Origin of the sequence: Neobacillus sp. 19 (assembly GCF_049463095.1) — a bacterium.
GTDB lineage: Bacteria > Bacillota > Bacilli > Bacillales > Cytobacillaceae > Neobacillus.
In genome coordinates this window covers 57,298-142,143 of record NZ_JBMPZU010000052.1, presented here as the reverse complement: position 1 = coordinate 142,143, position 84,846 = coordinate 57,298, and the positions used below count along the sequence as shown (strand labels likewise).

89 protein-coding genes and 3 pseudogenes (1 of these 92 only partly in view) are annotated in these 84,846 nt (G+C 40.8%); 77 read left to right on the top strand and 15 right to left on the bottom strand.

What is annotated here, in order from left to right:
* Positions 1-201 precede the first annotated feature (201 nt).
* Genes ACO1D1_RS16835 through ACO1D1_RS16795 form a run of 9 tightly spaced genes read left to right on the top strand, consistent with a single transcriptional unit; the run spans position 202 to position 6,932 of the window.
* The gene (locus ACO1D1_RS16835) at positions 202-2,184 is read left to right on the top strand and encodes a heme lyase CcmF/NrfE family subunit (RefSeq protein ID WP_423336509.1); all 1,983 of its coding nucleotides are present in this window, start codon (positions 202-204) and stop codon (positions 2,182-2,184) included.
* 1 nt (position 2,185) lies between these two features.
* Positions 2,186-2,689: a cytochrome c-type biogenesis protein gene (locus ACO1D1_RS16830; protein ID WP_423336508.1), complete on the top strand. Its 504-nt coding sequence runs from the start codon at positions 2,186-2,188 to the stop codon at positions 2,687-2,689.
* Positions 2,690-2,701: 12 nt separating this feature from the next.
* A complete protein-coding gene (locus tag ACO1D1_RS16825) occupies positions 2,702-3,082 on the top strand; it encodes a hypothetical protein (protein WP_149870939.1) in 381 nt (126 codons plus the stop codon).
* Positions 3,079-4,074: a hypothetical protein gene (locus tag ACO1D1_RS16820; RefSeq protein WP_149870938.1), complete on the top strand. Its 996-nt coding sequence runs from the start codon at positions 3,079-3,081 to the stop codon at positions 4,072-4,074. The genes ACO1D1_RS16825 and ACO1D1_RS16820 overlap by 4 nt, the downstream gene beginning before the upstream one ends.
* Before the next feature lie 23 nt (positions 4,075-4,097).
* Complete coding sequence (gene ccmA / locus ACO1D1_RS16815) at positions 4,098-4,802, top strand: heme ABC exporter ATP-binding protein CcmA (RefSeq protein WP_149870937.1); 705 nt, start codon at positions 4,098-4,100, stop codon at positions 4,800-4,802.
* Positions 4,799-5,479: a heme exporter protein CcmB gene (locus ACO1D1_RS16810; protein WP_149870936.1), complete on the top strand. Its 681-nt coding sequence runs from the start codon at positions 4,799-4,801 to the stop codon at positions 5,477-5,479. The genes ccmA and ACO1D1_RS16810 overlap by 4 nt, the downstream gene beginning before the upstream one ends.
* A gap of 3 nt (positions 5,480-5,482) precedes the next feature.
* Positions 5,483-6,247: a cytochrome c biogenesis protein gene (locus ACO1D1_RS16805; RefSeq protein ID WP_423336507.1), complete on the top strand. Its 765-nt coding sequence runs from the start codon at positions 5,483-5,485 to the stop codon at positions 6,245-6,247.
* Between the two features lie 9 nt (positions 6,248-6,256).
* Positions 6,257-6,391: a CcmD family protein gene (locus ACO1D1_RS16800; RefSeq protein ID WP_149870934.1), complete on the top strand. Its 135-nt coding sequence runs from the start codon at positions 6,257-6,259 to the stop codon at positions 6,389-6,391.
* Positions 6,392-6,422: 31 nt separating this feature from the next.
* Entirely contained in the window at positions 6,423-6,932 is a 510-nt protein-coding gene (locus ACO1D1_RS16795) for a TlpA family protein disulfide reductase (RefSeq protein WP_149870933.1), read from the top strand.
* Positions 6,933-6,994: 62 nt separating this feature from the next.
* Here the strand turns inward: ACO1D1_RS16795 and ACO1D1_RS16790 are convergent, their stop codons facing one another.
* Entirely contained in the window at positions 6,995-7,666 is a 672-nt protein-coding gene (locus ACO1D1_RS16790) for an SIMPL domain-containing protein (protein ID WP_149870932.1), read from the bottom strand.
* 213 nt (positions 7,667-7,879) lie between these two features.
* On the opposite strand from ACO1D1_RS16790, the gene spoIIIAA reads away from it, so the two are divergent.
* From spoIIIAA to spo0A, 22 genes and pseudogenes are all read left to right on the top strand, one after another.
* Positions 7,880-8,803, top strand: a complete 924-nt coding sequence (gene spoIIIAA, locus ACO1D1_RS16785) for a stage III sporulation protein AA (protein WP_149870931.1) — start codon at positions 7,880-7,882, stop codon at positions 8,801-8,803.
* Positions 8,804-9,319, top strand: coding sequence for a stage III sporulation protein SpoIIIAB (gene spoIIIAB, locus ACO1D1_RS16780; RefSeq protein WP_149870930.1), 516 nt, complete (start codon positions 8,804-8,806; stop codon positions 9,317-9,319).
* Positions 9,320-9,330: 11 nt separating this feature from the next.
* A complete protein-coding gene (gene spoIIIAC / locus ACO1D1_RS16775; RefSeq protein ID WP_007084610.1) occupies positions 9,331-9,534 on the top strand; it encodes a stage III sporulation protein AC in 204 nt (67 codons plus the stop codon).
* Between the two features lie 16 nt (positions 9,535-9,550).
* Positions 9,551-9,940 (top strand): stage III sporulation protein AD, encoded by a 390-nt coding sequence (gene spoIIIAD, locus ACO1D1_RS16770; protein ID WP_423336514.1) that lies wholly within the window; start codon positions 9,551-9,553, stop codon positions 9,938-9,940.
* A gap of 13 nt (positions 9,941-9,953) precedes the next feature.
* Positions 9,954-11,153: a stage III sporulation protein AE gene (gene spoIIIAE / locus ACO1D1_RS16765; RefSeq protein ID WP_149870928.1), complete on the top strand. Its 1,200-nt coding sequence runs from the start codon at positions 9,954-9,956 to the stop codon at positions 11,151-11,153.
* A gap of 13 nt (positions 11,154-11,166) precedes the next feature.
* On the top strand, positions 11,167-11,796 hold the full coding sequence (gene spoIIIAF / locus ACO1D1_RS16760; protein WP_149870927.1) for a stage III sporulation protein AF: 630 nt from the start codon (positions 11,167-11,169) through the stop codon (positions 11,794-11,796).
* Positions 11,789-12,438 (top strand): annotated as a pseudogene (spoIIIAG, locus tag ACO1D1_RS16755) (stage III sporulation protein AG). Before spoIIIAF ends, spoIIIAG begins: the two are co-directional and overlap by 8 nt.
* A gap of 16 nt (positions 12,439-12,454) precedes the next feature.
* Positions 12,455-13,006: a SpoIIIAH-like family protein gene (locus tag ACO1D1_RS16750; protein ID WP_149870925.1), complete on the top strand. Its 552-nt coding sequence runs from the start codon at positions 12,455-12,457 to the stop codon at positions 13,004-13,006.
* Positions 13,007-13,213: 207 nt separating this feature from the next.
* Positions 13,214-13,729 (top strand): acetyl-CoA carboxylase biotin carboxyl carrier protein, encoded by a 516-nt coding sequence (gene accB, locus ACO1D1_RS16745; RefSeq protein WP_149870924.1) that lies wholly within the window; start codon positions 13,214-13,216, stop codon positions 13,727-13,729.
* A 14-nt stretch (positions 13,730-13,743) separates the two neighbouring features.
* Positions 13,744-15,099 carry an acetyl-CoA carboxylase biotin carboxylase subunit gene (gene accC, locus ACO1D1_RS16740; protein ID WP_149870923.1) on the top strand — a complete coding sequence of 452 codons (1,356 nt, stop codon included), beginning with the start codon at positions 13,744-13,746 and terminating at the stop codon, positions 15,097-15,099.
* 19 nt (positions 15,100-15,118) lie between these two features.
* On the top strand, positions 15,119-15,526 hold the full coding sequence (locus tag ACO1D1_RS16735) for an Asp23/Gls24 family envelope stress response protein (protein ID WP_149870922.1): 408 nt from the start codon (positions 15,119-15,121) through the stop codon (positions 15,524-15,526).
* A 178-nt stretch (positions 15,527-15,704) separates the two neighbouring features.
* Entirely contained in the window at positions 15,705-16,103 is a 399-nt protein-coding gene (gene nusB / locus ACO1D1_RS16730; protein ID WP_149870921.1) for a transcription antitermination factor NusB, read from the top strand.
* A gap of 37 nt (positions 16,104-16,140) precedes the next feature.
* Entirely contained in the window at positions 16,141-16,998 is an 858-nt protein-coding gene (gene folD, locus ACO1D1_RS16725) for a bifunctional methylenetetrahydrofolate dehydrogenase/methenyltetrahydrofolate cyclohydrolase FolD (protein WP_423336506.1), read from the top strand.
* Positions 16,999-17,127: 129 nt separating this feature from the next.
* The gene (xseA, locus tag ACO1D1_RS16720) at positions 17,128-18,486 is read left to right on the top strand and encodes an exodeoxyribonuclease VII large subunit (RefSeq protein ID WP_149870919.1); all 1,359 of its coding nucleotides are present in this window, start codon (positions 17,128-17,130) and stop codon (positions 18,484-18,486) included.
* Positions 18,476-18,709 carry an exodeoxyribonuclease VII small subunit gene (locus ACO1D1_RS16715; RefSeq protein WP_149870918.1) on the top strand — a complete coding sequence of 78 codons (234 nt, stop codon included), beginning with the start codon at positions 18,476-18,478 and terminating at the stop codon, positions 18,707-18,709. Before xseA ends, ACO1D1_RS16715 begins: the two co-directional genes overlap by 11 nt.
* A gap of 3 nt (positions 18,710-18,712) precedes the next feature.
* Positions 18,713-19,606 carry a polyprenyl synthetase family protein gene (locus ACO1D1_RS16710; RefSeq protein WP_149870917.1) on the top strand — a complete coding sequence of 298 codons (894 nt, stop codon included), beginning with the start codon at positions 18,713-18,715 and terminating at the stop codon, positions 19,604-19,606.
* Positions 19,607-19,752: 146 nt separating this feature from the next.
* Positions 19,753-21,650 (top strand): annotated as a pseudogene (gene dxs / locus ACO1D1_RS16705) (1-deoxy-D-xylulose-5-phosphate synthase).
* Positions 21,647-22,489 carry a TlyA family RNA methyltransferase gene (locus ACO1D1_RS16700; RefSeq protein WP_149870916.1) on the top strand — a complete coding sequence of 281 codons (843 nt, stop codon included), beginning with the start codon at positions 21,647-21,649 and terminating at the stop codon, positions 22,487-22,489. Before dxs ends, ACO1D1_RS16700 begins: the two are co-directional and overlap by 4 nt.
* 146 nt (positions 22,490-22,635) lie before the next feature.
* Entirely contained in the window at positions 22,636-23,085 is a 450-nt protein-coding gene (ahrC, locus tag ACO1D1_RS16695) for a transcriptional regulator AhrC/ArgR (RefSeq protein WP_149870915.1), read from the top strand.
* Positions 23,086-23,101: 16 nt separating this feature from the next.
* Positions 23,102-24,790, top strand: a complete 1,689-nt coding sequence (gene recN / locus ACO1D1_RS16690) for a DNA repair protein RecN (protein WP_423336505.1) — start codon at positions 23,102-23,104, stop codon at positions 24,788-24,790.
* Between the two features lie 112 nt (positions 24,791-24,902).
* Entirely contained in the window at positions 24,903-26,207 is a 1,305-nt protein-coding gene (spoIVB, locus tag ACO1D1_RS16685) for a SpoIVB peptidase (protein WP_423336504.1), read from the top strand.
* 298 nt (positions 26,208-26,505) lie between these two features.
* On the top strand, positions 26,506-27,297 hold the full coding sequence (gene spo0A, locus ACO1D1_RS16680; RefSeq protein ID WP_149870912.1) for a sporulation transcription factor Spo0A: 792 nt from the start codon (positions 26,506-26,508) through the stop codon (positions 27,295-27,297).
* Between the two features lie 62 nt (positions 27,298-27,359).
* On the opposite strand, the gene ACO1D1_RS16675 is transcribed toward spo0A, so the two are convergent.
* The gene (locus tag ACO1D1_RS16675; protein ID WP_149870911.1) at positions 27,360-27,497 is read right to left on the bottom strand and encodes a YycC family protein; all 138 of its coding nucleotides are present in this window, start codon (positions 27,495-27,497) and stop codon (positions 27,360-27,362) included.
* A gap of 38 nt (positions 27,498-27,535) precedes the next feature.
* On the opposite strand from ACO1D1_RS16675, the gene ACO1D1_RS16670 reads away from it, so the two are divergent.
* Entirely contained in the window at positions 27,536-28,264 is a 729-nt protein-coding gene (locus ACO1D1_RS16670; RefSeq protein WP_423336503.1) for a glycerophosphodiester phosphodiesterase, read from the top strand.
* Between the two features lie 10 nt (positions 28,265-28,274).
* Here ACO1D1_RS16670 and ACO1D1_RS16665 read toward each other — a convergent pair whose 3' ends face one another.
* Positions 28,275-28,508 (bottom strand): DUF2627 domain-containing protein, encoded by a 234-nt coding sequence (locus ACO1D1_RS16665; RefSeq protein ID WP_423336513.1) that lies wholly within the window; start codon positions 28,506-28,508, stop codon positions 28,275-28,277.
* Between the two features lie 187 nt (positions 28,509-28,695).
* Between ACO1D1_RS16665 and ACO1D1_RS16660 the strand changes: the two genes are divergently transcribed.
* The 16 genes from ACO1D1_RS16660 to ACO1D1_RS16585 all read left to right on the top strand — a co-directional run bounded on the left by ACO1D1_RS16660 (position 28,696) and on the right by ACO1D1_RS16585 (position 47,976).
* Positions 28,696-30,777, top strand: a complete 2,082-nt coding sequence (locus tag ACO1D1_RS16660) for a sigma-54 interaction domain-containing protein (protein ID WP_149870909.1) — start codon at positions 28,696-28,698, stop codon at positions 30,775-30,777.
* Positions 30,778-30,910: 133 nt separating this feature from the next.
* Positions 30,911-31,816, top strand: coding sequence for a phosphate butyryltransferase (yqiS, locus tag ACO1D1_RS16655; RefSeq protein WP_423336502.1), 906 nt, complete (start codon positions 30,911-30,913; stop codon positions 31,814-31,816).
* A 27-nt stretch (positions 31,817-31,843) separates the two neighbouring features.
* Entirely contained in the window at positions 31,844-32,947 is a 1,104-nt protein-coding gene (gene bcd / locus ACO1D1_RS16650) for a branched-chain amino acid dehydrogenase (RefSeq protein ID WP_149870907.1), read from the top strand.
* Between the two features lie 82 nt (positions 32,948-33,029).
* Entirely contained in the window at positions 33,030-34,148 is a 1,119-nt protein-coding gene (gene buk, locus ACO1D1_RS16645) for a butyrate kinase (protein WP_423336501.1), read from the top strand.
* Positions 34,149-34,169: 21 nt separating this feature from the next.
* The gene (gene lpdA / locus ACO1D1_RS16640) at positions 34,170-35,591 is read left to right on the top strand and encodes a dihydrolipoyl dehydrogenase (RefSeq protein WP_149870905.1); all 1,422 of its coding nucleotides are present in this window, start codon (positions 34,170-34,172) and stop codon (positions 35,589-35,591) included.
* A gap of 39 nt (positions 35,592-35,630) precedes the next feature.
* Entirely contained in the window at positions 35,631-36,626 is a 996-nt protein-coding gene (locus tag ACO1D1_RS16635; protein WP_423336500.1) for a thiamine pyrophosphate-dependent dehydrogenase E1 component subunit alpha, read from the top strand.
* 12 nt (positions 36,627-36,638) lie between these two features.
* Positions 36,639-37,622, top strand: coding sequence for an alpha-ketoacid dehydrogenase subunit beta (locus ACO1D1_RS16630; protein ID WP_423336499.1), 984 nt, complete (start codon positions 36,639-36,641; stop codon positions 37,620-37,622).
* A gap of 141 nt (positions 37,623-37,763) precedes the next feature.
* On the top strand, positions 37,764-39,062 hold the full coding sequence (locus ACO1D1_RS16625) for a dihydrolipoamide acetyltransferase family protein (RefSeq protein WP_423336498.1): 1,299 nt from the start codon (positions 37,764-37,766) through the stop codon (positions 39,060-39,062).
* Between the two features lie 146 nt (positions 39,063-39,208).
* A complete protein-coding gene (locus tag ACO1D1_RS16620; RefSeq protein ID WP_423336497.1) occupies positions 39,209-41,074 on the top strand; it encodes a methylmalonyl-CoA mutase subunit beta in 1,866 nt (621 codons plus the stop codon).
* 37 nt (positions 41,075-41,111) lie between these two features.
* Positions 41,112-43,253 (top strand): methylmalonyl-CoA mutase, encoded by a 2,142-nt coding sequence (gene scpA, locus ACO1D1_RS16615; protein ID WP_423336512.1) that lies wholly within the window; start codon positions 41,112-41,114, stop codon positions 43,251-43,253.
* The gene (meaB, locus tag ACO1D1_RS16610) at positions 43,254-44,372 is read left to right on the top strand and encodes a methylmalonyl Co-A mutase-associated GTPase MeaB (RefSeq protein ID WP_423336496.1); all 1,119 of its coding nucleotides are present in this window, start codon (positions 43,254-43,256) and stop codon (positions 44,370-44,372) included. It begins immediately after the preceding gene.
* Between the two features lie 94 nt (positions 44,373-44,466).
* Positions 44,467-44,904 (top strand): BrxA/BrxB family bacilliredoxin, encoded by a 438-nt coding sequence (locus ACO1D1_RS16605; protein WP_149870899.1) that lies wholly within the window; start codon positions 44,467-44,469, stop codon positions 44,902-44,904.
* A gap of 234 nt (positions 44,905-45,138) precedes the next feature.
* Positions 45,139-45,921 (top strand): transporter substrate-binding domain-containing protein, encoded by a 783-nt coding sequence (locus ACO1D1_RS16600; protein WP_423336495.1) that lies wholly within the window; start codon positions 45,139-45,141, stop codon positions 45,919-45,921.
* Positions 45,922-45,984: 63 nt separating this feature from the next.
* Positions 45,985-46,644, top strand: coding sequence for an amino acid ABC transporter permease (locus ACO1D1_RS16595; protein WP_149870897.1), 660 nt, complete (start codon positions 45,985-45,987; stop codon positions 46,642-46,644).
* A complete protein-coding gene (locus ACO1D1_RS16590; RefSeq protein WP_149870896.1) occupies positions 46,637-47,359 on the top strand; it encodes an amino acid ABC transporter ATP-binding protein in 723 nt (240 codons plus the stop codon). Before ACO1D1_RS16595 ends, ACO1D1_RS16590 begins: the two co-directional genes overlap by 8 nt.
* Positions 47,360-47,463: 104 nt before the next feature.
* On the top strand, positions 47,464-47,976 hold the full coding sequence (locus tag ACO1D1_RS16585) for a L,D-transpeptidase (RefSeq protein WP_423336494.1): 513 nt from the start codon (positions 47,464-47,466) through the stop codon (positions 47,974-47,976).
* 49 nt (positions 47,977-48,025) lie between these two features.
* On the opposite strand, the gene prli42 is transcribed toward ACO1D1_RS16585, so the two are convergent.
* Positions 48,026-48,121 carry a stressosome-associated protein Prli42 gene (gene prli42, locus ACO1D1_RS16580; protein ID WP_150136693.1) on the bottom strand — a complete coding sequence of 32 codons (96 nt, stop codon included), beginning with the start codon at positions 48,119-48,121 and terminating at the stop codon, positions 48,026-48,028.
* A 159-nt stretch (positions 48,122-48,280) separates the two neighbouring features.
* On the opposite strand from prli42, the gene mce reads away from it, so the two are divergent.
* From mce to ACO1D1_RS16560, 4 genes are all read left to right on the top strand, one after another.
* On the top strand, positions 48,281-48,685 hold the full coding sequence (mce, locus tag ACO1D1_RS16575; protein WP_423336493.1) for a methylmalonyl-CoA epimerase: 405 nt from the start codon (positions 48,281-48,283) through the stop codon (positions 48,683-48,685).
* Between the two features lie 9 nt (positions 48,686-48,694).
* Positions 48,695-50,245 (top strand): acyl-CoA carboxylase subunit beta, encoded by a 1,551-nt coding sequence (locus ACO1D1_RS16570; RefSeq protein WP_149870893.1) that lies wholly within the window; start codon positions 48,695-48,697, stop codon positions 50,243-50,245.
* An 88-nt stretch (positions 50,246-50,333) separates the two neighbouring features.
* On the top strand, positions 50,334-51,455 hold the full coding sequence (locus ACO1D1_RS16565; protein WP_423336492.1) for a tripeptidase T: 1,122 nt from the start codon (positions 50,334-50,336) through the stop codon (positions 51,453-51,455).
* A gap of 83 nt (positions 51,456-51,538) precedes the next feature.
* Positions 51,539-52,816, top strand: coding sequence for a DNA polymerase IV (locus ACO1D1_RS16560; RefSeq protein ID WP_423336491.1), 1,278 nt, complete (start codon positions 51,539-51,541; stop codon positions 52,814-52,816).
* 42 nt (positions 52,817-52,858) lie between these two features.
* Here the strand turns inward: ACO1D1_RS16560 and zwf are convergent, their stop codons facing one another.
* Complete coding sequence (zwf, locus tag ACO1D1_RS16555; RefSeq protein WP_423336490.1) at positions 52,859-54,340, bottom strand: glucose-6-phosphate dehydrogenase; 1,482 nt, start codon at positions 54,338-54,340, stop codon at positions 52,859-52,861.
* A gap of 210 nt (positions 54,341-54,550) precedes the next feature.
* Between zwf and rnz the strand changes: the two genes are divergently transcribed.
* Positions 54,551-55,474: a ribonuclease Z gene (gene rnz / locus ACO1D1_RS16550; RefSeq protein WP_423336489.1), complete on the top strand. Its 924-nt coding sequence runs from the start codon at positions 54,551-54,553 to the stop codon at positions 55,472-55,474.
* Between the two features lie 54 nt (positions 55,475-55,528).
* On the opposite strand, the gene namA is transcribed toward rnz, so the two are convergent.
* The 3 genes from namA to proC form a co-directional block, all read right to left on the bottom strand.
* Positions 55,529-56,548, bottom strand: a complete 1,020-nt coding sequence (namA, locus tag ACO1D1_RS16545; protein ID WP_423336488.1) for an NADPH dehydrogenase NamA — start codon at positions 56,546-56,548, stop codon at positions 55,529-55,531.
* A gap of 73 nt (positions 56,549-56,621) precedes the next feature.
* On the bottom strand, positions 56,622-57,770 hold the full coding sequence (locus tag ACO1D1_RS16540) for a glycosyltransferase (RefSeq protein ID WP_423336487.1): 1,149 nt from the start codon (positions 57,768-57,770) through the stop codon (positions 56,622-56,624).
* Between the two features lie 69 nt (positions 57,771-57,839).
* Complete coding sequence (gene proC, locus ACO1D1_RS16535; protein ID WP_423336486.1) at positions 57,840-58,682, bottom strand: pyrroline-5-carboxylate reductase; 843 nt, start codon at positions 58,680-58,682, stop codon at positions 57,840-57,842.
* 471 nt (positions 58,683-59,153) lie between these two features.
* On the opposite strand from proC, the gene ACO1D1_RS16530 reads away from it, so the two are divergent.
* The 3 genes from ACO1D1_RS16530 to ACO1D1_RS16520 all read left to right on the top strand — a co-directional run bounded on the left by ACO1D1_RS16530 (position 59,154) and on the right by ACO1D1_RS16520 (position 64,205).
* Positions 59,154-60,116 carry an MBL fold metallo-hydrolase gene (locus ACO1D1_RS16530; protein WP_149870886.1) on the top strand — a complete coding sequence of 321 codons (963 nt, stop codon included), beginning with the start codon at positions 59,154-59,156 and terminating at the stop codon, positions 60,114-60,116.
* A 32-nt stretch (positions 60,117-60,148) separates the two neighbouring features.
* Positions 60,149-60,946: an SDR family NAD(P)-dependent oxidoreductase gene (locus ACO1D1_RS16525; RefSeq protein ID WP_149870885.1), complete on the top strand. Its 798-nt coding sequence runs from the start codon at positions 60,149-60,151 to the stop codon at positions 60,944-60,946.
* A 76-nt stretch (positions 60,947-61,022) separates the two neighbouring features.
* A complete protein-coding gene (locus ACO1D1_RS16520) occupies positions 61,023-64,205 on the top strand; it encodes an SNF2 helicase associated domain-containing protein (protein WP_423336485.1) in 3,183 nt (1,060 codons plus the stop codon).
* Positions 64,206-64,275: 70 nt separating this feature from the next.
* Here the strand turns inward: ACO1D1_RS16520 and ACO1D1_RS16515 are convergent, their stop codons facing one another.
* Positions 64,276-64,467: a YqzH family protein gene (locus ACO1D1_RS16515; RefSeq protein ID WP_149870883.1), complete on the bottom strand. Its 192-nt coding sequence runs from the start codon at positions 64,465-64,467 to the stop codon at positions 64,276-64,278.
* Between the two features lie 144 nt (positions 64,468-64,611).
* Between ACO1D1_RS16515 and ACO1D1_RS16510 the strand changes: the two genes are divergently transcribed.
* Both ACO1D1_RS16510 and ACO1D1_RS16505 read left to right on the top strand, forming a co-directional pair.
* A complete protein-coding gene (locus ACO1D1_RS16510) occupies positions 64,612-65,871 on the top strand; it encodes a DNA polymerase thumb domain-containing protein (protein WP_149870882.1) in 1,260 nt (419 codons plus the stop codon).
* Positions 65,872-65,892: 21 nt separating this feature from the next.
* Positions 65,893-66,228, top strand: a complete 336-nt coding sequence (locus ACO1D1_RS16505; RefSeq protein WP_149870881.1) for a YolD-like family protein — start codon at positions 65,893-65,895, stop codon at positions 66,226-66,228.
* Between the two features lie 36 nt (positions 66,229-66,264).
* Here the strand turns inward: ACO1D1_RS16505 and ACO1D1_RS16500 are convergent, their stop codons facing one another.
* Positions 66,265-66,468, bottom strand: coding sequence for a CDGSH iron-sulfur domain-containing protein (locus ACO1D1_RS16500; protein ID WP_149870880.1), 204 nt, complete (start codon positions 66,466-66,468; stop codon positions 66,265-66,267).
* A gap of 148 nt (positions 66,469-66,616) precedes the next feature.
* On the opposite strand from ACO1D1_RS16500, the gene ACO1D1_RS16495 reads away from it, so the two are divergent.
* Entirely contained in the window at positions 66,617-66,949 is a 333-nt protein-coding gene (locus ACO1D1_RS16495; protein ID WP_149870879.1) for an iron-sulfur cluster biosynthesis family protein, read from the top strand.
* A gap of 20 nt (positions 66,950-66,969) precedes the next feature.
* Here ACO1D1_RS16495 and ACO1D1_RS16490 read toward each other — a convergent pair whose 3' ends face one another.
* The 3 genes from ACO1D1_RS16490 to ACO1D1_RS16480 all read right to left on the bottom strand — a co-directional run bounded on the left by ACO1D1_RS16490 (position 66,970) and on the right by ACO1D1_RS16480 (position 69,151).
* Positions 66,970-67,884 (bottom strand): alpha/beta hydrolase, encoded by a 915-nt coding sequence (locus tag ACO1D1_RS16490; protein WP_149870878.1) that lies wholly within the window; start codon positions 67,882-67,884, stop codon positions 66,970-66,972.
* Positions 67,885-68,027: 143 nt separating this feature from the next.
* A complete protein-coding gene (locus ACO1D1_RS16485; protein ID WP_007084956.1) occupies positions 68,028-68,168 on the bottom strand; it encodes a hypothetical protein in 141 nt (46 codons plus the stop codon).
* Between the two features lie 80 nt (positions 68,169-68,248).
* Positions 68,249-69,151 carry a hydroxymethylglutaryl-CoA lyase gene (locus tag ACO1D1_RS16480; protein WP_411675499.1) on the bottom strand — a complete coding sequence of 301 codons (903 nt, stop codon included), beginning with the start codon at positions 69,149-69,151 and terminating at the stop codon, positions 68,249-68,251.
* A 149-nt stretch (positions 69,152-69,300) separates the two neighbouring features.
* Here ACO1D1_RS16480 and ACO1D1_RS16475 point away from each other — a divergent pair, with 149 nt between their 5' ends.
* From ACO1D1_RS16475 to ACO1D1_RS16460, 4 genes are all read left to right on the top strand, one after another.
* Positions 69,301-70,488 (top strand): acetyl-CoA C-acetyltransferase, encoded by a 1,188-nt coding sequence (locus ACO1D1_RS16475; RefSeq protein WP_423336484.1) that lies wholly within the window; start codon positions 69,301-69,303, stop codon positions 70,486-70,488.
* A 26-nt stretch (positions 70,489-70,514) separates the two neighbouring features.
* A complete protein-coding gene (locus ACO1D1_RS16470) occupies positions 70,515-71,204 on the top strand; it encodes a CoA transferase subunit A (protein ID WP_149870875.1) in 690 nt (229 codons plus the stop codon).
* Positions 71,205-71,225: 21 nt separating this feature from the next.
* Positions 71,226-71,894, top strand: coding sequence for a 3-oxoacid CoA-transferase subunit B (locus ACO1D1_RS16465; protein ID WP_149870874.1), 669 nt, complete (start codon positions 71,226-71,228; stop codon positions 71,892-71,894).
* A gap of 106 nt (positions 71,895-72,000) precedes the next feature.
* The gene (locus ACO1D1_RS16460; protein WP_149870873.1) at positions 72,001-72,255 is read left to right on the top strand and encodes a YqkE family protein; all 255 of its coding nucleotides are present in this window, start codon (positions 72,001-72,003) and stop codon (positions 72,253-72,255) included.
* A gap of 27 nt (positions 72,256-72,282) precedes the next feature.
* Here the strand turns inward: ACO1D1_RS16460 and ACO1D1_RS16455 are convergent, their stop codons facing one another.
* Both ACO1D1_RS16455 and mciZ read right to left on the bottom strand, forming a co-directional pair.
* Positions 72,283-73,194 carry an aldo/keto reductase gene (locus ACO1D1_RS16455; RefSeq protein ID WP_423336483.1) on the bottom strand — a complete coding sequence of 304 codons (912 nt, stop codon included), beginning with the start codon at positions 73,192-73,194 and terminating at the stop codon, positions 72,283-72,285.
* Between the two features lie 64 nt (positions 73,195-73,258).
* On the bottom strand, positions 73,259-73,390 hold the full coding sequence (gene mciZ / locus ACO1D1_RS16450) for a Z-ring formation inhibitor MciZ (protein WP_149870871.1): 132 nt from the start codon (positions 73,388-73,390) through the stop codon (positions 73,259-73,261).
* A gap of 71 nt (positions 73,391-73,461) precedes the next feature.
* On the opposite strand from mciZ, the gene ACO1D1_RS16445 reads away from it, so the two are divergent.
* The 14 genes and pseudogenes from ACO1D1_RS16445 to ACO1D1_RS16380 form a co-directional block, all read left to right on the top strand.
* A complete protein-coding gene (locus ACO1D1_RS16445) occupies positions 73,462-74,010 on the top strand; it encodes an NUDIX hydrolase (RefSeq protein WP_149870870.1) in 549 nt (182 codons plus the stop codon).
* A gap of 2 nt (positions 74,011-74,012) precedes the next feature.
* A complete protein-coding gene (locus ACO1D1_RS16440) occupies positions 74,013-75,179 on the top strand; it encodes an endonuclease Q family protein (RefSeq protein ID WP_423336482.1) in 1,167 nt (388 codons plus the stop codon).
* A 131-nt stretch (positions 75,180-75,310) separates the two neighbouring features.
* A complete protein-coding gene (gene spoIIM / locus ACO1D1_RS16435; protein WP_149870867.1) occupies positions 75,311-75,955 on the top strand; it encodes a stage II sporulation protein M in 645 nt (214 codons plus the stop codon).
* Positions 75,956-76,066: 111 nt separating this feature from the next.
* Entirely contained in the window at positions 76,067-76,525 is a 459-nt protein-coding gene (locus ACO1D1_RS16430; RefSeq protein WP_149870866.1) for a Fur family transcriptional regulator, read from the top strand.
* A gap of 145 nt (positions 76,526-76,670) precedes the next feature.
* Positions 76,671-76,898 carry a YqzK family protein gene (locus tag ACO1D1_RS16425; protein WP_149870865.1) on the top strand — a complete coding sequence of 76 codons (228 nt, stop codon included), beginning with the start codon at positions 76,671-76,673 and terminating at the stop codon, positions 76,896-76,898.
* A gap of 5 nt (positions 76,899-76,903) precedes the next feature.
* Positions 76,904-77,797: a site-specific tyrosine recombinase XerD gene (xerD, locus tag ACO1D1_RS16420; protein WP_149870864.1), complete on the top strand. Its 894-nt coding sequence runs from the start codon at positions 76,904-76,906 to the stop codon at positions 77,795-77,797.
* A 198-nt stretch (positions 77,798-77,995) separates the two neighbouring features.
* On the top strand, positions 77,996-79,180 hold the full coding sequence (gene deoB / locus ACO1D1_RS16415) for a phosphopentomutase (RefSeq protein WP_149870863.1): 1,185 nt from the start codon (positions 77,996-77,998) through the stop codon (positions 79,178-79,180).
* 12 nt (positions 79,181-79,192) lie between these two features.
* Positions 79,193-80,014, top strand: a complete 822-nt coding sequence (locus tag ACO1D1_RS16410; RefSeq protein ID WP_423336481.1) for a purine-nucleoside phosphorylase — start codon at positions 79,193-79,195, stop codon at positions 80,012-80,014.
* A gap of 33 nt (positions 80,015-80,047) precedes the next feature.
* Positions 80,048-81,351 (top strand): annotated as a pseudogene (locus ACO1D1_RS16405) (pyrimidine-nucleoside phosphorylase).
* Positions 81,352-81,514: 163 nt separating this feature from the next.
* Positions 81,515-82,687: a D-alanyl-D-alanine carboxypeptidase family protein gene (locus ACO1D1_RS16400; RefSeq protein ID WP_149870860.1), complete on the top strand. Its 1,173-nt coding sequence runs from the start codon at positions 81,515-81,517 to the stop codon at positions 82,685-82,687.
* A 134-nt stretch (positions 82,688-82,821) separates the two neighbouring features.
* The gene (spoIIAA, locus tag ACO1D1_RS16395; protein ID WP_149870859.1) at positions 82,822-83,172 is read left to right on the top strand and encodes an anti-sigma F factor antagonist; all 351 of its coding nucleotides are present in this window, start codon (positions 82,822-82,824) and stop codon (positions 83,170-83,172) included.
* The gene (gene spoIIAB / locus ACO1D1_RS16390) at positions 83,173-83,613 is read left to right on the top strand and encodes an anti-sigma F factor (protein WP_149870858.1); all 441 of its coding nucleotides are present in this window, start codon (positions 83,173-83,175) and stop codon (positions 83,611-83,613) included.
* Between the two features lie 12 nt (positions 83,614-83,625).
* Positions 83,626-84,384, top strand: coding sequence for an RNA polymerase sporulation sigma factor SigF (gene sigF, locus ACO1D1_RS16385; RefSeq protein WP_423336480.1), 759 nt, complete (start codon positions 83,626-83,628; stop codon positions 84,382-84,384).
* An 89-nt stretch (positions 84,385-84,473) separates the two neighbouring features.
* A protein-coding gene (locus tag ACO1D1_RS16380; RefSeq protein WP_423336479.1) for a stage V sporulation protein AA crosses the window boundary here: on the top strand, positions 84,474-84,846 show its 5' portion. 251 nt of this gene lie beyond the right edge of the window; 373 of the gene's 624 nt are visible here — the first part of the coding sequence; it begins with the start codon at positions 84,474-84,476; its stop codon lies off the right edge, out of view.

Here is an 84,846-nt window from a genome sequence, read left to right as displayed (position 1 = left end):
ATAACTTCTCAGAAGGCGTTATTACCATTCTCCAAGGGGCTCCTACTAAAACGGATACATTTGAAGCAGAATCTGTGAAGACAAGATGCCCGTCGAAATATGAAGGAAAAGACATGAACGATTATGATCCTGATACACATAAAGAAAAGTTAAATCAACCACCGAATGAAAAATAACAGGCTTAGTTAAGAAGGTGACGAAATGTTTTTATTTGCTAACGCAACAATTTATTTGGGTTTAGTCATTGCCATCTATTCTCTCCTCATACTTACCCTGGGGATTAGTACAAAAAATCAAAAACTCGTCAATAGCGGCAAAGGTGCAATGGTTGCATTATTTGTTTGTACAGCATTTGCTATGCTTTCGATGTTCTACCTTTTAGCAACATCACAGTTCCAATATGAATACGTAAGTGATTACACAAGCAGCGAGCTGCCAATCATTTATAAGCTTACCGCCTTGTGGGCTGGTAATGCCGGTTCCTTGCTATTGTGGACATTTTTCTTAACTCTTTACATGATCATGATAGCCTTTTCGAGGAAACTTAAAGGAAATCCTATGGTTCCATACATTTCGGCCATTTTAATGGCCAACGCAGTTTTCTTCTTCTTCATCCTTGGATTTGTTGCAAAGCCATTCATTTTATTGGATACCGTTCCAATTGAAGGAAAAGGGTTAAATCCAATGCTTCAGAACCCTGGAATGATCATACATCCCGTTACCCTATATCTTGGATACGTCGGGCTTGCCATTCCATTTGCCTTTGCCATGGCAGCACTGATTTTGAAAAATGTTGATGATTTCTGGATTAAAATGACAAGACGCTGGACAATCATTGCTTGGCTTTTCTTAAGCCTTGGAAATATCTTTGGCGGACAGTGGGCATATGTAGAACTTGGCTGGGGCGGTTATTGGGCATGGGACCCAGTTGAAAATGCATCCTTTATGCCATGGTTAACCGCTACCGCGTTTTTACATTCCGTGATGATTCAAGAACGTAAAAACATGCTGAAAGTATGGAATATCAGCTTAATCATTGTTTCCTATGCATTAACGCTTTTCGGAACCTTCCTTGTCCGAAGTGGCGTACTGACATCAGTCCATGCTTTTGCAAATTCCAATTTAGGTTTATACTTCCTAATCTTCATGGGCGTAGCTGTCATTCTAGCATTATATGTGTTAATGAGCCGTTACAATCTGCTAAAACGCAGTGCAGGGGAGTTCAATTCCTTTGTTTCTAAAGAGAGCAGCTTCTTGATTAACAATCTATTATTGGTTGGAGCAGCGTTTGCTGTATTCTGGGGAACTGTTTTTCCACTTGTGTCGGAAGCTGTTCGCGGAACGAAAGTAACGGTTGGTCTGCCATTCTTTAATAAAGTAGAAGCACCTATTCTTTTATCGATGATGTTTGTCATGGCGGTATGTCCGCTCTTGGCATGGCAGCGTTCAACAGTCAAGAATCTTAGGAAGAACTTCATGATTCCAGCAATCCTGGCTATTGTTGGCATGGCATTAATGGTTGTGCTGGGGATACAAAAAGCATGGGCCGTCATTGGCTACGGGGTTATCATTCTCCTATTAATTACCCACTTCTTAGAGTTTTATAGAGGGGTAAAGGCTAGAAGGAAAATGACGAAAGAAACGCCAATTGTGGCGTTGTACCGCCTGATGATTCGCAATCGCCGCCGTTATGGCGGGTATATCGTTCACCTTGGCATTGCGTTCATAACGATGGGCATCATTGGTTCACAAAACTATGATTTAGAGACGATGAAAACTGTTTCGCTAGGCCAATCGATTGAATTGAAAGATTACCGCCTTAACTATGAGAGGCTTGATCAAAAGCGAGAAGGCATTAACGATATTGTCTATGCAGATATAACTGTATTTAGGAATGGAAAAAAATTAGGTACTTTCCAGCCGGAAAAAGTTTTTTATGGCAACTGGGAGCAGCCTTCTTCAGAAGTAGCCATCATTTCTTCCCTAAAGGAGGATCTATATATTGTGTTAAGTGCCTGGGAAGATGACGGGAAAGCTACTTTTATTGTGAAAATTAATCCGATGATGAACTGGTTATGGTTTGGATCCTTCATGATTGTTATCGGTGCACTGTTTGCTGTTTGGAACGGGAAATATGGAAATGTCACTCCAAGATACACTGGAGTCCGCAAAGAGGTGTCTTAAAATGAGAAATAAAATTTATCTTGGGCTCCTCGTCATTGCGTTTATTTTTCAAGGATCGTTCATTCGAGTGGAAGCAAAACAATTTGACTATAAATCTCCTGAATTCAAAGCGGTTGCCCAGCAATTCGCATGCACATGCGGCTGTGGACAGGATCATTATGAATGTGATCCTAATACCTGTAATTTAACGACAGAATTTAAAGCGGATCTTGTTGAAATGATGAACAAAGGCTGGGATAAGGATAAAATTCGTGAATATTACATCAATATTTATGGAGAAGAGATATTAACCTCACCCGAAAAAAGTGGATTTAGCCTAACCGCATGGGTCCTCCCATTTGTTGTATTAGGTGCAGCAGGAATCGCTGTGTTTTTCATTATCCGTAAATGGGTGAAGAAAAAAGGCACAGATGTTGTAGTCAATGAATACGAGAACAGAGAGGATGAAGTAGAAGGGGAAATCCTTTCTTCGATGATCGATGAGGAACGCAAAAAGTATCTTTAGGATGTGAACAAAATGCACGATATTTCAATCATATCAATGATATTCACTGCCGCGTTGGCACTTGTATGTCTATTTCTAATCGTATCACCATTATTTAATTGGAGCCCTTTCATGCACTTTCATGCTGGTTCAAAGGGACAGGATTTGGTGACAACCAAAGAAGCACTTTTGACAACGCTCAATGAGATTGAATTTGAGTACAGAATGGATAAAATTTCGCATGCAGATTATAAAAATTTAAAGAAACAATACGAAAAAGAAGTGGCTAGTATTATGAAGGAAGAAGAACAAGTGGTGGTAACTACTGTTGATCAGGATTTAATGGCTGAAGTGGAAAAAGAAATTGAAGCGCAAATGAAAAGCTATAAGAACAAAAAGGGGGAAGGAAAGTGATCAAGAAAATCACAGTCTTCTTCCTAGGCTTGATGTTGTTCATTCCGTTCCAAGGATTGGCGGCATCAGAGTCAAAGATTACAGTGGATATGCATTACATTGTTTTGAGCCCTGCTGAAGATGGCTCAACCAATTTGATGAATATGGTGAACTATACGAATACCGTTGCTGAAGAATATACCGGAGATGGCAAGAATGAGGCCGTATTAAAAGTTACACTGCCTATCGGTGCAAAGGACCTCAATTTTTTAGACAATAAGATTGCGTTTAAAGAAGTAGATCATGGTTTTATTACAACCACCCCAGTCCCGGCAAATCAAACTATGGTGCTGCCATATAGCTATAGAATGCCGAAAGGGGAAGAAATTAATCTAACTGTCAATTACCCGGTTCAAATCATGCAAATCCTCGTACCGGAGGGCAGAGGCAGTATTGAGGTTAAGGGTGCAGAAGCGACCAGCCAAGGGCTTTTCAAATTTGATGACCAAAATTACTTTGGATACAGTATTGAAGGGATAAAGGAAAATCAACCCATTACGCTGGTGTATAACAAAGACAAGCAGCCTCCTGCAGAAGCGGCAAAAGACGCAACGGCAACAAATGAAGGTGGAAAAAATAGCTCTGTGACACATACGGCACCTGCTTTTCATAATCCCGGTCATTTAAGGATGTGGGCTCAATCGCCATTACATCGCTTTAACCCACACGTCTTTTTGATTATTATTGGTGCCATTATTATCGCGGCAATCGGCTATTTTGCTTATTTTAGAAGAAAAGCAAGATTGGAAGAGGAGAAACTCGGGGCAGATCAGGAAGAGAAAGCCTTTAAGCAATTAATGGCAAAACAAAAAGCGATTATGGATAAGATCATAGAATTGGAAGAAACCTTTGGAGATGGAAAGCTATCCGAGGAGGAGTACAAGAGGAAGCTTGCTGCATATAAACAGCATTTATTCCAAGTTAAAGTAAATCTGCGTAATTTTGTTGAGTAGCAGCTGTAGCAGGAGGGACTCAGATGATAGAAATAAAAAAGCTGACGAAGCAAGCTGATAATAAGCAAATCTTGCGTGGAGTTGACCTCTCAATTAAAAAAGGGGAAACGGTAGCCATATTGGGACCAAACGGTGCTGGTAAAAGTACGCTTCTAAAGGTATTGGCAACCTTAATTAAGCCCACTTCAGGGAATGTGTTGGTAAATGGTCTCGAGATGAAAAAGAACCATATCGAAGTAAAGAAGTTATTAGGTTATTTACCTCATTCCAGCTTGCTGTATGATCATTACTCCCCATTAGAAAATCTCATTTTCTTTGGAAATATTTATGGGGTAAAAGATGTCGAACAAAAAGCCATTAAGCTTGTAAAAGAGGTAGGGTTATCCTTTTTCTTAAATGAACCAGTCAAGAACTTTTCACGTGGAATGATTCAGAGGATTGCCATAGCCCGCGCGATTGTTCATGATCCGGAGATACTGCTTTTAGATGAGCCGCATACTGGCCTGGATCAGGGAGCTATTTCGATTTTGAACAATGTCATCCTAACGATGAAAGAAAAAGGAACAACGACCCTAATGGTAACTCATGATTTTAAACAGGCCGCAGAAATTTGCGACCGTGTCATTATAGTGAAAAATGGAAAGATTGTAGATGACTTTAAGATTGAGAATCGCAACTTAGTCTATGTATCTGATAAATATCATCATCAAGTGGAGGGTGTATCATGAATCTTATTCGAACAGCCCTCCTATTAGCCAAAAAGGATTTATATTCAGAATTAAAAACAAAACAAATACTGACAACACAAATTATTTTCGCCGGCTTGGTAATTGTCGTTTTTAGTTTTGCTTTTGACCCGGCTAATAACACGACAAAAGCTGTTATACCTGGTGTTATTTGGGTCATTATTGTATTTGCCGGAATTTTGGGACTGAATCGATCGTTTATTTCGGAACAACGAAATGATACGATGCAGGGCTTATTGGTTGCACCTATGGAGGGAGCCAGCATTTATTTAGGAAAGTTTCTGGCAAATTTTACGATGATGCTTGTAGTAGAATTGGTTTCCATCCCGTTTTTATTTTTGTTATTTGATTTTAAATTTTTTGGCAGTATCCCATATTTTGTATTAACGATTTTCTTAGGAAGCTTTGGATTTATTGCAATCGGAACATTTTTAGCTGCCCTTGCCGCTAACTCTAAAAGCAGTGAAATGCTGCTGCCGTTATTACTTTTTCCAATTACAACACCGATTTTAATCGGAGTTGTTCAAGCAACGAAAATCATTTTATCAAATATGGAAAAGCTGCCAAGCGCTATTGCTTGGATCCAATTGGTCACGGCGTATGATGTTATTTTCTTTGTTGTTTGTTTCTTATTAATAGATTACGTGCTGGAGGTTTAAATCATGAGTATGAATCTCGAACGGGAGAAAGCAGTGTTTACTGGTGGGTCGGAGGTGGCTGATGCCAAACCAACTAATCTATCAAAAATTTTGTTTGGCGCCACAGTGATCTCGATGCTGGTATCGCTCTACTTTATTTTTATTTTTGCTGCGGAAGAAAAATCGATGCACGCGGCACAAAAAATCTTTTATTTCCATGTTAGTTCTGCCTGGCTTGCCTTTATGGCATTCTTTGTCACATTTGTATTTAGTATTTTGTTCTTAATAAAGCGAAAAAGAATATTTGACACCTATGCATATGTTTCAGCCGAAATCGGTGTTGTATTCACTATCATTGTTTTAACTACAGGACCGATTTGGGCTAGATCAGCCTGGAATACTTGGTGGGTGTGGGAGCCGCGGTTAATTACAACATTAATTCTATTCTTTATTTACATTGCCTATATTATGATTCGGCAAATGGATGGAGTATGGGATAAAAAGGCTCGGCTTTCCGCAGTTTTTGGTATTATCGGTTTTGCCGATGTTCCAATTGTATTCTTCGCCATCCGGTGGTGGCAAACGAAATTTCACCCAATTGTCTTCGGAGATGGTCCTTCACAACAGGGCGGTGGGATTGAAGATACGATGTTAGCAGCATTGTTAATCACCATAACTGCATTTACCATTCTTTATGTCTACCTTCTGCAAAAGGGAGTATCATTTGAGAATATGAGAATTAAGGTTGAACAATATAAAGAAAAATTAAGAGAACAATTAGATAAGTAGGAGGGGTTAATGATGAATTATGAATATATGTTAGGTGCTTACTCTGTTGCCTGGGTGGTAATTTTTGCTTATATGTTTATTATCGGTAAAAGACATGACAAATTGAAAAAGGAAATTGAATTTTTAAAGCAGTTAGATCAATAGACTGCTAGTCTGGGTGTCAGGGGGAAATACGATGAACCAGCGAGTCATCAAATCACTCGTGTTGATTCTCATTGTAGGAATGTTCGGCTTTTTTGGGTATAGTTTAGTATCCAAAGGCGAGAACACCGATGTTGGAGATCAAGCTTATAATTTCGAGCTGCCAAATTTAGATGGCAGCACAACTAAACTTTCTGATTATAAGGGAGAAGTAGTAATTTTAAATTATTTTGCAAGTTGGTGTAAACCGTGTAAGGAGGAATTTCCAGAATTAGCAGCCTTTCAAAAAGACTATGGTGATAAATACAAACTCCTAATGATAAATCGTGGAGAAACGATGGACAAAATCAAGAAAGTTACCGATAACAATAAAGACGGTATGAACTACTTATTTGACTATAATGCCAAGGTTTCAAAACGCTTTAACGTAACCGGACAACCTGAAACGTTTGTCATTGATAAACAGGGAATTATTAGGGAGCACTTTAATGGTGAAGTAACGGAAATGCAGTTATATAATTGGGTAAAGAAATATGATAACTAACTATTTTTATGAATAAACAAGAACAGGCGCATGAACTATAATTCATGTGCCTGTTTTTGTTTCTAATAGGTTGGTCGATAATGAAAATCTGCAAATACGCTAGCCTTTACGATGATTTGCCCTGGTTCAAATTGGGTTGAACTAATTCCTTTCACGAAGGTTTCAGCATGCTGATTGAAAGGCTGAACCTGACTTCCTCCTTCCACAATCAAACTTGGTGTCGGGATTAATGTCACATTTAACGATTCCGCAATTGTTTTAGCTTTTTCGCTTGCATTGTTTAAGGCAAGAATCAATGCTTGCTGATAAAATCTGTCATTATTCTTCACGGAAAATTGCACATTCGATACATAGTTAACCCCGTGTTGAACCGCTGTATCTACCACTTTCCCTATCAACGATAAATCTTCTACCTTCACTTGTAATAGATGGGTAATTTTATAGCCGCGAAATATTTGTTTTCCTTGGTCGTAATCATAGTCCGACTCAATCCGATAGTCGAATGTTTGGATTTGATTTTGCGGAATTCCCAGTCCAAGTAGAGCATTAATTACTTTCGTCACTTCAGCAGAGTTCTGCTGCTGGGCTGTTATTAATTGTTTGTTTTCTGTGATGACCCCTAGTTTTACTGAAGCTGAATTTGGCTGAACCGGAAGTTCACCTTCTCCTGTAACTTTTATTAAATGATTTTTGTGATGTACTGTATTTCGATTTGGCTGTAAATTATGATACACATTTCATTCCCCTTTCAACTGTTAATCCTTCTATAAAATACGGATTCTCCATGGAAAATGTTCCTAGAATAAATCTATTCTTTTTTGTAAGCATGCCATTCTAGTATTCAAATAAAAAAATAGAAAGGAATTAACAGTTTCGTAAGTCATATTGTGTCCAAGCAGGCATACATTTTAAATAGTGAGACGTGCAAATAAAAGGAGGAAGGATACGTGGAAACAATCCTTAACTTTTTACCTAAAAAAATTGCAGACCTAATCAGCCAAATCCCTCCTGACCAAAAAGAAGAATTAGAGGAAATCCGCATTCGAATTAACCGTCCTATTGAAATAACGCTTAAGGGAGCTCCAAAGTTTTTAACGTATATCATTCAGCCTGAGGACGCTTTTCATCTTATGAATAAAATTAGTCATTTTTCTATTTATACCCTTGAGGAAGAACTCAAACGCGGATATATAACCGTTTCGGGCGGACATCGGATTGGGCTTGCCGGAAAAGTCATCCTTGAAGAGGGAAAGGTAAAGGCGATTAGGGATATTTCCTCATTTAACATAAGAATTGCAAGAGAAAAGGTTGGAATTGCAGAACCTATTATTCCTTATATTTTTAATGGCAGATGGATGCATACGATGGTCATTGGACCGCCGCAAACAGGAAAGACGACGTTGTTGCGTGATATTGCAAGAATTATCTCTTCAGGAGATAAGATAAAAGGGTTGCGTGCCAGTAAAGTGGGAATTGTTGATGAGAGAAGTGAAATTGCGGGATGTGTAAATGGGGTGCCGCAATTGACATTTGGACACCGTTTAGACGTGTTAGATGCCTGTCCAAAAGCGGAAGGGATGATGATGCTGATTCGTTCGATGAGTCCTGAGGTCTTAATTGTTGACGAAATTGGCCGAAAGGAAGATGCTGAGGCCATTCAAGAGGCCGTACATGCAGGAATCAAACTTGTCATGACCACACACGGGACGAGCATTGAAGAAATACGGAACAGGCCATCTCTAAAAGACATTATCGACCAAAGAATTTTTGAACGGTTTGTCATTCTAAACCGGGCATCGGGACCAGGAACCATCACCCATATTTTGAATGCAAGCGGTCAGGAAATGAAGCAAAAAGTGAGCGTGACGTAAATGATTAAATTAATTGGTGCCATCATCATTATTGTTGCGACTACTTGGACGGGCTTTGAGGCTTCAAGAAATTTCAGTGAACGCCCCAAGCAGCTTAGAGCATTAAGGTCGGCACTGCAATCACTGGAGGCTGAAATCATGTATAGTCATACACCATTGCATGAGGCGGCCAGAAGATTGGCCGCTCAGCTTTCAAAGCCGCTCTCTACATTTTTTGAAACCTTTGCAAAGAAACTAACCGACACGGAAACAACGGTAAAGGAAGCCTGGGAAACGAGTTTAAAAGAGGTTTGGAAGTCCACCGCATTAAAACAGGGGGAATTTGAAATAATGAAGCAATTTGGGGAGACACTTGGCCGCCATGATCGCTTATCCCAGCAAAAACATATTATGTTAACTCTTTCCCATCTTGAAAGAGAAGAGGCTGATGCCATCGACCGGCAGGTAAAATATGAAAAAATGGTAAAGAGTCTAGGATTCTTATCAGGATTATTACTGATTATTTTATTATTTTAGGGGGAAAAGCAATGGGTTTAGAAGTGGATATTATCTTTAAAATTGCCGGTGTCGGAATTGTGGTCGCATTTTTGCATACGGTTCTTGATCAGGTTGGCAAAAAAGAGTATGCGCAATGGGTGACCTTATTCGGTTTTATCTATATTTTATTTCAGGTTGCTTCAATTGTTGATGATCTCTTCCAAAAAATAAAATCCGTATTCTTGTTTCAATAGAAAGGGGGGCTTTGCGATTGAAATCATAAAAATTGTTGGTGTTGCTCTGATCGCAACCTTCCTTGCTTTAATCATCAAAGAGCAAAAGCCTAATTTTGCTTTCCTATTAGTCGTTTTTGTTGGCTGTGCTATTTTTCTCTTTTTAGTCGATAAGATTTTTGACATCATCCATATGCTTGAAAAATTAGCTGTGAATGCAAAGGTAAATATGGTTTATGTCGAAACCATTCTTAAAATCATTGGCATTGCTTATATCGCTGAATTCGCCACCCAAATTACCAAGGATGCAGGACAGGGAGCCATTGCCTCTAAAATTGAATTAGCAGGAAAAATTATCATTCTCGCCATGGCGATACCAATATTAACAGTTTTGATAGAAACCATTATCAAATTAATTCCGAGCTAATGGGGTGTAAAAATTGAAGCAGAGGCTGCAGATTATTCCTATTATTATTCTTGTATTCCTTTTTTTATTTATTCCAAGTGTGCAAGCCGCCGAAGAATCCAAAGACACCTCCACACCGCTTTCACCACAAGAATTGGTAGATGAACAGCTTAAAACCTTGGACTTAAGTGAACTAAAACAATTTTGGGAGGATATTACCAATAAATATGGCGGATTCCTCCCTGAAAGCCAAAAAGGGAGTTTATACGATTTCGTAAAAGGTGATAAGAAATTCTCATTTAAGCAATGGGGACAAGGAGTATTGAAGTTTGCCTTTCATGAGTTTGTGGCAAATGGAAAATTACTTGGCTCGTTAATCTTATTAACGATTTTTAGCATGTTTCTTCAATCCATGCAGAATGCTTTTGAGAAAAGCGCAATCAGTAAGGTAGCCTATGCGATTGTCTATATGGTGCTGGTGATCCTTGCATTAAATAGTTTTCATATTGCCATCAGTTATACAAATGAAGCAATTGGAACCATGATCTCGTTTGCCCTTGCACTTGTCCCTCTGCTGCTTGCCCTTATTGCAGCATCGGGAGGGCTTGTATCAGCGGCATTCTTTCATCCGGTCATATTATTTTTAATGAATATAAGTGGAATGTTCATTCAATATGTGATTCTGCCGCTCCTCTTTTTAGCTACATTGCTGAGTATTGTCAGCACCATGTCAGAGCAATACAAAGTGTCACAATTAGCTGCTCTTTTAAGAAACTGGAGCATTGGATTGATGGGGCTCTTCTTCACCATCTTTCTTGGGGTTATTTCTGTCCAGGGGGCATCCGCCGCTGTGACCGATGGAGTCGCAATTAGAACAGCGAAATTTGTGACGGGTAATTTCATTCCCGTCATCGGAAGAATGTTTACCGATGCAACGGATACAGTCGTAAGTGCATCCGTCCTGTTAAAAAATACTGTCGGTATCGCAGGTGTTGCCATCCTGCTCATTATCGTCGCCTTCCCGGCTATAAAAATATTAATGATTGCCTTTATTTATAAATTTGCTGCTGCCATCCTTCAGCCCTTAGGTGGTGGACCTGTGATTAAATGCCTTGATATTATTAGCAAAAGCGTCATATATGTCTTTGCAGCACTGGGGATCGTTTCACTTATGTTCTTTTTAAGTATTACGGTCATTGTCGCGGCTGGAAATTTAACGATGATGATGAGATAGGGGGGACAAGAAAATGGAGTTTTTAAAAGAGTGGGTAACGAATATCATTCTTTTTATCCTATTAGCTACTGTTATTGATATGCTGCTGCCAAATTCCAGTATGCAGAAATATACCAAGATGGTTACAGGGCTGCTTTTAATCGCGATTATTCTTACCCCTATCTTTAAATTAATCTCCAAGGACTTTGAATCAGCACTTGGTTCCATTTCAAAATACCAGCCCGCAAGTGAAAAAAATATGAAAAATGTAATAGATTCAAAGAAAAAAGAAATACAAGCCTCAACTGATGCATATATTTTAAAAGAATTGACTGTCCAGCTGAAAAAGGACGTTAAGGAGGAGTTGATGGAACAATACGGATTGGAGATTGAAACAATTGATCTAGCCATAAATGAAAAAAGTGACCAAGCATTTCCTGAAAACCTCCAAAAGGTTACGGTTCTTCTTAAACAGCCGGAAAATGGCGTGAAGACAGTCGAAGCGATTAAGCAAATCGAAATTAACACAGAACAACCTCTTCCATCTAAAGGAAATACAGAAGAATCAGAAAAAATCGCCTCATTTCTTTCGCAGAAATGGAATGTAACAGAAGAAACCGTGGAAGTTTCGATTGAAGGGGGGATTAAAAAGAAGAATGGATAAAAACAAAGGACCATTATCCTTGCTTAAAAGAATATTGAAACTTGAAGAACAGGGAGAGAAGAAACCGGCGAAATATCAATATATGCTCCTTGTCCTCTGTATTGGTGCAGCACTTATGCTCGCAGGAAACATTTTATTTAATAAGGATACAAATCCTGCTGCGGTACCTGCTGCAGCAAACGATAAGGCAGCTTCGGAAGATGTACCGACATTTGGTATGAAAAAAAACTCCGGCAATAAAGCCATCGCTGAGTATGAGGAAAAGTATGAAAATCAGATGAAGAAGGCCATACAGGAGATGCTCGGGGTTGATGATGTGACCGTCCTGGTAACAATTGATTCAACTGATAAGAAGGTACTGGAGAAAAATGGGTTACCAAATCACAAACAACGGATGAAACGGATCGTGAAGGCGGGCAGAGAAAGGTTGTCGATTCTTCAACCGATGAACAACTAGTTATTATACGTGAAGGAGAAAAAGAGGTTCCAATTGTAGTAGAAACAAAAAAGCCTGAGATTCGCGGTGTGCTGGTCGTTGCCAAGGGCGCAGAGAATATTGAGGTGAAAAAATGGATTAAGGAAGCAGTCACAAGGGCTTTAGGTGTTCCTAGCCATCGAGTTGCTGTTATGCCTAAAAAATAAAAGGGGGAATTTAAAAATGCTTTTGAAAAAACAAACAGTTTGGTTATTAACAATGTTAAGTTTAGTAGTGGTGTTATCAGTATACTACATTACTTCTCCAGAGCAGAAAAACACAGACCTAGCAGCAGTACAACAAAATGCTAAAGATCAAAATCAAGGGAAAACAAAAACACAAGCCAAGGATGATAAAACAGTTGTATCCAGCGTTGCTGGCGATGTGGCATTTGAAGAGCTTCGCATGGAGCTTGAAGACCTGCGCAGCGAGCGGCAGGAAAGTTTAACCAATGAACTAGCGTCCACTGATCTTTCGCCAGAAGAAAAAAGTAAAGTGAAAGACCAAATGGATAAACTGAATAAAACAGCTCAAAAAGAAGAATTTCTTGAAACTTTTATTAAAACCATGGGTTTTGATGATGTCCTTGTAAGAGCAGACGGACCAAAAGTAATCGTAACAGTTAAATCAAAGAAGAAGCCTTCAGCATCAGAGGCCAACAAGATTATGCTCGAAGTTAAAAAAGAAATTGCTGAAACCAATTATGTAGCAGTAGAATATCAACCGGCTAAATAATGATAGCTAAAAGGGGAGCTGAATGCTTCCCTTTTTCCAATTGATTAATAGCCGAATTCCCTTTTAATCATAAAAAGTTTATGATTAATTGGAGGTGCTGATTGAATGTTGATTCCTTTCTAATATAAAATATTGAACTAATACTAAATTTTATCGTATAGTATTAATAGTAAGTCCTAATTAAAGTTGTACAAGGAGTGTTACTCAATGTTAAAAGTACAAGAAATTCGTGAATTAATTAAATTGGTTGACCAGTCGAGTATTGATGAATTTGTATACGAAAATGACGGTTCGAAAATCCAAATGAAGAAAACAACTGCAGCTGCTATTGTTACTCAAGTAACGCCTGCTCCTGTAGTACCGCAAGCAGCTCCTGTTGCCCAACCTGTTCCTGTGACAGTTGCCGCAACTTCAGCTCCAGTACAAGAAGCGGCACAGGAAGCACCAAAAGCTGATGAAGTGAAACAAGCCGATACAGCAAACTTACATAAAATCACTTCTCCAATGGTTGGTACATTCTATGCATCGCCAACTCCAGATGCGGACGTTTATGTAAAAACAGGTTCAACCGTTACTAAAGATTCAATCGTTTGTATTGTCGAAGCGATGAAATTATTTAATGAAATTGAAGCAGAAGTAAATGGAGAAATTGTTGAAGTACTTGTTAAAAATGGCCAATTAGTTGAATACGGTCAGCCATTATTTTTAGTAAAGCCAGAGTAAGGAGCGGTAACAGGATGATAAAGAAACTGTTAATTGCAAATAGAGGAGAAATAGCAGTTAGAATTATTCGTGCCTGTCGTGAAATGGGTATCGAATCAGTTGCTGTTTACTCCGAAGCAGATCGTGAGGCCCTTCATGTCCAATTGGCTGATGAAGCCTATTGTATCGGACCCACGCCATCAAAAGATAGTTATTTAAACGTGACAAATATTATTAGTGTAGCAAAATTGACCGGTTGTGAAGCAATTCATCCGGGTTATGGATTCCTGGCTGAAAATGCAGATTTCGCGGAACTTTGCCGTGAATGCAATATTACCTTTGTCGGCCCTAGCCCTGAAGCCATCACTAAAATGGGCACAAAGGATATTGCCAGAGAAACGATGCGTGAAGCCGGTGTTCCAATTGTTCCGGGCTCAACGGGAATCATAAATGATATCGAGGAAGCCCTTGAACTCGTCAAAAAGATTGACTATCCCGTAATAATCAAAGCTACTGCAGGCGGCGGAGGTAAAGGAATCCGTGTTGCCAAGAATGAACAGGAATTGATTAAGGGCATTAATATCACTCAGCAAGAGGCCTTGACAGCATTTGGAAATCCTGGTGTATACATAGAAAAGTATATTGAGGATTTCCGCCATGTTGAAATTCAGGTCCTTGGTGATAAGCACGGAAACATTATTCATTTAGGTGAAAGAGATTGCTCCATCCAGCGCAGACTGCAAAAGCTGCTTGAAGAAACGCCTTCACCTGCTTTAGATGGAGAGATTCGTGAAGAAATGGGCAATGCGGCCGTAAAAGCTGCGAAAGCAGTTGATTATTCAGGAGCCGGCACGGTAGAATTTATATATGACTACCGCAATCGTAAATTTTATTTCATGGAAATGAACACTAGAATTCAGGTGGAGCATCCCGTAACCGAATTGGTCACTGGAATAGACCTTATTAAGGAAATGATTCGAGTGGCAAACGGTGAAAAACTATCGCTCACTCAACAGGATGTCACCTTTACAGGATGGGCAATCGAATGCAGAATTAATGCAGAAAATCCAGAGAAGAACTTTCTCCCTTCAGCCGGAAAAATTAATATGTACCTGCCTCCTGGAGGATTTGGAGTTCGTATTGATTCCGCAGCATACCCAGGTTATACGATTCCGCCTTACTACGATTCCATGATTGCGAAAGTCATCACATATGGAAGCAGCCGGGAAGAAGCAATTGCGAGAATGAAACGTGCTCTTAGTGAGTTTGTAGTTGAAGGTATCCATACAACGATACCGTTTCATTTAAAACTGCTCGATCATGAAAAGTTTGTCGAAGGCAGCTTTAATACGAAATTTCTGGAATTGCATGATGTGATGAAGTCTATCTAAAATCTGGAGGTGTACGAAAATGAGCGAGTTTAGTGTCTTGGAAATGGATCAAGGAAATAACGGACATGGGAAAATCGAAATCGCCCCTGAAGTCATTGAAGTTATTGCAGGAATTGCAGCTTCCGAGGTAGAAGGCGTAGCAGGGATGCGGGGGAATTTTGCCGCAGGCGTTGTGGAACGCTTAGGGAAAAAAAACCACGGTAAAGGTGTAAAAGTCGAACTTACTGAATCCGGAATAAAAGTTGATGTATATTGTGTAATGAAGTTCGGCATTTCGATCCCTGCTGTTGCTGGCGAAATACAGGATAATATTCGTCAAGCGCTGTTAAATATGACAGCTTTAGATGCAGAAGAAGTAAACATTCATGTTGTCGGAATACAGTTTGAGGCCCAAAAGAACGAGCCTGAGATTGAATCGGAGCTTTAATTCGGTTAAAACCAAAGGATTATTCCTTTGGTTTTTCTATTTTTATTTATAAAACAGCCAGAGTGTGATATTCTTCTTTAGTTATGCTATTATCTTTTTATGTACAAGCCGTAATGGCTTAAATAAGTATGAAAATTGGACAAAATTTATTAATATCTCTAAAGGAGTTAACGGTATAATGAAAAGAAGAACAGCAAGGGAAAAGGCATTACAAGCTCTTTTTCAAATCGATGTAAGTAACACCGAACCAACACTCGCGATTGAACATGTTTTGGAAGAGGAGGCTGGAGACGAGTATCTATCGAAACTTGTAATAGGGGTAATTGAACAGAAGTCTGAAATTGATGAATTAATCATGCAGCATCTTGAAAAATGGACGCTAGACCGATTGGCAACGGTTGATCGGAATTTATTAAGAATAGCTGTTTATGAATTGAAAAATTTCCGTAATGAAGTTCCGGAAAACGTAATTTTAGATGAGGCAATCGAGATTGCAAAAATATACGGAGATGACCAATCAAGCAAGTTTATTAATGGCGTTCTTTCGAAAGTGAAACATAGACTTCTTACTGAATAGTTGATTGGGCTCTTTGGGAAAAAGGGAGAAGTGAAAAATGACTGCACAAATTATTAATGGAAAAGAAATAGCTGCAAAAAAAAGATTAGAAATTGCCGAAGAGGTTGAAAAGCTTAAAAGCCAGGGTGTTATCCCGGGACTCGCTGTTATTCTCGTTGGAAACAACCATGCCTCTCGGACATACGTAACAAGTAAGGAAAAAGCATGTAAAGAACTTGGCATGTACTCGTTATTAATTGAAATGCCGGAAGAGGTTTCCGAAGAGGAACTGCTCGCAAAAATTGAAGAGTTAAACGGGAACCCTGAAATTCACGGGATTCTGGTACAACTTCCGCTTCCAAAACATATCGATGAAACAAAGGTCATTGAATCAATCTCCCCTTTAAAAGATGTTGATGGTTTCCATCCAATTAATATCGGCAGGATGATGACAGGGCAAAATGCCTTTTTGCCATGCACCCCTTATGGTATCATGGTGCTGCTTGAAGAAACGGGGATTTCCATTGCTGGAAAACATGTTGTCGTAGTGGGAAGAAGTAATATTGTCGGCAAGCCTGTTGGACAATTATTCTTAAATCGGCATGCAACTGTAACCTATTGTCACTCAAAAACGAAAGATTTAAAGTTACACACAAAACAAGCAGATATCCTTGTTGCTGCTGTTGGGATTCCAAACTTTATCACGGCAGAGCATATTAAAGAGGGTGCTGTCATTATCGATGTCGGAATTAACCGCAATGAATTGGGAAAACTTTGCGGGGATGTTGCTTTTGATGAGGTGTCAGAAATCGCAGGTTACATCACTCCAGTTCCAAAAGGGGTCGGGCCAATGACTATTACCATGCTTATGTATAATACGCTAAAATCCGCTGCTGAAAGTTTAGAGCGCAATTAATACAGAATCATGTCCTTATCTTTTATTACGAAGTTCCTTTCTTAGTCGACTTTTCAGACATAAAAAGGTAACTCCATATATAATAGATAAGGACAGTTTTCGCTAATTGCTTGAAAAGAGGTACAGGTGATGCAGGAACAAAGATATTTATCAGTATATGCCTTAACCAAATACATAAAAAGAAAATTTGATGCAGACCCGCATTTACATGATATTCATGTTAGGGGAGAGATTTCAAATTTCAAACAGCATTCGAGCGGACATATGTACTTTACCTTAAAGGATGAAAAAGCCCGAATTCTTGCCGTAATGTTTGCCCGCCAGTCCCGCTTTATGAAATTTTCTCCGGAAAGTGGAATGAAGGTAATTGTAAAGGGTGAAATCTCAGTATACGAACCAAGCGGTCAATATCAAATCTACATAAAAGAAATGCAGCCGGATGGCATTGGGGAATTGTTTTTAGCTTACGAGCAACTAAAACAAAGGCTTGAAAGGGAAGGGTTATTCGCACCTGAAAGGAAAAAGGCTATCCCTTTGTATCCAAAAACAGTTGGTGTTATTACTTCTCCGACAGGTGCTGCCATCCGTGATGTCATCACAACGATTAAAAGGCGGTATCCGATCGCTAATATACTTGTCTTTCCTGCTCTAGTCCAAGGTGAAAATGCAGCCCCGTCTATTGTGAAAGCAATTGAAAAAGCAAATAACATGAAGGAAATTGATGTTTTAATTGTTGGCCGCGGGGGCGGATCGATTGAGGAGTTATGGGCATTTAATGAAGAACTAACGGCTCGGGCTATCTTTGCTTCAAATATTCCGATTATTTCGGCTGTCGGCCATGAAACGGATTTTACAATTGCCGATTTTGTTGCAGATTTACGTGCTCCTACACCAACTGGTGCAGCAGAACTTGCCGTCCCTCATTTGGATGAGTTAATGGATCGGATTTTGCAGCGGCAAGCCCGCCTGCAGCAAGCGATGAACGGGAAACTCCAATTTGAGAAAGGACGCTTAAATCGTGTTCAAAAATCGTATGCCTTTCGTTATCCCCATCGATTGTATGATCAAAAGCTTGAGCAGCTTGATAAAGTAACAGAAAAGCTTGTCCGTGCTTCTTCTCGTTTGTCTGCAGTGAAGAAAGGGCAGCATGAAATCCTCTATAAACGACTTCTGCGGAATCACCCTATCGAAGCGTTGCAAGAGGCAAAAAACAAATTTGAACGTACACAAAAAGAAATGAACCGATCAATGATGCAAATACTCTCAATAAAACAAACAGAATTTGACCGAATCCTTGCTACATTAGGGGCATTAAGTCCATTAAAAATAATGGAGCGCGGCTATAGTTTGGCCTATTCAGAAAGTAATCGTCTTGTAAAAAGTGTGAATCAAGTAAACGTAAATGATCAAATTCAAATCCAATTAACAGACGGAAGTCTATTCTGCAGTGTAGAGAAAATAAAGGAGCGTGAAAATAATGACCAATGAAAAAACACTAACCTTTGAAGAGGCTATGACGAAACTGGAACAAATCGTAGATAAACTTGAAGAAGGGGATGTTCCTTTAGAAGAAGCGATTCTTTTCTATAAAGATGGAATGGAACTCTCAAAATTATGTCATGATAAATTGAAAAGTGTGGAGGAGCAACTTACGCAAATCATTACTGAGGATGGACGGACGAAGAGTTTTACTATAAACGAGGAGGAATAAGACGTGGAAACCGGGTTACTAGACGCATTTGCCGAAGAATATAAACAACTGCTTGATTCGGAGCTGCGTGCATTAGTTGAAAAACTGGATGCGCCTTCTGTTATCAAGGAATCGATGATTTATTCCCTAGAAGCAGGCGGAAAAAGAATTCGCCCCCTATTACTATTTGCAACCTTAGACGCGTTTGGAATCAATCCGGAAAAGGGACTGCCCGCTGCAGCAGCGATTGAAATGATCCATACATACTCCTTAATCCATGATGATTTGCCTAGCATGGATAATGACGATTTAAGGAGAGGAAAACCGACCAATCATAAAGTATTTGGTGAGGCTGTTGCTGTTTTAGCAGGAGATGCTTTACTAACCTATAGCTTTGAAGTCGTTGGTAAGCTTCCAAATGATTTTGCTTCGGAAAGCACAAAGTTAAAGCTAGTGGTTGAAATGGCTAAAGCGGCTGGGGCAGAAGGAATGGTCGGCGGACAAGTTGCTGACATGGAGGGAGAAGGGAAGCAACTCTCGTTAGAAGAGCTAGAGTATATACATATTCATAAAACGGGAAAGCTGCTGAAGTATAGCGTAGCAGCGGGTGCTATTTTGGCGGAGGCAAGTCAGAGCCAATTAAATCTTTTGTCTTCCTTTGCCCATCATTTAGGTATTGCATTTCAAATACAAGATGATATTCTGGACTTGGTTGGGAATCAGCAAGTAATTGGGAAGCCCGTTGGAAGTGATACTGCCAACCATAAATGCACCTATCCTCAATTATTATCTTTGGAAGGCGCAAAAGCCGCTTTAAATAACCAAATAAATCTGGCAAAGGAATATCTTGATAAAACGGGATTACATACAAATTTATTAAAAGAAATAACGGATTTAGTCGCTTCAAGAGATCATTAATGTTGGCCGTTTGAGGCAATGAAATTAGTGTGTTATAATCGTTTTTAATGTGAACGTAGTTACTGCCGTTATCACCTATCGTGCTAGCGGCTATTTTTTCAATTGAAGCTTAAGTGAGAAATCGTATGAAAGTGAGTGGTCCAAAAATGGATTTATTATCAATAAAGGACCCATCCTTTTTAAAAGGGATGTCGAATAAAGAGTTGGAAGCATTGGGGCAGGAAATTCGCCAATTCTTAGTTGAAAAACTGTCTGTTACAGGTGGCCATATTGGACCGAATCTTGGTGTCGTTGAATTAACCATAGCTTTACATAAATGTTTTGACAGTCCAAAGGATAAAATTATTTGGGATGTTGGCCATCAATCCTATGTCCATAAAATCTTAACTGGAAGAGCATGTGAATTTGATACTTTACGCCAATATAAAGGTCTTTGCGGATTTCCAAAGAGGAATGAAAGTGAGCACGATGTTTGGGAAACAGGTCACAGCTCGACGTCACTCTCAGCCGCAATGGGGATGGCCATTGCCAGGGATTTAAAAAAGGAAAGATCCTTTGTCGTGCCCGTGATCGGTGACGGTGCATTAACAGGAGGAATGGCATTAGAAGCATTAAATCATATTGGTCATGAAAAAAAGATATGATTGTTATATTAAATGATAATGAAATGTCAATTGCTCCTAATGTAGGGGCTCTTCATAATATTCTTGGCCAATTGCGTACTGCCGGGAAATATCAATGGGTAAAAGACGAGCTTGAGGTGCTATTAAAGAAAGTGCCGGCCGTCGGCGGTAAATTAGCCGCAACAGCAGAACGGATCAAAGATAGCCTCAAGTACTTAGTGGTATCGGGCATGTTTTTTGAAGAGTTAGGATTTACCTATTTAGGTCCGATTGATGGCCATAACTTTGATAATTTATTTGAGAGCTTAAATAATGCTAAAAAGACGGAAGGACCTGTTCTTCTCCATGTCATCACCAAGAAGGGTAAGGGCTATCAGCCGGCAGAAAGTGATAAAATAGGAACTTGGCATGGAACGGGTCCGTATAAGATGAATACAGGTGATTTTGTTAAACCAGCTAAGAAACAGCCGCCTGCATGGAGCAGTTTAGTAAGTGAAACCGTTCGAAAGCTTGCACGCTCAGATGAACGAATTGTCGCGATTACACCTGCGATGCCGGTGGGGTCTAAGCTTGAAGGCTTTGCTTCAGAGTTCCCTGAGCGAATGTATGATGTCGGGATTGCTGAACAGCATGCTGCGACGGTTGCGGCAGGATTGGCAACGCAAAATATGAAACCTTTTTTAGCGATTTATTCAACTTTTTTACAACGAGCCTATGACCAGGTTGTCCATGACATTTGCAGGCAAAATTTAAATGTTTTTATTGGAATCGATCGGGCAGGTTTAGTAGGTGCTGATGGTGAAACACACCAAGGTGTGTTCGATATTGCCTTCTTAAGACATATACCAAATATTGTCCTAATGATGCCGAAAGATGAAAATGAAGGTCAGCATATGGTATATACCGCGCTGAATTATGATGATGGACCAATCGCGATGAGATTCCCGCGCGGCAATGGGGTTGGAGTACCAATGGATGAGGAGTACCATAACATTCCGATTGGTACATGGGAGGTTTTAAAAGAAGGCGATGATGCGGCAATATTAACTTTTGGAACCACTATTCCAATTGCCATGGAGGCAGCAGAGGTTTTAGAAAAACAAGGAGTTTCTGTTAAGGTTGTAAATGCCAGATTTATTAAGCCTCTGGATGAACAATTACTGACCAGCCTATTAGAAAAAAACATCCCGCTCCTCACTATCGAGGAAGCTGTCTTGCAGGGCGGTTTTGGCAGTGCTGTTCTAGAGTATGCACAGACTCAAGGATTTTATCAGGCCCAAATAGATAGAATTGGAATTCCGGATCAATTTATTGAACATGGGGATGTGGGCTCCTTGCTTGAAGAAATAGGTTTAACAAAGGAAGAAGTAGTTAAGAGAATTTCGAATCTGGCTCGGAAGAAAAAGCAAAGGGCATTATGATGAAAAATAAAGAACGATTAGATGTAGTACTCGTGGAACGAGGCTTAATTGAGACGCGGGAAAAGGCAAAAAGAGCCATTATGGCAGGGCTTGTTTATACAAACGAAGAACGATTAGATAAACCCGGTGAAAAGGTAAAGGTCGATATTCCGTTGAATATTAAAGGGAATATGCTGCCATATGTCAGCCGAGGTGGATTAAAGCTAGAAAAGGCACTAAAGGTTTTTGATGTAAATGTAGCAGGGAAGATATTATTAGATATTGGAGCTTCAACTGGAGGGTTCACGGATTGTGCACTGCAGAATGGGGCGAAAATGTCTTATGCCCTTGATGTTGGATACAATCAGCTTGCTTGGAAGCTAAGGCAGGATGAACGCGTTGTCGTGATGGAAAGAACGAATTTCCGCTATGTAACGCCTGCCGATTTAAGCGGAGAAATGCCTAACTTTGCATCGATTGATGTTTCATTCATTTCACTAACATTGATATTGCCAGTGTTAAAAACACTTCTTGTTTCTGGAAGTGATATTGTTGCCCTTATAAAGCCGCAATTTGAGGCTGGACGTGATCAGGTTGGGAAAAAAGGAATTGTTCGGGATGAAAAAGTACATTTACAAGTAATAGAAAAAATTATTCATTTTTCTATCGAACAAGGTTTCTCAGTAACAAACTTGTCATATTCACCAATAACCGGCGGTGATGGAAATATTGAATTTTTACTACACCTTAAATGGGATGGTGATTGTGAGACGGGAAGAAACAACCTGCCTGTCAGCCCGCTGGAGGTAGTGAAAAATTCGCACTTAGAATTTAAAACCAAACAAACTCCAGAAGGATAAGCTGATGCTTATCCTTCTGTTTGTCCAGCATCAAACGCCTTCCGCTTTTCTTTGTATTAAAATGTATTTTTATGCTACGATATGAGAAGAGGCGACATTTTAGTACAAATTACTCAGATTGCTTTCATTAACTATGGGGTGAAATAATGAATAAAGGGCAACGCCATATTAAAATTAGAGAGATTATTGCCGGCAACGATATTGAAACACAGGACGAGCTAGTGGATGAACTGAAAAGTGCAGGCTATAATGTAACGCAGGCAACGGTTTCACGGGATATAAAAGAATTGCATCTTGTTAAGGTTCCCTTAATAGATGGTCGTTATAAATACAGTCTTCCTGCAGACCAAAGATTTAATCCATTACAGAAACTAAAACGTTCACTGATTGATGCCTTTGTGAGAATAGACTCGGCCGGACACTTACTTGTGATGAAATGCCTGCCCGGAAATGCCATGGCGATTGGTGCACTAATCGATAATCTTGATTGGGAAGAAATATTAGGAACGATTTGTGGTGACGATACGATGTTAATTATTTGCCGAACACCGGAAGATACAGAAGTCATCACGAACCGATTTCTAGATATGCTTTAATTTGGGGGAGAGTTTCTTGTTAGCAGAACTATCAATAAAAAATTTCGCCATTATCGAAGCCTTATCCATCTCGTTTGAAAAAGGATTAACTGTTTTAACCGGAGAAACCGGTGCCGGAAAGTCCATTATTATTGATGCGATTCATTTACTTGTAGGCGGAAGGGGATCGGCAGAATTTGTCCGTCACGGTGAAGAAAAGGCAGAAATAGAAGGGTTATTCCAGTTAGATGCCCCTGACCATCCAATTATGTTGAAAGCACTGGAATTCGGAATCGATATTGAAGAAGGTATGGTGGTTTTACGGCGCGATATTTCTCGTACAGGAAAAAGCGTCTGCCGTATTAACGGAAAATTAGTAACGATTTCAACACTACGGGAAATTGGCGGCACGCTTGTAGATATCCACGGTCAGCATGAGCATCAGGAACTGATGGATGAAACAAGACATTTACCATTGCTCGATCAATTTGGCTTTGAGGAAATACAGCCGGCGCTACGTGAATATTTGCAGGTTTATCGCAGATACGAACATACTTTACATAAGTTAAAGCAATTGAGTGAAAATGATCAGCAGACAGCCCATCGACTTGATTTAATTCAATTTCAATTAGATGAAATTCAAAAGGCCAACTTAAAGCCTAATGAAGATGATGAGCTTGCCGAGGAAAAAAGGAAACTGGGGAATTTTGAACGGGTATTTGAATCCATCCAATCAGGTTATACTGCCTTACATGGTGAACAGAAGGGGCTTGATTGGATTGGAATGGTCATGGGCTCCCTAGAGGATGCTGCCTCACTTGACCCGGCATATAAAGATATATTTGAATCCGTATCGAACAGTTTCTATCAATTGGAAGATGCAGCCCGGACATTACGAAATGAATTGGATGTATTAGAATATGATCCTGGGCGGTTAAATGAAATTGAAGACCGCTTAAATGAAATAAATCAGCTCAAACGAAAATATGGCAAAACAATTGATGAAATTGTTGAATATGCAGCAAAAATTGAAGAAGAGATCGAAACACTGCAAAATAAAGAAACGCATATTGGAGAACTGGAAAAAGAATTAGTTTCAATAAAAAAAGACTTAGTTCTGGAAGCAAAACAATTAACGGAACTGCGGCATAAATGGGCCCAAAAGCTGACAAAATTAATCCATAAAGAACTAAAGGAATTGTATATGGCGAAAACGGTTTTTGAGATCCGCTTTGAATCAACCCTGCAGCATTTTTCAAAAAATGGTGTTGACCACGTAGGATTTTATATCTCAACAAATCCTGGAGAACCATTAAAGCCGTTATCAAAAGTTGCATCCGGTGGGGAATTATCGCGAATTATGTTGGCTCTTAAAAGCATTTTTTCAAAGCATCAAGGAGTTACTTCCATTATTTTTGACGAGGTAGATACTGGCGTGAGTGGAAGAGTTGCCCAATCCATTGCGGAAAAAATCTATAAAGTGGCTTCCGGTTCACAAGTATTGTGTATCTCCCATTTACCACAGGTGGCAGCTATGGCGGATACGCATTTGTTTATTTCAAAGGTTATTAAAGGCGGAAGAACAAAAACGTCTGTCACTCCTTTAGATGTTGAAGAAAAAATAAAGGAAATCGGTCGAATGATTTCTGGTGCCGAAATCACTGATTTAACGAAAAAACATGCAGAGGAATTACTGCAATTAGCAGTAAAAACGAAGGTAAATTGAAAAGCTTCCCAATTTGGGCAGCTTTTTTATGTTTATACCAGTTATAAATGATTGTCAAGGAGGCAAAATTATAGATGTAGCCATTTCATTGTAGTGAAAAGAAGCGAGGAGAGTGAAAAATTTGAAGTTAGAAATAATTAGAAAAATCATTGGTGGAATTCTCCTTGTTTCATTAATTAGTCTTATTTTCTTTCAGCCTCTACAGCAATACCTTGCAATACCAAAGACAATAACGGTTTTTGAAGGACAAGATTATACTTTCCAAAAGGCTGCTCCGGTATCAGCCGCCCTAAAAGTTAATTCTCACAAATCGAATATCACCCTTGACCAGGAATCTCATTCGGTATCCGTAAAAGCAACTGAAAAAGGCAAAAATGAAATGCTTTTGGAATATGCAGGTATCCCCATTAAAAAGGTCGATGTTCATGTCTTAAACGATTTCAGAGTACTCCCCGGTGGTCAATCAATTGGTGTAAAATTAAATACTGTAGGCGTATTGGTTGTTGGTCACCATCAAATCAACACGGAAAATGGGAAAAAGTCTCCCGGTGAAATTGCAGGAATAAAAATCGGAGATATCATTACAGAAATTAATGGCAGCAAAGTTGAAAAGATGACTGACGTTGCTCCATTTGTGCAAACAGCAGGACTAGATGGTAAAGCACTTGATATGGTAATTAGTCGTGAAAGCGGCAAATTTACTACAAAACTCACCCCGTTAAAAGATAAAGGGGAAAACACGTACAAGCTTGGTCTATATATCAGAGATTCTGCTGCCGGTATCGGAACAATGACCTTTGTTCATCCACAATCTAAAAAATATGGTGCCCTGGGACATGTCATATCAGATATGGATACAAAGCAGCCAATTGTGGTTGAAGACGGTCAAATTGTCCGTTCGACGGTTACCTCAATAGAAAAAGGAAGTAATGGAGATCCTGGCGAAAAGCTCGCCCGTTTTTCGACTGATCGTGAAGTGGTTGGAAATATTCAAAAAAATAGCCCATTTGGAATCTTTGGAGAATTGAATAAAGATTTAAAAAATGGAGTCTTAGACAAACCGCTCCCAATTGCGTTATCACATCAAGTAAAAGAGGGACCGGCAAAAATTTTAACAGTAGTAAATAATGACAAAGTAGAAGAATTTACGATTGAAATTGTCAGCACAATTCCGCAAAAGTTTCCAGCAACAAAAGGGATGGTTATTAAGGTAACTGATCCCAAGCTCCTCGAAAAAACAGGAGGAATTGTTCAAGGTATGAGCGGCAGTCCGATTATACAAGATGGGAAGCTGATTGGTGCCGTAACACATGTCTTTGTCAATGATCCCACTTCAGGATATGGGGTGCACATCGAGTGGATGCTAAATGAAGCTGGAATTAATATATACGAAACACCAAAAAATAAAGCCAGTTAAATTTGAAGATCAGGGCACAATTAAAAGCAAAATAGGATAAATCACCTATTTTGCTTCTCTTTTTTTGATATTTTTCGACAGAATACAGTAAAATTTTGGATATATTGCAAATTTAGTCGAAAATGAAAGGAAAATAAAGAAAAGATAAGATTTTATCACTAATTTAAGAAATATTAAAAAAATGAGAGGATTTTTTGTTGCATTGTCGAATTTCTTATTTAGAATAGAATTAAGACATGAGAAAAGATTAAGGATAAAAATGAAATAGAGATCTGATTTGAATGAGGAGGAACCGGAATTGAAGAAGATAAAGGTTTGTGTTGTGGATGATAATAGAGAGCTAGTTGGATTATTAGAGGACTATATTTCGTCCCAAGATGATATGGAAGTTGTTGGTATTGCTCATAATGGTCAAGAGTGCTTGGATATGTTAGCTTCAACTGACCCAGATGTACTTGTATTAGATATTATTATGCCGCATCTTGACGGATTGGCAGTTCTCGAGCGATTACGTGAATTAAAAAAGGGCTCACTGCCAAATGTCATTATGCTTACGGCTTTTGGGCAAGAAGATGTAACAAAAAAGGCCGTTGAACTTGGTGCTTCTTATTTTATCCTAAAACCATTTGATATGGAGAACCTTGGCAGCCATATTAGACAAGTGAGCGGGAATACCAATTCATTTACTCGTAAGGCTCCGACAACAAGTTACCGTTCCCAATCAGAACAAAAACCCAAAAATTTAGATGCCAGCATTACAAGCATCATTCATGAAATTGGGGTTCCGGCACATATTAAAGGCTATTTATATTTACGTGAAGCTATTTCAATGGTCTATAATGATATTGAGCTTTTAGGTTCGATCACAAAAGTATTATATCCGGATATCGCCAAAAAATATAACACGACCGCAAGCCGTGTTGAGCGTGCCATTCGTCATGCTATTGAAGTGGCATGGAGCCGCGGCAATATTGACTCCATTTCCTCCTTATTTGGCTATACAGTAAGTATGTCAAAGGCGAAGCCAACAAATTCCGAGTTTATTGCCATGGTCGCTGATAAATTACGCCTTGAGCATAAGGCTTCTTGAAAAGAACAATAAAAAAAAGAGCCTTCATTTTTTGAAGGCTCTTTCTGTTTATTTACGTTAAACTATTCTTTTTTCTTCTCCAATTCCATCATTTTTTGAATGAGAATATGTTGTGGCATATGCATAAGCTGTTCTATCGGTACATTTAATTTCTCTGCTAATTTAAGGGCTGTCTCAGGTGATAGTTGTAAGGGTTTCATATGTAATTCCTCCATTTTTAAAGTTGGGAAGTGAAAGGATGACACAGATTTTTGCACACCGAGGGTACTCGGCTTTATTTGCTGAAAATACAATGAGTGCTTTTTTAGAAGCAGAAAAAGCAGGTGCAGATGGATTAGAGCTTGATGTTCAATTGACTAAAGATGGTGAAATCGTCGTAATCCATGATGAAAAAGTTGATCGTACCTCAAGCGGAACTGGGTTTGTTAAAGATTTTTCATTTAAAGAAATTCGAAAACTAAACGCAAATAAAAAGGGTGTTAAAAAGGAGCCGATTCCATCTTTAATTGAAGTGTTTGAATGGATGAAATCAAATAAAATTATATGTAATATTGAATTAAAAAACGGTCTGATTCCTTATGAAGGCATGGAAGAAAAGGTTATTGAGCTTATCCGCAAATACGGTTTATCTGACAGGATTATTATTTCCTCTTTTAATCACTATAGTATCGTATATTGTTATAGGATTGCACCTGAAATTGAAACGGCCCCCCTTTTTATTGAAGGGATTTATATGCCGTGGATTTACGCTCAGTCCATAAGGGCAAAGGGGATTCATCCTAAACATTCGGCCATGTCAGATAATATTTTTATCAATACGATGGAAAATGGGATTGCTGTCCGCCCATATACCGTTAATAAGGACACGGATATGCACCGGCTATTTAACATTAATTGCACGGCTATTATTACTGATGATCCCATTAAGGCGAAGCGAATAAGGAAACAATATGAAAAGAGACCATAATGGCCTCTTTTTATTTTTTAAATCTCTGTTGGACTTTATTTCTTTTTCGATCGCGCCGAAAAATAAAACCTGCGACAAACCCAAGTCCACCGATAAAAAGGATTAAACCAACCAGAAATTGCAGCAAAAGATTTGGGAATGGGGCTTGGAAAATCCCAAAAGTCATATCTCGCATTAATTTAATTCCAAAAGCTGCTAACGCGCCTGGAATCACTAATATGATAAGGGCAATAATACGTATCATAAATAAATCCTTCCACATTCAATTTTTTCAAAGTATCTCTATTTAATTATATCTAATGAAAATATTATTACATAGTTGAAAATTGTCAAGGAGTGTTTTTAGAGATAAAATAACAATGAAGAATATTGCATGTTTTTTTCTGGATTAGAGTGAAAAAAATTTCTTTTCGTGCAAAGGGGTAGAAAAGATGCAAAATATTATGATTGTTGGCGCTGGGAAGGGCGGGACGGCAATCTTAAAGATCTTAAAAGAATCAGAAGTCTTAAAGGTCATAGTAGTCATTGATCGGAATGTGGATGCACCAGGTATTTTATTAGCTAAACAAGAGGGGATTAAAACCGGAACAAGCTGGCAGTCCTTTCTAACTGATCACATCGATATTATAATTGAGGTAACAGGGAATGACACTGTTTTTCAAGAATTGCGAGAGGCTAAAAATAAAAAAACAGTTTTGATTCCTGGGAGTGTTGCTTTCCTAGTTGCCAAATTAATGGAGGAAAAAGAAGAACTTGTTGCTAAGCACCAGCATGAATCCTATCAGCAGGAGTTAATTTTTAATGCGGCCAATGATGGGATGGTGGTGATTGATCGTAATGGAAAGGTGATTTTGTTTAACAAACGCGCAGAAGAAATAATGGGGGTAACAAGGGCCCAGGCCATTGGGAAACCGGTCCTAAAAGTCATTCCAACCAGCAGGCTCCCAATCATTCTTGAAACAAGAAGAACAGAGTCAAATCAAGAAATGGTATTAAGTAATGAGCGAAAAATTATTACAACCCGAATTCCAATTATTGAAGAAAATGGGACATTGATTGGTGCATTTGCGGTCTTTAAGGATATAACGGAGGTTGTGAATCTTGCGGAGGAAATCACTGATTTAAAGGAAATCCAAACGATGCTGCAAGCAATCATCCATTCTAGTGATGATGCCATTTCCGTTGTCGATGAGAATGGACGGGGAATCCTTATTAATCCTGCCTATACCCGAATTACGGGTCTTACGCAAGAGCAGGTAATCGGGAAGCCCGCAACAGCAGATATTTCTGAAGGAGAAGGGGAAAGTATGCATATGAAAGTCCTTCAAACGAGACGTGCTGTTCGCGGTGTACCGATGAAATTGGGTCCAAATAAAAAGGAAGTCATTGTGAATGTCGCACCAATCATCGTCAAAGGGAAATTAAAGGGCAGTGTTGGTGTTATTCATGACATGTCAGAAATGAAATCGCTTAGCAGGGAATTAAGCCGCGCGAGGCAGATTATCCGCACATTAGAAGCTAAATACACCTTTGAGGATATTATCGCGCAATCTGATGAAATGATGCTTGCGATTGAGCAGGCAAGATTAGGAGCAAAGACACCTGCAACTGTCCTTCTCCGTGGAGAATCCGGAACAGGTAAAGAGTTATTTGCCCATGCGATACATAATGCCAGTGATCGAAAATATAACAAATTTGTCCGCGTCAATTGTGCAGCTCTATCCGAATCTCTATTAGAAAGTGAATTATTTGGTTATGAGGAGGGAGCCTTTTCAGGTGCCATCCGTGGAGGCAAGCGAGGTCTTTTTGAAGAAGCAAATAACGGCAGTATTTTTCTTGATGAAATTGGTGAGCTTTCCGCAAATACCCAGGCAAAGCTGCTTAGGGTGCTGCAGGAAAATGAAATCATCCGAGTAGGCGGTACAAAGCCCGTCACAATCAATGTCAGGGTGATTGCTGCCACCAATGTTAATTTAGAAAAAGGTATTGCCAAAGGATCCTTTAGGGAAGACTTATACTATCGTTTAAATCGTATGCCCATTCAAATTCCGCCGCTTCGAAACCGAATAGAAGAAATTCCAGTTTTATGTGAGAGACTGATTCAAAAAATAAACCGTGATTATGGAAGAAATGTTGAAGGTGTGACAAAGAAGGCTTTACATCAATTAATGGGGTATGATTGGCCTGGGAACGTTCGAGAATTAGAAAATATACTGGGCAGGGCCATTATCTTTATGAATTATTATGAAACACTTATTGATGCTCATCATTTGCCAGTTTTAAAAAATAAGAAGAGCGGTAATGAGAATTTTATAACAAAATCAAGTGAATCCCTTGGATTAGACCAATCCTTATCCGAAATGTTGGAAGATTACGAAGCTAAAATCATACAGCAAACACTATTGCGATTAAATGGTAATAAAACATTGACTGCAAAAACCTTAGGTCTGTCTGTGAGAAATTTATATTATAAACTCGAAAAATATAATCTTGAAAAAAACAGCATGCAATAAATTTCACAGTATGAAAATTCTTGCATTGCTCGCGTTGCAGGAAATAAAGCGTTTACATACAAATGGTTTGGCACAGTTCTTGCATAATATTAGTTCGGAGCTGCAGTAATTTGGAGAAAGGGTTGATGACAACTTGTTGCTGGATTCACTGATTGATAAAGCAACCCAGAAAGGTATTCATACAGTTGCGGTTGCCGCGGCAGAAGATGTTGAAGTCATTGAAGCTGTACTTGACGCAGCAGGACGAAATCTTGCTCAATTTATCTTGTTCGGAAATAAAGAAAAAATTACTTCACTTATCGAAATGAAAAAACACGAACCGTTCCGCCATAAAAATATAAAAATTGTCGAATCTGGTTCCATTGCTACGGCCGCTGAATTAGCCGTTAGGGCTGTGTCAAATAAAGAGGCAGACGTATTAATGAAAGGCAACGTCCAAACGGACATACTTTTAAAAGCTGTCTTAAATAAGGAATATGGTCTTAGAACAGGAAATGTTTTATCGCATGCTGCTTTTTTTGAAATTCCCGGTTACAATCGTTTTATCATTGTAACGGACGCTGCAATGAATATTGCTCCTGATTTAATGCAAAAAGCACAAATCATTCATAATACTGTTTCATTAGCCAAGTCCGTTGGAATCGACAATCCGAAAGTGGCACCTATTGCTGCAGTAGAGGTAGTAAATCCTGCTATGCAGGCAACCGTGGATGCTGCTGCCCTAACAATGATGAATAAGAGAGGGCAAATTCCCGGCTGTATCGTTGATGGACCACTTGGTTTAGATAATGCCGTTTCAGCGCTTGCAGCGGAACACAAAGGGATATCAAGTGAAGTGGCGGGAAAAGCCAATATTTTATTGGTACCTGCCATTGAGGTAGGCAATGCATTATATAAATCATTAATTTATTTTGCAAAGGCAAAGGTAGGTGCCGTTATTGCTGGGGCAAAAGCACCAATTGTGTTAACCTCTAGAGCTGATTCTGCTGAAAGCAAGCTATATTCTCTTGCGTTAGCGTTATGCTGTGTTAAAAAATAGATACTTACATTCGAGGAGGAATAAACAATGGAAATCTTCAAGTATTTAGAGAAATATGATTATGAGCAAGTGGTATTCTGCCAAGATAAACAATCAGGTTTAAAAGCGATTATCGCTATTCATGATACAACACTCGGACCTGCACTTGGCGGCACCCGCATGTGGACATATGCATCAGAAGAAGCAGCCATTGAAGATGCTCTTAGACTTGCCAAAGGGATGACATATAAAAATGCAGCAGCAGGGTTAAATCTTGGCGGCGGTAAAACCGTAATCATTGGCGACCCGCGTAAAGATAAAAATGAGGAAATGTTCCGTGCATTTGGCCGTTACATCCAAGGTTTGAATGGACGATACATTACAGCTGAGGACGTCGGTACAACTGTTGCTGATATGGATCTCATACACGAAGAAACAGATTATGTTACAGGGATCTCTCCTGCATTCGGCTCATCAGGCAATCCTTCTCCAGTAACAGCCTTCGGTGTATACCGTGGGATGAAGGCTGCTGCGAAAGAGGCTTTTGGATCTGACTCCCTAGAAGGAAAAGTGGTTGCGATTCAAGGTGTTGGAAATGTAGCCTATACACTTTGCCAATACCTGCATGAAGAAGGTGCGCAGCTGATTGTAACGGACATTAATAAAGAAGCAGTAAATCGTGCAGTAGAAGCGTTCGGTGCGCGTGCAGTCGACCCGGATGAGATTTATAGTGTCGAATGTGATATCTATGCACCGTGTGCGCTAGGTGCAACCATTAATGATGATACAATCCCACAATTAAAAGCAAAAGTAATTGCGGGTTCTGCTAACAACCAATTAAAAGACACAAGACACGGCGATATTATTCATGAAATGGGGATTGTGTATGCTCCGGATTATGTCATAAATGCCGGCGGTGTTATTAATGTTGCGGATGAGCTTTATGGCTACAACCAAGAACGGGCAATGAAAAAAGTGGAGCAACTCTATGCCACAATTGAAAAAGTAATTGAAATTTCAAAACGTGATGGCATTCCAACTTATGTTGCAGCTGATCGCATGGCTGAAGAGAGAATTGAAAGAATCCGTAATTCCAGAAGTCAATTCTTGCAAAATGGCCACCACATCTTGAGTCATAGAATCTCAAGATAGGCAGATTTTCACAAAAAACCATGACGGCAAAGCGCTGAATTTTTGTTCAGCGCGTTTGCCTTTCAATAGATGTTTTTGTTAAATGGAGGTTACGAAATTGCCAGATAAAGAATATCGGATTCTCATCATCAATCCTGGCTCAACATCTACCAAGATTGGAGTCTTTGATAATGAAATTTCCATATTTGAAAAAACCATCCGCCACGAGGCAGAAATAATTAATTCCTACTCCACAATTATTGAGCAATATGAATTTAGAAAAACAACCATTTTGGAAACACTGGATCAAGAGGGAATTAATATATCCAAATTATCTGCTGTTTGCGGCCGAGGGGGATTATTGCGCCCGATTGAAGGCGGAACATATGCGGTTAATGACTTGATGCTGGAGGATTTACGGAATGGTTTTTCCGGGCAGCATGCATCAAATCTCGGCGGTATACTTGCCTATGAAATTGCGGAAGGCCTTAATATCCCATCGTTTATTGTCGATCCGGTCGTTGTCGATGAACTTGCCCCGATTGCAAGAATCTCCGGGTTCGCTTTAATTGAAAGGAAGAGTATCTTTCATGCGCTAAACCAAAAAGCCGTTGCACGAAGAGTAGCAAAGGATTTAGGGAAAAAATATAACGAATTAAATCTGATTGTGACCCATATGGGCGGCGGCATTACCGTTGGGGTCCATAAACAGGGTAAGGTTGTTGATGTTAACAACGGCCTGCATGGTGAAGGTCCATTAAGTCCTGAACGTGCGGGAACGGTGCCTGCAGGTGATTTGATCGCGCTTTGTTATTCAGGTGAATATTATCGGGAAGAATTAATGAAGAAATTGGTAGGCCAAGGCGGGCTTATCGGCTACCTTGGTACCAGTGATGCAGTGAATGTGGAAAAAAGAATTGAAGCTGGTGATCAAGAGGCAAAGCTTGTGTATGAGGCAATGGCCTATCAGGTTGCCAAGGAAATTGGTGCGGCTAGTACTGTCCTTTCAGGCAAAGTGGATGCTATTATATTAACAGGCGGTCTGGCTTACGGTAAAGGCTTTGTGAAATCAATCAGCGACCGAATCAATTGGATTGCTGATATTATTGTTCAGCCGGGTGAAGATGAATTGCAAGCATTGGCTGAAGGAGCACTTCGTGTCTTGCGTGGTGAAGAAGCAGTAAAAGTGTATCAGGAGAAATGTAAGACAGCAAAAATTTAAGGAAAATGGGGAGGAAAAAAAGTGGCACAAGAATACGATTTGGTCATACTTGGCGGTGGAACGGGAGGCTATGTAGCTGCCATTCGTGCCTCGCAGCTGGGATTAAAAACAGCGATTGTGGAGAAAGGAAAACTTGGCGGCACATGCCTTCATAAAGGCTGCATTCCAAGTAAGGCACTGCTTCGAAGTGCAGAGGTTTATGCTACAGCTAAACATAGCGAGGACTTTGGAGTGATTACAAGCGAAGTCTCGTTAGATTTTGGTAAAGTACAGCAGCGGAAAAATAAAATTATTGACCAATTACATAAAGGTGTTCAGCATTTAATGAAACAAGGCAAGATTGATGTTTTTGAGGGATTAGGACGAATTCTTGGGCCATCCATTTTCTCCCCTATGCCCGGAACGATTTCTGTTGAAATGAACAATGGCGAAGAGAACGAAATGCTAATTCCTAAAAATGTCGTGATTGCCACCGGTTCAAGACCAAGAACACTGCCAGGCCTTGAAATTGACGGGGATTTTGTGATTTCTTCTGACGAAGCCTTACAACTGGAAACACTTCCGGATTCAATTCTTATAGTTGGCGGGGGCGTCATTGGAATTGAATGGGCCTCCATGCTGTCTGACTTTGGAGTGGAGGTTACAGTAATAGAGTATGCCGACAGGATCATTCCGACGGAAGATAAAGAAATCTCAAAAGAAATGCAGCGTTTAATGAAGAAAAAAGGAATCAAACTTGTAACAGGTGCCAAGGTATTGCCGGAAACGCTTGTAAAGGATAATGGGGTTGCCATTTCCGCGGAAGTAAAGAGTGGAGTGAAAGAATTTAAAGCTGAAAAACTTCTTGTTTCGGTCGGCCGCCAGGCAAATACTGAAGGGATTGGACTAGAAAACACCGAAATTCAGGTTGAAAAAGGTTTCATCGTGACAAATGAATTTTTCCAAACGAAGGAATCCCATATGTATGCGATTGGCGATGTAATTGGCGGATTGCAGTTAGCTCACGTAGCCTCACATGAAGGAATCGTTGCTGTTGAACATATAGCGGGGAAAGATCCCTCACCATTTGATTATAATCTAGTATCTAGATGTATCTATAGTAATCCTGAAGTGTCAAGTGTAGGGATTACAGAAGATCAGGCAAAAGAGAATGGTCATAAAGTAAAAGTGGGTAAGTTCTCTTTCAGGGCTATCGGGAAAGCACTGGTTTTTGGAGAATCGGATGGATTTGTGAAAATTGTTGCGGATGAGGAGACCAATGATATTCTAGGGGTGCATATGATTGGTCCGCATGTAACCGATATGATAACAGAAGCCGGCCTTGCGATGGTACTGGATGCCACACCATGGGAAATTGCTCATACTATCCATCCACATCCAACTTTATCAGAAGCAATTGGTGAAGCGGCACTGGCAGTCGAGGGAAAGGCAATTCATTCATAAAGAGTTTTTTGAAGCGAACATTCGGGAGGTTAGAAATAAATGGCAGAAAAACGTCATGAAGCTTTAGGTTTGAGCGACGACAAAGTGTTAGAAATGTATGAAACGATGCTTTTGGCTCGCAGAATAGATGAGCGGATGTGGTTATTAAACCGTGCTGGTAAAATACCCTTCGTTATTTCATGTCAAGGTCAAGAGGCAGCGCAGGTGGGAGCAGCTTTTGCGTTAGATAAAGAAAAAGATTATGTACTGCCATATTATCGTGACATGGGCGTGGTGTTAACATTTGGGATGACACCAAAGGAATTGATGCTGTCAGGCTTTGCTAAAGCTGAGGATCCAAATTCAGGCGGACGGCAAATGCCGGGGCACTTTGGTCAAAAGAAAAATCGCATAGTTACAGGTTCATCGCCGGTTACCACTCAAGTTCCCCATGCAGTAGGGGTTGCACTTGCCGGAAAAATGGAACGAAAAGACCTGGTGACCTTTGTAACCTTTGGTGAGGGTTCTTCTAATCAGGGAGATTTCCATGAAGGAGCAAACTTTGCCGGTGTTCATAAGCTTCCGGTCATCTTTATGTGTGAAAATAATAAATACGCAATTTCCGTCCCAATTGAAAAACAGTTAGGTTGTGAAAAGGTATCTGATCGTGCAATCGGCTACGGTATGCCTGGTTTTACAGTTGATGGCAATGACCCGCTCGAGGTGTACAAAGCAGTGAAGGACGCAGTAGATCGTGGACGTCGCGGTGATGGTCCTACTCTCATTGAAACGATATCCTATCGTTTAACACCACACTCATCTGATGATGATGACCGATCATACCGTGCGCCAGATGAAGTGGCTAAGGCAAAAACAAAAGATCCTATCATAACTTTTGGCGCATATTTAAAAGAAACAGGCGTCATGAATGATGAACTGGAAAAAGAAATCAATGACCGTGTAATGAAAATGGTTAATGAAGCCACGGATTATGCCGAGAATGCTCCTTATGCTGCACCAGAGGATGCATTGAAATATGTTTATGGGGACATGTAAGGGGGACGTGACATGGCAGTAATTTCTTATATTGATGCAGTAACAATGGCCATTCGTGAAGAAATGGAGCGAGATTCAAAGGTTTTTGTTCTGGGTGAAGATGTTGGAGTAAAAGGCGGTGTTTTTAAAGCCACTCAAGGCTTGTATGAACAATTTGGCGAAGAGAGAGTCATTGATACGCCACTCGCAGAATCTGCGATTGCTGGTGTCGGAATCGGCGCAGCGATGTATGGTATGCGTCCGATTGCTGAAATGCAATTTGCCGATTTTATTATGCCCGCCGTCAATCAGATTATCTCGGAAGCAGCTAAAATACGCTACCGTTCCAATAACGACTGGAATTGTCCAATGGTTATACGGGCTCCGTACGGAGGCGGTGTGCATGGGGCTCTGTATCATTCTCAATCAGTTGAAGCAGTATTTGCTAACCAGCCAGGCTTGAAGATTGTTATGCCGTCTACGCCTTATGATGTAAAAGGACTATTAAAAGCAGCGATTCGCGACAATGATCCTGTTTTATTTTTCGAACATAAGCGTGCCTACCGATTAATAAAAGGGGAGGTACCAACCGAAGATTATACATTGCCAATCGGCAAAGCTGATGTTAAGCGGGAAGGTGACGATCTTACCGTTATCACTTATGGACTTTGTGTTCATTTTGCCCTGCAAGCAGCAGAAAAATTGGCCAAGGACGGAATTTCTGCACATATTCTTGATTTGCGAACCGTTTATCCACTTGATAAAGAAGCAATTATTGAAGCTGCCTCGAAAACAGGTAAAGTCCTGCTCGTTACAGAGGATACAAAAGAAGGCAGTATCATGAGTGAAGTGTCTGCGATTATTGCTGAGAATTGCTTATTTGAGTTAGATGCACCGATTAAGCGTCTTGCTGGACCGGATGTACCGGCAATGCCATATGCGCCAACGATGGAAAAATTCTTTATGGTCAATCCAGATAAGGTCGAAATAGCAATGCGCGAGCTCGCGGAGTACTAAAACGAAAAGCGGAGGCGACTTGTTCAGCCCCGACAGCTGCTTGCGGGCCTGACAGTGAAGTTGTTCTTTAACTTCATTGGCAGGACCGAAGCGACTCGAGGGGCTAGGCGCCGGAGCTGGACAATAGGAGGTTTGGAAATAGTGGCAGTTGAACAAATTAAAATGCCTCAACTAGGGGAAAGTGTAACTGAAGGAACAATCAGTAAATGGTTGGTTTCTGTCGGGGATAAAGTTAATAAATATGACCCTCTGGCAGAGGTTATGACAGATAAAGTAAATGCAGAAGTGCCATCCTCCTTTACAGGTGTAATAAAAGAGCTAATTGCCGGTGAAGGCGATACATTAGCGGTTGGTGAGATCATTTGTACGATTGAGGTGGATGGCGGTACTGCCGTGGAATCCAAGGCTGCTAGCAATGAACAAAAGGAATCGTCCAGTGTTGCTGTGGAGGAAGTTCAAGCAGATAAAGGTAACAAGGCTCGATTTTCACCTGCCGTTCTGAAAATTTCTCAGGAGCATGGTATAGATTTAAATCAGGTATCAGGCACCGGTGCCGGCGGACGGATTACTAGAAAAGACTTACTGAAATTAATTGAATCTGGAAATATCCCTGTTGCTGGTCCAAAGGCGGAATTGCCGAAAGAACAAGCTCCAGTGCATGCAGTTAAACCGGATACAGCACAGCCTGTATCTAGTCAGCAAGCTTCGGCTCCTGCAGTAAATATTCCAGTTGCAGCAGGTGACATTGAGATTCCGGTTACAGGAGTCCGCAAGGCAATTGCCGCAAATATGTTGCGAAGTAAGCATGAAGCTCCTCACGCTTGGACAATGATTGAAGTAGATGCAACCAACTTGGTTGATTATCGAAACGCTCTTAAAGATGAATTCAAGAAAAAAGAAGGCTTTAACTTAACGTTCTTCGCTTTCTTTGTGAAGGCAGTTGCGCAGGCATTAAAAGAATTCCCGCAGATTAATTCGATGTGGGCGGGAGATAAAATCATCCAAAAAAAGGATATTAATATTTCAATTGCGGTTGCTACGGATGATGCTCTTTTTGTTCCTGTTATAAAGAATGCGGATGAGAAAACGATTAAAGGCATTGCCCGTGAAATCTCCGAACTTGCGGTAAAGGTAAGAACCGGAAAGCTTCGATCAGAAGATATGCAGGGAGGTACCTTTACAGTTAACAATACGGGATCTTTCGGCTCTGTACAATCTATGGGAATCATCAATTACCCTCAGGCTGCAATTTTGCAAGTGGAATCCATTGTCAAACGACCAGTGGTTATGAACAATGGCATGATTGCTGTTCGTGACATGGTGAACCTATGTATGTCCCTTGACCACAGAGTACTAGACGGACTCGTTTGCGGTCGATTCTTAACAAGAGTGAAGGAAATCTTAGAAAGTACATCGAAAACAACTACATCCATTTATTAAAAAGCAACCGCTGCGATTGGTGCAGCGGTTGTTTTGTTGCCTGATTAATGGTTTTCATTGCTTGAATTGGGTTTGTACCATAAAATAGAATATAGATAAATTGATTGAATTTACATTCAATTAGGAAACGAAAGGGGGAGAAGGGTTTGGAACAAATAAAAAATCAATCTTTTTCTTTAAAATCTAACGATGAATGGAAGGAAAAGGCAGATAAGTCACTGAAAGGAAAAACAACTGAATCACTAAAAACAACTACATATGAAAACATTGTTTTGAAACCGCTTTATACTCAGCAGGATCAACGGACTGTTCCGGAATTTCCAGGTGGTTCGGATTTTAGAAGAGGGATTTCGCCGCTTGGATATCGGACAAACGAGTGGAAGATTGCACAGCGTATTTCTTATCAAACTCCTGAAGAATTGCAGGAGAAACTCCTTCAATCATTCGATAAAGGACAATCTGCAATCTCATTTGAAGTGAAGAAGGAATTGTTTGATTCAAGAGAGAGTCTTATAAATATACTTGCGGAATCTTATCGGCACTTTCCATTTGCTATCAACACCAAAGAATTTCAATCGGCATTTCTTGCAGCAGCAAGTGGATTGGATCAGCCAAACCAATTCAGCGGATATATTGGTTCCGATCCAATTGCCCTATTTTCTGAAACAGGGGTTATTTCTGAAGAATATTTCACTAAATGGGGAAACAACATTCTTCAATCAAGCGGGAAATACCCTAACTTACGCACCATCTTAATCGATACCGTCCCATATCATAATGGCGGGGCAAATGCTGTTCAAGAGCTCGGGATTGCCATGGCAACAGGTGTAAATTATCTTGAAAGGCTTCAGGAGACCGGGATGGAACTGGAAGAAATTCTATCGGAAATGGTCTTCCAGTTCTCGATTGGGAGCAATTATTTCACCGAGATTGCTAAGTTGCGGGCAGCGCGGGTACTTTGGAACCGAATTACTGGACTGTATGATATGAACGATGAAGTACGTGGAATGGTGATCGCTGCTGAAACATCTTCCTTTACGAAAACGGTCCATGATCCGCATGTAAACCTGCTTCGAGCTGGGAATGAAGCCTTTGCGTCTGTCATTGGCGGAGTCCAATATCTCCATATTGAACCATTTAATAGTCTTACAGGCTGCTCGCCATTTTCTGAAAGGATCGCTAGAAATATCCAGCTCCTTTTAAAAGAAGAAGCACATCTGAAGACAGTGACGGACCCAGCCGGAGGGTCTTGGTATGTAGAAGAATTAACCAATCAACTGGCTGAAAAAGCATGGGAATTCTTTCAACAAATCGAAGCCAATGGCGGTATGATTGAAGCCTTGAAATCGAATTGGCTCCAGCAGGAAATAGCGGCTGTGTATGAAAAAAGAAATATGGACATCCAAACAAGAAAGCAGAGTATTGTCGGCACAAATGTCTATGCAAATTTAGATGAAACCGTACCGCTTCGGCCGCTAACTAAGGAAAAGTCCTCCATAACAGATGGAGAAAAAATTGAAGCCGTCATCAACAGAAGACTGGCCAAACCATATGAACAATTGAGAAAAAAGGCAAAGGAACTTGAAGAAAACTTGGGTTTCAAGCCCACTCTGGGATTGATTTGTCTTGGTGAATTAAAACAATATAAAGCAAGACTTGATTTTATGAAGGGATTTCTTGCTGCCGGCGGGATCCAAGCGGTGGAAAGTAAATCTATTTTTTCAATCGATGATGCCCGGCAATTTGTTTCAGATCAAACTAGTAAACACCTTTGTCTTTGCGGAACGAATGAACAATATGAAACCATCGGTCATGAAATCTTAGAGGCATTTAGGGCCGATTTTCCTGAGCGGAATATTTATCTTGCTGGCCTCCCGGATAAAGAAAAACAAGCCCGATGGCTGGATGAGGGGATTATTCAATTTATCCATATGAAAAGCAATTGTTATGAAACGCTGCTGACAATCCTGAGCAAGCTGGAGGTGAATACTATTGAAGAAACAAAAGCCTGATTTTCAAAACAAATCCTTATTTGATGGGCAGCCGTACATGACAAAGGACGAATGGCTAGAAAAAGTGAACCAGGAAATTGATCATTCCTTTGATGATTTATTGTTTGAAACAAATGAACAAATTTCTTTAAAACCGCTTTATACAAAAGAAGACCGGGCAGGACTTGAACATCTTGATGATCTTCCCGGGCTCCCTCCATTTACACGAGGACCGTATCCAACGATGTATGTGAACCGTCCATGGACGGTAAGACAGTATGCAGGATTTTCAACGGCTGAGGAAAGCAATGCCTTTTACCGCCGTAATCTGGCGATGGGCCAAAAGGGATTATCGGTAGCCTTCGATTTAGCCACCCACCGCGGTTACGACTCCGATCACCCACGTGTGATGGGGGATGTCGGGAAAGCGGGTGTAGCGATCGACTCGATTCTTGATATGAAGACACTCTTTGACGGTATTCCTCTAGATCAAATGTCTGTTTCGATGACAATGAACGGTGCTGTTTTGCCAATCCTGGCCTTCTTTATTGTGACTGCTGAGGAACAAGGTGTGAGTCAAGAAAAATTATCAGGAACCATCCAAAATGATATTTTAAAAGAATATATGGTGCGAAATACGTATATCTACCCTCCTGAAATGTCAATGAAAATAATTGCAGACATTTTTGAATACACATCCAAGTATATGCCAAAATTCAATAGTATTAGTATTTCCGGCTATCACATGCAAGAAGCGGGGGCGCCTGCTGATTTAGAATTGGCTTATACACTTGCCGATGGCTTAGAGTATGTCAGGACGGGACTTAAAGCGGGAATTGAGATTGATTCTTTTGCCCCGAGATTGTCCTTTTTCTGGGCGATTGGGATGAATTACTTTATGGAAGTCGCTAAAATGCGGGCGGCGCGCTTGATTTGGGCAAAAATGATGCAGTCATTTCAGCCAAAGAACGAAAAATCGCTGGCACTTCGTACACATTCCCAAACATCCGGCTGGAGCTTGACGGAGCAGGATCCGTTTAACAATGTTACGAGAACGCTGATCGAGGCACATGCGGCAGCAATGGGCCATACCCAATCGCTGCATACCAATGCCTTGGATGAAGCGATTGCCCTGCCAACTGACTTCTCGGCACGAATCGCCCGTAACACGCAGTTATTTTTACAAGAAGAAACGGGAATTACAAACGTAATCGACCCATGGGCGGGCTCTTATTATGTAGAAAAGCTGACCGATGAACTGGTTAATCGAGCATGGACACATATTGAAGAGATTGAAGGTCTTGGGGGCATGGCAAAAGCGATTGAAACCGGTCTGCCGAAGATGAGAATCGAAGAGGCTGCAGCTAGAAGGCAGGCGCAAATCGATTCCGGAAAGGAAACGATCATTGGTGTCAACCGCTATCGCCTTGAAAAAGAAGAGGCAATTGATATTTTGGACATCGATAATACTGCTGTCCGGTTAAAACAAATTGAAAAATTAAATGCCTTAAAGGCCGGACGAGATGACGAAAAAGTAAAAGAGACACTTAACGCTTTGACAAAAGCGGCGGAAACAGGGGAACAAAACTTATTAGAATTGGCTGTAAAGGCGGCAAGAGTAAGGGCAACACTTGGGGAAATTTCCGATGCAGTTGAACTTGTTGCCAGCAGACATAAAGCAATCATCCGTTCCATTAGCGGTGTCTACAGTACCGCATTTAGCAATGAGGAAGAAATAGTAGAAGTAAAAAATATGACTGATGAATTTCTTGAGAATGAAGGAAGACGTCCAAGGATACTCATTGCGAAAATGGGACAGGACGGCCATGACCGAGGGGCAAAAGTGATTGCTACAGCCTTCGCAGACCTTGGGTTTGATGTTGATATCAGTCCATTGTTTCAGACACCAGAAGAAACGGCCATGCAGGCTGTTGAAAATGACGTCCATGTGATTGGAATGAGCTCACTTGCTGCTGGGCATAAAACATTATTGCCGCAGCTTGGGGAAGAATTAAAAAAATTAGGACGAGAAGATATTTTAGTGGTCATCGGCGGGGTCATTCCAGCACAGGATTATCAATTTTTATATGATCATGGAGCTGCAGCTATTTTCGGTCCGGGAACCATTATCCCTGTGGCGGCCCAGAAAGTCATCAAGGAAATTTATAAGCGGCTCGGTTATGAGGAAGTGGAACAATAAATGAATACCGATCATAAACCGGAATGGAGCGACCCGAATAACCCTGATAGCTGTTCAAGTATTGTTAGGAAGGGGCGGGAACTTGAGGGGAAAGCAGGTGCCCTTCAGAAAAATATCCGCTTTCAAAAACGCAAATCCTCCGAGCTCGCAGTTGATGAGCTTTATAAAGGGGTGATCAACGGAGATCGAAGTATCCTGGCCCGGGCGATTACGTTAGTGGAAAGCAATGCTGAACAGCATTTTCAAAAAGCACAGCAGCTGCTGCAAAAACTACTGCCGAACAGTGGAAAAGCGATTCGGATTGGTATTACCGGTGTCCCTGGTGCTGGCAAAAGTACCTTTATTGAGGCGTTTGGCACCTACCTGTGCAGTTTGGGACACCAAGTAGCCGTGTTAGCTATTGATCCAAGCTCCAGTATTAGCGGCGGCAGTATTCTTGGCGATAAAACACGAATGGAACAACTGTCAAGAAACAAAAGTGCCTTTATCCGCCCTTCCCCAACAGCTGGAAAGCTTGGCGGCGTTCATCGAAAAACGCGGGAAGCGATGTTGCTTTGTGAAGCTGCTGGCTTCGACGTCATTTTAATTGAAACGGTTGGGGTTGGCCAAAGTGAGGTTATTATTCGCGATATGGTTGACTTTTTCATGCTTCTTGTGCTGACTGGCGCAGGTGATGAGCTGCAGGGAATGAAAAAAGGAATTATGGAATTGGCCGACGCCATCCTCATTCATAAAGCAGACGGTGAAAACAAACTTAAAGCAGAGCAGACAAGAAAAGAATATAATCGAATTCTCCATTTCCTGCAGCCGGCCACAAAAGGATGGGCAACAAAGGCATATACATGTTCGTCTATGACGCATGAAGGAATCAGTGAAATCTGGGAAATTATTCAATCGTTTGAACAAACCGGAAAAAGCACAGGGGTGTTTGACAATAGGCGAAAAATTCAAGCCCGAGAATGGCTTTATTCAATGATTAGCGACCAGTTACAATTTTATTTTTATCATCATACCGGTGTTAAAAATGAATTACCCAAATTAGAAAATGAGGTTATTGCAGGAGAAACCACTGTAGCGACTGCTGTAGAAACGTTATTCAAAACCTTTTTAAAAGAATGAGCCCTCCGTTGTCGGCTGGTTTTTCAGATTGGAAAAAACGTATTTTTACTGTTATGATGTAATTATGCACAAAACATTGAAGGAGAGATTTTTTATGAGCATGGATTTCAACTTTTTCATGAATGATGTGGTTAACCAGGCACGTCAAGAAATCGTGTCAGCTGGATATAAAGAACTAAAAACATCTGCTGATGTAGAAGAAGCATTAACACAAAAGGGAACAACCTTAGTCATGATCAATTCGGTTTGTGGCTGTGCCGGCGGTGTGGCTAGACCAGCGGCAGCACATGCGGTTCATTACGATAAACGCCCTGATCACCTTGTAACTGTATTCGCAGGACAGGATAAGGAAGCAACGGAAACAGCACGGAGCTATTTCACTGGCTATCCGCCATCCTCACCTTCTTTTGCCCTATTAAAGGACGGAAAGATTTGTTCAATGGTAGAAAGACATCAAATTGAAGGCTTCGATCCTGCGATGGTCGTTTCTAGACTGCAAAAGGAATTTGATGAATATTGCGAAGAGTTTTAGGGAATCTTATGGGTTAATCTCAATACAGAGATTAACCCTATTTTTTTGGAAAAAATTACTGTAAAAAAATTAAAACGAATTTTTAAAAATATATTTGCATAATTATTAGTTTGTGTTAAAATTCATTACATTGAATAATTATTAGAAAAACAAAACTATTAATCTTGAAAATGGTGCATGAAATGGTTAGAACTAATGTGTAGAATTTTCAGATAAATTATAGGGGGAAAGCAAATGAAAAAGGCACTTGTTATAGTTGCAACAATGATCATGATGGTGGGTTTACTCGCAGCATGTGGTACAGGTGAAAAAGCGAACAAGAAAAGCGGAGATAAAAAGGTGTTAGTCATGGCTACGTCTGCTGACTATCCGCCATTCGAATACGTGGAAACAGGAAAAAGTGATGATATTATCGGTTTCGATGTCGATTTAGCAAATGCGCTAGCCAAAAAGCTTGGATATGAAGTGAAAGTTAAGGATATGGATTTCAGCGGATTAGTTCAATCGCTTAAATCAGGACAAGCAGATTTTGTTTTAGCCGGAATGTCACCAACTGAGAAAAGAAAGAAAAACGTTGATTTCAGTGATATTTATTATACAGCCTCGCACTTAATTATTTCGAAAAAAGACAGTGGAATTGAAACATTAGAAGATTTGAAAGGTAAAACAGTCGGGGTACAACTAGGATCGATTCAAGAAGGTAAGGCAGATGAAATTAATAAACAAGTTCCAATTAAGATTGAAAACCGCGACCGTATTCCAGATCTTATCCAAGAATTAAAATCAGGCCGTTTGGACGCTGCTATTATTGAAGATACTGTGGCAAAAGGTTTTTTGGAAAAAGAACAGGAATTGAATGGTTTTGCAATCAGTGATGACCCGGATGAAGCGGGATCGGCAATTGCGTTTCCGAAGAATAGCGATTTAACAGAGAAGTTCAACAAGGAATTAAAGAAAATGAAAGAAAATGGCGAACTACAAGAATTGATTGTAAAATGGTTCGGAGGGGAACAATAAGATTTGCCTGGAGACGTTCAAAATGAACGTCTCTCCATTTTTGATAGAGAGGACAGATGATGAATGAATTTAGACTTTGCTCCATTCATTCCCTCCATGCCGTATATATTAAAAGGTATTTTAGTTACCCTTCAAATTGTAATCATTGCAGGGGTATTGGGGTTTGTACTTGGAACTATTTTATCATTATTTAAAATAAGCAAGATAAAAATCTTAAACTGGTTTGCAAATGTGTATACGTCGATTTTTCGGGGAACACCATTGATTCTGCAATTAATGTTAATCTATTATGGATCGCCACAAGTATTGGGTTATCAAATTGAGCCATATACAGCGGCCATATTATCTTTCGGTCTAAATTCTGGTGCCTATATCTCGGAAATTATTCGCGCTGGAATTCTGGCGGTTGATAAAGGTCAGCAGGAAGCAGCAATGGCGTTAGGTGTACCATACGGAAAAATGATGTGGGATATCATTCTTCCACAGGCATTAAAAAATATTCTTCCAGCTTTAATGAATGAATTTATTTCACTTACAAAAGAATCAGCGATTGTTACATCAATTGGAGTAATGGACATCATGCGCCGGTCTTATCAGGTAGGGGCAGATAATTATTCTTTCTTTGAGCCACTATTAATTGCCGGATTCATTTATTATTTAATGGTTATTACCTTGACCTTCTTAGGGAAAGCACTTGAAGGGAGAATGAGACGCAGTGATTAAGGTAGAGAATTTATACAAGAATTATGGAAAACTTGAAGTGTTAAAAGGCATTACGACCTCTATTGAAACAGGGGAAGTAGTCGCAATCATCGGCCCATCAGGATCCGGAAAGTCTACCTTTCTTCGCTGTTTAAACTTACTCGAAGAACCATCAAATGGGAAGATTTGGGTAGGAAAGCAAGATGTTACCGATAAAAAAACGAACATCATGAAGGTACGGCAAAATGTCGGCATGGTGTTTCAACATTTTCATTTATTTCCGCATAAAACAGTTTTGCAAAATCTTACCTATGCACCGATTAAGGTTAAAGGGCTGTCAAAGGATCAAGCAGAAAAAATTGCTTTTGGGCTATTAGAGCAAGTAGGGTTATCGGAAAAAGCGAATGAATTTCCAACCAGATTGTCTGGCGGGCAAAAGCAGCGGGTGGCAATTGCCCGGGCATTAGCGATGGAGCCTGAGGTTATGCTTTTCGATGAGCCGACATCGGCTCTTGATCCTGAAATGGTCAAAGAGGTGTTAGAGGTAATGAAATCACTTGCCCATACCGGGATGACAATGGCCATAGTGACACATGAAATGGGCTTTGCCAGGGAAGTGGCTGACCGAGTTCTTTTTCTTGATGGAGGGGTCCTTGTAGAAGATGCTCCACCAAACGAATTCTTTGCTAACCCAAAGAGCCAGCGTGCCCAGGATTTCTTGCAAAAAATGCTATAATGACGCAAAAGATGGTCCTAATTGGATCATCTTTTTTCTTTTACTTAAAAGAATAATCACGAATTGTTTGTTGCAAACTATGGAAAAAAAGGAAGGTGGCTCCAATGATAAAAATCCTATCACCGATCCTAATTGCTTTTTTTATTTCTCCCATTTGGCCGTTAGGGCCAAATCCTATGCCAGGTGACCCTTTTGTGATTGTCAATAAAACGAAAAATGAACTGGCTTTTATAAATGAAAATAAAGTCCAAACGGTCATAAGTGTTGGAACAGGCAAAACGCAGGAGCTGACCCCGGAAGGTCTGTTTACGATTACTGTTAAAGCAAAAGAGCCCTATTATCGAAGAGGAAACATTCCCGGAGGAGACCCAAAGAATCCGCTTGGGCCCAGATGGATTGGCTTTGATGCAAAGGATACGGACGGCAGGACTTATGGCATTCATGGAACAAATCAGCCTGCTACAATTGGAAAATATGTCTCTCAAGGCTGCATTCGCAGCCAAAACGAGGTCATTTCCTCACTATTTCCTCTAATCCCCTTAGGGACAAAAATATTAGTTGTTTCATCAAAAAAGTCGTTTGAGAAGTTAGCGCAAGAAAATGGTGCAATTGAATAAAGGAAAAGGGACTGCACAAAAAAGTGAGCAGTCCCTTTATATATGTTTATTACAGTAATGACCCGATTCCGATGAGGAGAGTTGAGGCAAGCATGGCAAAAAGCATTAAATAAACAATTAATTTTCTAGTTTTCTTATTTTTCAAAAATAGAACCTCCCTATCATTTAGGCTTTCATTCTATTGTACAGCGAAAAACTCAAATGGACAACGGAACTACTTAGCAATTTTGGGAAGGATTTATGAACTTTTTACCGAATACCATAATTGTCGAATAAATTTTAATAATGGAACAGAGGGGTATACATGATTAAAAAGGTCGACCATATTGGAATTGCTGTGAAGTCTCTTGAGAATACGCTTCCTTTTTATACGGAAGTGTTAAACTTATCGCTTTTAGGAATTGAAGAGGTTGAGAGCCAAAAGGTCAAAGTTGCTTTCTTGCAGGCAGGTGAAACGAAACTGGAACTATTAGAGGCAACATCGGCGGAAAGTTCAATTGCTGCATTTATCGAAAAACGTGGTGAGGGAATCCATCACGTAGCACTTGGTGTTACCTCAATTGAAGACAGAATTGCCGAAATGAAAGAAAACGGAATCCGCATGATTGATGAAAAACCAAGGCCCGGTGCAGGAGGGGCAGATATCGCCTTCCTGCATCCAAAATCAGCAGCAGGTGTTTTATTCGAGCTTTGTGAGAAGAAAGGATGAAGGGGTAAGATGATTGACATCTATGAAAAAATAAATGAATTATATGATAAGCGCAGAGAAGTTGAACTTGGCGGCGGTGACGAGCGAATTGAGAAACAGCATGATAAGGGAAAACTGACGGCAAGAGAAAGAATCGAGCTGTTAGTAGATAACGGTACGTTTGTCGAATTGAATCCGTTTATAGAGCACCGGACAAATGATTTCGGCCTTGATGAGTTAAAGGGTCCTGGCGACGGTGTAGTAACAGGGTATGGGAAAGTAAATGGCCGGCCCATTTATCTATTTTCGCAAGACTTTACTGTTTTTGGCGGGGCATTAGGGGAAATGCATGCAAAAAAAATAGCCAATGTCATGGATTTAGCAGCGAAAAATGGGACGCCATTTGTTGGTCTGAATGATTCCGGCGGGGCACGGATTCAAGAGGGTGTGGTTTCCCTTGATGGGTACGGACATATTTTTTATCGAAATGCGATTTATTCCGGTGTGATTCCACAAATCTCCGTCATTATGGGACCTTGTGCCGGTGGTGCTGTCTATTCACCTGCGATTACTGATTTTGTGTTTATGGTCGAAAAAACGAGCCAAATGTTCATAACTGGTCCGAAAGTAATCGAAACGGTAACAGGCGAGAAAATTTCTGCGGAGGATCTTGGCGGGGCAAATGTTCATAACTCTATTAGCGGCAATGCCCATTTCCAAGCAGAATCAGAAGCGGAAGTGCTTGAAAATGTCCGCCGACTATTAAGCTATCTGCCGCAAAACAATGAAGAAAAGACGCCTGCACTGAAAGTGGAGGATGAAAACGATTATCGTCCGGATTTAACCGATGTGATTCCATTTGATGCGGTAAGGCCTTATGATGTCCGGAAAGTCATTGAGCAAGTTGCCGATGCTGACTCCTTTATGGAGATTCAAAAGGACTTTGCAAAAAATATTGTCGTTGGGTTTGCAAGAATCAAAGGCGAAACAGTTGGACTTGTATGCAATCAGCCGAAGGTCATGGCAGGCGGATTGGATATTGATTCATCCGATAAAGCAGCACGGTTTATTCGAACCTGCGATTCTTTTAATATCCCTATCATTACGTTTGAAGATGTGACCGGCTTTTTCCCGGGGGTTAAACAGGAGCATGGGGGAATCATCCGCCACGGAGCAAAGATTCTATTTGCTTATTCAGAAGCTACCGTGCCGAAGCTGACGGTTATTTTAAGAAAGGCCTACGGTGGTGCCTATGTGGCGTTAAATAGTAAGTCGATTGGTGCTGACTTAGTGTTTGCCTGGCCAAACGCGGAAATTGCCGTTATGGGGCCTCAGGGGGCAGCTAATATTATCTTCGCCAAAGAGATTAATAATAGTGAAAATCCGGAACTGACAAGACAACAGAAAATTGATGAATACCGCGAAAAGTTTGCTAATCCATATGTGGCGGCAAGCAGAGGCATGGTCGATGATGTCATCGATCCACGGGAAACGCGAATTAAAATGATTCAAGCGTTGGAAATGCTGCGGAATAAAAAAGAATCCAGACCCTACAAAAAACATGGAAATATCCCGCTTTAATGTTGCTCATCATCTCTATCATTTGATGATTAGAAGAAGAAAGAGGTATACTGAAATAGTGAGTACATAACATGGAGGGGTCAATATTATGGTGAATCAAGAACGTCTGTTGAATGAATTTTTAGAACTTGTACAAATTGACTCAGAAACAAAATACGAGGCTGAGATTGCAAAGGTGTTAAAGCAAAAATTTGCTGATTTAGGTCTCGATGTTTTTGAAGACGATACAATGGCGGTAACTGGACATGGAGCAGGAAACTTGGTCTGCACGCTTCCAGCAACCAAAGAAGGGGTCGACCCGATTTATTTCTCCTGCCATATGGATACCGTTACACCTGCTAAAGGGGTAAAGCCATCGATTAAAGATGGCTATGTCGTAACCGATGGAACCACCATTTTAGGTGCCGATGATAAAACAGGTATTTCAGTTATGCTTGAAACGATCCGCCTTTTAAAGGAAAACAATCTTCCACACGGCTTGATTCAATTTGTAATCTCGGTCGGTGAAGAGTCCGGTCTTCACGGCGCTAAAGCGATCGACCCATCATTACTTAAAGCGAAATATGGCTATGCCCTCGATAGTGATGGCTTAGTTGGGAATGTCGTTGTTGCAGCACCAACACAAGCAAAGGTAAAAGCTGTCATCTACGGTAAGACGGCCCATGCAGGTGTGGCACCTGAAAAAGGCGTGTCTGCTATTACAATCGCAGCAAAATCCATTGCAAGAATGCCGCTTGGAAGAATTGATCATGAAACGACGGCAAATATCGGCCGGTTCGAAGGCGGTCAAGCTACCAATATCGTTTGCGACCGTGTTGATATATTAGCGGAAGCCCGTTCGCTGATCCCTGAAAAGATGGAAGCGCAGGTTAGCAAAATGAAAGAAGCATTTGAAACAGTGGCAGCTGAAATGGGAGGCCGTGCCGAAGTTGAAGTAGAGGTAATGTATCCAGGCTTCAAATTTGGCGAGGGTGATCACGTGGTTGAGATTGCCCGTAAAGCAGCAGCTAAAATTGGCCGAAGCTGTGAATTGCAGCATAGCGGCGGCGGCAGTGATGCCAATGTATTTAATGGCTTCAACATTCCAACGGTAAACCTTGCTGTTGGTTATGAGGAAATCCACACGACAAACGAGCGGATGCCACTTGAAGAGTTGTATAAGCTTGCAGAAATGACCATTGCGCTGATCGACGAAGTGACAAATCAATAATGGCATTTATTCAAAGGAGGGCCTAAACGGTTCTCCTTTTTGCTATACTAAAGATGAATATATGTTTTAAAGGTGTGTTCAATGTGAAAGAAATGTATCCGAAGAACGGGCGAGTCATTTTGCATGTGGATATGAATAGTTTTTACGCGTCGGTTGAAATGGCCTATGATCCTGCACTGAAGGGAAAACCGCTAGCGATTGCGGGCAATCCTGAGGAGCGCCGCGGGATCATTGTCACTTGCAGCTATGAAGCAAGGAAGTTTGGCGTAAAAACAACTATGCCGCTATGGGAAGCGAAGAAATTATGCCCGCAGTTAATCGTTAGGAAACCCAATTTTGACCGCTACAGGGCCGCGTCAATGGGCATGTTTGACATTCTAAGACAATATACCACTCTCGTTGAACCGGTTTCGATTGATGAGGGCTATATGGATATCACCGAGAGCTTTGAATTTGGCAGTCCGATTGAAATTGCTAATAGTATTCAAAAGAGAATATTTGAACAGCTTGATTTGCCAAGCAGTATCGGGATTGCTCCGAATAAATTTTTAGCCAAAATGGCCTCTGATATGAAGAAGCCAATGGGCATTACAATTCTTCGTAAACGTGATATCCCAACGGTCCTTTGGCCGTTACATACAAATGAAATGCATGGCGTTGGAAAAAAGACCGCAGAAAAACTGACAACGATTGGTATTCACACGATTGGCGACTTAGCAAAAGGGAATGAAATTCAACTGAAATCACTTCTTGGTATTAATGGGCTGCGAATCAAAGAGCGGGCAAATGGTGTGGATCAGCGGCCGGTTGATCCGGAATCGATTGAGGAGTTTAAGAGCATTGGCAATTCCACCACACTGCCTAGAGACATCAGCAATCAACAAGAGCTATTTCATGTCCTTGAATCCCTGGCGGAAACAGTTTCTATTAGAATAAAGCGAAAAAATGTTCTCGCATCCTCCTTGGCAATCACCATCAGGTATAAGGATAGGAGGACAATTACTAGAAGCAAGAAATTGCCCAATCCTATTCATCTAAAAGAGGATATCGCTGCCTCTGCCAGGCAGCTGTTTCTAAAATCATGGAATGGAGACCCCATTCGTTTGCTTGGGATTACCGGTAATGATCTAGTAGATCATGATCATGCCTATAAACAGTTGGATTTGTTTTCCTATGAAAAGGATGCCAAAAAAGAGCCGCTGCTTAAAACGCTCTCTCATCTTCGGGATAAATACGGGAAAAATATTATTGAAAACGCTGGATCCCATCATGTTGACCCGGCACATAAAATCGGAACCGGGACGAGCTTTAATAAAGACTTTCTTCGTTCTTTCCCTGAGAAACATAAAGACGAACATTAAAAGCTCCACTTTGCCAATTAAACAAAGTGGAGCTTTTGCCGTTTACTTACATATATCGACATCCAGATCTGTTACAGGCCACCAGAATCGCCCGTCTTTTTCTAACAGTTCATCTGCTTCCTTAGGTCCCATTGATCCGGACTCGTAATTAGGAAAGTCTGCTTTTGTTTTTGCCCATGCATCCGAGATCTTATCTACAAATGCCCAAGAATAGGCGACTTCATCCCAGTGAGTGAAATTAGTGGCATCACCGCGCATGCAATCGTAAAGAAGTTTCTCATAGCCTTCAGGGGTATTCATTGCATGGACTCCTGTATTAGCGAAACTTAGTTTCACCTCTTGTGCATCTAAGTGTCCGCCTGCTTTCTTGGCATTCAGATGCAGGGTAATCCCTTCCTCAGGCTGAATATGAATGACGAGCAGATTCGGATTGAGCAGTTTATCGGTTTGATAATATAAATTCATCGGAATGTCCTTAAATTGAACAACAATTTTCGTCGATTTCGCTGACATACGCTTGCCCGTGCGGATATAAAAAGGGACACCGGCCCAGCGGAAATTATCAATCATGACTTTTCCGGCAACGAAGGTTTCAGTATTCGATTCCTTATCCACCATTACCTCATCACGATACTTTGGAACTTGCTTATCTTCTATTGCACCTTCACCATATTGGCCGCGAACGAAATAATCATTTACTTGATCCCCTTCGACCGTTCTTAATGCCCGAAACACTCTCACTTTTTCCGAACGTATTTCATCCGTTGTCAGGCTAATCGGCGGTTCCATTGCCAGCAGCGCCACCATTTGCAGCATATGGTTTTGCAGCATATCTCGTAAAGCGCCGCTTGTTTCGTAATAACGGCCTCGTTCTTCGACACCAAGCGTTTCACTTGAGGTGATTTGAATATTTGAAATATAACGGTTATTCCATAACGGTTCAAAAATGGCATTGGCAAAACGAATGACTTCAATGTTTCGAACCATTTCTTTCCCTAAATAATGGTCAATCCGGTAAACTTCTTTTTCTAAAAAAGCACTTCTAATTTGCTTATTTAATTCTCTGGCAGATGCTAAGTCATGCCCAAAAGGTTTTTCGATTACAAGCCGTTTATAGCCTTTGACCTCTGTAAGCCCATCCGATTTTAAATGCACAGCAATTGTGCCGAAAAATTCCGGTGCCATGGCCAAATAAAAGATGCGGTTACCCTCGAGTTGGTAATTTTCATCAATCTGGTCAGCAAATTTTCGTAAGGTTATGTATGAGCTTGAATCCGCCACATCATGTGATTGATAATAAAAATGGGAGATAAATTGATCAAGATTATCCTTATCTCCTAATGCGGATACAACCGATTCTTTCACGGATTGCTGGAACTCATCGTTAGATAGAGTTCTTCTCGCCACACCAATGACTGCAAATTTATCCAGTTTATTTTTAGAAAATAAACGATAAAGGGAAGGAAATAGCTTCCGTTTTGCTAAATCGCCGGTAGCTCCAAAAATCATTATTAATGAAGTCATGTTTTGCTCCACGTTTTGAACCCTCTCTTCTCAATGACTAATTACTCAGTAAATGGTTTATCAAGTATTAAATTTATCTCTTTCGCTTAGGTTTCGCAAATAGTTTGTTTTGCATGTAACAATTTATTTTTTCTAAAGAGCATCTGAGTGTGGTTTGTGATATATTAACACTATTAATAATCGTACGGAAATGAAAGGAGTTACCTAATTGTGGATGTTTTTTTCTTAGGAACGGGGGCTGGAATGCCGGCCAAGCTGCGCAATGTGACCTCGATTGCCCTTAAATTGCTGGAAGAGCGCGGGGAAATTTGGTTATTCGATGCGGGAGAAGCTACGCAGCATCAAATTTTACATACTTCGATAAAACCGAGGCGGATTGAAAAAATCTTTATTACCCACCTCCACGGTGATCATATTTACGGTTTGCCAGGTCTTTTATCGAGCCGCTCATTTCAAGGCGGGGAATCTGAGGTCACGGTGTACGGGCCGAAAGGGATTAAGGAATATATTCATGTAAGTCTATCTTTAAGTCAGACTTATTTAAAATATCCTTTGACGGTGATCGAAATTGATGAGGGCGTTATTTTGGAAGATGAACAGTTTACAGTCCAAGCACGGCTGCTTGAACACGGGATCCCATCTTACGGTTACCGGATTGTCGAAAAGGACAGGCCGGGTACATTGCTCGCGGATAAGCTGTTGGAAGCAGGGGTACAGCCGGGGCCGATTTTTCGCAGAATCAAAAATGGAGAAACCGTTATACTTGAGGATGGCCGGGTAATTGAACCCGGTGAGTTTCTTGGACCCGTTCAAAAGGGCAGGATTGTAACCATTCTTGGGGATACAAGATATTGTGAAAATGCGCTGGTGTTAGCGGAAAATGCCGACCTGTTAATCCACGAAGCTACCTTCTCAAAAGGGGAAGAAAAGCTTGCCTTCGATTATTTCCATTCGACTACCCATCAGGCCGCAGATATTGCATTAAGGGCGGGGAGTAAAAAGCTGTGCTTAACCCATATTAGCTCGCGTTACGACCGAAATGCTTGGCGTGAATTAGTGGAGGAAGCGAAGGAGGTATTTCCGCATACAGAGATCGCTGAAGACTTTAAAGAAATAAATATCCCACTTAAGTAAATAAAAAGCACTTACCACTTTATCAAGATGGCAAGTGCTTTTGCTTTGAGAATATTAAATCCAGCCGCGCTCGTATTGCTTTGGCGGCTCAATGGTCACACCTAGTTCTTTGGCGGCTGTGCGCGGCCAGTATGGATCGCGCAGTAGTTCGCGGGCTAAGAAGACTAGGTCCGCTCGGTCATTTTGTAAAATCTCCTCCGCCTGGATCGGGGTAGTGATTAAACCTACAGCACCTGTTGCAATGTCTGCACCGTTTTTAATCGTTTCTGAATATTTAACCTGATATCCAGGATATACGTTAATACGTGCCGGGACAACTGCACCTGAGCTGACATCTATTAAATCGACCCCCTGCTCTTTCATCCACTTGGCGAATGTTATGTAGTCTTCTGCGGTTAATCCATCTTCATGGTAATCGTGAGCGGATACTCTGACAAATAATGGACCATTCCAAACGGTTTTAACAGCATCAATGACCTCGCTCAGGATACGGTAACGGTTTTCCGCCGAGCCCCCATACTCGTCGCTTCTTTTATTAGAAAGCGGTGAGAGGAATTCATTAAGCAAATATCCGTGGGCACCGTGGAGCTCAATGACGTCAAACCCGGCTTTTGCGGCACGTTCTGCTCCCTTTTTAAAGGCCTCGACCGTTTCGTTTATTTCGGTTTTCGTCATTTCCTTAGGTGTTTTAGACTTTTCATTAAAGGCAATGGCTGATGGGGCGACAATCTCGCCTTCCAAAACAGCTTTCCGGCCGGCATGGGCAAGCTGAATCCCGGTTTTCGCACCGTGCTCCTTCATTAGACCAACAAGCTCCTTGAATCCTTCCACATGCTCATCACTCCAGATGCCTAAATCCTGAGGAGAAATCCGGCCTTGCGGTGTTACTGCCGTTGCTTCGACAATAATCAGACCAACCTGACCAACGGCTCTCGTTGTGTAATGGGTCCGATGCCAGTTTTGCACATGGCCGTCTTCTTTATGGCTGGAATACATGCACATCGGTGCCATCACGATTCTATTTTTAAATGTAACTCCTTTAATCGTATAGGGTGAAAATAATGTTGCTGCCATTTTGCTATCCCTCCTGTTCTTTACACCAGTTATAGTATAGCAAATGCCAAAAAAATAATGTAAAATTCTGCTTTTACTCCTTCTCCCGCAGCTCACTTAAACGGTAAGTGGTACCCCTCCAGACAATGCCGCCACGCTTAAAAGTAAGGAAACTTGCCCGAATAATCGAATAGATAAAAAGTAATGCTGTAATTGGTAATACAAGAAACAGGGCAGGGGAGAAGACAGTCATTCTCCTGATAATGAGACAATAATGAATTCCGCTGAGTACAATATTCCCCAAGCTAAGAAGGGCAATGGTTTTATTGGGTGAAAAAATCGTCAGAAACGGAAGGACATTTGTAACAAAAACTCCGAATATCGAAAAAAATACCATGCTGATGCGATAATTTAATCCAGCAAATGTATTTTTTTCAAGCCCGATGAAGGCTTCTTTCAAGCTCCCATACCATTCCACTTCGATCAGGTGAAGTGCCGTAACAATTCGCTGACGGTAACCTGCCCGTTTCATTTTCATCCCCAGCTGCAAGTCATCATCCGGTCTCATTTTTATTTTTTCATGCGTGCCAAATGATTCATACGCTGCTTTGGAAACCAGATTAAACGCGCCAATCCCCGTTCCAATTTTGGACTTTGGATTGTTTGCCATCCAAGGTCGTTTAAAATAGGAAAATCCAAACAAGAAAAAGGCAACAAATGACTTCAGCCAGAAATGGGTGGCGTTTAGATTCGGGGCTGCTGTTAATAGGTCTAACTCGTGTCTTTCAAAGTAATGCAGCGCCTTGGCGAACGCATCTTCTTCATATCTTACATCCGCATCGGTAAACAACAGCCATCTCCCCGCAGCTTGAAGCGTCCCCTTATACAAGGCGTGATTCTTACCAAGCCAGCCATTAGGCAATCCATTGATATGAAATACTCTTATTCGCGTATCTGCTTCCGCCAATTCGTCCATGATTTTACCGGTGTCATCGGTGGATCGGTCATTAACCAGAATCCATTCGACATTTATATAGGTTTGCTTCAACTGACTTAGGATACTTGCCCTGATTTGCTTTTCTTCATTTCGCGCTGCCACGATTACCGACAATAACGGTCCCGTTTCGAGTTTAGCTTCTTTTTCAAGAGCGTCTAAATTTCGTAAACCAATCAGTGCATCTAAAAGAAAAACAAGCCAAACAAGTATGCCTAATGAAAATAAAATGATTAAAATAGTTTCCATTTCCCCAGCCCCCCTTTTTTAAAGATCTTTTATTTAGTTTAAGGTAAAGGGGGGTAAACATACCACTTTTTAAAAGAGTTTACCAACTCTAAGCTGCGAATCTAAGGCATTTCCCATCTTTTTCGATTGAGCTGTGGCTGCTTGAATACAAGAAATAAAGGCTTGCTGCACCCCATGTTCCTCTAGAACCTTCACTCCTGCCTCCGTAGTTCCGCCGGGGCTTGTTACTTCCCGACGTAATTGTTCTGGTGATTTGGAAGAGTTTTTTACCATTTCTGCGGCGCCAATTAACGTTTGGACAATGAGTTCTTGTGCCATTTCTTTTTCTAGACCAATTCCAGCAGCACTATTTTCCATTGCCTCGATGAGATAATAAATATAGGCAGGTCCGCTCCCAGACAATCCGGTTACCGCATCAAGCTGTTCTTCCTCAACAAACCTTGCTAAACCTACTGTAGAAAAGAGCTGCTCCGTTGATTCGAGCTGCACATCAGTGACTCGGCTATTTATGGCAATAGCGGTTGCCGATTTTCCAACCGCTGCCGAGGTGTTAGGCATCGCTCTAGCAATCGAAAGCGATTTTCTTGCTAATGTTTCGATTGTATTCATTGAAACGCCTGCTAATACAGAAACCACCAGCATCTGTTCCGTTAGGTGCTCACGAATCTTAGCGATTGCTGAGTCCGCATCTTTAGGTTTCATCGCTAACATGACAATATCGGCATTGTCAAAAAGTGTATGTAAATCATAGGTACTGCGAATGCCATACCGGTCGTTGAGACCCTTTAACCTGTTTGCATTTGAATTATTTGTTACCCAAATATTTTTTCGATCAATTAAACCATTTTCGAGAATACCTGAAATGAGCGCTTCTGCCATCGAACCTGCGCCGACAATAGCAATTTTCTTCATTACTATTCCTCCTTTTTCATAAAAAACAAAAAGACCCTTCATCCAAAAAGGACGAAAGGTCTTGCTTCCGCGGTACCACCTTCATTTACCCTGTTTGATTCCAAAAGGGTTCACTCTTTTTCCCGATAACGTGGGATTCCGTTAGGTTTTCCTAAGTGCTCATAAGGTAGGTTCAATGATCAAGAGGGCGGTGAAGTCTTTCAGCCGTCGAACTTCACTCTCTTTCGCCATACCACATTTACTGGCCTTACTCATCGCTTTTTACGAATCAAATTTTACTAGTGATTATCCTTGAATTGCAGCCTGTCTGTCAAGAGATAAATATTACGAATTTTTTATTTTTTCTAAAAAGTTATCTAGAAATAATGACATTTAGCGTGAAAATCGCTACACTAAATGTATTAAACAATGTTCACAATATTCATTTGGAGAATTATTTTATGCAGCAATAATACTAAGGGAGTTTTTGATATGACAGGATGGAAAGATGGAATTGCCAAAATAATCTTACCAACGCCATTTGCAGTTGGCAATGTAAATGCCTATTTGATTAAGGGGGAACGGTTAACGCTTGTTGATGCGGGAGTGAAAACGGAAGAATGCTGGGATTCACTTGCAGCGCAGATGGCTGAATTGGATCTAAGACCGGATGATATTGAGCAGGTGGTTCTTACTCATCATCATCCTGACCATTCGGGAATGCTCGACTTTTTTCCGGATTCTGTCGAGGTGTATGGTCATCCCTTAAATGAACGCTGGATTCATCCAACTGAAGAATTCTTTCAAATACAAGAAGATTTTTTTAAGGAGAAATTTCAGGAGTTCGGACTGCCAGCGGAGTATATCCCTTTACTTTCTAAACTAAGAAAAAACCTAAAATATTCATGTAATCGCTCATTAACCGGGACCCTTGTTGAAGGAATGAGACCTTCCGGGCTGAGTGAGTGGCAGGTCATTGAAACACCAGGTCATGCCCAAAGTCAAATTGCGCTTTTCCGGGAACAGGACGGAATCTTAATTGGCGGCGATCTCATTCTAGCTCATATTTCACCGAATCCACTGCTTGAACCGCCGGCACCGGGTGAAACTGAAAGGCCGAAGCCGCAGCTGCAGCATAACGACTCAATGAGAAAACTATTATTGTATCCTATCAAGTGTGTTTACACAGGACATGGGGAGGAAGTTTATCAGCTTGAGGAATTAATTGAAAAAAGACTTTCACGGCAGCACGAGCGGGCAATGACGGTGAATCGCTGGTTAAAAGAGGAACGGCTTACGGTATTTGAAATCTGCAAGCGCCTTTTTCCTGCTGTCTATCAGCGTGAGCCGCTGTTGACCATTTCAGAAACAGTTGCCCAGCTTGACTATTTGGCCTCTATCGGAGAAATTAGTAGTAGTAAAAGTCATCCCGTCCAATTTGAAGCAAAACATTAGTTGTACGGGGCCAACTCTGATGAGGTGTTATGATGGTTAGGGAGCAGTTAAAAGGTAAAAATATTGTGATTACTGGTGCATCTGGTGGAATCGGTGCGGAAATTGCTAAGCTTTGTGCGGCGAGCGGTGCCAATCTTGTCCTGCTGGCACGAAGCTTTGATAAACTTGAGCAGCTGCAAACCGAATTGCAGCAGAAGTATCAGGTGAAAGTGGACTTTTTTCGACTTGATGTGTCTGACACAGATCAGGTTCAGATTGTTTTTCGCAGGATATTTGAATCAATCGGAGACATTGATATACTGGTGAATAATGCCGGCTTTGGAGTATTTCGTGAAGCCCACGAGGCCACTTTAGACGAAATCAAAGGGATGTTTGATGTCAATGTGGTCGGGCTGATGGCATGTACTAGCATGGTCTTGCCAAAGATGCGCGCTCGGCGATTTGGCCATATTATTAATATTGCTTCGCAGGCAGGGAAAATTGCTACGCCAAAATCAAGTGTCTATTCAGCTACCAAACATGCCGTTCTTGGGTATTCGAATGCCCTAAGAATGGAAATTGGTGATTATAATGTCCAAGTGACAACCGTGAACCCTGGACCGATTGCCACCAACTTTTTTACGATTGCCGATGAAGGAGGCACGTACGTAAAAAATGTGCAGCGGTTCATGCTCCAGCCCGAATTTGTCGCTCGGAAGGTTGTCGAAAGCATGCTGACCAGGACTAGGGAGGTCAATCTGCCGCGCTGGATGAACATGGGGAGCGCACTGTACGTTCTTTTTCCCCGGATGTTTGAGCGTATTGGGAAACGAATGCTAAATTCAAAGTAGATGGAAAGGCTGTCTTGAGTCATTTGGGGGCAGCTTTTTGTGTTGTAGATAACATCTTCGGAAAGGAGTCAGTTATTTGAATTTCAGATTAACTCAAAAGATGATTAAGGAATTATGCGGGACTGTCTCCTTCAAACGAGGGGAGGCGTTTTACCGTGCGAATAAAGTAACATTCGAACATTATGATTCTGACTTGTGTAAAGCAACGGTAGTGGGAACGGAAGATTTCCATGTTGTGATTGAAAGGAAAGAAGAAAATGGATTTCAGTCAAGGTGCAGCTGCCCTAAGCTTGCTTCTTTTCAAAAGGATTGTCAGCATATTGCCGCTGTTCTACTCGCAATTGACGATTTTCAACGTAACGGAACCACACCGCCCGGATTTACCACAGAACCGATAACTAACGACTCAAATCTGGCTGCAGGTTTGCTGAACATTTTCAATCATCAGCCAAAACGCTCAAGCGGCCATCAGCTTCACTTTGAAAATAGAAAAGTGCTTGATGCCGTATTTGTCTGTAAACCAATTATGATAGAAGAGGGATTCCACATGTTTGGGATGGAGCTGATGATCGGACAAACAAAGGTGGAAAATATTAGGGGCTTCCTTGGAAGTGTAACAGAGGGTCATCCAAGCCCGCTGTTGTATAATCCGAGCCTCCACTGTTTCCAAAAAGATGCGGATGCCGTGATTCAACATCTCATCCAAATCGTTCAGGATAATCAGAACACGCAATCGAACATACCTGCTAGTAAGGAACTGCTCCTGATTCCTCCGTCTTCTTGGAAACATCTCGAGCCCTTGCTTGCCAGGGCTCCTAGGGTGAGGATAGAATACGATGGCGATATTTTTGACGGTTTCACCGTAACGGAAGAACTGCCTCCTTTGCAGTTTGACTTTACAGAAGCTGAAGGCAATAACTATTTGTTAAAGGTCAAAGGGTTGTCCCGTATGATTATATTAGATTCATATGCATCGGTTGTATCAGCCGGAAAAATTATCAGAATGAAAACCGAGGATTGCCAGCGGCTGGCGGATCTTAAACAGATGCTGAATGCTTCAGGGGCGAATCAAATATCCATTCCTTCAGAGCAATTAAAACACTTTTTTGAAAAAGTAATTCCGGGTTTAAAAAAATTAGGTCATGTTCAATTATCGCAGGCTCTTGCAAGAGAATTTATGAAAACACCTCTTGTTGCCAAATTGTACTTGGATCGGGTTAAAAATCGTCTGCTTGCCGGTCTGGAATTTCACTACGATAATATTATCGTCAATCCATTGGAGGACAGGAGCATTTTTGCCGGTTCAAGGATTATCAGGGATGAAGAGAAGGAGAACAAAATTCTGCAATGGATGGAGGAAAGTTCCTTTTCAAAGACTGAAGGCGGTTATTTTTTGCACAATGAAGGGTTGGAATATGAATTTCTTTATCATGTTGTCCCGAAGCTTCAAAAATTGGTGCAAATTTATGCGACGACAGCCGTACGAAATCGGATTTTTCGCGAATCTGCCCCTCCGTCAATAAGAGTGAGGTTGAAGAAAGAACGAACAAACTGGCTGGAATTTAAATTTGAGCTGGATGGAGTTTCGGGACAGCAAATTAAAGAAGTTCTGCGGGCGCTTGAGGAGAAAAGAAAATATTATCGTCTTCGAAACGGTGCGCTTCTTTCATTAGAATCAAGAGAGTTTCAGGACATCCAGCGGTTCTTACAGACGATTCCTGCACAAAAGAAAGAGCAGGAAGACAGCTTGGTGGTCTCGATTATGCAAGGGCTTCCTCTGCTCGATTCAGTTGATGATAGTCAAGTACTCATCGTAGAGGATTCATTCCGTCAATTTCTTGATCATCTCCGCCATCCCGAGCATTTGCATTTCGAGGTGCCAGTGAGTCTCGATTCGGTTTTGCGTGATTATCAAAAACGAGGTTTCCGATGGATAAAGACACTTGCCTATTACGGGTTTGGCGGTATTCTTGCCGATGATATGGGTCTTGGTAAAACGCTGCAAAGTATTGCATTTATTTTATCAGAGTTAGCTGTGATTCGGGAAAAGAAGCAGCCGGTTCTAGTTGTTTGCCCGTCCTCCTTATCGTATAACTGGCTAAGTGAACTGATGAAATTTGCACCGGAGATTGAGGCGGTTGTTGTGGATGGCAATCAAGCGGAGCGGCAACGGATTCGGGGAGAGGCAGTGGAAATAGATGTGATGATCACCTCCTATCCGTTGTTGCGTCGGGATATTAAATGGTATCAGAAACAAACCTTTCATGCTGTATTTTTCGATGAGGCCCAAGCTTTTAAGAACCCAGTGACCCAAACCGCCAGGGCTGTAAAAAGATTGCAAGCCACTCACCGCTTTGCCCTTACCGGCACGCCGATAGAGAATTCTTCAGAAGAACTGTGGTCTATTTTTCACGTGGTGTTTCCTGAATTATTTAGGGGGTTAAAGGAATTTAGCAATCTAACACGGAAGAAAATCGCCCGTAGAGCCCGCCCCTTTTTGCTGCGCAGAATGAAGGAGGATGTGGCCTCCGAACTTCCGGAAAAATTAGAGTTCATCGAGACAGCAGAGTTGCTTCCTGAACAAAAGAAACTGTATGCCGCTTATCTGGCAAAGCTCAGGGAGGATACGTTGAAGCATCTCGATAAAGATACGATTCGGAAAAATCGGATAAAAATTCTCGCTGGTTTGACTCGCTTACGGCAGATTTGCTGCCATCCGGCATTGTTTGTGGATGGGTATCAAGGCGGCTCTGCGAAATTTGAAATGCTGCTGAGGATTGCAGAGGAGTCTAGGATGTCTGGACGCAGAGTGCTAATTTTCTCTCAGTTTACAAAAATGCTTGAGCTGATTGGGAGAAGTTTAGCGTTAAAAGGGCTTCCCTTTTTCTATCTGGATGGAGGAACTCCAGCTGAAGAACGATTGGAAATCTGCAATCGTTTTAATGAAGGGGAACGTGATTTCTTTTTAATTTCTTTGAAGGCAGGAGGGACTGGACTTAATTTGACGGGAGCGGATACGGTCATCTTATATGACCTCTGGTGGAATCCCGCCGTTGAGGAGCAGGCCGCTGACCGGGCACACCGCATCGGTCAAAAAAATGTCGTCCAAGTCATCAAGCTCATTACTCGCGGCACCATCGAAGAGAAAATCAGCGAACTGCAGGATCAAAAGAGAAACCTGATTGAAGAAATGATCGATTCCGAGGAGCGTGGGACTTCTAGTCTTACGGAAGAGGATATCCGGGAAATACTGACTTAAAAAGCATTCATGAGGACTGAAACCAAGCTTGCGGCACGATTTTTGTCCTCATGAACCTACAATATGGCAGTTAGTCTGCCAAAAATTCATACACGGCATCATTTACTATCTCAAATAAATCCGCAGTTGGATCTTCCTCTTTTACTTGAAAAATCCGCCCAGTCAGTTTTTCTAAATCACTATCGCCAATCGGCACGGAATCACCCTCATAGTACTGTCTAAAGCAGTTCTTAATCATTTTTACCACAAGCTTTTTCTCCATCGACACACCTCATCAATCATTATATCGTTTTCTCCAATCGAAATCCTGCAAGAAAATTCCATTGAATACGAACGCATATTCGCTTAAAATATGAATATGATAATAAAGAACGAATGTTCGATATTTGAGTTGGGGGGAAAAGTCATGGTCGATTATAGCGCATTACCGAAAAATAAAATTTTATGCGTGGACATGAAGAGCTTCTATGCAAGCTGTGCTGCTGTCATAGAAGGCCTTGATCCTTTAACTTGCTATTTGGCGGTGGCCGGCAACAAGGAGCGGCAAGGAAGCGTCGTGCTCGCAGCTTCACCACGGCTAAAAAAGGAATTTGGCATCAAAACAGGCTCCCGCTTGTTTGAGATTCCCAAAGATCCGCGTATTCGAATAGAGGAGCCTAAAATGGCAACCTATTTACGGATTGCAACAGAAATTTCCCGTGTGTTTAACCGCTATGTACCAAAAGAAGCCATTCACACATACAGCGTTGATGAAAGCTTTATAAAAGTGGATGGTGCTCTGCATCTGTGGGGCGATGCCCACACGATTGCCCAAAAAATAAGAGATGATATTGAGCGGGAGTTTCAGCTGCCATGTGCCGTTGGTATTGGCCCTAACATGTTACTCTCAAAGCTTTGCCTTGATCTGGATGCCAAGAAAAAAGGAGTAGCTGAGTGGACGTATGAAGATGTCGGGACAAAGCTTTGGAACGTGTCTCCGCTCAGGGAAATGTGGGGAATTGGCAGGCGCGTTGAAAAAACATTAAATGGCATGGGTATTTTCACTGTTGGTCAGCTGGCCCGCTACGATTTAGAAACGCTGGAAAAGAAATTCGGCATTATGGGAAATCAGCTTTATTACCATGCCTGGGGAGTGGACCTTTCTGACCTAGGGGCGCCAATTATCCAAGGACAAATCAGCTTTGGAAAAAGCCAAATTCTCTTAAGGGACTATAAAGAAGAAGCAGAAATTAAGACGGTTATTTTAGAAATGTGTGAGGAAGTCGCCCGAAGAGCGCGGACACATCGTAAGGCTGGAAGAACTATTAGTCTTGGGGTTGGTTACAGTCAAGATGAATTTGGCGGCGGCTTTCACCGTTCCAGAACCATCCAGCAGCCAACAAATGTGACGATGGAGCTTTACCACGTCTGCCTTGAATTGTTTCATGAACATTATTCTGGAAAAACAGTGCGGCAGATTTCGATTGCCATCAGTAATATTGTTGATGACCATGAGCTGCAGCTCGATCTATTTGACATGGGGGCTTATAAGAGGCGGGAGCTTGGTTATGTAGTAGATGCTGTCCGCAAACGCTTCGGCTCAGGTTCCCTATTGCGCGCTGTATCTTATACAGCTGCCGGAACTGCTAAACACCGGGCAACACTCGTTGGCGGACATAAAATGTAACGAAGAAAGAAGGAGAGACGCATGATTCGCGACCGCGGGAGAATCAAATGGACGTCGATGATGCTTCCTGAGCACGTGAAACTGCTCAGGGATTGGGTAAAGGAAGATGGCTATGAACAGAAACGGGAAATGGATGAACAGCAGCTGGAACTCATGAACGAGACACTATCTGAAGCGATTGAGTTTAATCAGTTTGTCACGATTACCCATTACCGGAATCGGAATTATGAAATCGTAATCGGCAAAATCCATTACTGGGACGAACTGACGCAAAGGCTTCATGTCGTTGATCGCTTTGAAGAAGTGCACCGAATTTCGATTGATGCGATTGCTGATATCCGGATAGCCGATCAATAAAAGAGCGGCCCCAATTGGAAGCCGCTTCTCTTACTCCTACTCTGTTGGCACGCGAACCTGGGATTCAAAATTCCCTTTATGAGAGCCATCGCAAAACGGTTTATTTTTAGACAGACCACACCGGCAAAGAGAAAACGATGGTTTGGTTGTGTATACATTGCCTTCCCCATCTAATAATTCCACATCACCGGAAATTCGAAGTGAACCATTATCATTTACTTTGATTTGAACCTTTGACATAAAAGCACCCCTTTAAAATTGTTCGGATTAACTTTGAGATTAACTGGAATTACAGGAAAATGCAAACAAAAGGCTGCAAGCAAAAAAATAAGCGTCCTAAAAAAACTGTGCTACAATCATCATATGCCTAGTGAGGGGAGCTTTGAACATGGAAATTATCATTACAGAAGCCGCAGCTGAAAAAATAAATGCGAGAGTTGAAGGCCGAGAAGGCTATCTGAAATTAAAATACGATACCGATGGATGCGGCTGTGCCGTAAACGGTGTAGTGGCCTTGTGGTTTGTTCAAGAATTGGATAAAACCGATATTGCTATTGAAACAAACGACAAAACCGTGTACGTAGAAAATTCAAAAATGGTTTTCTTTGATGAAGAAATGAAGATCGATTTCTCGCAAAGCACCAATTGCTTTCAATTAAAAAGTCCACAGCAAATATTAAATGGACATATGAGCTTTATACTTAAGGAAAAAACAGACTGATCCAATGGACAGTCTGTTTTTTAACTAGGTAATTCAACATATTTCTGCAAAAATTCGTCAATGACCCGTTCATAATCGCTGCGGTTTTCATTAAAGGATTGGGCGTGCCGGCCATTTTCAGCAATATAAAGCATTTTGGGACCCTTTTTTTGTTCAAATAAATCCTTTGACATCGAAGGCAAAATAAAATCATCTTTCCGGCTATGGATAAATAGGACTGGATGTTCAATATTTTCAATGACAGAAATCGGCGAGACATTTCGAATCGAATATTTGTCCCGGAGGCGCAAAAGAGCATCGCCAACCGGAAGTAAAAGTCCGGGGATTAGCTTGAAGTCTTTTTTTATCAGATAGGCAAGCTGTTCCTTAAAATCAGAGAAAGGGCAGTCGGCGATATAAAAATCAGCCCCGTCCTCAAGGAGGCCGGCATATAGCAGCATCGTAGCGGCGCCCATCGATTCCCCGTGAATTCCCAGTTCCAATTCAGGTCCTTTTTCTTTTTTAAGCCAATCAACGACTGTCTTTAAGTCGAATTTTTCATAGTGGCCGAAGCTAGTCGTTTTACCGCCGGATTCCCCGTGGCGGCGATGGTCGTAAATTACGGCATTAAACCCGCGCTCCAAGAAAAGGTTCGCATATTTAATTGAATTAATCTTCGTCTCCGTCACACCGTGAGAAATAACGATATAGCGGTTCGTCACATGCGGCTCGACAAGAACCGCCTTGATCATATAACCAAAAGGGGAAGGAATATCAACATCCCGCTTTGGCAGTGATTCAAATTCATCGGGATTATACCTGCCGGATTCCTTTTCCCGTTGTAAAATCAAATCCTCATCCTTCTTTTTCATATACATCAACCGGTTAGTAAAGTACAAAGCAAGAGATAGCCAGAAAAACAACAAAACAAACAGTGCTCGAAATGCCTTTTTCAATAAGGAGCACCTCCCGAATAATGATTATTTATACGATATGTACCCCGAGATATCCGGGCCACAATTAAATCATAACATGAAAAAAGCCGCGGAAACCAATGAGCGGCTTTGAGTATTTTCCAGTGCGCTTGCGCTTTTCTGATTTATTGCTCTGAGTTTTGTCGTTTGGTTGGATGCAATGCCTTTTCTAGTTCCTCGGCGGCAATCATCCGCTTGCCTCCGCCTGCTGTATCTGCATAATTTTTCCCGCTTTGACTGTTCCCTTTATCCCGCTTTTGGCTCATTGTCGTAGTCTCCCTTCATGCTGGTCTCATTTAATAAGATGGATTACTGGAAGACTGATTATTCATAAAAGAATCTTAATCTATACGGTTTGTGAATGAAGTCGATAATAGCTGGTTTCAATCTCGCGTGAAAGATGAGGCCGAACAACATTAATTGCCTTTATCAGTTTGGTAAGATCGACACCGGTTTCAATACCCATCCGCTCAAGCATGTAAACCACATCCTCTGTAGCAGCATTTCCGCTGGCACCGGGTGCAAATGGACAGCCGCCAAGTCCGCCGGCAGATGTATCTAAGCGGTCGATTCCCGCCTGAAGAGAAGCTAAAATATTTGCAAGGGCAAGCCTGCGTGTGTCATGGAAATGGGCTGTTAAAAGCGTCGATGTAAATTCCTGTTTTAATTTAGAAAACAAAGAAAAGGCTTCATTTGGTGCTGCCATTCCAATGGTATCAGCCACGCTTAATTCATCGACGCCCGCCTCAACAAATTCGCGGCAAAGCGCTAATGTATCACTTTCATTGATTTTTCCCTCATAAGGACAATAAAACGCAGTCGAAATGCAGGCGCGGACAAAATAATTTTTTTCTTTTAGTTCATGGATAATCGGCTTTAGTTCTATCAGACTATCTTGTGTTGTTTTGTTTATATTTTTAAGATTAAAGCTGTTGCTGACACCGACAAAAACGGCAACAGCTTGACAATTGGTGGAATAGACACGGTCAATTCCTTTACGGTTAGGAGCTAAGACAATGTCCCTTGCATCTGTATTAAGGCAGTCGGTGACAATTTCCGCAGCATCCCCCATCTGCGGCACCCATTTCGGTGAAACGAATGAAGTCAGTTCTATTTCTTGCAGCCCGGCATCCCGCAAACCGGCAATAAATTGTTTTTTGGTATCTGTTGGAACAAATAATTTCTCGTTTTGCAGTCCATCACGCGGGCCTACTTCGATAATCGTCACCTTTTTAGGTAAAGTAAACATCATTTTCCCCCTCCATTCATCATACTTTCATTGTAGTGGGATTAATTTCAAAAAATCAAGAATAATAGAAATTTTGACAAATTAAGAGGACTTTCTGTGTTTTCAATAGAAGTAATAATGGTAAAAAGGTTGAAGGGGAGAGAGACGTAATGGGCCAAACAGAGGTAGTTATTGTCAGTGCTGTTCGAACTGCACTTGGTAATTTTAATGGTACGCTAAAAAATGTTTCCGCACCTGAGTTAGGCGGGACAGTCATTAAAGGGGCACTTGAGCAGGCCGGGGTAAAGCCGGAACAAGTCGATGAAGTAATTATGGGTAATGTACTTCAAGCAGGAATTGGACAAAATCCGGCAAGGCAGGCGGCTTTTAAAGCGGGGATTCCTGAAAGCGTTTCCTCGATGACGATTAATAAGGTTTGCGGTTCGGGGTTAAAAGCCGTGCATCTTGCCACACAAGCCATTCTGGCGGGAGATGCTGAAATTGTCGTAGCAGGCGGAATGGAAAATATGAGTCAGGCACCCTATTTATTAAAAAATGCCCGCGACGGCTTTAAAATGGGTGACCAAAAATTAGTCGACACGCTTACTTCAGACGGACTCACATGTGTGTTCAATGATTATCATATGGGAATTACAGCTGAAAACCTGGCGGAAAAATATTTAATTACTAGAGCGGAACAAGATGAATTTTCTGCCTGGAGCCAAGAGAAGGCAGTTCAGGCGATTGAAGCCGGAAAATTTAAAGATGAAATCGTTCCCGTTGTGATCCCGCAGCGGAAAGGGGAGCCAATTATTTTTGAAATGGATGAATATCCTAAGCGGGGAACAACGGCAGAAAAGTTGGCCGGATTGCGTCCTGCATTTAAAAAAGATGGCACTGTAACCGCCGGTAATGCTTCTGGAATTAACGATGGAGCAGCTGCACTGGTCGTTATGAGTAAGAAAAAGGCCGATGAACTGGGGTTGAAACCTTTAGTGACGATCAAATCGAACGCTAGTGCGGGAGTGGACCCTAGTATCATGGGAATCGGGCCGGTACCGGCAGTGAGAAAGGCGCTTGAGAAGGCATCTGTTTCAATGGAAGACATAAACTTAATTGAAGCCAACGAGGCTTTTGCAGCACAGTCGTTAGCAGTGGAGCGAGAGCTTCAGTTTAATAAAGATATCCTGAATGTGAATGGGGGCGCCATTGCGATAGGCCATCCAATCGGAGCAAGCGGAGCGAGAATCCTGGTTACCTTAATTCATGAGATGAAACGAAGGAGGGCACATACGGGGCTGGCTACTCTTTGTATTGGCGGGGGCCAAGGGGTTGCAACGATCGTTGAACTGGCGTAAAACCTTATGTTGAGGAGGAAGAAGAAATGAAGAAAATTTGTACATCCTTCCAGGAAGCAGTTGCTGATATTCATGATGGAGCGACATTAATGGTCGGCGGCTTTGGTTTGTGCGGGATTCCGGAAAACTTAATTCTGGCATTAGCCGAAAAAGGCGTGAAGGAGTTAACCGTTATTTCTAATAACTGCGGAATTGATGAGTGGGGTTTAGGGCTCCTCTTAAACAATAAACAAATAAAAAAAATGATTGGCTCATATGTGGGTGAAAATAAAGAGTTTGAAAGACAGGTTTTATCAGGAGAACTTGAAGTAGAATTAACGCCTCAAGGTACTTTAGCCGAAAAAATCAGGGCTGGCGGGGCTGGAATTCCGGCATTCTATACACCCGCAGGGGTAGGAACACCGATTGCCGAAGGAAAGGAAACAAAAACGATTAACGGACGAGAATATCTTTTAGAAGAGGCGCTGACGGCCGACTTCAGTTTAGTAAGGGCATGGAAAGGCGATAAGATGGGAAATCTCGTTTACCACAAAACAGCAAGAAACTTTAATCCGATGATTGCCGCGGCAGGGAAAGTAACAATTGCGGAAGTGGAAACACTCTATGAAATCGGCGAGCTGGATCCTAATTTTATTCATACACCAAGCATCTATGTTCAAGCAATGGTCGAAGGGGCGCAAGAAAAACGCATTGAGCGATTAACAGTAAAAAATTAAAGCGGGGGATGTGACAAATTGATGACAAATGATAAAGCCACAGTTAGAGAAAGAATTGCTATTAGAGCAGAGAAAGAAATAGAGAACGGCTTTTATGTGAATCTGGGCATAGGAATGCCAACCCTTGTTGCTAACTATATAACGGAAAATAAGCAGGTCGTCTTGCAATCGGAAAACGGACTGCTCGGTATTGGACCGTATCCACATAAAGATGAAGTCGATCCTGATTTAATTAATGCCGGGAAAGAAACAGTAACCGCCATTAGTGGAGCCGCTTATTTTGACAGTGCTGAATCGTTTGCAATGATTCGCGGCGGTCATGTTAATCTAGCCATTCTTGGCGGCATGGAGGTATCCGAAACTGGAGACTTGGCAAACTGGATGATTCCAGGAAAAATGATAAAAGGAATGGGCGGGGCGATGGATCTTGTCCATGGAGCTCGGAAAATCATTGTGATTATGGAGCATGTGAATAAAAAAGGCGAATCAAAAATCTTAAAACAGTGCACCTTGCCGTTGACGGGAAAAGGGGTAGTCAATCGGATTATCACTGAGCGTGCAGTCATGGATGTGACGGATTCTGGACTGAAATTAGTAGAAGTTGCCAGTGGATTTACAGTAAAGGATGTCGTCAATTCGACAGAAGCGGGATTGCAAGTGGACGAAAATGTAAAATTAGACGCTTTCTAATAGTAAGGGCAGGCTGAACTAAGACAGTCTGCCTCTTTTTAATGTCGAAACGAATAAGTGAAATGGTATAATAGAAACGAGATTTTTGATTATGGAGGCGTTTAGAATGAAAAAGCAAAAGAGACAAACTAATCAATCTAAACCAAAAAAAGACGATTCAGCGGTAACGCTTAAAGATTTAATTGATCCAAACTTAATGAAACAGCTAAAAGAACAGCAGGATCAGTTGAAAGCAGAAGAGGAGAAAAGAAAAGCAGCGGAAGAAGAGCGAAAGAGAGCAGAACGCAAATTAAAAGAAAAAAACAAATCGTTTGAAGAACTGTTAAACGAGAGCGGGATGAACTGGAAAGAGTTTAAGTAAAAAGGAGAGCAGTAAGCTCCCCTTTTTTTAACGATGTTGCTGATAGATACTTGCCTTCGTCAACTCTTTTATGATTGCCACTTCTTCAAATGAAAGCGGCTGGCTTCGGACTGCCGCGGCGTTCCTTTTTATCTGTTCCGGGCTGCTAGCGCCGGCAACCACAGAAGCAACTGCAGGATTGGCCAAATTATACTGAAGAGCTACTTCCGTAAACGAACGTGAAGCTGCCACTTTTTCTTTTACCAATGGTAGAACCGCCTGCAACTCCTCAAAATTATAGTCGAGGTAACCCTTTTCAGAAGCCTTATCTAACAGCTTATCACTTAATAGTCCCTTAGCAAGCGGCCCACGGGTCACAACACTAATGCCATGTTCATGAAGCAGCGGTAATGCAACTTCCTCAGGACGCCGGTCGAGGATGCTATATTGCATCATTACAGATACGATACTAGATTTTTCTACAAATTCTTTTATCACATTTGGGCGAATGGATGAAATCCCATAATATCGAATAAAACCTTCTGTTTTCAATTCTTCAAATGCTTCAATTGTTTCGTCAACCGGGTCTTCAATCGTTCCTCCATGTAATTGATAAAGGTCAATATAGTCAGTCCCAAGTCGTTTCAGGCTGTTTTTTACTGCTTCCTTAATATATTTCTTAGAAGGGTCCCAAGACCAGCTGGTCCGTTCATCATTCCAGCGGTTCCCAACCTTCGTTGCAATAATGACCTGTTCACGGACATCCGTTAATGTCTGTCCGACGATTTTTTCATTTACACCAAAATCATATAAATCGGCGGTATCGAAATAATTAATTCCCTCTTCAAGGGCTGCTTCAATGATTCGCCGTGCAGCCGCCTCTTCCGTACCAATCGACATACAGCCAAGTCCTAATTCACTCACATACAAATCCGAATTCCCAAGTTGTCTCTTTTTCAAAAAATCCCCCCGTTCTTTTCCTACAATTTTAGTCAAGTTTGGGGCAGACTACAAACACTAGGCCTTATTTTTTGGTGATACTTTGGATCCAATCGGTTACAGAATTATATTCCTTATTATATTCTTTTAGTTTTTGCAGGATTTCCCATCCCTTGCCGACAAGGATGATTCCCTTTTCATGCACCACTACTTTCATCCATACCCCTCCAATTAAAGTATGGTAAAATGTATGACGAGATCTAATCGGAAAGAACAGGAGAGACAGTGATGACCAAACTTGAGGAAAAAACGCTGAGAAGCGAAGAAATCTTTTCAGGAAAAATAGTCAGTCTTTATTTGCAGGATGTCGAGCTGCCAAATGGTAAACAGGCAAAACGTGAAATTATTAAACATCCTGGGGCTGTCGCAATTTTAGCTATTACAAATGATAATAAGATTGTAGTGGTTGAACAATATCGAAAAGCATTAGAACGAACGATTGTGGAAATCCCTGCAGGTAAACTTGAGAAAGGAGAGGAGCCGGAGGTTTGTGCCCGTAGAGAACTGGAAGAAGAGACAGGATACGAGTGTAAAAGCCTTGAATTGCTTACATCCTTTTACACATCCCCGGGATTTGCAGACGAAATCGTCCATGTCTATTTAGCCAAAGGTCTTAAGAAAAAAGAAAATGCAGCGAGTCTTGATGAAGATGAATTTGTCAATCTTGAAGAATTAACACTTGAAGAGGCCTTCCAATATGTAAAAGAACAAAAGATTTATGATGCAAAAACCATCTATGCTGTTCAATACTTACAATTACAAGAGGCGTTGAAATAAAAATGAATCGCTACTATGTAGATTTACATATTCACATCGGAAGAACTTGGACAGGTAAGCCAGTCAAAATCACAGGAGCCAAGTCGCTGACGTTTACGAACATCATTGAGCACGCCCGGCACGAAAAAGGGCTCAATATGGTTGGAATCATCGACAGCCATTCTCCAGAAGTAATTCTCGAAATGGAAAGCCTGATCAAAAGCGGCGAAATCGTGGAACATCCAGATGGCGGATTAGTATTTGGAGATTTAACTGTAATTCCTGGTTCCGAATTGGAAATATACGATGAAGGATGTAACGGACCGATTCATTTACTTTGTTATTTTCCGAATCTGTCCATCATGCGGGAGTTTTCCTCATGGCTATCGGCCCATTTGAAGAATATTCAGTTGAGTTCACAAAGGATTTACGTAACAGGTCTTGTTTTGCAAAAAAAAGTAAAAGACCTAGGTGGTATCTTCATTCCTGCCCATGTATTCACACCATTTAAAAGTTTATATGGGAAAGGGGTCAATCAGTCTCTTACAGAGGTGCTTGACCCAAGCTTGATTGATGGGATTGAACTTGGACTAAGTTCAAATACCGAAATGGCAGACCAAATAAAAGAATTACATGACTATACATTTGTAACAAATTCAGATGCCCACTCACTTGCAAAAATTGCCCGTGAGTATCAAGTAATGGCGATGCAGGAACCAACATTCCTTGAATTACAAAAGGCATTAAAGGGAGAAGACGGACGGAAAGTTGTAGCCAATTATGGCCTTGATCCCTATCTTGGTAAATATCACAAAACTGTTTGTGCTGAATGTTTAAACCCCATTGCTGATGATGATCAAATTTGCAACCTGTGTGGAAATAAAAAGATTATAAAAGGGGTAGCCGACCGGATTCTCGAACTAAAAACAGCAGAGAAAGGCCGAGAAGACAGGCCGCCATATGTTCATCAAGTACCGCTGGAGTTTATTCCGGGCTTGGGACCAAAGTTACTTGAGAAGCTTGTCAATCACTTTGGCAGTGAAATGGCGATTTTACACGAAGTACCATTTGAGGGTTTGAAAGAAGTTGTACCAGAAAAAATTGCCAATCTTATTATGAAAGCTAGGGAAGGTAAAGTAAACCTGGCAGCCGGAGGCGGCGGAAAATACGGAAAAATTGCAGATCAATAAAAGAAAATCAAAAAAGGGCCATGGCCCTTTTTTGATTTTCTTTTACGGAATCTATTAAAAGTAGGTCATAGAATAACTAGACTGGCATAGAATGTAATAACTGAACCGAGAATAATAGGAGGAAAGAGCAGATGAAAAAACGATTATACCAGTCAGATGCCGCTAGTTATTTCCGTGAGCATTCCTCAATTTTTTTATTTATTGTTGTTTTATTTTTAATGGGCGTAATCTTTGGGGCTATTGTGGTTAATAGTATGAGCATTACGCAGAAGGAAGATTTATTCTATTATTTATCACAATTTTTTGGCCAAGTTTCTGACGGTAAAGTGGCGGAAGACAATGATTTGTTTTTGCAAAGCTTTTTCCACAACAGCAAGTTTATTGGCCTAATGTGGATTCTCGGAATATCCATTATTGGCCTGCCCGTCATTCTCATTCTCTTATTTATTAAAGGAATGGTTGTCGGATTTACAGTTGGCTTTCTTGTCAGTCAGATGGGCTGGAAGGGCTTTTTGCTAGCCTTCGCTTCGATTCTGCCACAAAACATGATTATCATTCCCGTGTTTATTATGATGGCAGCATTATCGGTCATATTTTCACTAAGAATGATAAAAAGGCAGTTTATGAAGAAATATGCACAACCCATTATGCCTTTTTTCAAAAGATATATATTTTCCTTACTTGCAGCAGTCATTTTTATATCCGCTGCATCTGGAATTGAAGCTTACTTATCACCATGGTTAATGAAAACTATAATGAGTTCGACTGGTTTATAAAAATTATTAAATGATAATAAGTATAAACCCTTGTTTATAATAATTTTATTTTGAATCTCTTTTGTCATCTGTTATAATGAGAATTAACAGTGGCGAGGGAGGGCCTTCAAGATGGAAACTAGAATCGAAAGAATAAAGAAACAGCTGCATTCAGCAAGCTATAAATTAACACCCCAACGTGAAGCAACCGTTCGAGTTTTACTAGAAAATGAAGAGGATCATTTAAGTGCGGAAGATGTGTACCTCCTCGTAAAAGAAAAATCGCCTGAGATTGGTTTAGCAACTGTTTATCGAACATTAGAGCTGCTAACGGAATTAAAAATTGTCGATAAAATAAATTTTGGTGATGGTGTTTCCCGTTATGATCTGCGTCAAGAAGGGGCAGCCCATTTTCACCATCATCTCGTTTGTATTGAATGTGGTGCTGTTGATGAAATTCAGGAAGATTTACTTGAAGATGTGGAAGCCGTGGTAGAGCGCAGATGGAATTTTAAAATAAAAGACCATCGACTAACATTTCATGGAATCTGCTACCGTTGTCAAGATAAAGAAAATGATAAAGCTGAATAAAAAACACAGGGTCCTTTTCACTGAAAGGGCTTTTTTCAATTGTCTCCGATTTTTAATAATTTCCCCCTAATACCGATTACTAGGTATAAAACCTGTACAATTTGGCATACCTTTTAGTAGATACTCGTAAATTGGGGGAAGTAGGATGATTTCTTTTATTAAAGTGGTGTTGCAAACCTTAAAGGTTTTTATTATATTCACTGGGTGCACGATACTCTTTTATTATGGTATCATGTGGGTATCTGAAGAATACCAAAATTATCATCGCTATGATGAACCTGAGGGAGCTGCGTTAAAGGTTTCAAACGCAGTGAAGGAAGACAGTTCTTCTATTTTAGATCGGCTGATGTTTTTTTATTTAAATGGGGAGTAAATGAGATGGAAGATCAATTAAAAAATTTTATGTATTACCTGACAGTTGAAAAAGCGCTGGCAAAGAATACAATAGTTTCGTACGAACGTGACTTAAAAAGTTATCTTCAATATTTAAAAAATATAGAATCCATTCAATTATTAAATGAAGTACAACGTGTTCATATTATCCACTTTTTGGCTTTTTTAAAGGATCAGGGAAAATCAACCAAAACATTGGCAAGGCATATTGCCTCGGTTCGGGCTTTTCATCAGTTTTTATTGAGAGATAAGGCGGCAGACCAAGACCCGTCCGTACTACTAGAAACACCGAAGCTAGAAAGAGCGCAGCCCAAGGTATTAAGTTTACAGGAAGTGGAGATTCTATTAGATGCCCCAAACCTGCATGATCATTTTGGGATGAGAGACAAGGCAATGCTAGAACTTCTTTACGCAACGGGGATCCGTGTAAGTGAACTAATTGGACTTGATCTTGAACACATCCATCTCACAATGGGATTCGTCCGTTGTATTGGACAAGGAAATAAGGAGCGAATTATTCCAATCGGAAGAACGGCAACAGAGGCAATCGGACATTATTTAGAACATAGCAGACCTCATTTTGTTACAGCAAAACACCATGACAATGCCTTATTTTTAAACCATCAAGGTCATCGGTTAACAAGACAAGGGTTTTGGAAAATATTAAAAAAGTTAGCAATAAAAGCTGGTATAACTAAAGAACTCACCCCGCATACTCTGCGCCACTCCTTTGCCACACATTTGTTGGAAAATGGTGCAGACTTAAAGGCGGTTCAAGAGATGCTAGGGCATGCAGATATTTCCACAACACAAATATATTCAAACGTTTCGAAAACAAAGCTAAAAGATGTTTATAGTAAATTTCATCCGCGAGCATAATAGAATGATAGTTTCACATAAATGTCAAAAAACCACCGAAAATTTTGGTGGTTTTTCTTGTAATTTTGAAATCATTTAGTACAATATAGATGTCAGACTTCTGACAAATGTAAGCGAATAAGAAAATTATAATCCTAATTCACAAGGGGCAACATAGTAGTTGTAAACGGTTTCAGTGTAAAAAGGAGGAAAAATCATATGGCTGCAAATACATATAAACGTATTTTTATTGTCGTAATGGATTCAGTCGGCATTGGGGAGGCTCCTGATGCAGAAAAATTTGGTGACAAAGGTGCAGATACCTTTGGCCATATAGCTGAAAGGATGAACGGTCTTAAGATGCCGAATATGGCAAAATTAGGATTAAGTAATATCCGCGAAATTAAAGGGATTGAAAAAGCAGCAAAGCCACTAGCGTTTTATACAAAAATGATGGAAGCATCTAACGGGAAAGATACAATGACTGGTCACTGGGAAATTATGGGTTTGAATATTCAGACACCTTTCCGTGTATTTCCTGAAGGCTTTCCGGAAGAACTCACGTCTGAATTAGAAAAACGTACTGGCCGGAAAGTAATTGGCAATAAGCCTGCAAGCGGGACAGCTATTTTAGATGAACTTGGAGAAGAACATATGAAAACCGGGGCATTGATTGTGTATACATCGGCAGATTCCGTTCTGCAAATTGCTGCACATGAAGAAATTGTCCCACTTGAAGAACTTTATAACATTTGCAAAATTGCGCGAGAACTGACACTTGATGAAAAATATATGGTTGGCCGTATCATTGCCCGTCCATTCTTAGGAGAGCCCGGGAACTTTAAACGGACACCAAACCGTCATGATTATGCATTAAAACCCTTTGACCGTACGGTAATGAGTGAATTAAAGGACGCGGGTTTCGATGTAATCGCCATTGGTAAAATTTCTGATATTTATGACGGAGAAGGCGTTACGAAATCACTCAGAACGGTTTCTAATATGGATGGTATGGATAAGCTGGTCGAAACCTTGGATATGGATTTCACAGGAATCAGCTTTTTAAATTTAGTAGATTTTGATGCTTTATATGGTCACCGCCGTGACCCGGAAGGCTATGGTAATGCACTTGAAGAATACGATGCCCGTCTGCCGGAAGTGTTTGCAAAGCTAAAAGAAGATGATTTATTATTGATTACTGCAGACCATGGGAATGACCCTGTTGCCCCAGGTACAGACCATACACGTGAATATGTACCGTTACTTGTTTATTCAAAAAGGATAGTGGAAGGAAAAGAACTGCCTTTACGAGAGACATTTGCTGACCTTGGAGCGACTGTTGCTGAAAACTTTAAAGTAAAAATGCCTAAATATGGAAAAAGTTTTTTGAATGAATTGAAATAAGGGGGTAAGAAAGTGAATTTTGAGAATATCCAAAATGCAGCTCGCTTTTTAAAAGAGAAATATCCAAAAACGTCAAGGATCGGTCTTATTTTAGGATCTGGATTAGGTGTTCTTGCGGATGAAATCACAAATCCGGTAAAAATACCTTATAATGAAATTCCTGATTTTCCTGTTTCTACAGTAGAAGGTCATGCGGGGCAATTAGTGTTTGGAATGCTGAATGGTGTGGAAGTTGTCGCAATGCAAGGTCGGTTTCATTTTTATGAAGGTTACAGCATGGATAAAGTGACATTCCCGGTTCGTGTTATGAAAGAATTGGGTGTAGAGATGCTAATTGTTACTAATGCGGCAGGCGGTGTGAATGAGAGCTTTTCGGCGGGAGATTTAATGATTATTACAGACCATATTAATAATATGGGGACAAATCCATTAATCGGACCGAATGATTCAAATCTAGGTGTCAGATTCCCTGATATGTCTGAAGCATATTCAAAAGATTTACGTGCTATAGCGAAAGAAATCGCGGAACGTTTAAACATTAAAGTTCAAGAAGGGGTCTATTTTGGAAATACTGGACCTGTTTATGAAACGCCGGCAGAAATTCGAATGGTCCGAGTTATGGGCGGAGATGCGGTTGGAATGTCCACTGTACCTGAGGTAATTGTTGCCCGTCATAGTGGGATAAAGGTTTTAGGAATTTCCTGCATCTCAAATATGGCTGCCGGAATCCTTGATCAGCCGCTAACCCATGACGAGGTAATCGAGACGACTGAAAGAGTGAAAGCTGATTTCCTTTCATATGTAAAAGAAATTGTGAAGAATATCGCGAAATAACGTGGCAATAAATTAAACAAAGTGGTGATAAGAATGAGAATGGTTGACTTAATCGAGAAAAAAAGAGATGGATTTGAATTAACAACCGAAGAGATTAATTTTATTATCAAGGGTTATACGGACGGTTCGATTCCGGATTATCAACTGAGCGCCTTAACAATGGCAATCTTTTTTAGTGGAATGACTGAAAATGAAAGAGCAGACTTAACGATGGCGATGGTTGAATCTGGTGATAAGATTGATCTATCACAAGTTGAAGGTATTAAAGTGGATAAGCACTCTACAGGGGGCGTAGGAGACACCACAACGCTAGTTCTGGGACCTCTTGTTGCCGCACTTGGAGTTCCGGTTGCGAAAATGTCTGGCCGCGGATTAGGCCATACTGGCGGAACAATTGATAAATTAGAGGCGGTTAAAGGCTTCCACGTTGAAATTGAAAATAATGAATTCATTGAATTAGTGAATAAAAATAAGATTGCAGTAATTGGGCAAAGCGGTAACTTAACACCTGCCGATAAAAAGCTTTATGCACTAAGAGATGTAACGGCAACCGTTGATAGCATTCCACTTATTGCAAGCTCTATAATGAGTAAAAAGATTGCTGCAGGCGCGGATGCGATTGTTCTTGATGTTAAAACGGGTGCTGGGGCCTTCATGAAGACGCTTGATGATTCACGAGAATTAGCAAAAGCAATGGTCCGAATTGGGAATAATGTTGGCAGAAGAACAATGGCTGTTATTTCCGATATGAGTCAGCCGCTTGGGTTTGCTATCGGAAATGCTTTGGAAGTGAAGGAAGCGATCGATACCCTAAAAGGTGAAGGACCTGAGGATCTAACGGAGCTTTGTTTAACACTAGGCAGCCACATGGTTTACCTTGCAGAAAAAGCTGACACCCTGGCAGAAGCACGTACAATGCTTGAAAATGTGATTAAGGATGGTTCTGCCCTTGAAAAATTAAAAGTATTTTTAAGTTCTAGGGCGGCGACGCTGCGATTGTCGATGATCCATCTAAAATGCCACAAGCTAAATATATCTTTGAACTTGAGGCGAAGGAAGACGGTTATGTAGCCGAAATCGTTGCAGACGAGGTTGGAACTGCCGCGATGTTGTTAGGTGCTGGAAGAGCAACGAAGGAATCTGTTATAGACCTTGCTGTAGGCCTTGTACTAAGAAAGAAAATCGGCGACCAAGTAAAAAAAGGCGAATCACTCGTTACAATCTACAGCAACTTTGAAAATGTAGAAGAAGTAAAACAAAAGCTTTACGAAAATATCAAGACCTCAAACACAAAAGTAGACGCACCAATTCTTATTCACGGAGAAATAACAGAGTAAACACAATAATCCCTATAGAAGGGTAATAAAGGGTGTCAGGCACCATGTGAAAAATTCACATGGTGCCTGACACCCTATTTTTTTGTGTTGTTGGAGGAAATTATTGTATAAAGTAATTTATTTTGGAAAAAATGGAGGCTATAAAGAATGGAGGGTTATGCGAATGAAACGATTTGTCTCTTTCATAGTGACGTCTTTTTTACTTACTAGTTTATGGAGTCCATCTGCTTTTGCTGCCGAAGAAAAAAAGAGTACTGATATCGTCAGTAATGTTAAATCTGCTATTTTAATTGAACGGGATACAGGAACAGTTCTCTACGAGAAAAATGGGAATGAAAAGCTGCCGCCTGCCAGTATGACTAAAATCATGACCATGCTTCTAATCATGGAAGCTCTGGATCAAGGAAAGCTGACATGGGATGAAAAAATTCGCACTAGCGAATATGCAGCCTCTATGGGAGGATCACAAATTTTCCTTGAACCTGGAGAAGAGATGACAACAAAGGAAATGTTAAGTGGAATCGCGATTGGTTCCGGAAATGATGCATCTGTTGCGATGGCTGAAAAAATCGCCGGCTCTGAAGACGCGTTTGTTGATATGATGAACGATAAAGTAAAAGAATTGGGGTTAAAGGATACATTCTTTAAAAATACAACTGGACTTCCTGTAAGTGGTCATTACAGCTCAGCAGCAGACATGGCCGTAATGGCAAAAGAGCTTTTAAAATATGAAGACATTACAAAATTTACTGGTATGTATGAAGCATACCTTCGCGAAAATACAGACAAAAAATTCTGGCTCGTTAACACCAATAAATTAGTACGTTTTTACCCTGGTGTCGATGGCCTGAAAACAGGCTTTACTGCAGAAGCAAAATACTGCCTAACGGCAACAGCTCAAAAAGATGGTATGCGTGTGATTGCCGTTGTTTTTGGTGCTCCAACATCAAAAGAAAGAAATGCACAAGTTACCAAAATGCTTAATTATGCCTTTGCCCAATATCAAACACATCCGATGTTTAAACGAAATCAAACCATTGGTCAGGCGAAAATAAGCAAGGGGAAGGATAAGTCTATTGAGGCTGTGACAAGCGAACCATTATCGTTATTGACAAAAAAAGGGGAAAAGACAGCGGATGTGAAACAAAAGATTGTCATACAAAAAAATCTAAACGCTCCTATTACAAAGGGTGATAAAGTAGGGACAATAAAGCTCATTAAGAACGGAAAAGTCATCCTGGAAAGTCCGTTAGTAGCAGGTAAGAGTGTTAAGGAAGCAGGATGGTGGACACTTTACAAACGTTCATTCGGAATGTTTACAAAGGCTGGAAAGTAACGGACGGTGCGTGTCGAAACATCAAGATACATTACTAATTTTAGCGAATTACGACTAGTTTTGTATATATAGAAGGAGATTACCGTTTGTAAAGCGAATTGACTCACTATACCAGAATAAGGAGGACGGGGATAGTGAGTCTTAACATTGATATGGAAACTAAACATGATGTTTTATGTATTCGCTTAAGTGGTGAATTGGATCACCATACTGCGGATGAACTTCGTGAGCAGGCAGCAGCTATTATTGAAAAAAATGAAATTCGTCATATTGTTTTAAATCTTGAACAGCTTTCTTTCATGGATAGCTCTGGATTAGGGGTTATTTTAGGAAGATACAAACAAATTAAACAGGTTCATGGTGAAATGGTCGTTTGTGCAATTTCCCCAGCAATACAAAGATTATTCGATATGTCTGGTTTATTTAAAATTATCAAAATGGAACCGACAGAGGAATTTGCATTGCAAAGATTGGGGGTAGCCTGAATGAAGAATGAAATGAAGCTAGAGTTCAGTGCTTTAAGTCAAAATGAATCATTTGCCCGTGTAACCGTTGCTGCCTTTATTGCTCAGCTTGACCCGACAATGGATGAGCTGACTGAGATTAAAACAGTTGTTTCAGAAGCAGTTACCAATGCGATTATTCATGGCTATGAAAATGATCCTAATGGAATTGTATATATTCAGGTTTCCATTGAGGATAGCCTGATTGATATGACCATTAAGGATGTTGGTTTAGGAATTGTAGATGTAGAGGAAGCGCGTCAGCCCTTATTTACAACAAAGCCGGAATTGGAACGGTCCGGTATGGGATTCACCATCATGGAAAACTTCATGGATGTGGTAGAGGTTCACACGCAGCCAGGCCGAGGAACCGAGGTTAAATTACGGAAGCATTTAAATTCCAGCAAAATGCTTTGCAATTAAGGAGACTTGCCAATGGATGTGGAGGTCAAGAACGAAAATAAACAAACGTATTTAAAGGATCATGAAGTGAAAGAGCTCATTAAAAAGAGTCAAGAAGGGGACCAGGAAGCTAGAGATTTAATTGTTGAAAAAAATATGAGGCTCGTTTGGTCTGTTGTCCAACGGTTTTTAAATAGGGGCTATGACCCGGATGACTTGTTTCAAATTGGTTGTATAGGATTATTAAAATCAGTTGATAAGTTTGATCTTTCTTATGATGTTAAGTTCTCCACATATGCTGTTCCGATGATCATTGGTGAAATTCAACGATTTATCCGCGATGATGGAACCGTGAAGGTAAGCCGATCGCTGAAAGAGATGGGGAACAAAATTCGAAAGGCAAAGGATGAACTATCTAAGATACTTGGGAGAATACCTACTGTTAATGAAATTTCAGCGCATTTGGAACTAACTCCTGAAGATATAATCCTGGCTCAGGAAGCAAGCAGGACGCCTTCATCCATTCATGAAACCGTTTATGAAAACGATGGGGATCCAATTACATTACTAGACCAAATTGATGACGGTAATGAAGGGAAATGGTTTGATAAAATTGCTTTAAAAGAAGCCATTCGTGAATTGGACGAACGGGAAAGACTTATTGTTTATTTGAGATATTATAAAGATCAAACCCAGTCAGAAGTGGCTCTTAGACTTGGAATTTCTCAAGTTCAGGTATCGAGACTGGAAAAAAAGATTTTACAGCAAATGAAAGACCGTATGGATCTCTAATCCATACGGTTTTTTCTTTTATATACATGAAATATGGGAGCATTACTCATACTACATTCAAGGAAATCATTGTGTGGGAAGTGAATGTTTTGGAAAAAACAATCTACATTCGCATGCGGAATCGTGTTCAAGCCGAGCCGGAAGAAAAAGTTTTATTAAAGGATGCTGCTCAAATTATTGCCCCTGAAGCCATACGACCAATTTTAGAAACGATGATGATCCATCAATTAACCCAAAAGGATCGAAATATTGTTGTTATTGATGTAATGAAAGTTATCGAATTAATTACTAACAAATTTGGAGATTTGGAAGTTCAAACCATTGGCCCTGCACAAACGATTATTGAAGTAACATTTAAAAAGAAAGGTGTTTCTATTCCTTTTTTTCTTTTAATATGGATCCTATTATTTTTTGGATCAGCTATGACTATCATGAATTTTCATGATGATGTCAGTATGCAAA

What these genes read in the sequence shown, in the direction of transcription:
- ACO1D1_RS16570 (WP_149870893.1), top strand. Translation starts at nt 48,695, where the DNA reads ATGATTGACATCTATGAAAAAATAAATGAATTATATGATAAGCGCAGA.
- nusB (WP_149870921.1), top strand. Translation starts at nt 15,705, where the DNA reads ATGAAAAGAAGAACAGCAAGGGAAAAGGCATTACAAGCTCTTTTTCAA.
- ACO1D1_RS16595 (WP_149870897.1), top strand. Translation starts at nt 45,985, where the DNA reads ATGAATTTAGACTTTGCTCCATTCATTCCCTCCATGCCGTATATATTA.
- zwf (WP_423336490.1), bottom strand. Translation starts at nt 54,340, where the DNA reads ATGACTTCATTAATAATGATTTTTGGAGCTACCGGCGATTTAGCAAAA.
- ACO1D1_RS16465 (WP_149870874.1), top strand. Translation starts at nt 71,226, where the DNA reads ATGACAAATGATAAAGCCACAGTTAGAGAAAGAATTGCTATTAGAGCA.
- xseA (WP_149870919.1), top strand. Translation starts at nt 17,128, where the DNA reads ATGCAGGAACAAAGATATTTATCAGTATATGCCTTAACCAAATACATA.
- meaB (WP_423336496.1), top strand. Translation starts at nt 43,254, where the DNA reads ATGAATACCGATCATAAACCGGAATGGAGCGACCCGAATAACCCTGAT.
- folD (WP_423336506.1), top strand. Translation starts at nt 16,141, where the DNA reads ATGACTGCACAAATTATTAATGGAAAAGAAATAGCTGCAAAAAAAAGA.
- ACO1D1_RS16800 (WP_149870934.1), top strand. Translation starts at nt 6,257, where the DNA reads ATGATGAATTATGAATATATGTTAGGTGCTTACTCTGTTGCCTGGGTG.
- ACO1D1_RS16430 (WP_149870866.1), top strand. Translation starts at nt 76,067, where the DNA reads ATGGAAACTAGAATCGAAAGAATAAAGAAACAGCTGCATTCAGCAAGC.
- ACO1D1_RS16835 (WP_423336509.1), top strand. Translation starts at nt 202, where the DNA reads ATGTTTTTATTTGCTAACGCAACAATTTATTTGGGTTTAGTCATTGCC.
- ACO1D1_RS16470 (WP_149870875.1), top strand. Translation starts at nt 70,515, where the DNA reads ATGAAGAAAATTTGTACATCCTTCCAGGAAGCAGTTGCTGATATTCAT.
- ACO1D1_RS16630 (WP_423336499.1), top strand. Translation starts at nt 36,639, where the DNA reads ATGGCAGTAATTTCTTATATTGATGCAGTAACAATGGCCATTCGTGAA.
- ACO1D1_RS16500 (WP_149870880.1), bottom strand. Translation starts at nt 66,468, where the DNA reads ATGTCAAAGGTTCAAATCAAAGTAAATGATAATGGTTCACTTCGAATT.
- ACO1D1_RS16485 (WP_007084956.1), bottom strand. Translation starts at nt 68,168, where the DNA reads ATGAGCCAAAAGCGGGATAAAGGGAACAGTCAAAGCGGGAAAAATTAT.
- ACO1D1_RS16425 (WP_149870865.1), top strand. Translation starts at nt 76,671, where the DNA reads ATGATTTCTTTTATTAAAGTGGTGTTGCAAACCTTAAAGGTTTTTATT.
- ACO1D1_RS16445 (WP_149870870.1), top strand. Translation starts at nt 73,462, where the DNA reads ATGACCAAACTTGAGGAAAAAACGCTGAGAAGCGAAGAAATCTTTTCA.
- ACO1D1_RS16460 (WP_149870873.1), top strand. Translation starts at nt 72,001, where the DNA reads ATGAAAAAGCAAAAGAGACAAACTAATCAATCTAAACCAAAAAAAGAC.
- buk (WP_423336501.1), top strand. Translation starts at nt 33,030, where the DNA reads ATGGAGGTTACGAAATTGCCAGATAAAGAATATCGGATTCTCATCATC.
- ACO1D1_RS16810 (WP_149870936.1), top strand. Translation starts at nt 4,799, where the DNA reads ATGAATCTTATTCGAACAGCCCTCCTATTAGCCAAAAAGGATTTATAT.
- spoIIM (WP_149870867.1), top strand. Translation starts at nt 75,311, where the DNA reads ATGAAAAAACGATTATACCAGTCAGATGCCGCTAGTTATTTCCGTGAG.
- ACO1D1_RS16540 (WP_423336487.1), bottom strand. Translation starts at nt 57,770, where the DNA reads ATGGAAACTATTTTAATCATTTTATTTTCATTAGGCATACTTGTTTGG.
- namA (WP_423336488.1), bottom strand. Translation starts at nt 56,548, where the DNA reads ATGGCAGCAACATTATTTTCACCCTATACGATTAAAGGAGTTACATTT.
- ACO1D1_RS16585 (WP_423336494.1), top strand. Translation starts at nt 47,464, where the DNA reads ATGATAAAAATCCTATCACCGATCCTAATTGCTTTTTTTATTTCTCCC.
- accB (WP_149870924.1), top strand. Translation starts at nt 13,214, where the DNA reads ATGTTAAAAGTACAAGAAATTCGTGAATTAATTAAATTGGTTGACCAG.
- mciZ (WP_149870871.1), bottom strand. Translation starts at nt 73,390, where the DNA reads ATGAAAGTAGTGGTGCATGAAAAGGGAATCATCCTTGTCGGCAAGGGA.
- mce (WP_423336493.1), top strand. Translation starts at nt 48,281, where the DNA reads ATGATTAAAAAGGTCGACCATATTGGAATTGCTGTGAAGTCTCTTGAG.
- sigF (WP_423336480.1), top strand. Translation starts at nt 83,626, where the DNA reads ATGGATGTGGAGGTCAAGAACGAAAATAAACAAACGTATTTAAAGGAT.
- ACO1D1_RS16715 (WP_149870918.1), top strand. Translation starts at nt 18,476, where the DNA reads ATGACCAATGAAAAAACACTAACCTTTGAAGAGGCTATGACGAAACTG.
- ACO1D1_RS16530 (WP_149870886.1), top strand. Translation starts at nt 59,154, where the DNA reads ATGACAGGATGGAAAGATGGAATTGCCAAAATAATCTTACCAACGCCA.
- spoIIIAB (WP_149870930.1), top strand. Translation starts at nt 8,804, where the DNA reads ATGATTAAATTAATTGGTGCCATCATCATTATTGTTGCGACTACTTGG.
- ACO1D1_RS16635 (WP_423336500.1), top strand. Translation starts at nt 35,631, where the DNA reads ATGGCAGAAAAACGTCATGAAGCTTTAGGTTTGAGCGACGACAAAGTG.
- proC (WP_423336486.1), bottom strand. Translation starts at nt 58,682, where the DNA reads ATGAAGAAAATTGCTATTGTCGGCGCAGGTTCGATGGCAGAAGCGCTC.
- ACO1D1_RS16805 (WP_423336507.1), top strand. Translation starts at nt 5,483, where the DNA reads ATGAGTATGAATCTCGAACGGGAGAAAGCAGTGTTTACTGGTGGGTCG.
- scpA (WP_423336512.1), top strand. Translation starts at nt 41,112, where the DNA reads ATGACAAAGGACGAATGGCTAGAAAAAGTGAACCAGGAAATTGATCAT.
- ACO1D1_RS16440 (WP_423336482.1), top strand. Translation starts at nt 74,013, where the DNA reads ATGAATCGCTACTATGTAGATTTACATATTCACATCGGAAGAACTTGG.
- ACO1D1_RS16480 (WP_411675499.1), bottom strand. Translation starts at nt 69,151, where the DNA reads ATGTTTACTTTACCTAAAAAGGTGACGATTATCGAAGTAGGCCCGCGT.
- ACO1D1_RS16400 (WP_149870860.1), top strand. Translation starts at nt 81,515, where the DNA reads ATGAAACGATTTGTCTCTTTCATAGTGACGTCTTTTTTACTTACTAGT.
- bcd (WP_149870907.1), top strand. Translation starts at nt 31,844, where the DNA reads ATGGAAATCTTCAAGTATTTAGAGAAATATGATTATGAGCAAGTGGTA.
- ACO1D1_RS16665 (WP_423336513.1), bottom strand. Translation starts at nt 28,508, where the DNA reads ATGATACGTATTATTGCCCTTATCATATTAGTGATTCCAGGCGCGTTA.
- ACO1D1_RS16515 (WP_149870883.1), bottom strand. Translation starts at nt 64,467, where the DNA reads ATGGAGAAAAAGCTTGTGGTAAAAATGATTAAGAACTGCTTTAGACAG.
- ACO1D1_RS16510 (WP_149870882.1), top strand. Translation starts at nt 64,612, where the DNA reads ATGGTCGATTATAGCGCATTACCGAAAAATAAAATTTTATGCGTGGAC.
- ACO1D1_RS16475 (WP_423336484.1), top strand. Translation starts at nt 69,301, where the DNA reads ATGGGCCAAACAGAGGTAGTTATTGTCAGTGCTGTTCGAACTGCACTT.
- spoIIIAC (WP_007084610.1), top strand. Translation starts at nt 9,331, where the DNA reads ATGGGTTTAGAAGTGGATATTATCTTTAAAATTGCCGGTGTCGGAATT.
- ACO1D1_RS16670 (WP_423336503.1), top strand. Translation starts at nt 27,536, where the DNA reads ATGACACAGATTTTTGCACACCGAGGGTACTCGGCTTTATTTGCTGAA.
- ACO1D1_RS16795 (WP_149870933.1), top strand. Translation starts at nt 6,423, where the DNA reads ATGAACCAGCGAGTCATCAAATCACTCGTGTTGATTCTCATTGTAGGA.
- ahrC (WP_149870915.1), top strand. Translation starts at nt 22,636, where the DNA reads ATGAATAAAGGGCAACGCCATATTAAAATTAGAGAGATTATTGCCGGC.
- ACO1D1_RS16700 (WP_149870916.1), top strand. Translation starts at nt 21,647, where the DNA reads ATGATGAAAAATAAAGAACGATTAGATGTAGTACTCGTGGAACGAGGC.
- ACO1D1_RS16825 (WP_149870939.1), top strand. Translation starts at nt 2,702, where the DNA reads ATGCACGATATTTCAATCATATCAATGATATTCACTGCCGCGTTGGCA.
- ACO1D1_RS16605 (WP_149870899.1), top strand. Translation starts at nt 44,467, where the DNA reads ATGAGCATGGATTTCAACTTTTTCATGAATGATGTGGTTAACCAGGCA.
- ACO1D1_RS16495 (WP_149870879.1), top strand. Translation starts at nt 66,617, where the DNA reads ATGGAAATTATCATTACAGAAGCCGCAGCTGAAAAAATAAATGCGAGA.
- ACO1D1_RS16505 (WP_149870881.1), top strand. Translation starts at nt 65,893, where the DNA reads ATGATTCGCGACCGCGGGAGAATCAAATGGACGTCGATGATGCTTCCT.
- ccmA (WP_149870937.1), top strand. Translation starts at nt 4,098, where the DNA reads ATGATAGAAATAAAAAAGCTGACGAAGCAAGCTGATAATAAGCAAATC.
- ACO1D1_RS16525 (WP_149870885.1), top strand. Translation starts at nt 60,149, where the DNA reads ATGGTTAGGGAGCAGTTAAAAGGTAAAAATATTGTGATTACTGGTGCA.
- ACO1D1_RS16735 (WP_149870922.1), top strand. Translation starts at nt 15,119, where the DNA reads ATGAGCGAGTTTAGTGTCTTGGAAATGGATCAAGGAAATAACGGACAT.
- ACO1D1_RS16565 (WP_423336492.1), top strand. Translation starts at nt 50,334, where the DNA reads ATGGTGAATCAAGAACGTCTGTTGAATGAATTTTTAGAACTTGTACAA.
- ACO1D1_RS16675 (WP_149870911.1), bottom strand. Translation starts at nt 27,497, where the DNA reads ATGAAACCCTTACAACTATCACCTGAGACAGCCCTTAAATTAGCAGAG.
- ACO1D1_RS16660 (WP_149870909.1), top strand. Translation starts at nt 28,696, where the DNA reads ATGCAAAATATTATGATTGTTGGCGCTGGGAAGGGCGGGACGGCAATC.
- ACO1D1_RS16830 (WP_423336508.1), top strand. Translation starts at nt 2,186, where the DNA reads ATGAGAAATAAAATTTATCTTGGGCTCCTCGTCATTGCGTTTATTTTT.
- xerD (WP_149870864.1), top strand. Translation starts at nt 76,904, where the DNA reads ATGGAAGATCAATTAAAAAATTTTATGTATTACCTGACAGTTGAAAAA.
- ACO1D1_RS16600 (WP_423336495.1), top strand. Translation starts at nt 45,139, where the DNA reads ATGAAAAAGGCACTTGTTATAGTTGCAACAATGATCATGATGGTGGGT.
- ACO1D1_RS16750 (WP_149870925.1), top strand. Translation starts at nt 12,455, where the DNA reads ATGCTTTTGAAAAAACAAACAGTTTGGTTATTAACAATGTTAAGTTTA.
- deoB (WP_149870863.1), top strand. Translation starts at nt 77,996, where the DNA reads ATGGCTGCAAATACATATAAACGTATTTTTATTGTCGTAATGGATTCA.
- spoIIAB (WP_149870858.1), top strand. Translation starts at nt 83,173, where the DNA reads ATGAAGAATGAAATGAAGCTAGAGTTCAGTGCTTTAAGTCAAAATGAA.
- spoIIIAF (WP_149870927.1), top strand. Translation starts at nt 11,167, where the DNA reads ATGGAGTTTTTAAAAGAGTGGGTAACGAATATCATTCTTTTTATCCTA.
- accC (WP_149870923.1), top strand. Translation starts at nt 13,744, where the DNA reads ATGATAAAGAAACTGTTAATTGCAAATAGAGGAGAAATAGCAGTTAGA.